We start from the raw sequence: 114,641 nt of genomic DNA, 5'->3' as shown, positions 1-114,641 counted from the left end.
TCAACGACTCGGTGGTGGTGTTCGACCGGGTGCGGGAGCTGCGTGGGCGCAAGCGGCGCGAGCCGTTCCACCGGATCGTCGGCGAGGCCGTGCTGCAGACGTTGCCGCGCACGGTGAACACCGGTATCGGGGTGCTGTTCGTGCTGGGGGCGCTGTTGTTCCTCGGCGACGGGTCGCTCGCGGACTTCGCGCTCGCGCTGCTGCTCGGGCTGGTCGTCGGCACGGTGTCCACAGTGGTCACCGCGGGACCGGTGGCCATCATGCTCGACCGGCGCTATCCGGGTGCCGGGCGGGTGCGCACCCCGGCGCGGCGGCAGGAACGGGAGGGCAGCGGCGCCGTGGTGTGACTGGGTGGTGTGACTGGGACGTGCCGAGGCGCTGGTGAGAGCGGGCGCGCGGGTCGCCATCGGGGACCTCGCGGTGGCGACGGAGGCCGCGAGCCGGCTCGGCGCTGTTGTCCGGGTGCCGGGCGGGCTGCGGAGCCGTCTGGTGCCCGTGAGGCAACCATCGGGCGGCGTAGGTTTGCCTTCCTGGTCTACGCCCCCGGGCGTAGACCGGAATCCTTCGTGCGCCCGATGCCCCGCCCGCGCCGACCTGCGATTGTTGTTGGTAGGCGCGCAAACGTGAGCACTGGCCACGGCCGCCGGGCGGTGCACGTCAACTCCGCCTCGCGACGCGCCGGCCTCCTCCCCCCTGGCCGGCGCGTCGCCCCCTCTCTCCTGAGTCGCGCCCCCTTCGGGTGAGCTGTTAGAAAGGGTCACCACGTCTCCGGAGGCGCTCATGGCGAAGAAGGGCGGCCTGCTCGTCGCCGCGGCCGCCATGGCGATCGTGCTGGCCAACACCGATGACGACGGCGGCGGTGACCCACCTCCGGTCGACGCCATCGCCGGCCAGTTCGCGGCCAGCCGGGAGGCGATGCTGCGTGGCGAGGCCACCGTCGCCTGGTCGCGCATCGGCATGCGCGCCGCGCCGGGCGACCTGCGCCGCCGCGACCCCGACTGCGCCGCGCACGCCTACGGTCAGGTCGGGCGGTACCTGCGGCGGGTGCCGTGCCAGCGGCTGGACCGCCTGCTGTTCACCGTGGACGACAAGGGCGGCAACACGATCGCGATCGCCGTGGCGTGGGTCCGGTTCGACACGCCGGCACAGGCCGCGGAGTTCAAGCGGATCGACGACACCTGGGGCACCGGGCAGATCCGGCCACTGCCGGGCGCCGAGCTCGGCCTGCCGGCGATCCGGCTGTCCGGCCAGCACTACGCCTCCCGTCAGGTCGGCGCGCTCGCGGTGGTGGCCGAGGCGGAGGAGGCGGCGGCCGGACAGCTCAGCGACTCCTTTCTGGACCAGATCGCCACGGTCGCGGCGTTGCTTCCGCACCGCTGAATGTGGCGGGAGTCTCATCAGGATGCCGTTCGTCGCAGCCAGATGGCCGATTGACGACACAGGGTTTGCCAACCGGGCCCGATTAGAGGCAAGATCTGGCGGCAGTTGCCTGCTGGAAACGGTGGAAGGATCCAGTGCACGACCAGACCGTGCAGGTCGACGACCTCCGGCTCGTCGCGCTGCCAAGCGCCATTAACTGTGCAGACTTGTTTGTACGGTTCACCCTCACCGAGTGGCGAGTCGCGTCCATGATCGAGGACGTCGCCAACACCACGAGGAGTCTTGTGCGCGCGGTGGTCGGCAAGGTGGACAAGTCCGTACCTCCAGCCATGATCACTGTTCGGCTACGCCTTTCGGGCAGCCGGATGTCCGTCGAGATAGAGGACGAGCGGGCCAGCCCCCGGCTGGCCGTTCCGCCTGAGCTGCCGCACTCGAGCAGCGGGGTGGAGGCGCTCGGCGGAGGCCAGCTCATCTGGTCGGACCTACCGCTGCCAAGCGGTATGGACGCGACCGTGGTGCCGCTGCCCCGCCGAGGCACCACCAAGGCCGCCGCCGTGCGTCCCCCGGAAGAGGAGAACCAGACCGACCTGGACGACGACGTGATGAAACGGATCCTCAACGCCCTCAAACGGGAACCCGGTCAACCCGGCTGAGCCGCGGCGGGTCGGCGGGCACCGTCGAGGTCGGCGTGGTTCCGGTCAGCAGCCGGAAGTCCCGGTTGAGATGGGCCTGGTCGGCATAGCCGCAGGCGAGCGCGACGTCCGCGAGCGGGCGGCTGGCCAGCAGGGACATCGCCAGGTGCAGACGTGCCATGCGGGCGACGGTCTTGGGGGTGAGGCCGATGTGCTGGCGGAACCGGGTGGCCAGATGTTGTCTGGTCCAGCCGAGTTCGTCGGCCAGCGCGCCGATCCGCACCCGGCCGGCGGAGTCGGTCAGCCGCTGCCAGACACCGCGCAGCTGCCTGGTCAGTTCCGGCCCGGCGCGCAGCCAGGCCAGCAGGGTCTCATCAAGCAACTGGAACCGGGCCGGCCAGTCCGGGATCTCGGCGAGTTGTTCGGCCAGCAGGCCGGCGCGGGTGCCGAGCAGGTCGCCAAGGCTGACCACCCGGTTGGCCAGTTCGCCGAGCGGGACGCCGAACAACGCGTGTGCCCCCAACGGAGTCAGCCCGAGCCCGATGCCACGAATCTGGCCGGGGTGCTCGACCGCGGTCACCGGCCGGTCGTGCAAACCGCAGACCGGGTTGAGCGGAATACCGGTCCTGGCGGGGGCGACCAGGTCGATGCCGACCATCACCACGCACAGCGGGGTGAACTGCCACGGCGCCGGTTCGGTCCGGACGTGGTCGCGTGCGGTGTAGCTCAGTACGTGTGCGGAGAGTAGCGGGTGCGGGTGGCGATACAGCAGCTCGGGCAGCCGCGAAACCTGCTGACCCGGTAGCACGATCGACCAGTCGCCCATACCGCAGCTTACTTTCTTTCAAGACGGTCCCAGTCGCGGTCCGTAGTTTCTGGCTATGAAACGAACTGGGGATTTCCGCGGCCCGGCCGACCGGGCGAGCTACCTGGAGGCCTACGCCACGGCGATGCGCCACGGACCGACGCCGGACAAGGAGCTGGACGTCGACACCGCGTTCGGCAGCACCCGGGTCTACCGCTACGGCGCGGCCGACGCGCGACCGATCGTGATGCTGGCGGGGATGGCCGGCTCGGCCGCCAGCCTGGCGCCCTACGTCGAGGGCTTCGCCAGGCGCCATCCGGTGTACACGGTGGACACCATCGGCGAGGCCGGGTTGAGCGTGCAGACCGCGCCGCTGCGCGACCACGCCGACCGGGCCCGCTGGCTCGACGAGGTCATGGCCAAGCTCGATCTCACCGACGTGCACCTGGTCGGCTGGTCGACCGGCGGCTTCTACGCGGTGCACCAGGCGATCACCGCGCCTGCCCGGCTCAGGTCGGTCACGCTCATCGAGCCGACTACGGTGACCGTCGGGTTCGCGCCGAAGATCATGCTGATCGCGCTCGCCGCCGCGATCGTCAACCGGGACTCGATGTGGCGCCGGTTCATGCGGTGGTCGGCCGGCGAGGACGCGGATGACCGGCCGGAGGTCCAGGTGACCCTCGCCGCCATCCGGCACTTCCGGGCCGCCATCCCGCCGCAGGTCCGCCCGCCGGCCAGGGCGATCGCCACGATCACCGTGCCACTGCTGGCGTTGTTCGGCGCGCACAGCACGGCGCAGAACGCGCCGAGGGCGGCCGCGCGGTTGCGTGCGCTGGTGCCGCGGGCGGAGGTCGAGCTGTGGCCGGAGTTGACGCATGCGGTGTCGGAGCGGGATTTGGCACGGATCACCGAGCTGGTCCTCGCGCGGAGCTGATGGGGTTAACCCATCGGGGTGATCTCCTCGTAGCGGGACGGGTCCTCGATTCCGGGGACGCCACCAGGTTGGACCGGTGGGAGGGCGGAGACGGTGCCGGGGGGTGGCATGGCGGCCTTGCGTTTGCGGGTGGTGGCGGGTTTGCGGCCGGACTTCGCGGCGGTTCGGGGTGGATTGGCGGGTTCGGGACGGGCCTTCTCCGGTTCGGGGACCGGGGCCGCGCGGCCGGCTGGGGGGTTACCGGCCGCGCGGCTGCTCGGGGGCGGGAAGGTCGGTGCTGGTGGGACGGCGGCGAAGACGCGGTCGCGTGGGGGTTTGTCCGGCACCGGGCCGGCGGGGGCGGCGCGCGCGATGGCCGGCATGCCGGGGGATGACGCGTCGGCGGGCGGGGAGGGGTGGACCGGCGGCAGGTTCGGCGAGGACGCGGTCGGGGGGGTCCGCGCCATGCGCGTGGAGGGCATCGGACCGACCGGACGCATGCCCGGCGAGGTGCCGACCGGACCGCCCGGCCCCAGGTGCGCCGGCCGCATGCCGGGCGAGGACTCCAGCGGACCAACCGGACGCATCCCGGGCGCGGAGTCGACCGGGCCAACAGGACGCATCCTGGTCGCGGAGTCGACCGGCCGCATCCCGGGCGAGGTCCCCACTGGACCGCCCGGCCCCATTCCCGGGTGTACCGGCCGCATGCCCGACGAGGACTCCATCGGACCAACAGGACGCATGCGGGGTGCGGAGTCGACCGGGCCGACGGGACGCATCCTGGCGGACTCGGTCGGGCCGACCGGGCGCATGCCGGGCGAGGTCCCCACCGGACCGTCGTTCGGGCGCATGCCGGGCGATGTCCCGGGACCCGGCGGACGCATTCCCGGCGAGGACATCCCGGGATCCGACGGCCACGGCCCTGGCGGCCCGACAGGGCGCATCCGGGACGAGGACGCGGCCGGGTGCACCGGCCGCATCCCGGACGAGGACTCCAGCGGGCCAACGGGACGCATCCCGGATGACGACGCGGTCGGATGTGCCGGCGGCATCCGGGACGAGGACTCGCCCGGACCAACGGGACGCATCCGGGTCGCGGAGTCGACCGGACGCATGCCCGGCGAGGTGCCGACCGGGCCGCTCTGCCGCATGCCCGGATGCACCGGGCGCATGCCGGAGGACGACTCCAGCGGGCCAACCGGCGGCATTGCCGGTGATGACGCCTCGGGATGGCCAGGACCCATCCTCGGCGGCAACGCCCGTGGCGGCAACGGATCCGGCGCCGACGATGTCGGCCACGACATCTCCTGACCCGGATACCGTGCCCGCGCCGCGGGCGGGAAGGTCGGCCGAACCGGCGGACCAGGCGGAACCGGCGACCCAACCGGTGCGGAGAACACCGGAGGGGTCGCCGGAGTCATGGGTGGCGCCGACATCGGTCGCGAAGACACCGGTGGGATCTCCCCGGTCTGCGCGAGCTCAAGGAAAGTCGGCGGCCGCGAAGCCGCGACAGCTGGCAAAGAGGCAGCCGAACGCGATGCCGATGACAAGGACGACAGCGCTGCCGAATGCGAAGACGGTGCTGAAGACGATGGCGATGGCGATGGCGAAGATGACGGCGCTGCCGAACGTGGCTGCACAGATGACGACGATGACGACCTCGCCGAACGTCGCGGTGATGCTGATGGCGACGGCGAAGATGACGGTGTCGCCATTGGCGGCGGCATTGGCGGCGGCATTGGCGGCAACGCCGGCTCGGCGTGCCGGCCGACCGGCTCCATCGCCGGGATGGACGCCATCGCCGGCCCAGCCTCGTCGTATGCCGCACGCGCGCGCGGCGAGTAGTCCGCCGGCACCGGTCGCTTCCCCGCCCCGCCACCGCCCGGACCGACCGGTGGGATCGCGGTCGTCTCCTCCGTCGACGCCGGCCGACCCGGCCGGTTTCCCGGTCCGCCACCAGCACCGATCGGTGGGATCGCGGTCGTCTCCTCGGCCGCCAGCACCCGCCGCTGCGCCCGCGTCAGCTTCGTCTCCCGGACCGTGGGGATCGACTGTGTCGCGTCGAGTGCCGCACGTTCCGATCTCGAACCGCGAACTTGCGGAATCGAGTCCGTCACCTCCTCTGTACGGGCCCGTCTACCGGGCCGTCCCGATTCCGGCGGCTCCGGCCGGGAATGGCGCCCGGAGCTCGCCGCGTCCAACGCACCGGCCAGCGGCGTCGACGGCGGCGCGTCGTCCGGCCTTGCCCGCCGCCCGGACGGGGAATCCGCGTACGGCGCGGCCCCCGGCTCCGGCTTGCGCACCACCGGCAGCCTCGGCGACGAGTCCACCGCCGGCATCGACAGCCACGAGTCCATCGCCTGCACCGAGGGCAACTCCGGCCACGGCTCACCCGACCCGGCCGCCGGCATCGACGGCCACGAGTCCTCCGGGCCGAGCGGCGGCGTGTCCAGCGGACCGAACCGCGGCATCGCCGGCCCGGGGTCACTGCGCCTCGGCGGCCGCGACGACCACGAGTCGTCCCGCCCGATCGGCGGGAACCCACCCGGCGGCATCGACGGATGCCCCGGGGAGAAACCGCCGGTGGGCAACGAGTCCTGTGCCCGAGCGGTCTGGTCGACCGGCCCGGGGTCCAGCGCGCGGGCCACCGCGGCGTCCATCGCCGCCGCGGCCTCCATCGCGCTCATCGCGTACACCGGAATCGCCTGGGTCGCCGGCGCGCCGTCGGTCGCCTGGGTCTCCACCATGGAGTTCAGCGCCTCGAGGGCGGCCGCGGTGTGGCTGGGCATGGCCGGCTGGGCGGGCGGGGGCTCCCGGCGCGGCGGCGCGGGCGCCGGGCGGCGGTTCATCGCCTCACCGGTCCGGTTCGCCAACTCCGCGGTCCAGTGCAGCATGCCGCGCGGGCTGTCAAAGCCCATCACTCCGATCAACTCTCCATTGCTGACATAGCCGGTGACCCGTTGGCCGACATCGACGGAATCGGTCAGTGGCACGGTGTCCTGCGCGAGCGCCGGCAGGCCGGCACCCTGGATGCGCATCCCGTGCTGATCGGTCCAGAACCTCGGCAGCGGGGTGTAGGGCCGCGCGCTCGCCGCGCCGGCCAACAGGTTCTCCGCCGCCGCCCGGCCCATCTCGATCGCGTTCAGCCAGTGCTCGACCCGGCGCGGCGCGGTGTCGAACCGCAGGTTCGGCCAGCGCGCGACATCACCGGCGACCACGATGCCCTCGGCGCCGATCGCGTGACAGGTGGCGTCGCACATCACGCCGTCGTCCAGGATCAGGCCGGAGCCACGCAGCCAGCTCACCGCCGGCACCGCGCCGACGGCCAACACCACGCAGTTGGCCACCACGACCTGCCCGGTGGTCAGGTGCATGGCCACGCCGTCCTGCTGGCGCACCCAGTGGTGCACCTCGGCATCGGTCACGATCTGCACGCCGTGCGCCTCGTGCAACGCGGTCACCGTCTCGCCGAGGTCCGCGCCGGGCACCCTGGTCAGCAGACCGTGGTCCTTGGTGATGATCGTGGCGTCACGACCCAGCGCACGCGCCGAGGACGCCAACTCGCAGGCGAGGAAGCCGCTGCCGATCACCGCCAGCCCACCCTTGCCGCGCCGCAGGCTCTTCTGCACCGCGACCGCGTCGGCGATCGTGCGGACCACGTGCACGCGCGGGTCGTGGCGGGGCGCTCCCGGCAGGTGCCGTGCCTGCGAGCCGGTCGCGATGACCAGCCCGTCGTAGACGATCTCCTCGCCGCCGGGCAGGTGCAGCACGTGCTCGTCGGGTTCCAGGTGCGACGCGCGCACCCCGTAGCGCCAGACCGCGTCCAGGTCGGTGAGTACCGGCAACATCAGCTCACGCGGTCGCGCGACGCCGGTCAACAGGTGCTTGGTGAGGCCGGGACGGTGGTAGGTCCGGTAGGGCTCCTCACCGATGACGACCAGCTCACCGCCGAAGTTCAGCTCCCGGAGCCGTTCGGCGGCGCGCAGGCCAGCGGCCCCACCACCGACGACAACGATTCGCTCCCGGCCCATTCAACGCCTCTCGGTTAACTCGATCGCCAGCATCGGGCAGCTGCGTACCGCCGCCTTCGCCTGCTCGACCTGCTCGTCGGGCACCGTGCGCAGATACCGGAGCCCACCGTCGGTCGTCATCCGGAACAACGTCGGCGCCTCCGCGACACAGATCCCGTAGCGGCGGCAGCGGTCGTTGTTCACGCTCACGTGGTTGCGCCCGCGTGCCTTGCCCTTGCTGGCAGCGGTTTTGCTGGCAGCGGTTTTGCGTGCGCCCATCACATGTCCTTGTCGCGCGCGCGGGTCATGCCCTTGTTTACGGCGGTCTTGCGTGCGCCCATCACATGTCCTCGATCAGGCCCGCGGTGGCCAGCGCCCGCGCCGGCAGGAACCGCAGGAACATGACGGTGGCCGCGGGCACGAGCAGCGTGATCCCGAGCAGCCAGACCGTCGCGAGACTACCGGCGGCGAGTGCGCCGAAGAAGGCGTGCAGCACCCCGAGCACGAACGCCGGATAGGCGAGCCGGTGCAGCCACATCCACCGCCAGTAGGTCATCCATCGCTTGAGCGCCACCGCGATCGACGCGGCGAGCATCCCCTCGAAGGCGAGTACGCCGAAGGTGTACCGCAGGGACTCCTTGAACGGCACCACCACCTCCGCCAGCTCCCACGCGCCGCTGTCGAGCATCAGCAGCGTGGTGCCGTGCACGAAGGCGAACGCCAGTGCCAGCGTCGCAAGCACCTGGTGGCTGTTGCGCAACGCCTCCCGTCCGGTCAGCCTGCTCACCCACCCGGTGCTGGTGAGCACGCCCCAGACCAGCGTCAGGCACATCAGTGCGTACGCGAGACGGGCCGACAGCGTGGACACCTCGAGCACGCCACTGTCGTGCCCGGCGTCGGCCGCCGCCATGTACAGGTACACCGGTACTCCTAGCGAGGATCAGTAGAACGGGTACGGCGGGCAGGTCGGCGGAGCCCCGACCTGCCCGCCCGCCGGACACCGCGGACGCGGGAGTATCAGCAGCGCCGGCCGCTGTTGACGCACTGCACGACCCGATCCATCAGCTCAACAGGCATGACGTTCACGAAGTCGCTGTGCTCGGTTATCGGACTGTGTAGCTCGGCCGGGAACGAGTCCACCGCGAACACCCGGCCACGCGGCACCGCGTAGTTCAGCGTGATCCGCAGTGCGGGCACCGCCACTGTGCCCTCCGGGCACGTCCCGGCCTCGTCCGGGAACACGATGTGGTCGCGGTGGTTGGCACTGTCGGTGTTCTCGCCGTCCCAACAGCTCGGGAAGTCCTGGATCCGCGTGAGCTGGCTGCCCCGAGGACACAGCGGGTACTTGTCGGTGATCCTGTCCTCGAACCCGGTGCAGGTCCACTTCGCGTTCTGGTTGACCCCGTCCTGGCTCTCCGACTTGGCGTTGCCGGTCAGCACCCGGATGAACTGCGGCATCGCGACCACCTGTCCCTGGGCACTGCCCCGGAACTCCAGCCGCACGGTCGGCCGCAGGATCTCGCCGAAGTTGTGCGCGTTGGTCTCGTCGGCGGCACCGGTGCCATCGGCGTTGCGCACCCGGATCACCGGCCAGAAGTAGGCCGACTGGTCACCGTTCTCGCAGGTGGTCTCCGCGGCCACCAGGCTCTCGTTGGTGGACTCCGAGGTGGCTTCCGCGTTGCCGACGTAGTCGTGGGTGTGCTCGGCACCGTTGACCTTGCCGGGGGCGGCGATGAAGTTGTCGGAGTTGAAGTGACCGTCCTCGTTGTTGCCGCAGTTGGTCACGAACGTGCCGCGCGAACCGGCGGCGCTGAACTCCGGACCACCGGCGAGGTTGTTGGGTTCGACCTCGAAGATGCTGACGAAGTCACCCGCGAACGGACCGAGCTCGTCGGTGCAGTCCTCGTTGCCGAAGTCGTCCTCCGGCGCCTCGGGGTCCACCGGCGGCACCGTCTCGGGCGGCGGGGGGCCCTGCTCCTCGCCTTCACCTGGCGGCTGCTCCTCGGCCGGGGGCTCCTCGGCCGGCGGAGTCTCCGCCGGGGGCTCCTCGGTTGGCGCTTCCTCGGTCGGCTGCTGGCCACGGGGGCGAGCACCCAGCACGGAGTTCTGCCCGAAGCCCTGGGTCGCCGTCTCCTCAGCCGGCGCTTCCTCGGTCGGCTGCTCCTCGGCCGGGGGCTCCTCCGCCGGCGGCTCTTCGGCCGGCGGTTCCTCGGCGGGTGGCTCTTCTGCCGGGGGCTCCTCGGCCGGGGGCTCCTCCGGCGCCGGGGCCTCGCTCGACGCGGGTGGCGGGACGTCCGGCAGACACGGAACCGGCCGGGTCGCCTCGTCCTCGGCCGACGCGGCACCGTAGATGCCGATGCCGACGGCCGCGCCGAGGATGCAGACCGCGGCTGTGCCAGCGGCGACCAGCCGCCGACGCAGATGTCGCGGTATCTGGTGTCTTGCCATGCTCTTGCCTCGCAGTTCTCTGGTAAGCGTTCGGGGAGCTCAGCGCGTGTATGGCCGCAGCAGCCCCTCGGTCAGGCCGATCTCGGCGACGCGGAGGACGACCACCAGGCCGAGGTCGACGCCGTTCCCGCAGCCGGTCCTGGAATGGACACGGCCGGAATCGAGGCGCCCTGGGTGATCGTGGTCGCTGGAGCCGGTACTGGTCGGTCGCCGCAGGTCACCGCAGGGGTGACCGGGGCATGGCCGGGCGCGCGAAGTGCGCCGATATTCTGGCCGGACGTCACCGGCGCGCCCATCCCGTGGACCGCAGCAGCCATCGGGATGGGCGACACCGGCGACATCACCGCCATGACACGACCGCGAACTCGTCCGTCCACTCTGGACTCAGGACTCGTCGCTCTCGGCGCGCCCGCCGGATCTGGTGTACGGAGTGGGCGCGACCTGGCGGTCGTATCGGGTGCTCATGGAGATTTCCTTTCTTGGGCAAGGAGTTCCTTCTTCACCAGCACGTGCGGTCACCAGCAGATACGGAAACCCGGTAGTCACGGTTCAATCACGGTCAGACCAGCAAGTGTGACGTGAGTCACTCGACAAGGAGCGTGGCGTGGGTCCACGATGTGCGCCGTGAGCCGGCGTTCAAGAATCGATTTCGCCGGCACGGAAGACGTCTCGGACAGACATGAGGCGTTGGTCAGGATGCTCTACCGCGAGTACGGTGGCGCGCTGTTCGGTCATGTGCTGCACCTAACCGGCAATGATCGGCAGTGGGCCGAGGACGTCGTGCAGGAGACCCTGGTCCGTGCCTGGCGCAATGCCGATCGACTGGATCGGGAACCAGGCATGCTGCGCGCCTGGTTGTACACGGTGGCCCGCCGTATCGTGATCGACGGCAGGCGGAGCCACAGTGCCCGACCGAAGGAGGTGGACGCCGCACCACTGGAAACCATGCCGGTACCGGACGGATCGGAGAAGTCGTTGTCCGCCATGGTCATCGCCGATGCACTGCAAGGGTTGAGCGCGGAACATCGGGAGGCGCTCGCGGAAACGTATCTGCGTGACCGCACGGTCAATGAGGCGGCGGCGGTTCTTGGGGTACCGCCGGGAACGGTGAAGTCGCGGGTGTACTACGCACTCCGCGCGCTGCGGCAACAGCTTCGGGACGGGGAGTGAACCGACGATGACCGCACCACGACATGTGGATGTCGGCGCTTACGTGCTGGGCATCCTCGACACGCCGGACGAGGCGGCGTACGAGGAGCATTTCGCCCAGTGCGAGCAGTGCCGGCGTGAGTTCATCGAGATGGCCGACCTGCCGGCGATCCTGGACACGGTGAAGCCGGCGAAACCAGACAAGCAGGGGCAGCCGGAACGGCAGCCCGCGCTGCCGCCGCTGGACACCCTGATCGACTTCCGGCAGCTCGCGCCGCCAGGTCCGGCCGCGCCGCCAACCGGCCCGGCCGTGCCACCGCAACAGCGGCCGGCCGGCGCGACCCAGCCGACCAGGATCCCGCCGGTGCCGACCAACGGCAAGCCGGCGGGCGCACCCACGAACGGGCACGCGCGGCCGATCGGTCCGCCGATCCCCGCCCCGAAGCCAGCCCCTGGAACTGGGCGACACACGCCGGTCCCGCCCCCCGGTCGGCCGGCACCACGCGCCGAGAGCACCGGCCGGTCCGCCCCCGTCGCGCGTCCGGGTCCGGAGGGCACCGGGCGGTCCGCGCCGGTCGCCGCCACCCGCGCCGCCCGGCCGACCGCCGGCACCCGACCCGCCACCACCAAGCCATCCGGCAAGCCTTCGGCCACCGGACCCGCCGGCAGGCGAAACCGCAAGCCGGTCTGGCTGGCAGCGGCCGCGGTCGCGGCGCTGATGTCGATCGGTCTGGTCATCGGCCTGACGTCGGGCGGCTCCGAGTCCGGCAACCAGGTCGCCGAAGGCGGCACCTCGACGCCGCCGCCGACCACCTCCGGCGCGGTCGCCGGCGCCCACGTGGTCAGCGGCACCGACCCGAAGTCGGGCGTCACCGCGATCATCACCGTCGAACCGGTCGCCGACGGCATCAAGATCGACGCGACGCTCTACGAGGTCACCACCCCACAGGAGGGCGCGCTCTACGTGGTCTCCCGCTTCGGCGACCGCGAACGCATCGCCACCTGGAAGGCGCCCGAGGGCACCGACGGCGGCGGCGAGGCCATTCGCGCCTCCGGCGTGTCCACCTTCGCCCAACACGACATCAGCCGCTTCGAGGTGCACGGCGGCGGGATCGAACCACTGCTGGTGGTGCCGATCTAACCCCCGATCCGGCCACAGTAGATTGTCCCGTCATGGCGATCGTGGGAATGGTCGAGGACGACGAATACCAGTCGGAATCCGGCACGCTCGTCGTCCGTGACGTTGGGGCGTACGAGAAGCGTGGCCCGTTCAGCCAGCACGGCACGGACGTGCAGCCGTGCGGCACGATCGTGCGCACCGGCAACGGCTGGCTCGAGGGCGCGGCGGGACCCGGTCCGGACATGGTGCGCGTGGAGGTGCACGACTCCGCCCCGGCCGACGACATCGCCGACTGGGCCGATGTCGTCGACATCCCGTATCGGAGCCTGTCGGGCAAGGCGGCGCTCGACTACGTGACCGGCGGCGCGGGCGGCGACCCCTTCGCACTTCCCGGAATGGACACCTGTCGCGTGCGGGTGGCCCGGCGACCCGTCGACCACCACGACGCGTGGCGCGCTCACTGGCTGCTCCGCTTCTGGCCGGCCGAGCCGGCCCCACCGAGGTGGTGGAAACGGCACGCCGCCGCGCTGCGGCCCGCCGATCCCGGGTGGTACATCATGTTCAGCCACGAGTTCAGCGACCTGCTGCGGATGGTCGATGCCGCGCGGGAGGACCTCGGCGAGGCGACGCTCGAGTCGTTGCGGCAGTTCGGCATCCGGTGGAACCGGGGGGACGACTGGCTGGACCGGCCGCTGCCCGGCCGGGTCCCGATCCTGGTCATGATGCACCCGTCGGATGTCGCCGAGCAGTTCGGCATGCCGGCGCCGGGCACGCTCGCCGAGTCCCTTGAGGTGTTCGTCGCCGCCGGGGCGCTGGTCAAGGACGACCGCGGCTACCGCAAACCCGCCGCGCAGCCGAAGCCGGAGGACGTGATCGACATGTCCGACCGGCACCGGGACCGGCTGGTCCGCCAGCGCGACCACAACCGGTTCTGTTCCTATGCCGCGGATCTGGTGTCCGTCGCACTGTGGAACGGTGGGACACAGACACTCGCCGGTCTCGCCGACCGTACTCTCGTTGCCGAGGACGACGTTCGCGCCGCGCTCGAGTGGGCCGAGCGCAAGAACCTGCTGCGCGTCGACGGCCCCCTCGACGCGACGTTCACCATGACGCCGTAGCGCCGTAGCGCCGAGACTCAGTGCGGCTTGCGATAGACCGACACGTGCAGCGTGGAGTCGCCGGTGAACGGGGCGCCTTTCCAGTCGCCCCAACGGTTTTCCAGCTCAAGGCCGGCCAGTTCGGCCATCAGGTCCATCTCGTGGTGGGTGAGGTGCCGCCCGGAGATCGGGTAGAACCGCGCGCCATCGGTGCCGAGCACCACCCACGCGCCATCGTAGGTCCCGCCGACCGGGTCGAGGATGCCCGCGGCGATGGTCACCTGGTCCGGCTCGACCTTGACCACGTTCAGCCGGTGGGTCGCACCACCGACGACCGCGGTCTCCAGCACGAACCGGCCGCCCGCGTGCAGATGTGCGGCCGCGTTGCGGAACAGGTTCACCTGCGCCCGCTGGTCGGGCAGCGCGAGAATCGTGTTGAACGCGATGAACGCCACCGCGAACTCGCCGGGCACGCGCACCGTGGTCATGTCGCCGACGATCACCGAGATCGCCTCGGCGCCCGGCTTCTCCCGTAGTTTCGCCAACATCTCCGTACTGATGTCCACACCGGACACCGAGACCCCGCGCCGGGCCAGCGGCACCGCCAGCCGACCGGTGCCGACACCGAACTCCAGTACCGGTCCCCCGGCAGCGAGCTCGCCCAGCGCGGCGACCGCGCCGTCGTCGTCCATGAGCCCGCTGTGCCACTCGTCGTAGTTGTCCGCCCATCGGGCGCCGTAGCGGCGCGCGTCGTGTGCTGTCATCCGACCACGCTGTCAACCGAGGGACACCCTGAGCAACGCATTCGTCGACGCACGAAACGACGGGCCGCCATTGGAGCGGCCAAAGTCGGCCTCATCACCCGGCGGCTGGCTTGACACCTGGCATAATGGCAGGAGCCATTGGCCGTACATTTCCTCACGAAAGGGGAGACCGAGCGCATGATGCCGGTCCGCACCGAGGCCGCCTACCAACGCCTCGCCCGCCTGCTGCGCGGGGAGATCCGGCGCGGCCGCTACGCCGACGGCAGCCGGCTGCCGACCGAGGCCGAGCTGGCGCGGGAGTTCTCGGTCAGCCGGCAGACCGTGCGCCGGGCGTTCCACGACCTGGTCGCCGAGGGCCTGGTGCGGCGCACCGCGGGCCGGGGAACCTTTGCCACGCCCCAAGGTCCGTACCTACGCCAGTTCGGGTCCATTGAGGACCTGATGGGCCTGTCGTTGGACACCCAGCTGGAGATCGTGGAACCGCTGCGCCGACAGGTCGACATCGAGGCGGCCAGCAGGCTGCGACTCGACGGCGACCTCGTGCACAGCGTGCTGTTCCGCAGGCTGCACAACGGAATCCCGTTCTGCGTCAGCTCCGTGCACGTCCGGCCGGAGATCGGCGAGCTGCTCGCCGAACTGCCGGAGCTGACCACGACCGGCGCGGTCAGCGACGTCACGGTGATCGCGATGATCGACACCCGCACCGGCCACCCGATCGCCGAGGCCGAGCAGAGCATCACCGCGGTCGCGGCGAGCGCGGAGCTCAGCGCTCGGCTCGGCTGCGCCCCCGGCACTCCCCTGCTGCGGGTGGACCGCACCTACCTCACGACCGGCGGCCAACTCGTCGAAGTGGCGATCAGCTACTTCCTGCCGGCGCACTACTCCTATCGGGTCAAGCTCCGGCGAAGCCCAGGCTGAACCAGCCCAACCACGCCCCGCCGCCACATCACCCCAACCGGGTCAAGCTCCTGCGAAGTCCAGGCTGAGCCGTTCGTTGCGGGAGCGCAGCAGGTTGTGCACCGTCTGCGGGACCCGCAGCCGGTCGTCGGACTCGTAGTGCCGGCGCAGGTCCTCGAAGCTGTCGTCCGGCGTCTCGGTCAGCGCGGCGAGCCGGTCGAACAGCGCCACCCGGTCCTCGTCGATCCGGTCGTGCGGGCCGGGCATCACCCCCCAGACGTCCCACGGCAGCAGCTCGACGTTGTTCAGCGCGGCGACATCGCGCATCAGGTTGCCGGCGATCCACCAGTAGCCGGACTCGTTGGTCAGGCCAAGGCCGAACCGCTCCGGGTCCGCGGTCCCCGCGCGGCAGGCGACCCACGCCTGGCCGGCGACCAGGAACCGGTCGCGCGGCACGTCGGTGAGGTCGAAGTCGATGGGGAACATGCCGCGCTGCTGGTCGTCGATCTGCGCGTCCGCCAGCCGCCACCGCCCGTCCTGCCAGTACTCGGCCACCCAGTGATCCTCGTTCACCGGCCCGCCGAAGTAGTTGGCGAACCCGCACCTGGCCCTGGCCGGGACCCCGTGCACGCGCAGCATCGACACCAGCAACACAGTGAACTGTCGGCAGTTGCCCGCGGTGCGCGCGGCCGGCTCCCGCGCGACATCCAGCGGTCTGCTGTCCCTGGCCCGGATCCGGTCGAGCACGTCGGCGATCCGCCGCAGGTGAACCGGGGCGCGGTCCTCGTCGCTTAACGTGACGCCGTAGGCCGACGCGAGGTGCTCGTGAATCAACACTCCCTGGGCAACTGCCGACAGTGCGGCGACGTCGTTCGGCAGCCGAACGATCTCCGCCGCGTGCCCGCCCGCAGATGTGAACCCAAATTTCTTGGTATAAAAGGGAAGCGTTTGCATCCCTCTGTTGTACAGGCTGGTCACGGGGTACGGCACCGCGGGTCGGCCGAGGCTAGGTCGGCGTGACCGGGCGCCAGGTGCCGGCCTGGCAGATGACCGGCCGGTACCGGGCGGTGATCGAGTACGTCCCCGGACGGGGGCACCGCTCGCCGACCACCGCGAAGCGGTCGTCCCTCGGCCGGGTGGGTGCGGTGGTGCTCGGCGCCGGCCGGGTCGGCGCGCTGGTCGCCGGCGGTGGGGTCGGGCCGGCCTCGGCGGTCATCGCGCCGGCCACCGGCGGCGCGACGATCTTCGGGGTGCTCGGCGCCGGCGTGTCGGTCACCTCGGTCACCGTCGGGACGGGCGCCGAGCGGCCCGCCTCCGACTCGGAGCCGCCGAAGAGCAGATACCAGCCGCCGAACAGGCCGACCAGCACGACGGCGGCCGCGATCCGGACCACCTGCGGCAGGCGCAGGCGGTCCGGCGGCGTGGGCACCGGCCGGCACGGAGTCTCGTAGGCCGGAGGCGGCATGCTGGAACTCCCCGACGTCGTGGTAGCGCTCAGTGACTGTCGAGCCGCCAACGTACCAAGCTCCGGGCGGGCGTTCTCAGGTGGTGACGCCGCCCCGGCGTTCCAGGGTGTTCAGCCGCCGCTCGGTCGGCCACCGCACGTCGGTCGCCCAGCCGAACTTCTCCAGGATCCAGATCAGCCTGGCCGAGATGTCGATCTGCCCGCGCCGTACCCCGTGCCGCGCGCAGGTGGGGTCGGCGTGGTGCAGGTTGTGCCAGGACTCACCCATGGACAGGATCGCCAACGGCCAGAAGTTCGCCGACTTGTCCCGCGCGGCGAACGGCCGGCTACCGATCATGTGGCAGACCGAGTTGACCGACCAGGTCACGTGGTGCAGGAACGAGACCCGCACCAGCCCGGCCCAGAAGAACGCGGTCACCGCGCCCCACCAGGACCAGGTGAGCAGGCCACCGAGCACCGCCGGGGCCAGCAGGGTCACCAGCGTCCAGAGCCCGAACTGGCGGTGCACCCTGGCGATGTCCCGGTCGGCGAGCAGGTCGGGCGCGAACCGCTCCGCGTTGGTCAGGTTGCGGTTGAACACCCAGCCCATGTGCGCGTGCCAGAAGCCCTTGACCAGCGCGACCGGCGAGGTGCCGAACGCCCACGGGGAGTGCGGGTCGCCGTCGCGGTCGGAGAAGGCGTGGTGGCGGCGGTGGTCGGCGACCCAGTGGGTGATCGGGCCCTGCAGGGCCATGCTGCCCACGATCGCGAGCGCCACCCGCAGCGCCCGCCGCGCCTTGAACGCCCGGTGGGTGAAGTACCGGTGGAAGCCGACGGTCACCCCGAGGCAGGTGACCGTGTAGAAGACCACGGCGAGCACCACGTCCACCCAGCCGAGGCCCCAGCCCCAGGCCAGCGGCACGGCCGCGATCAGCGCGACGAACGGCCCGAGGATGAAGAAGTACGTCGCGATATGTGGGGCCAGTCCCCTCGGCGGACCGTGGATGGGGCGCACCTCACGCGGTGTGTTCTCCGTGGTCCCCGCGTCTGCGGCGAGCGCCATACGCCAGTCACCCCGACCTTTCGTTCGTCTCCGGGAACAGATTGGGTGTAGGAAAGCAGGTCGCCCCGCCGGATGCCACCCTTTGCCGGCAAATGGGACACCCCCGTGCCCCGACCGCCGCCATCCCACCCCCCGAACCTGAACATCCCACCCGCGAACGCTGAACTCGCCGTACGCGAACGTTGAACTCGCGACCCGCGCGAGTCCACCGCTCCCGCCCCGCGAGTCCAACGCTCCGGACACGCGAGTCGAACGCTGCCGGCACGCGAGTTCAACGTTCGCCGGATCGGGTGACAGCGACTTCGGTGACCGATGGTTACTCTTCGACCACTTATCGTGCTGTTGGATCGTCACCAGCCGATCGGCATCGTCCGAGGGCCGCGGGCGATCATCTGGCGCTTCCAGCCGACGTCGCCCGCCAGGCGCAGTCCGGGCAGCCGGTCGATCAGCGCGCCCAGTCCCTCCTGCAGCTCCACCCGGGCCAGCTGGGTGCCGAGGCAGCGGTGCGGTCCGTGCCCGAACGCGATGTGCTGGTTGTCGTCGCGGTCGAACCGCAGCTGGTCGGGCGCCGGGAACCGCAGCGGGTCCCGGTCCGCGGCGCCGATGGCCACCAGCACCGGCTCGCCCGCCCGGACCAGCACGCCGCCGACGTCGATGTCCTCGGTGGCGTAGCGCGGGAAGGTCGCCACGCCGCCAAGCGGGATGAACCGGGACAGCTCCTCCACCGCCGCCGGCAGCAGCCCGGGGTCGGCACGCAGTTCGGCCAGCCGGTCGGGGTTGTCCAGCAGCACGTAGACGAAGTTGCTCAGCTGCGCGGCGGTCGCCTCGTACCCCGCGCCGAGAATCGTCCGGCACAGCTCGACCAGCTCGTTCTCCGACAGTCGATCCCGCTCGTCGCGGGCCTCGATCAGCGCGGTCATCAGGTCATCGCGCGGCTCGGCGCGCCGGTGCTCGATCAACGCCCTGATGTAGTCCTGGAATTCCGTCCGCAGGACCGCGAACCGCGCCGCGGAGATGCCGCTGGTCGACATCACCGCGTCACTCCACACCCGGAATTTCCGGCGGTCGGCGGCCGGCACTCCAAGCAATTCGCAGATTACCTGTACTGGTAGCGGCAACGCGTAGTTCTCCACCAGATCCACCGGCTGGGGCATGGTCAGCAACCGGTCGACCAACTCGTTGGCCAACTCGCGGATGCGTGGCCGCGACAACTCCACCCGGCGCATGGTGAACGCCTTGGCCCCCAGGGTGCGCAGCCGGGTGTGTTCCGGTGGGTCCATGGACAGAATGCTGCTGACCTGCTTGGCCTCGGTCAGCCGGGGCGCGTCCGCGACCACCGCCCGCGCGCGGCTGAACACGTTGCTGCCCAGCACAAGCCGGGCATCGGCATAGCGGGTGGCCAGCCACGCCGGCTCACCGTACGGTAACCGCACCCGGACCAGCCCCGGCGTGGCACGCGCGAGGGCGTAGGCGGCGTCCAGTTCAAGGCCCTCGGCCACATTGAACGGGTAGGCGACGGGATCGGGATATGCCGGATTAGTCACGTTCCGTTTATAACCGGTCACCCGGGGATTTTCGGTCTCCGAACGTGCCCCGGAGGAAATATCCGCACCTGGTGATAATGCGGAATTCTTTCAGGAAATTCCGGCGGTCGGCGCCCAGTCCGGCCAGCGCCACACCCGGCCGCTGCCGGCAGTGGCCAGCACGCCGTCGTCGGACATCTCGAACTGTCCGAAGTCGACAATGTGCAGCGCGCCGTCCACCGGGCTGAAGGCGACGTCGATGGGCCGGAACAACTCCGGACCACCGGACAGCCCGGTCGTCGACCAGTCATCCGGGTCGACCAACAGCAGATCCCGGCCGACCTGCGGGTGGCCGTGCGGCGCGGTCATCGGCGTCTCGTCGCCGAACAGCGTGACCACCAGCCGCCCGCCGAGACCGGGCACCTCGGTCGGCACCACCGCGAACTTCGTCGCCGCCGCGTGCGGCTCGAACTCCACCAGCGCGCCCTCCGGCTTGGGCAGCGTGTCGTGCGCCGACAGCAGGAACGTCGGCTGCGGCCCGCGCACCGGCTGGAAACGCGGCTCGGTCACCGCGACGCCGCCGATGAAGTCCGGCCAGCCGTACCAGCTTTCCCGCCGCACCTCGAACAGCAGATCCGGGGCGTTGCCGATCGGCCTGCTCCCCCGGTCGTCCGAACCCTGGTCCACCGCGAGCAACCGCCCGTCCGGCAGGAAACCGAGCCCGAACGCGTTGCGGATGCCCCACGCGACCAACTCCAGGTTCGACCCGTCCAGATCGCAGCGCATGACCGCCGCGGTGCACGGCAGCGCGCCCTCGATGGTTTGTCCCGCCTGGGTTGTCGTGCCGAACGGGACGAACGCGCCGGTCCGCGTGGTGGCGTCCTGGTCGGCGACGAACGGGTCGCGGGTGGTGATGTTCTCCCCGGTGAGCGTGATGTCCAGCCCGGGAATGTCGTGCGCGTGCGGCAGCCGCCGCAACCAACCGAGCTCGTAGGCGTCCAGCCCGATGACACCGAGGTTGGACATCGCTCCCTGTCCGAAGTAGAGCTTGCGGTCGGCGCCGACCACGGCCATGTTCGTGTGGTAGTTGCCGGGGCCGGGCATCCGGTCGACGACCACCGTCCGCGTGCCGGCGCTGTCGATCCTGGTGATCCGGCCGGCCCCACCCTCCGAGACGTAGAGATCGCCGTCGTGCCAACACAAGCCGGTGACCGGCGGGGCGAGTTCGTCGGCGATGACGACCGGTTCGCCGGCACCGTCGAACCGCAGCACCCGGCCGCCTCGGCGCGCGCCGCCGAAGGGCAGCCCGGACTCCGCGACGTAGACCCGGCCGTCGGTGTCGAACACGATGCTGGTCGGGAAGTTCAGACCACTACTGACAACCACGGGCTCAGCCACGACGGACTCCCTTTCCCTTCGGCCGCGTCCTGCTGATTGCGAAGCTAGTCCGGCGGGCGCGGGTGAGCTTCTCCCGATGTGCGGACTCGTGCAGGGGAAACCTTCGCACGCCAAAAGATGAGCAGAGATGGCACCGCTCAGTAACGTGCGGGCAGACCCTTCGGTGACAAGAGATTGTCTTGGGAGCGCCCATGTGGCCGAAATCCATCGTCAGTAGGCGGGCTACCCGCCGTTCACTGCTCACCATCGCGGCCGGTGCGACGCTCGTGGTCGCCGGCCTCATCCCCGCCGTGCCAGCGGTGGCCAACTCCCCACAGCACAACGGTTCCGGCTGCGCGAAGGCCTCGACCTGGTCCGAGCCGAACGCGGACATCGCGGGCACCCGCCATGTGCGCAGTCCCATCAACAGTCGTACCGTGGACGCGTTACGTCCACAGTGGAAGGTGCCGCTGGTCTCGCCGCCCGAGCGCTGGCCGGGCACCCACGCGGCCACCCCGGTGGTCGCCGACGGCGTGGTCTACACCCAGGACCTCGACTCCAATGTGTACGCGATCGACCTGCGTACCGGTCGCGAGCTGTGGCGGACGATGCTGAGCTCGTACTCGAACGGGCCAAACGGTGTCGCGGTCGACGACGGCCTGGTGTTCGGCGCGACCAAGACCGAGGCCTTCGCACTGGACGCGGACAACGGCCGGGTGGTGTGGCGGAAGTCGTTGATCCGCAACCAGAACGAGGCCATCGACATGGCACCCGGGATCCACGACGGCACCGTCTACATCTCGACCGTGCCCAGCTTCCTCGAGGGCTCGACGGCCGCCGGCGGTGTCGGCGCGCTGTGGGCGATGGACACCAGGACCGGGAAGAAGAAGTGGGTCTGGCACACCGTCCCCACTGGACTGTGGGGCCACCCGGAGATCAACGGCGGTGGCGGCCTGTGGTATCCGCCGACCTTCGACGACGAGGGCTACCTCTACGTCGCGGTGGCCAACCCGACGCCGTTCATCGGCACCCCGGAGTTCCCGTGGGCCTCCAGCAGGCCAGGCCCCAACCTCTACACGAACTCCATCGTCAAGCTGGACGCCGACAACGGGCGGGTCGTCTGGTACAACCAGGAACTGCCGCACGACGTCTACGACTGGGACCTGCAGAACTCGCCGATCCTCACCACCGTCCGCGGCCGCGACGTGGTGGTCGCCTCCGGCAAGACCGGCTTCGTCTACATGTACGACCGGCACTCCGGCAAGCGGCTGTGGAAGACCCCGGTCGGCAAGCACAACGGCCGCGATGACGACAACCTCACCGCCATGGCGGGCGATCTGAGCAAGATGCCGACGATGCCGGTCGAGATCTTCCCCGGCGTGCTCGGCGGCGTGCCGGCACCGGGTGCGGTCGACGGGCGCAACGTCTACGTCGGCGTGAACAACTTCGGCGCCATCTGGACCAGCCAGACGCCGCCGCCGATCTTCGGCGACTTCTCCGAGGGCACCGGCGAGGTGGTCGCGCTCGACCTGGTCACCGGCAGGATCAAGTGGTCCACGCCGGTGGACTTCACTCCCTACGGCGCGGCCACGGTGACCAACGACCTGGTGTTCACCACGACCTTCGACGGCGTGGTGCACGCGTTCAACACCAGGAACGGCAAGCCGGAGTGGCAGGCCAAGCTGGCCGGCTCGACCAACTCGCCGCTGGCCATCCACGGCGACTGGCTGATCACCGCGGCCGGCTGGCCGCAGAACGCGGACGAGAAGGCCGAGATCGTGGCCTACCGCCTCGACCGCGGCCGGGTGAACCAGGCCGACCTGGCGCACCGGCCCTGCCGTTAGGACGGAAACAACAGATCGGGGGCCACCGCGGTGGCCCCCGATCTGTTGTGATGTCAGGACTTCTCGGCGCACTCCGCGATGCGGCCGGTGAGGAACGCGCGCTCGGCGTCGTTGTCGGTGAGGTCGAGTGCCTGTTGGTAGGCCGCACCCGCCTCCGCGTACCGCTCGAGTCGGCGCAGGAAGTCCGCCTTGACCGCGGGCAGGTAGTGGAAGCCGGCGAGGTCCTTGTTCCCCTCCAGCAGCTCGATCTCGGCCAGTGCCGGGCCGAGCCCGTCGACCATCGCCAGCACCACCGTGCGGTTGAGCGCGACCACCGGCGATGGCCACACCTTCAGCAGCTCGTCGTAGATGATGAGCAGCTGTCCCCAGTCGGTCTCGGCGTAGCTCGGCGCGGTGGCGTGCAGCGCCGCGATCGCGGCCTGGAGGGCGAACCGGCCTGGCGGACCGCCGCGCAGCGCGCGGACGACGAGTTGGTGGCCCTCCTCGATGGCCTCCCGGTCCCACAGCGAGCGATTCTGTTCCTCCAGCAGCAACAACCGGCCGCTGGCGTCGGTTCTGGTCGCCCGCCGGGCGCGGTTGAGCTGGAGCAACGCGAGCAGCCCCCGGACCTCACGCTCGTCGGGCATCAGGTCACGCAGCATCCGTGCCAGGTCGACCGCGCGGTCCTCCAGGTCACCTCTGGTCAGCGTCTCCGCCGACGGCGCGGTGTGGCCGGTGGTGAACAGCAGATGGATCACGGTGAGCACGGCGTCGACCCGGTCGGGCAGCGCGCCGGCCGGCGGCACCTGGAACGGGATGCGGGTGGCCGCGATCTTCTTCTTCGCCCTGGTGATCCTGGCGGCCATGGTGGCCTCCGACACCAGGAACAGCTTCGCGATGTCCGGTGTGGACAGACCGCAGACCAGCCGCAGGGTCAACGCGATCTGCCCCTCCTGGGGCAGTGCGGGGTGGCAGCACATGAAGATCAGCCGGAGCCGGTCGTCGTGGACGACGGGGTCGGCCGGGATGTAGACCTCGGACACGTCGGCCTCCGCGAGCAGGTGTCGCTTGGCTCGGAACGACTGGTCCCGCCGCAGCGCGTCCAACGCCTTGCGCTTGGCGGTGGTGACCAGCCAGGCGCCGGTGTTGGCTGGAACGCCGGTGCGCTCCCAAGCGGTGAGCGCGGAGACGTACGCGTCCTGCACGCATTCCTCGGCCAGGTCGAGATCGCGCGCGACGCGCACCGTCGAAGCGAGCACAACGGCCCACTCCCGACGGTGCGCGTCAGCCACAGCCCGCGCGACGGCGGATGAATCGGAGCTGATCACCCTTCAAGCAGCGGACGAACTTCGATGCCACCATCCATGATCGGCACGGTCTTGCCGACGGCGATCGCCTGGTCGATGTCCTTCGCCTCGATGACGAAGAAGCCGGCGAGCGCCTCCTTGCTCTCGATGAACGGGCCGTCGGTGACGACGCCACCCTTGCGAATGGTCGAGGCCGAGCTGGCTGGCTGGGTCGCCTGCTCGTTGACGATCGTGGCGCCGATCTCCGCGATCCGCTCCGGCACCTTCATGTGGGCGTCCATGACCTCCTGCGGAATGTCCGCCACGCCGCCGGGAAGTTCCTTCTCGTAGATCAAAATCGCGTACTGCGGCACAACCTGTCCTCTCCTGTACTCAACGGTGCGGCCCCGTGGAGGGCCCTTCAAACCATACGACGGACGAGCCCCCGCCAACTCGACAACCCGCCCGAGAAATCAGGGTGAATTCCTTCCGCTGCTGGTCAACGCCCGAACACCCGGGCTAGCCAACGGCTTCGACGCTGGGCTTGGCCAACTCCGCCGCCTCGTCCTCCTGGCCGAGCGGACGGACCCGCCGCAGCCGCACGACCACCAGCGCGATCACCCCGGCCAACACGCCGGCGGTGATGCCGGTGACGAGCTGCATCGAGTCGGTGTAGGCCGCCCTGGCCGCGGTGATCACGGCCCCGGCCAGGTCCGGCGGCAGGGTCGCCGCCGTGCCGACGGCGTTGGCGATGCTCTGCCCGGCGGCGGCCGCCGCCTCGGGCGGCAGCTGCGCCGGCAGCGTGTCGACGACCTGGGAATGGTAGAACGCGACGCCGAGACTGCCAACGGTGCCAACGCCGATCGCGGTGCCGACCTCGTTGCTGATCTGGGGCATCGAGGACGCCGAGCCCGCCTTCTCCGGCGGCGCGGAGCCCACGATCAGCGTCATGCCCACGGCCAGGATCGGCGCGCCACCCATGGACCACACGGCGAACCCGACGATCAGCAGCGCGGCGTTGCCGTAGGTGCCGGACAGGAAGACCAGCACCAGACCGATGATCACCACGGTCTCGCCGACGGCGATCATGTACGCCGGCCGGAACCGGCGGGCGAGCGCCCCGGCGATCGGGGAGGCCAGCGAGCTCAACAGCATGCCGGGCACCAGCGCGAGCCCCGCCTTCCACGCGGTCAGCCCCTCGACCAGCTGGAAGTGCTGCATGATGAACAACAACACCGTGCCGGTGAACGCCGCGTGCAGGAACAACGCGAGCAGCGGCACGGCGAAGTTGCGCAGTTTGAACAGGGTGAGGTCAAGCAGCGGCGTGGCGAGCAACCGCTGGCGCCGCACGAACACCACGCCGAAGGCGATCCCGGCGACGATGGCGACCACCGGCAGCAGGTCCCAGCCGTTCCTGGACAGCTCCTTCACGCCCCACACGGCGGGCAGCAGCGCACACAGCGACAGGATGGAGCTGAGCCAGTCCGGCCGGGGCGCGTCCGGGTTGCGGAACTCGGGCAGCACCACCCGGCCGACCACGACCAGCACGGCCGCGACGACCGGGGACATCAGGAACACCGATCCCCACCAGAAGTTCGCGAGCAGCACCCCGCCGACCATCAGGCCGGTGACCGCGCCGATGGTGAAGAACGAGGCCCACACCCCGATCGCGACGCCCATCTGCCTCGGGTCGCGGAACATGTTCCTGATCAGCCCGAGCGTGGACGGCGCGAGCGTGGCGCCCGCGATGCCGAGCAGGCCCCTGGCCAGGATCAGCATTTCCGGCGTCGTCGCGTAGGCGGCGGCCAGCGAGGCGAGACCGAACGCGGTGGCGCCGATGAGCAGCAGCTTGCGGCGACCGATCCGGTCGCCGAGGCCGCCCATGGTCATCAGGAAGCCCCCGAGCATGATGCCGTAGATGTCGGCCATCCACAGCTGATCGATGCCGTCGGCGGCTAAGCCGGCCCCGATGTGCGGGAGCGCCTGCAGCAGCACGAAAGCGTCGGAGGCGACCAGGAGGGTGGCCAGGCACATCACGCCAAGGCCGATCCACTCCCGTGTGCCAGCTGTGGGTGGCGCCTCGTTGACAGACATGTGTTTACCTCTCGACAGAGGACACCAACGATTTCGTCATGACGCGCACGACGAATGATTCCATCGGAATCTACAACCGCGCGGAGCCATTTACACCACCTCCTCCTGTGGTCGGCATTCTCGAAGAACACCCAGGTCCGGCCGAGTGTCAGGATGGTCTCGACCCCGTCGGCAGGAGAGGACACGCGCATGATCGACCGCGCCATTTCGTCCACTGTGGAATGTCCGATCGCGACGGTTGAGTCCAGTGTGGAGGGTACGCGATGACCGCCGCCGCGCTACCGGGTGAGGCCGGCTTCGACGCCGCCACCGCGGTATTCAACCTGACCGCCCAACCACGGCCGGCCGCCGCGGTGACCGCGCGCACGGTCGAGGACGTACGGGCGGCGATCGACCACGCCACCCGCGCCGGGTTGCCGGTGCGGGTGCACACCACCGGGCACGCCGCCGGCGCGGTCCGCCCGATCCGGGACTGCCTGCTGATCCGGACCGAGCTGGCCGGCGAGGTGACCGTCGACCCGGTGGCCAGGACCGCCAGGGTGCCGGCCGGCACCCGCTGGGAGGCGGTGGTCGACGCGACCGCGCCGCACGGCCTGATGGCCGCGCACGGCTCCTCGCCAACGGTCGGGGTCGTCGGCTACCTGTTGCGTGGCGGGCTGAGCCCCTACGGCCGCGCGGTCGGCCTGGCCGCCAACGGGGTCCGGGCGATCGAGTTGGTGACCGCGGACGGCGAGCACCGGCGGGTGGACGCCGAGTCGGATCCGGAGCTGCTGTGGGCGCTGCGCGGCGGCGGCGGTGGGTTCGGGGTGGTCACCTCGGTGGAGCTCGACCTGTTCCCGGTGAGCGACGTGATCACCGGCGTCGCGTACTGGCCGGCCTCGGTCGCCGACGAGCTGCTGGCGACCTGGCTGGCCTGGGCACGGGAGGCGCCGCGCACGGCGACCACGTCGGTGCGCGTGATGAACCTGCCCGACCTGCCGGACGTGCCGCGCGAACTGGCCGGCCGCACGACCTTCGCGGTGGACGGCCTGGTGCACGCGACCACCGCCGGGCAGCTCCCGGCCGTGCGCCGGGACGCCGAGGACCTGCTCGGGCCGCTGCGCGCGATCGCCCCGCCACTGCTGGACAGCTGGCAGGAGGCCACCCCGGCGGCCGTGCTGAAGGCACACCTCGACCCGACCGACCCGGTGCCGATCGTCGGCGACCACCTGCTGCTGACCGATCTCGACGAGCGGGGCGCACAGCGCCTGCTGGACACGATCGGCGAGGGTTCCGGCTCACCACTGGTGGTCGCCGGTCTGCGCCAGCTCGGCGGCGCCTACCGCACCCCGGACCGCCCCGGCGGCGCGCTGGACCGCATCGACGCCAGCTTCTCCTACGGCGGCTCGGGTCTGGTGTTCGAGCCGGCGCACGCCGAGGCCATCCGCGCGCACGGCGCCCGGCTGCGGGCGGCCATCGGTCCGTGGGACACCGGCCGGACCGTGCCGAGCTTCGTGGAGGACATCGAGCAACCGCAAGGACATCTCACCGGGGAACAGGTCGCGCTCGCCCGCCGCGTGCGCGCCCGCGTCGACCAGAACGGCCTGTTCCGCGACGACGTCGCCCCCGGCGACGCCGCCATTCCCGACGCACCATCCCATTAGGACCCGAGCACGGAAGTAGGGACCATGTCAGCATTCCAGTGGCCGGCCGAGACGCGCTCTTTCTGTGCGGAGATGCCGTTCTCCGAGCAGACCGCGCTGTTCGAGCACGGCAAGGGCGTCCACCTGTTCGACGCCCAGGGTCGGACCTATCTGGACTCGCTGTCCGGGGTGTTCGTCGTCTGCTTCGGCTATGACTGCCAACCGATCGTCTCCGCGATGACCGAGCAGCTGCAGAAGCTGGCGTTCATCCCGCCACTGCACGGCACCAACCGCAACGCGATCGACCTCGCGCACGGACTGGTCGAGCTGGCGCCGGACGGGATCAGCTCGGTGAAGCTGCTCAGCGGCGGGTCCGAGGCGGTCGAGTGCGCGGTGCGCCTCGCCCGGCTCTACCACGTGCTGCGCGGCAAGAACACCAAGCAGAAGGTGTTGAGCAACTACCAGAGCTACCACGGCGCGACCTACGGTTCGCTCGCGCTCACCGGTCACCCGTCGGTCGGCATCTTCGGCGCCCCGATGCCGGCCGTGGTGCACACCTGGCCGCCGGAGGCGGTCGCCGAGCACTGGAACCTGGACATGCCGGCCGCCAGCGAGCAGGCGGCGATGCTGATCGAGCGCACGATCGAGAACGAGGGTCCCGACTCGATCGCCGCACTGATCGTGGAGCCGATGAGCGGGGTCCGCGCGATGGCCGTGCCGGACACGATCTACTTCACCAAGCTGCGCGAGATCTGCGACCGGCACGACATCCTGCTGATCTTCGACGAGATCGTCACCGGCTTCGGCCGCACCGGCACCCCGTTCGCCGCCCAAGGCGTCGGCGTCACCCCGGACCTGTTGTGCGCCGGCAAGGGCATCTCCAGCGGGTACGCGCCGCTGTCCGCGCTGCTGATCCACGAGCGGATCGCCGGCATGTTCCGCGACGGCGACAACCCGATGGCGTTCGGGCCAACACACACCTACTCGGGCAACCCGATCGCGGCCGCCGCCGGCCTGGCCGCGGTCAACTACTTCAACGAGGGCGACTTCCTGCCAAGGATCAACCGGCTCGGCGACCGGCTGCAGCGGTCGGTGCGCGAGATCGTCGGCGACCGCGGCGCGGTCAACGGCAAGGGTTTGTTGTGTGGCATCAGGTTCCCCGACCCGGACGGGCGCGCGGTTGGCGACCTGGTCGAGCAGGCGTGCCTGCGGCGCGGCGTGATCGTCCGGGGCATGATCGACGGCCTGATGATCGCGCCCCCGTTCGTGATCAGCGACGAGGAGCTCGACGAGGTCCTTTCTGTACTCACCGAGAGCATCGACGAGGTCGTCGGCGCCTGACGGGCGCACTAGAGAAGCCAAGGAGCACCACCATGTCCTCAGCAACCGGATGGGACCTGCTGGTCAGGCGGGACGACCTCAGCACCACCGAGGTACGCCCGAGTTCGCCGGACCCGTTGGCCCCGGGCGAGGTTCGGCTGGCCGTCGAGCGCTTCGGCATCAGCGCGCTCACCGCCACCTATGCCAGGTTCGGCGAGTCCCCCCTCCAGTTCATGAACGTGTTCGCCGCGCCTGATGGCCTCGGCCGGGTGCCGGTGTGGGGCTTCGCGCGGGTCGAGGAGTCCCGGGCCGAGCAGGTGCCGGTCGGCAGCCGCTACTTCGGCTGGCTGCCGATGTCCACCCACCACACGGTCACCCCGGAGGCGGTCGACGGCGGCTTCGTCGACGCCACACCGGGTCGCGGCTTCGCCCACGACTGGTACCGCACGTTCGAGCTCGCGCCGCCCGACGAGCTGGACGACCGGCGCGCGCTGATCCACCCGCTGTTCCCGGCCTCGTTCAACCTCGCCGAGTTCCTCGGCGCGCAGCAGGCGAAGTCCGTGCTGCTCACCAGCGCGTCGAGCAAGACCGCCATCGGCCTTGCCCACCTGCTGTCCACACGCGACGGTGTGCGGACGATCGGCGCGACCGCGAGCACCAACAAGGCGTTCGTGGACGCGCTCGGGCTCTACGACTCGGTGGTCAGCTACGACGACCTGGCCGACGCCCCGATCACCGGCGCGACGGTGTTCGTCGACTTCACCAACTCGTTGGAGCGCCTGGACGAGGTCTACCGGCACTTCGCCAACTACCTGTCGGCCACCGTCCTGGTCGGCTTCACCCACCCCAGGAGCTCGTTCGAGCCACCGACCCTCGACAACCCGGTGCCGGAGCTGTTCTTCACGCCCGCGGTCGAGCAGCAGCTGATCGCCGAGCAGGGCCTGGCGAACTACCGGCGCCGGTACGCCGAGGCGGAGACGTCGTTCCTCGCCAGCACGACGGCCTGGCTGACCGTGCAGCGCGGCAACGGTCCACAAGCGATCGCGGACGCCTATCGGACCGCGCTCGCCGGAAAGCAGCCACCGGACGTGGCCGAGGTCCTCATCCCCTGACCGCCGACGCGGTCGTGCAGGAGGTATCACCGTGACGCAGGACGTGCAGCAAGCACCCAGGTTAGGCGAGGGGCCGGACGATCCACGCGGTACCGTCCACACCAGGTCCGCGCCGCCCCGGTGGTGGCGAAGGCCGTGGGTCATCCCGCTGGCCCTGGTCGTCCTCGGCTTCCTGATCTACCAACTCAGCCCGTTCCGCGAGCTGAACGAGGCGACCGCCCCGCTGCCGCCGCACGAGGGCGCCGCGTGGTACTGGCCGACGCTGCTGATCCACATGGTGTTCGGCACCATCGCGATGATCACCGTGGTGCTCCAGCTGTGGCCGTGGCTGCGCCGCAACCATCGGCGCGTGCACCGGATCAGCGGCCGGTTCTACGTGGTGTCCACGCTGATCTCCGGCGTCTGCGCACTGTCCATTGTGAGCTTCGCACCGCCGGTCGGGCGGATCGGCGTCTCGATGGCCACGACCCTGTGGATGTTCACCACGACGATGGCCTACATCCGGGTCAGGCAGCACCGCTACGCCGCCCACCGCCGGTTCATGTTGTACAGCTTCGCCATCGTGATGAACAACGTGTGGGGCGTGGTCATCGTCCAGACGGGCATGCATCTGCCGACCGAACAGCCGGCCAACTTCCTCGTGCTGATCGAGGCCGCGCGCTGGGTGGGCTGGGTGGTCAACCTGATGCTCGTCCAGTGGTGGCTCTACCACACCGAGAACCGGCCGGAGTTCGTGGACCGCGTCCGGCCGAAGACCAAGACTGGGAGGTAGTAGACCCGTGACCGAGACCGAGGTCCGACCCCCGCACGCGCTGGGACCGCCGGCCGGACCGCACATCATCACCGCCGACGATCCCCGCTACGAAGGGGTCCGCCGCGGCTACAACCAGCGGATCCCGACCGAGCTGGACAGCGTGTGGGTGGTGACCAACACCCAGGACGTGGTCGACGCCGTCACCGACGCGGTGGCGCGCGGGCAACGGATCACCGTGCGCAGCGGCGGCCACGGCTTCGAGGGCTCCGCGTCGGACAACGGCGGCGTGCTGCTCGACATGTCCGAGATGAACGAGGTGTCCTACGACCCGGCCCGCCGGGCCTTCGCTCTGCAGCCGGGGGTGAAGATCGACGAGCTGTACCGCCGGCTGTACAAGAGCTGGGGCGTCACGCTTCCGGCCGGTGAGGGCACCGAGGTCGGCGTCGGCGGGCACTTCCTCGGCGGCGGGTTCGGCCCGCTGTCCCGGCGTCTCGGCTCCACTGTGGACTACATGGTGGCGCTCGAGGTGGTCGTGGTCACCTCGGCCGGACGGGTCGAGGTGGTCGTGGCCACCGACGACCCGAACGACCCGCACCACGACCTGTGGTGGGCCAACACCGGCGGCGGTGGCGGCAACTTCGGGGTGGTGACCAGGATCTGGGTCCGCTCGCCGGGGGCTACCTCGGCCGACCCGCGCGACCTGCTGCCCGCCGCGCCGACGAAATGGCGCAGCGGCGCGCTCGCGTGGTCGTGGGACACGATGACCGAGGCGGACTTCGTCCGGATCGCGCGCAACGTCGGCACCTGGTTCGAGAACAACAGCGCACCGGGGTCGCCCGGCGCCAACATCATGGCGTTCCTCTACGCCACCGAGCGCACCGGCGGCATCCTCTCGGTCGGCGCGATGGTCGACGACGACATTCCCGGCGGCCAGGCGCTGATCGACGGGTACTTCGACGCGGTGTCCGAGGGTGTCGAGGCCGAGCCGGTGATGCGTACCTCGGAGATGACGACCTCGTGGCTGTACTTCTTCACGTTCCCGAACCGGGGCGAGCCGGGTGACATGGACCGCAGGCGGTTCAAGCTGAAGGCGGCCTACCTGCGCAAGGGATACACCGAGGAGCAGATCTCCGCCGCGTACCGGCATCTCGCGGCCGACGCCGGCCAGGCGCTGCAGTTCATCCTCATCGGGTACGGCGGTCAGGTGAACACGGTCGCGCCGGACGCCACCGCGGTGGCGCAGCGGGACTCCATCCTCAAGGCCGCCTACATCGCGGCCTGGTCCAACCAGGACGACGACGAGTTCCACCTGAACAACGTGCGGGCGATGTACCACGACGTGTACGCCGAGACCGGCGGCGTCCCGGTGCCCAACGAGTACAACGACGGCTCCTACATCAACTATCCGGACCGCGACCTCGCCGACCCGGACCTCAACCAGTCCGGCGTGCCGTGGTCCACGTTGTACTACAAGGACAACTACCCGCGACTGCAGCGGGTGAAGAAGCGGTACGACCCACGCAACGAGTTCTATCACGCCCTGTCGATCGAGCTGCCCGACTGACGGCGGGTCGACACCACCGCGGAGCTCCTGGCGGATCGCGCCGTGCGATCCACCGGGAGTTTCCGCGTTTCCGTTCAACGATTGGGGAAAGGTATGGAGAAGACAACCTCGGCCGACGGCACCACCATCGCCTATGACCGGTACGGCGAGGGGCCGCCGGTGATCGTGATCGCGGGCGCGTTCAGCGAGCGCACCCACCAGGTGGTCACCACGTTCGCCGACCTGCTCTCGCCGAGCTTCACGGTGTACGCCTACGACCGGCGGGGCCGGGGCGACAGTGGGGACACCGCGCCCTACACGGTCCAGCGCGAGGTCGAGGACCTGGCCGCGGTCGTCGAGCAGGCCGGCGGGTCCGCGTCGGTGTACGGGTTGGGCAGTGGTGGCTCACTGGCGCTGGAGGCGGCGGCCGCCGGCGTGGCCATCACCAAGCTCGTGGTGCAGGAGCCGCCCTATGTCGCGGCGGGCGACGAGCCCCGGGTACCCGCGACGTTCGCCGGCGACCTGGCCGGGCTGGTCGACGCCGACCGGCGAGGTGACGCGGTGGCACTGTTCATGACCCAGCAGCTTGGCATTCCCGCCGAGGCGATCGCGGACATGCGGCACTCGCTGACCTGGCCAGCGCTGGAAGGCCTGGCGCACACGCTGGTCTACGACGCCACGATCACCGGCGACGGCACGATCCCGGTCGAGCGGGCAGGCGCCGTCCGCGCGGAGACCACGGTGATCGCCGGTGCGAACAGTCCGGAGTGGATGCGGAACTCGGCGCGGGCGCTCGCGGACGCCGTGCCCGGCGCGCGGTACCGGCCGTTGGCCGGCATGGACCACTTCTCCATGGACCCGACGCTGGTCGCGCCGGCGCTGCTGGAGTACTTCGCCTGAACCCGTTGACGCACACCGAAGGGCGCGTGCGGCGCCCTTCGGTGTGTGCTCAGTGGCCGGCGCGCAGGTCGGTCAGCAGCATGGACAGCACGTCGGTCACGACCTTGCAGTCGAGCACGAGCGTGCCGGGCGCGCCATCGGCGCGCCACGCGCGCACCGCCGCCAGGTCGGCCGGCGAGCGCACGGTCACCGCGCGGGCGCCGAGTGCGGCCGCGACGCCGGCGAAGTCGGTCTCCGCGAAGGTCACGGTGCTCGGGTCGGCGCCCTGCGGGCCGTACAGGTGGGCCTCGAAACCGTAGCCGGCGTCGTCGTAGACCACCACGAGCGCCGAGTCCGCCGTCCTGATCAGAGTGTCCAGTTCGGACAGTCCCATCAGCGCGCCGCCGTCGCCAAGTACCACCACGGTGGTGCGGTCGGTGCGGCCGTGGACGGCGCCGACCGAGCCGGCGAACCCCATGCCGATGCTCTGGCTGGCCGCGCCGAGGAACACCAACGCCGTCGGGTCGGCGTACGACCACATCGCCAGCGGCCAGGCCATGAAGTGCCCGCCGTCCAACACGACCGTGCGCTCCTCGGGGATCAGCTCGGCCAGCGCCAGGGTCAGCGCCCTCGGGTCGATCTTGTCCGCGGTGCTCAGGTCGGTGTACCCGCGGTCGGCGGAGTCCAGGGCGGCCAGTTCGGCTTCCACCGTCGATCGCCAGGACGACGCGGTCAGCTCGCGGTCGTTGACCCCGTCGAGCAGCGCCGCCGCGACGACCGCGGCGTCCCCGGCCACCACGAGGTCCACCCGGTCGGCGGTCGCGGCACCGCCGAGGTCGACCTGGACGACCGTCGCGGTCGGACTGATCATCCGCCCGTCGTGCAGGGTGAACCGGTCCAGGGTGGCGCCGAAGGCGATCACCACGTCCGCCTGGCTGGTCACCGCTGCGGTCCCCGGCCGGGAGAAGCCGCCGCAGATGCCGACCGACCACGGGTTTCCGTCGAACAGGCCGCAGGCCAGTGCCGAGGTCGCGAACAGCGCGCCGATCCGGTCCCCGAGATCCACAATGGACTTACCGGCACCCGCCCGCCAGGCACCGAGACCGCCGAGCAGCAGCGGGCGGCGGGCGGTGGCGAGCAGGTCCAGCACCGCCGCCAGCTCGGCGCGGGGCGCCTCGGGCACGACCACGTCGGCCACGGCGACCGGACCGTCCGGCACGTCGGCGCCGAGCAGGTCGTTGGGCAGGCAGAGCAGGACCGGGCGGCGCAGCGTGCGGGCGATCGCCACGGCCCGCGCGGTGTCCGCGCGGACGGCGGCCGGGTCGGTCACCCGCACGACCTCCGCCCCCAGCGTGGTCGCGAGTGCGGCCTGGTCGACGTCGTTGCGCCGCGGCCCGGTCGTCGGCGCGTCGCCGCACACCAGCACCAGCCCGCTGCCGTGTTTGGCCGCCTCGGCCAGACCGCTGAGGGTGTTGGTCATGGCGGTGCCATGGCTGGTGGTGCAGACCGCGACCTCGCCGCTGACGCGGTTGTACGTATCGGCCATGGACAGCGCGCCACCCTCGTGGCGGGCGGCGACGTAGTGCACGCCGGCCGCCGTCATCGCCGCCACCGACAGGATGTTCCCGCCACCGGCCACGCCGAAGGCGTGCCGGATCCCGCAGCGGGCCAGCGTGCTGCCCACCACCGTCGCAAGTGGAGTCATCGCGGGTTGTCCTAGGCCAGCTCGAAGATGACTTCGCCGGCCGCCAGCTCGATCCGGTTGGTCCGGACCAGCTCCCAGCCGCCATCTTCGAACACCGACTCCCAGTCCGCGATGGTCGGGATGAAGGTGCCCATCAGGTCGTGGCCGACCTCGAAGGCGAGGGTGAACGACGGCAGCGCGGCGTCGGGGATGCCGGCGGTCCTGGTGGCGTCGCCGAGCAGGAACCGGCGGGCGTTGGGGAACACCCCACGCAGGCGCCGCAGGGTGTCCACGCAGTTCTCCCTGGGCCAGAAGTCGTGGCCCATCATGAAACTGGTGATCAACTCGGCCTCTTCGAACTGCGGGTCCGGGTCCAGCCGGAGCACGTCACCCTGGACGAAGGTCAACCGGTCGCCGAGGCCAGCGTCCGCGGCCTCCTTGCGGGCGACCTCCAGCGACGGCTGGGCGATGTCCACGCCGACACCGACGGCGTCGGGGTTCATGTCGAGGATGTTCATCAGCCGGCCGCCGCTGCCACACCCGAGGTCGACCACGGTGGTGAACTCGAAGTCCAGTTCCCCCAACACACTCAGGAAGGTCGGGTCGTAGCAGATGTCATTGATCTCGCGGCAGGCGTAGGCGATGGCCGCGGGATCGCGTCGGTAGAACCGGCCGAACCGGTTCTCCTCCCGCATCACCGAGGGCATCTCGCGGAACAGTTCGGCACTCCCCCGGCTGAGCCAGTGGAAGAACGACCGGTTCCGGTAGACCTCCTCGAAATGCCGGCCGCGGGTGATCGTCACGTTGTTCCGCTCGACCACGTGTACCGAGGCGAGAGCGCGGAACATACCGACGGTCGAGGCGTGGTCCAGTGCGTTCCGCCTGGCGAAATCCGTGGCGTTCAACACGCGTGCGACCCGCAGTTCGTCCAGCGCGCCGAGTTCCCAGGCGGCGGAGATCGCGAACGCGGCCACCGCCGAGTTGAAGATGCCCGGGACACCTCCGCCCGACTGGCTGTCCATGGCTTCAACGGTCATTGCGCGGCACCCCATTCGGGAGAAATTCAGGGCTGTGCAGAGCGGCTTTCCTGCCGAATCCATGGTTCCCCCGATACGCCGGGCAGACCTCTCCATTGTTGCGCCACTTGTCGGCAAGGTCGGCACGGTGAAGGAAGCATCGACGGGGGTACCGGTCGGAAGATGAGATCGACGCCGGAGTTCCGGACCGACCGACGGGAAGGATTCAGGGGATGAGCGTCTCCTCCATCCACGAGCGCTTCACCGACGTGGTACGGCGGGTCCCCGACGAGGTCGCGGTGTCGGCGGACGGGGTTTCCCTTACCTACCAAGAACTGCAGGCGGCGGCCAACCGGCTGGCGCACCGGCTGCGTGGTCTGGGTGTCGGCAGGGCGGACCCGGTCGCGGTCCAGCTCCAGCGCACGCCCAACGCCGTGGTCGCGGTGCTGGCCGCGCTCAAGTGCGGGGCGTTCTACCTGCCGGTGCACGACTCCTACCCGGCGGAGCGCGTCCAGTCCATTATGGACAGCGCGGGTGTGCGGGTGCTGCTGACCGACCGGGCCACCGCCGACCGTGGCCTGCCGAGCATCGAACAGGTCGTGGTGCTCGGCGCGGACCCGGCCAGCGCGGTGGCGCCGTCGACCGACCTCGGCATCCGGGCCGGCGCCGACCAGACCGCGTACCTGATGTTCACCTCCGGCTCGACCGGCAAGCCCAAGGGCGTCGCGGTGACCCACGGCGGCGTGGTCGGCATGGTCGACGACCCTGCCTGGGCCACCGGCCACCACGACCGGCTGTTGTCGTTGGCACCGTTCGGTTTCGGCGTGTCCACCTACGAGCTGTGGGTCCCGTTGCTGCGCGGTGGCCGGCTGGTGATCGCGCCGACCGACTTCGACATCGCCTCCCTGCGCCGGTGGATCGCGCGGGAGGGCATCACCGGGCTGCACCTGACCGCCGGGCTGTTCCGCATCCTGGCCCACGAGGACCCCACCGCGCTCGCCGGCGTCCGCGAGGTGCTAACCGGCGGCGACCTGATCCCGCCCACCGCGGTGGCCGCGGTACTCGATGCCTGCCCGGAACTGGTGGTGCGCACGATGTACGGCGCGACCGAGGTGTCGTCCTTCGCGGTCACCGGCACCATCACCGCGCCCTACCAGGCCGGCGCCAGCGTGCCGGTCGGCCGGGCGATGCGGGGGGTGCACACCCGCATCCTCGACGAGCATCTCCGCCCCGTCGAGCCAGGAACCCAGGGCGAGCTGTACATCGGCGGCTCCCGGCTGGCCAGCGGCTATGCCGGGCAACCGGAGCTGACCGCGGAACGGTTCGTGGCCGACCCGTTCGCCGACGGCGAGCGGATGTACCGGACCGGCGACCTGTTCACCGAGAACGCCGACGGGCTGCTGGAGTTCGCCGGCCGCGCCGGCGACCTGGTGAAGATCCGCGGCTTCCGGGTGGAGCTCGGCGAGGTGGAGTCGGTGCTCACCAAGCACCGGGAGGTCACCGATGTCGCGGTGGTCGCCAGGGACGCGCCGTCGGGCGACCGGCAGCTGGTCGCCTACGTCGTCGGGTCCGATGTGGACATCGAGACGGTGCGCGCGCACTGCGCGCGGACGCTGCCCGACTACATGGTGCCGGCAGCCTACGTGGTGCTCGCGGCCCTTCCGCTGACCCCCAACGGGAAACTCGACCGGCGCGCGCTGCCCGAGCCACTGGTGCCCGAGGCGGTCCACGTGCCGCCGGCGACCGCGCGGCAGGCGTCGCTGTGCCGGATCTTCGGTGAGGTGCTCGACGTCGAGCGGGTCGGCATCGAGGACAGCTTCTTCGACCTGAACGGCGAGTCCCTCACCGCCATCAAGCTGGTCAACCGCATCCAGACCGAGCTGTCGGTGGACCTCGCGGTGACCGACCTGTTCGACGCCCCCACGGTGTCCGAACTGGACGCGGCGCTCGAGCGGCAGTGGTATCGCGGACGGAGGACAGGATGACGAGTCCGTTTGACCTCGTGGACGGGTCTTTCTCGGTGCTGGTCAACACCAGGGGCCAGCACTCGCTGTGGCCGGCGGGCATCGACCGCCCGACGGGCTGGGAGCAGGTGCACGGCCCGGCCGACCGGCAGACCTGCCTGAGCTACGTCACCGAGCGATGGGCCGACCAGCGCACGGCCGAGCCCGAGCGCATCCCGTTGTCCAACAACCAGAAGTTCCTCGTCGCCTTCGACCGCGGCGACACCGACGGCGCCCTCGGCGCCCGGCACACACTGGTCAGCGCCTGGCGGGTGGCCGGCGCGGTGGACCAGGACGTGCTGTCCGCCGCGCTGGACGACGTGGTCGCCCGGCACGAGATCCTGCGTACCGTGCTGGTGCCCGGCGCCGACGGCGGCCACCAGGAGGTGTACCCGGCGGGCCCGGTGTCGCTGACCGTGCGCACGCTGTCCGATGTGGACGCGGTCGACCGGGGCAGGGTGGCCGAGGAGCTGCTCAACGAGATCGACGCCGAGCCGTTCCCGATCCAGGACCTTCCGCACCTGCGCGCGGTACTCGGCCGGTTCGACGGGACGGACTCGGTGCTCGTGCTGGCCAGCCACCACACCGCGACCGACGGCTGGTCCATGGGGATCATCCTGAGCGACCTCGCCGCCTGCTACACCGCGCGGCTGTCCGGCCACCCGGCGGACCTGCCGGCGGCGGCCCCGTACCGGGAGTTCGCGAGCTGGCAGCAGACCGCCGAGGCCGAACCGTCCGCGAAGGCCGTCGCCTACTGGCGGAACAAGCTCGCCGGGGCGAGCATGCTCGCGATCCCGACCGACCGGCCGCTGCCGGAGGACACGCCGGACCGCTATGCCGCGCACCGGTTCGTGATCGACGCCGAGCTGTCGGCCGAGGTGTCGGCCTTCGCCAGGTCGACCCGCAGCTCGCCGTTCATGGTCCTGCTCGCCGCCTACCACGTGCTGTTGCGGGCGCTGACCGGCGTGACCGACATCGTCACCCCGACGTTCACCATCGGCCGCTACGACGACCGGTTCACCGCCACCGTCGGCCCGTTCTTCAACATGCTGCCGCTGCGCACCGACCTCACCGGCTGCCGGCACTTCCTGGACGTGCTGGAGGTGACCAGGGCCGCCTGCGGCGAGTCGTACACCAGGGACATCCCGTTCAGCGCGATCGTCGCCGAGGTGCCGGCGATCACCACCGCGTTCGGGGACCGCAACGGCGCGGTGGCCGCCTTCGAGATGCTGCGTGATCCGTCCACATCGGAGCGCGTCGCGCTCGGCGAGGCGGCCTGCACGGCGATCCGCGACCGCGGGCTGTTCCAGCCGGTGAGCTCGAGCATTCCCAACGGCGCGCTGTGGGCGCTGGACGTGCTGCCGACCGGCGAGATCGCGGGCAGCCTCAAGTACAACCGCAACACCATCGACGACACCACGATCGCCGACATCGTGTCCGGGTTCCAGCGGGCGCTGCGCGACGCACTCGCGTCGCCGCAGGCCCCGCTTCCCGCCGACCCGAAGGGTTTCCGTGCATGACCATCACCACGAGCGCCACGGAGCACACGTTCCCGCCACCGCCGGAGCCTGACCTCACGCCGGCCGAGGTGGTGGCGCGGGCGGCGGCGATCGCACCGACGCTGGTCGACCGCCAGGCCGAGACCGAGCAGCACGCCAGATACGCCACCGACACCCACGAGCGGTTCCTCCGCGCCGGCTTCTTCCGCATCCTGGTGCCGCAACGCTACGGCGGGTACGAGTTCGGTGTGGACACCTTCGCGCGGGTCGCCATCGCGCTCGCCAGGGGCTGCCCGTCGACCGGCTGGATGTACCTGTTCGGCGCGGCACACGCGGTCGCCGCGGCGACCGTGTTCGACGAGCGGGGCCAGGCCGAGCTGTTCGCCGGCGGCGACTTCGTCTGTCCGGCCACGGTCGCGCCGAGCGGGTCGGCGCGCCGCGTCGACGGCGGCTGGCTCGTCAACGGCACCTGGGGGTACTGCTCCGGCTCGCCGTACGCGACGCACTTCATGGGCCACACCCTGGCGTCCACATCGGACAGTCAGCCGCCCGCGCCGTTGCTGTTCGCCATGCCCCGCGAGGACTGGCGGCTCGAGGAGGACTGGGGCGACCAGCTCGGCCTGCGCGGCAGCGGCTCGAACAGCATCACCGCGACCGACGTGTTCGTGCCGGACCATCTCGCCGTCGACGGGCACCTGAGCCAGCTCGAGGTCTCCAAGGGCACGCCGGGCAGGGCACTGCACGGCAACCCGGAGTACGGCGGCGGCCCACTCAGCCTGATGCTGCTCGAGCTCGGCATGCTCGCGGTCGGCATGGCCAAGGGCGCACTGGACGCCTACGAGGACCTGATGCGCACCAGGAAGACCATCTACATGCCGATCGTGCCGCGCACCGACGACGTCGACTACCAGTTCCGGTACGGCGAGGCGGCCGGCAAGATCGCCACCGCGGAGGCCGCGGTGCTCGGCGCCGTCGCGCAGTGGCGGGACATCAGCGCGGCCGGACCGGCGGCGGTCACCAGGGAACAGGAGCTGCGGCTCGCGACCATCAGCCGGGAGGCCGTTCGGCTGTGCTGGCGCGCGGTCGAGGGTCAGCTGTTCCCCACCGCGGGGTCCAGCTCGGTCCGGGCGGGACAACGCATCGAACGGGTGTGGCGGGACATGTCCACGTTGCACAGTCATGCCGGCCTCGGCGTCTTCCTGTCGAGCCTGGCCAACCGGGAACTGGCGAAGGTGCATTTCGGCGTCGACTGAGTCGAGTCACAACTCAAGGAGAGAAGAACCGTGGACAACACCTGCCCAGCGCTGGACACGACCGGTCGCGACATCCATGCCGAGGCCGCCCGCCTGCGCGCCCAAGCCGCGGCCGTCAAGGTGGAGCTGCCCGGCGGCGTGCACGCCTGGTCGATCACCCGCTACGACGTCATCAAGTCCATGCTGACCAACCCCAACATCACCAAGAACGCCCGCAACCACTGGCCCGCGTTCATGAACGGCGAGATCCGGCCCGACTGGGAGATGATCAGCTGGGTCGCGATGGACAACATGGTCACCCAGTACGGCAAGCACCTCGTCCGGCTGCGCAGGCTGATCGCCAAGGCCTTCACCGCGCGCCGGGTGGAGCTGCTGCGGCCGAGGGTGGTCGAGCTGGTCGACCAGCTGCTCGCCGGCGTGGAGTCCACACCGGACGAGGTGATCGACCTGCGCGCGGCGTTCTGCTACCCGCTGCCCGCGCTGCTCGTGGCCGACCTGATCGGGATGTCCGAGGAGCACCGCGCGCAGACCGCGAAGGCGATGGACATGATGGTGGACACCACCGTCAACCCCGAGCAGGCGCACGCGATCCTCAGCGGCTGGCGGACCGCCATGGACGACCTGATCGCCGAGAAGCGGGCCAACCCGGCCGAGGACATCGCGAGCGACCTGATCGCCGCCCGCGACGACGAGAGCGGCTCCAAGCTGACCGACACCGAGCTGACCGACACGATCTTCGCGATCCTCGGTGCCGGCTCGGAGACCACGATCAACTTCCTGGACAACGCGATCACCCTGTTGGTCAGCCACCCCGAGCAGCTCGAGCTGGTCCGGTCGGGACAGGCCAGCTGGGCCGACGTGATCGAGGAGACGCTGCGGGTGGAGTGCCCGCTGGCCAGCCTGCCGCTGCGCTACGCCGTGGTGGACATCGAGCTGGAGGACGTCACCATCCCGCAGGGCGACGCCATCCTGATCAACTACGCCGCCGCTGGCCGCGACCCGGCCCTGCACGGGGACACCGTGGACGACTTCGACGTCACCCGCGAGGACAAGACGAGCGTGTCCTTCGGCCACGGCCCGCACTACTGCCTCGGCGCCGGCATCGCCAGGCTGGTGGCGACCATCGGACTGTCCACGTTGTTCGAGCGGTTCCCGAACCTGAGCCTCGCGGTGCCGCGCGAGGAGCTGGTGGCACTGCCGACGTTCATCATGAACGGCCACAAGGCACTGCCGGTTCGCCTCAACGCCGCGACCAAGTCGGTCGCCGCGTAATCCTGGCCTGACCGAGAAGGCCGGCCGCGCGATCCGCGCGGCCGGCCTTTCTCGTGCGAAAACCACGCCGGCACAACGAAACTGGCCGGTGACCGGTTGGGTACCGGTCACCGGCCAGCGGCCGAGACGCCAGCGCTACGCGGCGCGGGAGGTCGGGTCCTCCGGCCGGGCGGTCGCCGTCCGCGTGGTGTCCAAGGTGGACACCGTGGCCGCTGCGGCCCGTTTGCGGTCACGGTTGGCCAGCCACGCCTGGAGCAGCACGCGCACCATCATCGGCGGGCGCATCAGATCCTGTGGCTTGTCGATCAGCCCGGCGACCCGCATGAAACCGGCCAGCACCACCGGGTCACGCGTCGCGGCCGCCTGGACCTTGCCCATGTAGGCGTTGCCCAGCCTGACCTTCGCCGGCCGCTCGCCCTCGACCTGGGGGAAGGCCAGGTCGCCGCCGGCGGAGATGTCCCACGGGGCGTCGATCACCTTCGCGATGTCCCGCAGGAACGGCAACGGCGCCGGCACTCCCCGCCGCAGGTGCTCGCGCAGCGTCAGCGACTCCAGCGCGGACACCGTCATGCCCTGGCCGTACACCGGGTTGAAGCTGCACATCGCGTCGCCGACCACCAGGAACCGTTCCGGAAAGCGGGCCAGCCGCTCGTACCGGCGCCTAACGCTCGCCGGGTAGCGGAAGGACACCGGGTCGTCCAGCGGCTCGGCGTCGCGCACCGCGTCGTAGAGATCCGGCACCGGCAACGTCTTCAGGAACTCGGTGAACCCGGCCGGATCGGCAGGCGCCCGCTCCCCGAGCACCGTGGTCACCGACAGGATCCACTTGCCGTGCTCCATTTCGGACAGGAACGCGCCCCGGGGAGTGGCCGGCGAGCCGAGCGGGTTGATCGACCGGTCGCCGCGGATCACGCCCGGGTTCGGATTCCGGTACTGCCGCGTGGTGTAGCTCAGGTCGATCTTGATCCGGTCCTCGGCCGGCCGGTCGTAACCGAGCTCGGTCAACCAGGTCGGGGTGCGCGAGCCGCGGCCGGTGGCGTCCACGACGAGGTCGGCCAGCACGGCCTCCTCCTCGCTGCCCTCGGCCCCTGCCCGCACCCGGGCGCCGGTGATCCGGCTCCCGTCCGGTGTGCTGAGCAGGCCGACGATGTCCCGCCCGGTGCGGAACTCGACGTTGGGCAGCGCCGCCACCTTGGTACGGACGAAGTTCTCCAACACCGGGCGGGTGAACGAGATGTAGCCAACCCCGGTCACCGCCCTGCGCGCCTGCCGACCGGCGATGTACCAGCGGTGCGCGCCGAGGTCACCGGTCGGCGCCCCGGCCCGCTCGGCCTCCTCGGTGAAGCCGGGGAACAACTCCTCCAGGGTCTGCTGACCTCGGGCGAGCAGCCCGTGCACGTGCCGTCCCTGCGGCACGCCGCGGCGCGGCTCGGTCACCCCGATCAGCTCGTCCCGGTCAACGACCAACACCTCGTCGTAGGCATCGGCCAGCACCCGCGCGGCCAGCAGTCCTGCCATGCTTCCGCCGAGTACCAACGCGCGTGCACCCACGTGGTCGACCATCGCCCTGCCTCTCGGTGTCGCTCAGTCCGTGTACACCGGCGTGTTCTGGTACGCCGCGAGCCGCCATTCGCCGTCCTGCTTCACCACGACCCAGGAGGCGTGCACCGCGCCGTCGCGCGAGACCTCGGACTCGCCGGCCTCCAGCACCCCGCCACGGGAGAGCAGGATCGCGCTGTCGGGGCCGAGAACCCTGATGCCCAAGGGCTTTCCGGTCACCTGGGTGCCCTTGTACCGGCCCTCGTAGGCCTCCTTGAGGTACTCGCGGATCTGCTCGCGGCCGCTGCGGTAGACGCCGGCGAGCACCATGGTGCCGCTCTCGATGAACAGGTCGGCGAAGCCGTCCGCGTCGTGGTAAGCCCAGGCCGCGATCACCTTCTGGGTCAGGGAGGCGATGCCGACCTGGTCGCCCTGGCTCGGCGTGCTACCCGCCACGTTGCTCGTGGTCATGAGTTCATGCCTTTCTGGATCAGACGTACTGGGTGTTCGGCTCGAGCCCGCACAGCACCCGCCCGTACAGCTCGAAGTTGGTGTTGGGGTGCATGAGCGCGTGCAGGTTGACCGCCTGGATGTCGCGGGCGTACCGCTGGATCGGCACGTCGTGGTAGATCGAGGAACCACCGCTGGCCGAGGCCAGGATGTCCACCGACTCGCGCACCAGGCGCACCACCGCGCCCATGTCCGCGCGCGCCCGCACCCGCTCCTCCAGCTTCCACGCCGAGCCCTCTTCGCCCTTGCCGTCGACCAGGGTGGCGAGCCGTTGGGCGTGGAACTCCGCCTGGTCCTGCTTGAGGGTCGCCTCGGCCACCTGCAGGTGGGTCAGCGGGGCGTCGCGCTGGCTGTCGTAGCCGGTGTAGGTGATCTTGCGACCGGGCAGGCGCTTGAGGAAGGCCTCGCGCGCCGCGCGGCCGATGCCGATGATCGTGCCGACCGAGGACGCGGAGGCGACCGGCAGCAGCGGCAGCCGGAAGATCTTCGAGTCCGCGTTCAGCTCGGAGGCGCCCTCTCCCTGTAGCACCGCGCCGAGCGGCAACACCCGCTCCTGCGGGATGAACAGGTCCTTGGCGACCGTGCTCACGCTGCCGGTGCCGCGCAGGCCGGAGGTGTTCCAGTCGTCGACGATCAGCAGGTCCGACATCGGCGCCAGCGCGATGACCGGGTAGGGGTCGCCCTCCGGCGGCACGAGGATCGCGATGATCTCCTGCCAGTCGGCGTGCAGCGCGCCGCTGATGAACTGCCACTTGCCGTTGACCACGATGCCGCCGGGCGCCGGGGCCGCCATCGCGCTGGGGCTCAGCGTGCCGCACACCCGGGTGTTCGGCTCGGCGAACACCTCGTCCTGGACCGCGTCCGGGAACTGGCAGGCCATCCAGCCGGGGATCCAGTACACCGAGGCCACCCAGGAGGCAGCGCCGTCGCCGCTGCCCAGTTCGGCGGCGACGTCGATCAGGGTCTTCGTCTCGACCTCGTAGCCGCCGTAGCGCCGTGGCCTGCGCAGCTTGAACACCCCGGCGTCACTGAGGCCCTCGATCACCTCGTCGTGCAGCCTGCGGTTGTCCTCGGCCCAGAGCGCGTGCTTCCGCAACAACGGAACCAGCTCGGACGCCTTGCGGACCAGGTGATCGTGCGTCGGGAAACCGATCTTGGCCACCCTATCCTCCCATGTCTTACTGTCCTGAATGGACGTCCAATATCGACAACTGTGTCGCGGTCACGCGCCGGCGACCGCCGGCAGGACCTTCTCGCCGATGATCTCCACCTGGCGCAACGGGTTCGCCGAGGCGACGATGCCGATCACCGTCCGCACGCCGTCGGCCGCGATCTGGCGCAGCTGGTCGACCAGCGCGGCCGCGCCGTCGCCGTCCTCGCCGACATCGACCGGCAGCACGCAGGTCTTCTCGATCGCGTCGTAGTCCCGGCCGGCGTCCGCGCAGAACCGGCGCAGCAGCTCGAGCTGGTTGGGCAGCTCCGGGCTCGGGTAGAGGTTGCACGCGTCCGCGTAGGTGGCGACCAGCCGCAGCGTCTTGGGGCCACCGCCGCCGAGCATGATCGGCGGGTGCGGCCGGGTCAGGTTCTGCGGCACGTTCAGTGCCCGCCCCAACTGGTAGTGCGTGCCGTCGAAGGGGCGCTCGTCGCCGCGGTCGCCTTCCCAGTACTGGTGCAGGATCCGCAGGGTCTCCTCGAGCATGACGAACCGGTCGGCGACCGGCGGGAAGGGAATCCCCGCGCCGAGCGCCTCCTGCTGGTTCCAGCCGACGCCGAGGCCGACGAACGCCCGGCCACCGGACAGAACGTCCACAGTGGTCACCGCCTTGGCCAGCATCGACGGGTGCCGGAAGTGCACCCCGGCGACCACCGGGCCGATCAGGCAGTTGCTGGTGTGCGCGGTGAGCACGCCCAGGGTGGTGAAACTCTCCAGGAACGCGTTGTCCTCGCCACCCGCGTTGGGACCCTGCCAGACGTGGTCCCCGACGCTGATCAGTGAGAAGCCGGCGTCATCCGCGGTGCGGGCGACCCGCGCCAGAGTGTCGCCGTACGTGGCCGGTCCGCCCTCCCACTCGAAGGCGCCCAGCTCCAGCCCAAGCTTCACGTCGCATCCACCTGCTTCCGATCGTGTCTCGAGTACGCCGCCCAACCATCGTCCGGCCAGCGTGCCGTCGCGCGCGTCCTTGAAATTGCGGGACTGCCGGTAAGTCACTACGCGACGGCGCGCAGCGTCCTGGCCACGGGGACCACCGGAGTCGCCTCCTGAGCGGACCGGGGGGCGAGCGAGATCGCCAGCGGCGGGTCGGTCGGTTCGGGTGAGCGCAGCCGGACCGGGACCCGGACCGTGCCGCCCTGAGTCACCGTCACCGGCCCGTGCCGGCAGAGCAGCGAACCGCCGGATCGCGGGCGCGCCACCGCGATCACCGTCCACCGGCCGGGCGGCACGTCGCGCACCGCGATCCGGCTGCTGCCCACCCGGTGGACCAGCTCGTGGGCCACCGGCGCGCACTGGGGCACGGCGTCGCGGAACACGCCGACGAACACGTCCGCCGGTGCCGCCGCCGGCGGCACCTCCACCGTGGCGAGCACGGACCCGCCACCGGTCCATCCACTGTGGACAGCAGGCGGTATCGCCGACGGCGCCGGCAGGTGGGCAAGGCCCGGCCCGAGCGCGACCAGCCGCGCACCGACGTCCGGCTCGCGGTACCGGCTCGGCGTCAACCCGACCAGCTGGGTGAACCGCGTGGTGAACGTGCCGACGCTGCTGTAGCCGACGCTACACACGATGTCCGACACCGTCAGCGACGTGGTCAGCAGCAGGCGCTTCGCCTCGAACATCCGCACGGCCGACAGGTATCGGCCGGGAGTGACCCCGGTGGTCCTGGCGAACACCCGCAGGAAGTGGAACGGGCTCACGAACACCGACGCGGCCAGGTCCTGCAGGGTGATCGGCTCGAAGTACCGCGCCCACATCTGGGCGATGACCCGCGAAACCGCCGACTCCATCAGGCCGCCCGGCGCTCCGCCCGAATCGCCAACGAGCGCACGAACTTCGCCACGTCCTCGACGAGCAGCGCCGGCTGCTCCATCGCCGGGAAGTGCCCGCCCCGGTCGAACTCGGTCCAGTGCGTGATGGTCGGGATGTCGCGGTCGGCGAACGGGCGGATGGAGGGCAGGATGTCGTACGGGAACGCCGCGACACCGACCGGCACGGTCAGCGGTTTCGGGGCCACCGCGGCCACCGCGTCCTGCACCCCGTCGCGGTCCTCGTAGTACAGCTGGGCCGATGACGCCGCTGTCCGGGTGAACCAGTAGACGCTGACCAGGTCGAGCAGGTGGTCGCGGTCCACCGGGTAGTCGCCGTCGTGGCGGGGATCGGTCCACTCCCGGAACCGCTCAGCGATCCAGGCGAGCTGGCCGACCGGTGAGTCGGTCAGCGCGTACCCGAGCGTCTGCGGCCGGGTGGCCTGCAGCTTCATGTAACCGGAGAGGTGCTCGTCGAAGTACTGCAGGCGACCGAGCCGCTCGCGGCCGAGATCGTCCAGCGCGGCCAGTTCGTCCTGGTCGCCGGAGGGGAAGGTCAGCAGCATGTTCACGTGCACGCCGGCCACCCGGTCCTCGTCGAGGCTGGCCACCTTCCTGGCGATCAGCGAGCCGGCGTCCCCGCCCTGGGTGACGTAGTTGTCATAACCCAGACGCGCCATCAGCTCGACGAACGCGCGCGCCATCCTCGGCACGTTCCAGCCGACCTCGCTCACCGGCGAGGAGAAGCCGAAGCCGGGCAGCGCCGGGATCACCAGATGGAACGCGTCCCTGGGGTTTCCGCCGTGTGCTGCCGGGTCGCTCAGCGGCCCGATCACGTCCCGGTACTCGAAGTTGAGCCCCGGCCAGCCGTGGTTGACCAACAGCGGTACCGCGTCCGGTTCCGGCGACCGCACGTGGATGAAGTGGATGGGCTGGCCGTCGATCTCGGTGACGAACTGCGGGTGCGCGTTCAGCCGGTCCTCCGCGGCGCGCCAGTCGTAGCCGTCGCGCCAGTACTCCGCGAGCTCGCGCAGGTGTCCACGTGGGACACCGCGGGTCCAGCCGACCCCGGGAAGCTCGGTCGGCCAGCGCGTATCCGCCAGACGCCGGCGCAGCTCGGCCACCTCGGCCTCGGCGATGTCGATACGAAAGCTCTCCATGGTGCTGGTACCTCCAGGAAACTCGGCTGACGGCACCATTTACATCACACCGAAAACGCCGGCCGCGCCTCTTCCTCGGTGCCCAACCTCGGCGCACCGGCGCACGAGGCATGCACGGAGAAGACGCCGCGCGGGCCGGGTGTGACGATTCCGACAGCACCAGTGCCCGAAGCGAGACGAAGGAATGCCTGATGACTGATCGGCCAGCCGACGACTCCAGCACAGGCCCGGCATCGACCACTCGTCCGTTCACCGGCGATGAGTACCTGGAAAGCCTGCGCGACGGCCGCGAGATCTACCTGTACGGGGAACGGGTCAAGGATGTCACCACGCATCCGGCGTTCCACAACCCGGCGCGGATGACCGCCCGGTTGTACGACGCGCTGCACGACCCGGCCAGGCGCGCGGTGCTCACCAAGCCGACCGACACCGGCAGCGGCGGCTACACCCATCGCTTCTACACCACCCCGCACAGCGCGGAGGACCTGGTCGCCGACCAGGCGGCGATCGCGGAGTGGGCCAGGCTGAGCTACGGCTGGATGGGCCGCAGTCCCGACTACAAGGCATCCTTCCTCGGCACACTCGGGGCCAACGCCGACTTCTACGCGCCGTTCGCGGACAACGCCCGGCGCTGGTACAAGGAGTCGCAGGAGAAGGTCCTGTACTGGAACCACGCGATCGTGCACCCGCCGGTGGACCGGCACCTGCCGGCCGAGCAGGTCGCGGACGTCTTCGTGCACGTCGAGCGGGAGACCGACGCCGGCGTGATCGTCAGTGGTGCCAAGGTGGTCGCGACCGGCTCGACGCTCACCCACTACAACTTCATCGCCCACTATGGACTGCCGATCAAGGACAAGAAGTTCGCGTTGGTGGCCACGGTGCCGATGGACGCGCCGGGGATGAAACTGATCTGCCGCCCGTCCTACACCGCGTCGGCGGCGGTGATGGGCAGCCCGTTCGACTACCCGCTGTCCTCCCGGCTGGACGAGAACGACACCATCCTGGTGCTGGACAAGGTGTTGATCCCGTGGGAGAACGTCTTCATCTACGGCGATGTCGGCAAGGTGGCCCAGTTCAGCGGCCAGTCCGGGTTCGTCGAGCGGTTCACCTTCCACGGCTGTGTGCGCCTCGCGGTGAAGCTGGAGTTCATCGCCGGCGCGCTGGCCAAGGCGCTGGAGCTGACCGGGACCATCGACTTCCGCGGCGTGCAGAGCAGGCTCGGCGAGGTACTGGCCTGGCGCAACCTGTTCTGGGCGTTCTCGGACGCGGCCGCGCGCAACCCGGTGCCCTGGCGCAACGGCGCGGTACTGCCCAATCCGCAGTACGGCATGGCCTACCGGTGGTTCATGCAGATCGGCTACCCGAGGGTGCGCGAGATCATCATGCAGGACGTGGCCAGCGGCATGATCTACCTGAACTCCAGCGCGGACGACTTCGGCAACCCCGACATCCGCCCGTACCTCGACCGCTACGTCCGCGGCTCCAACGGCGCGGACTCCGTGGAGCGGGTCAAGGTGATGAAGCTGTTGTGGGACGCGGTGGGCACCGAGTTCGGCGGACGGCACGAGCTCTACGAGCGCAACTACGCGGGCAACCACGAGAACACCAGGGTCGACCTGTTGGCCGGGCAGATGGCCAACGGGCAGTTGGACGAGTACAAGGCGTTCGTCGACCAGTGCCTCGGTGAGTACGACCTGGACGGCTGGACGGTGCCGGACCTGTCCTCGTTCGACGAGCTGAAGAGCCTGCGCAAGGGCCTGGTCGGCGAGTGAACACCACACAGAGGAAGGGTTTCGCATGAACCGCACGGTCATTGAGGCCTGGCTGGCCGACCTGACCTTCCCGAACTACATGGACGCGTTGCATGAGCTCGGACGCCAGTTCGAGCAGGCTCATCCCGAGTACGAGATCAGAATTCGCGGCCTGTACTTCGAGGACCTCGCGGACGCCGTCGACCGGGCAGCGCGGACCGGGCAGCGCCCGGCGATCGCGGAGTACTACTACACCTGGACGCCCAACGCGCTGGACGCCGTCGACCAGGCCGGGCGCCCGCTGTTCACCTCGGTCGAGCGCGCGGTCGCCGGCCGTAAGGACATCCTCGGCGAGCCGGTGGTGCTCGAGGACGTCATCCCCCTGCTGCGCGCCCAGTACACCGTGCGCGGCGACTTCGTGTCGCTGCCGACGGTGGCGACCTCGTTCCACCTGTTCACCAATGTGGACATGCTGCACGCGGCCGGGCTGACCAAGGTTCCCGAGTCGTGGCAGGAGCTCCGGGCGGCGTGCGAGCAGGCGGTGTCCACACCGGACGGTCCGAGGTACGCGATCAACTGGGCCAACAACGGGATCTCGTTCCAGCACGCGCTCGCGGTACAGGGCGCGCACCTGGTCGACAACGGCAACGGCCGGCTCGGCCGGGCGACGAAGGTCGACTTCACCACCCCGCAGATGTTGGCCTGGGTGTCGTGGTGGCGCGACCTGTACACCGACGGGCTCTACCACTACACCGGCGAGACGGCCGACTGGTACGGCACCTTCGAGGAGTTCGCCAACCAGCGGGTGCCCTTCCGGCTCAGTTCGTCCAACGACATCGGGGCGAGCGCGGACGCGGCCAAGGAGCACGGTTTCGAGCTGGCGGTGACCCGGTTCCCGTACAACGACGAGGTTCCCTATCAGGGCAACGTGGCGGCCGGCACCTCACTGTGGCTGGCCGACGGTCTCGACCAGGTCACCCAGGACGGCGCGCTGGCGTTCATGCAGTTCCTGAACAACCCGCGCAACGCCGCCAGGTACCACCAGCTGCACAGTTTCATCCCGGTGACCCAGGCCGCGGTCGACCTGCTCGACCGGGAGGGCTGGTTCGACGAGCACCCCTACCACCGGGCGCCCAACGACCAGTTCGCGCTGATGGACCGCGACCGCACGTCGACCGTGGCACTGGTCGGCGACTACTTCAGGATCCAGGAAGTTCTGTGCGCCGCCATGCACGACATCATGGTGCACGCCGTCGACCCGGTGGAGCGCCTCATCCAGGCCACCGCCGAGGCCCAGTACCGGCTGGACCAGTACCTCGCCGAGCACCCTGGCCCGCGTGGTGACGACCAGGCGCTCGCCTCGTAGAACTGTTATGAGTACACAGATTGGACGACTGCGATGACTCAGTCCGCCTGGAAAGTGACGATGGATCGGGACACCATCACCATCTCCAACGGTCAGTTCCAACTCACCACCAGCGGCTCGGACCCCGCACAGCTGGAAACGGTCGTCTCCGAACTGCAGGGGGTCACCCGCAGCACCTACGGGCAGTACTGCGGCCTGTCCCGCGCCGCCGAGATGGTCGGTGAGCGCTGGGGACTGCTGATCCTGCGCGATCTGGTGGTGGAGCCCAAAACCGTTGGCCAGCTGCACACCGGGCTGCCGAGGATCCCGACGACGCTGCTGTCCAGGCGGCTCAAGGAGCTCGAGTACAACGGCATCATCCGCAGGCTCGACGGCGAGGACGACCAGGAGCGCTACGACCTGACCGAGTACGGCCGGGCGCTGGAGGACGTGCTGTTCGCGCTCGGCCGCTGGGGCGCGATGATGCTCGGCACGCCCCGCCCCGAGGACATCGTCACCGAGGACTCGATCATGGTGGCGCTGCGCGCCACCTTCCTGCCGGCCTCGGCCAGGGACGTGGACGCCACGTTCGAGGTGCACGCCGGCGCGATCGTCATCCACGTCGAGGTAGACCACGGCAAGATCGAGGTCGGCCGGGGCCCGCTGCCCGGCGCGGACGCCATCATCAAGCCGGGTCCGTTGCTGCGGCACATGATGACCCGCGACCTGCCGGTGCACGAGGCGTTGGACAGCGGCGACGTGGAGATCATCGGTGACCCCGGCATGCTCGCCACGTTCATCGAGATGTTCCAGCTGCCCAAGCTGCCGGCCCCGGTGCCCGCCTGACCTGCTGGCACGGTGCGCACCCTCGGAGGGGACTCGACCTCGCCGAGGGTGTGAGTATCGCGACGCGGGCGCGCGGGCGCCCGACCGGATTCTTGTGGCGATAGGAGTTGTCATGCTGAACAGGCGACGGTTACTGACCGTTGGCGGACTGGCCGGCGGCGCGCTGGTCCTTCCGATGACCGGGGCGTTCCGCTCGGGCACGACCGCCGAAACCCCACAACCGGTCGGCAACACCCACGCGCACACCGCGGGCGCCGCGCCGGTCGTGCGGCCGACGGTGACGCCGTTCACCGAGCAGATGCCCCGGCTGCCGGTGGCCCGCCCGAGCTCGGTCACCTCGGACACCGACAACTACGCGATCACCGTCAAACCCGGTACCGCGACCATCCTGCCCGATGTGGACACCCCGGTGCTGACCTACGGCGGCGACTTCCTCGCGCCGGTCATCCGGGCGCGGACCGGTCGCCGGGTCCGCGCGACGTTCCACAACCAGCTCGACCACGCGTCCAACGTCCACCTGCACGGTGGGCTGACCCGCGCGAGCGACGACGGCCACCCGATGGACCTGATCGCGCCGGGCGCGTCCAGGACCTACGAGTACCAGAACGCCCAGCGGGGCGCGCCGCTGTGGTACCACGACCACAGCCACCACACCGAGGCCGAGCACGTCTACCAGGGCCTGGCCGGGATGTACCTGCTCGAGGACCCGGTCGAGCGCTACCTCGGCCTGCCGAGCGGCGAGTACGACGTGCCGATCATGTTGCGCGACGCCCAGTTCGACGCCGACGGCGGGCTGGTGATGATCAACCCGTTCGAGCCCTACACCCTGCTGGCCAACGGCAAGGTACAGCCCTACTTCCCCGTCGCCGCACGGAAGTACCGCTTCCGGCTGCTCAACGCGGCCCTGGAGTACACCTTCACGCTCACCCTCGACGGGGCGCCGGTGACCCAGGTCGGCTCCGACGGCGGCCTGCTCGACGCGCCGGTGTCGCGCACGAAGCTGACGCTCACCCCCGGCGAACGCGTGGACCTGGTCGTGGACTTCGGCAACGTGCCGGTCGGCGGTCAGGTGATGCTCACCGACGCGACCAACGGCGCGGTGCTGCGGTTCGACGTCACGCGCGGGGCGCGGGACAACAGCGACGTGCCGCCGTTGTTGCGGCCGCTGCCGGCCAAGCGGTACGCCACCACCGAGCGCGAGGTGGTGATCAGCACGCAGATCACCGACGACAGCGCGATCGGGCTGATCAACGGAAAGCCGTTCGACCCCGACCGGATCGACTTCCAGATCAAACGGAACACCACCGAGATCTGGCGGATCGTCAACGGTGACGGCGACTTCGGGTTCCTGCACAACCTGCACACGCACCTGGTGCATTTCCGCACGCTGGACCGGGACGGCGCGCCGCCGACCGTGGACGACGCCGGGCTCAAGGACACCATCGCCATTCCGGCGGGTGAGTCGGTGCGCGTGCAGCTGACATTTCCCAACCTCCTCGGCCGCTACATGTTCCACTGTCATTTCCTCGCGCACTCGGCGATCGGCATGATGGCCCAGATGGAGATCGTGGCCTGAGGAAAATCCGACTGACTCGGCCCGCCCCGCATTAACGAAGACGCCAGCCCGCCATCCGTTGAGGACAATGGATAACGGTGCGAAAAAGGTTGTCCGCGATGCCGAGGCGGGCCGACCAGTCGGGACCTCTTTCAGAAAGGAACGCGACCATGGAGAATTCCGGTGCCGGAACCGCAGTCACGGCACTTCTCGACGCGTTCGCCAAGGCGCCGGCGAACCGGGTCGACGCGGCCTACCACCAGCTGGTCGAACAGCTGTGGCAGGACGGCAAGACCACCGAGGCGACGCTCGGCGCGGTGCCGGAGGTGGCTGCACGGCTCAGCCAGGTCGACGACCTGCGCAAGGGACACCTGATCATCCTGCTCGGCCTGCTCGCCGAGGCGTCGGACACCGCGACCAACCAGGTCGAGGCGGCGGTCCGCAAGGAGCTCGGGCTGTACCTGAACCTGTGGCGTGGCGCGGAGAACGGCAACCGGCTGGACGTGGCGCTGCAGTACCTGCTCGCGCACTTCCCCGGCGACCGGGAGCGGATCCTCGACCTGGCAAGGCAACGGGCGCTGTCGGTGCCGGACATGGCCCGGCTGGAGCGGGCGTTGACGCCCTATGACCCGGAGGACACCGAGCCCGACCTCGGCCGCGTGTTCCCCTACCCGACCGCCTGGCAGATGGACGATGGCGAGCGCGACCAGGACAGCGCCTGGGTGCAGTCGCTGACGCCCGACCAGATCGAGAACCAGTGGTTCATGGACACCGGCACGATCCTGGGCTACAACGGCGCGCGAGCCTACTGGGCGGTGCGCAACGGGGCCCCGGTGCCCTCGGTGCCCGACGCGGTGGCGCCGCGCAACCCCAACCCGCCAGAGGCCGACGTCGAGATCTTCAACCAGCACGCCATCGCCTTCAGCTGCCCGAACTGCCACAGTGGACTGACCTTCCAGGCCCACCTTGCCCGCTGTGTCAGCTGTGCGGCCGCCTACCCGATCTCGCGGGGCATGGTCGACCTCACCAGGACCGCGGGCGAGGCCGACGAGCACAGCGACGACCTGCTGTTCCAGCAACAGAAGGTCACCACCATCGGCAACTTCGTCGAGGCGTTCGCCCGGCCCAACTTCAAGCGGCTGTGCGGGTTCACCTGGGACGGTCCGGTGAACCCGGACCGCGAGGCGAAGCTCATCGCCGAGTTCATGCGCCCGACCGACGGCCCGGTGCTCGACATCGCCGCCGGCGCAGGCGCGTGGACCACGGCACTGGCCGACGCGGTCGGCCATGACCGGGTGATCGCGCTGGACCTGATGCCGGCGATCCTCACCTCCATGCGCCACCGGCTGCCCAGGGTGCCCGCGGTCGTGTCCAGCGCGACCACGCTGCCCTTCGGGGACGCCACGCTCGGCGGGGCGATGTGCTGGAACGGGCCACACGCGTTCATCGACGACACGCCGGAGGCGATCGCGGAGGTCGGCCGGTGCCTGCGGCCGGGTGGCAGCTTCGTCACCTACACCTTCCGCAACTCCGACGACCCCATCTATCGGTACTTCGTGTCCTCCCACCGTTTCCCCCAGCACGAGCACGGTCTTCGGCTCTACGACATCGACGAGTTCAAGGGATGGCTCGCCGACGCCGGACTGGTCATCCGCGAGGAGCTGAACATCGGCCTGGCCGTGATCATCACCGCGGAAAAGGTGTACTGACGACAATCGTAATCGAGGTGGAAGCCGCCATGCTCAATGTCCGGTTGGTGCAACAGGGCGCCTGGGACATGCCAGTCGACTCGATGCCGCTCGCGGTCGGCTATCTGAAGGCGGTGATAGACGGGACAGACCGCTTCGCCGGAGAGATCAACGCCGAGATCCGAAATTTTCGCGGTGGCGAGAAACTGCAGGACATGGCCAAAGCCCTGCTTTCCGGCGATACCCCGGACGTGCTCGCCTTCTCCGTGCTCGGCTGGAACTACCGCAGTTTCGGGGTACTGGCCGAGACGTTCAAACAGGTGAACCCCAAGGGACTGGTGGTGTTCGGCGGTAACCACGTCGCCCACCAGTCCGAGCGGGTCTTCGAGCAGTTCCCCGACGTGGACATCGTGGTCAACGGGGAAGGCGAGCACACGTTCGAGGAGTTACTGGACTATCTGCTCGAACACCCCGGCGAGGACCTCGACCCGACCGAGATCAAGGGGCTGTCCTACCGACGCCCCGACGGCGTGCGGCACACCACCGCCGACCGCGACCGGATCAACAACCTGGACGTGGTGCCCTCGCCGTTCCTGACCGGCGCCATCCCGATGTCGGACGCGGCCGGCAACTTCCGCTACGACGTCGCGCTGATGGAGACCAACCGGGGCTGCCCGTACAAGTGCTCGTTCTGCTACTGGGGTGGCGCGACCGGCCAGAAGATGCGGTCGTTCTCCACCGACCGGTTGGCCGAGGAGCTGGACATGTTCGGCTTCCACAAGGCGCCCTCGCTGGTGCTGTGTGACTCCAACTTCGGCCTGTTGGAGGCCGACGAGGAGTTCGTCGAGCTGGTGATCAAGACCAGGGAGAAGTACGGCTACCCGCACGCGCTGATCACCAGCTGGGCCAAGAACAAGTCCCAGCGGTTCTACAACATCGTGCGCCGGCTCAAGGAACACGACCTGCACAGTCTGTTCACCCTGGCGCTGCAGACCCTCGACGACGCCGCGCTGACCGACATGCTCCGCAAGAACATGAAGGTCAACCAGTGGGAGAGCCTGGTGGACTGGCTGGCCGAGGAGGGCCTGGAGAGCTACGGGGAGCTGATCTGGGGCGCGCCGGGCGAGACCCCGGAGTCGTTCCTGCACGGCTACGACCGGCTGGCCAGCAAGGTGTCCAGGATCGCGGTGTACCCCATGCTGTTGCTGCCCAACACGTCCTATGTGGAGAACCGGGAGCTGCACGGCTTCGTCACCATCCGCGGCGAGGACGACGACTTCGAGTACGTGCTGGCCAACCGCAGCTCCACCCTCGAGGAGAACCTCGAGATGCAGCGCTTCGTCTACTGGGCACGGATTCTCGGCGAGCAGCAGTACCTGCGGCACTCCTGGCGCCCGCTGGCCGACGTGCTCGAGATGACCCAGTCGCAGGGCATCCTGAGCGTCAAGTCCTACTTCGAGCAGTCGAGCCATCCGGCGGCGGTCGCGTTCATCGAGAAGATCCCGGTGCTCGCCGAGTCGCCAGCGATCGCCGAGGCACTGCGCGACATCCACAGCCAGCAGGACCTGCAGAGCCTGATCCGGACCTGGTGGCAGACGGTGGTCGTGCCCCAGTTCCCCGAGCGGTGGCGCGAGTTCGCCATGGAGCTCTACGCGTTCGAGGAGTGGTCCCGGCAGGTCTACGTCACCCCGGACGGCCCGCTGCCGGCCGGCTGGCACAGCACCGAGATCGGCGGGGACGCCTGGTACCGCAGCGATCCGGTCGAGTTCCGCTACGACGTGCCGGCCGCGCTGGAGAACTGGCAGAAGACGCTGGAGTCCGGGCCGGTCGAGGAGCCGACGACGTTCGTGTTCGTCGCGCGCGCCGGCTACTACGAGAACCTCGACAACTACGAGGTCGCGTCACTGCACCTGGCAACGCCACACAAGGTCGGCGCAGCCGAGGAACAGCTCCCCCGCGCGGCCTAGGTGCAATGCCCTGAATGCCCCTTTCAGGACGCCCAACGTCCCGAATGAGGCATTCAGGGCATTGCTCCGGGGACGACGAGAACGGGCCCCGCTTCGGATCCGGAGCGGGGCCCGTCGGCGTTGGGGCGGCGGGGGATCAGCCGGGCAGGGTGCCGACCGCGACGATGTAGCCGACGTCGATGGAGGTCATCATCATGTCGAGGATCTCGGCCGCGGCCGGGCCCTGGTCGGCGACCAGCTGGTCGTAGTGCGCCCTGGCGGCCTCGGCCATCCTGGCGTGCGTCCGCTTGGTCTGCCTGGTGATGTCGAGGATCTCGGTGACCACCAGGCCGCTGTCCTCGATCAGCCTCCGGTACTCGGCGACGGTGGGAAACGCGGTCAGCGCCATGCTCTCCTGCATCTCCGACCGGGTCTCGTCGGTGTCGGTCACCGGCAGGTCCGGCTGCACGAGGTCGGTCACCACGACCCGGCCGCCCGGGCGCAACACCCTGGCGATCTCCTTCAGCGCGCCGGCGCGGTCCATGTGGATGAACGACTCGATCGCCCACGCCGCGTCGAACGAGCCGTCCGCGTCGGGCAGTGCCAGCCCGTCGGCGTTGACGAAGGAGACGGTGTCGGCCAGCCCCAGCGCGGCCGCCCGCCGGTTGGCCTCGTCCACCTGGGGCTGGGCCACGGTGACCCCGAGCACCTGGGCGCCGGTGGTCCTGGCGAGCTGGAAGGCCGGCTCACCGAGGCCGCTGCCGACGTCGAGCACCCGGTGGCCCTCGGTCACGCCGAGCTTGTCGATCAGCAGGTCGTTCAGGCGCCGGGCCGCCACGTCGTTGGCCGAGTCGTCCTCTTCGGAGGTCCAGTAGCCGGAGTGGAAGTTGGCACCCCAGATCGTGGAGAGGATCAGGTCGGCGATGTCGTAGAACTGCTTGGCGGCGTCCGGGCCAGTGGGCTCACTGTCCGTAGTCATCTTGTCTCCTGCCACTTGGCTGGGTTCTCAACTGTTCATGCTGGCAGCAGCCCTGTTGGCCGGGCTTCTTCGAGACCGTCGAGATCACGGGCGCCTTATTCGAGAATGCGGTGTTCGGCCACGGTCCGCCTATGACCGGCCGCGCGGCGTTACGGTGGTCGCGGGATGTCCAAGGGTCGAGGCGGTTTACCGCGCCCTCACCTAATCGGGTGAAACCCCCACATCGCCACGAACGGCTGTCGATTCGCGGTCGATCCGTTCGTCGGGTCAGTATGACAAGCACCGAACTACGAGAGGATCGTGTGAAATGACCGCCATCGATCAACCTCCCCGGGCTGGGCGCCGGGAGTGGGGCGGCCTGGCCGTCCTGTCCCTGGCGACACTGATGATCACTTTCGACATGTTCGTGTTGCTCCTCGCCCTGCCTGACCTCAGTGCCGACCTCCGCCCCACCAGCACCCAGCAGCTGTGGATCCTGGACATCTACGGCTTCCTGGTCGGCGGTTTCCTCATCACCATGGGAACGCTCGGCGATCGCATCGGCCGCCGCAAGCTGCTGATGATCGGCGCGGCCAGCTTCCTGGTCGCCTCGCTCATCTCGGCCTACGCGCCGACCGCGGAGCTGCTGATCCTCGCCAGGGCACTGCTTGGCATCGCGGGCGCGACCCTCGCACCGTCCACTTTGGCCTTGCTGAGCAACATGTTCCGTGACCCCAAGCAGATGGGCATGGCGGTCGGCGTCTGGGCCGGCTCGTTCACCCTCGGCTCCATCCTCGGCCCGGTGGTCGGTGGCTTCATGCTCGCCCACTTCTGGTGGGGCTCGGTCTTCCTGATCGCCGTGCCGATCATGGGCATCCTGCTGGTGCTGGCTCCCATGCTGGTGCCCGAGTCCAAGGACCCCGACGCCGGCAAGCTGGACCTGACCAGCGCGGTGATGTCCCTGGTCGCCATGCTGTCGCTGATCTACGGCATCAAGGAGACCGCGCGCAACGGTTTCGAGGCGGTTCCCGTGCTGGTCGCGGTGATCGGGCTCGTGGTCGGGGTCATGTTCGTCCGGCGCCAACGCGCGCTCACCCAACCGATGCTGGACCTGAACCTGTTCGGCAACCGGTCGTTCAGCACCATGCTCGTCGGCCTGATTCTCTACGGCCTGGTCGGCGCGTCCAGCATGATGTTCATAACCCAGCACTTCCAGTCCGTTTCCGAACTGTCCCCACTGGAAGCCGCGCTGTGCCTGCTGCCCGGCATGGTGGTGGCCACCATCAGCGCCACCGTCGCCCCCATTCTCGCCCAGCGCATCCGGCCCGCATATCTCATCGGCTACTCGTTGTTCGGTGTGGTCGCGGCATTCATCTGGTTCACCCAGGTCGAGGCCACCAGCGGCCCGGTCATGCTGATCGTCGGGTTCACCATCATCGGCCTGTGCGACGGCCCGCTGGTTTCCCTTGGTACCAACCTGGTCATCGGTTCCGCCCCGCCGGAGAAGGCGGGTTCCTCCGCCTCGATGGCACAGATCGCGAACGAGGCGGGCGGTGCGCTGGGTCTGGCGCTGCTTGGTAGCGTCGGCACCGCGATCTACGCCAGCCAGATGAACGACAACATCCCCGACGGGGTGCCGGCCGAGTCCGCGGCGGCGGCGACCGAGAATGTCGCGACCGCCGTGGCGGAGGCGGAGAGCCTGCCGGCCGGTATCGGCGACACGCTCGCCTCGGTTGCCCGAGACGCCTTCAGCACCGGCATGAGCATTTTCGCCACGGTCAGTGCGATCGTCGTCGGTATCGCCGCCATCTTCATCATCACCCAGCTCAAGCACGTCCCGCCGACCGGCAAGGAGGAGGAGAACGCCGAGAGCTCCGGTGAAACCGAAGATGTGGCCACCGCTCCGTCGGCGTAGGCGGGTAGGAAAAACGAAGGGGAATCGACAATGCGCAAGGTAGTTCTCTACATGCAGTCCACGCTCAACGGCCTGGCCATGGGCGACGACAACGACATGAACTGGCTGACCGTCAGCGACCAGACCTGGGAGGTCGTCGGCGAGCTGCAGGAACGCTGCGACACCGTGCTGCTCGGCCGGAACAACTACGAGGAGTTCCTCGAGTTCTGGCCGGGCGCGGCCTCGGACGACTCGCTCCCGGCCGGCATGTACAGCCACGCCCGCTGGCTGACCAGCAATGAGAAGGTCGTCTTCACCAAGACACTGACCTCGGCTTCGTGGCAGAACACCACGCTGGTCAGTGACGACGTGGTGGCCGAGGTCAGCAAGCTCAAGGAGTCGGCGGGCAAGGACCTGCTGCTGCTCGGCGGGGTCGGGATCGTGAACGCGTTCGCGCGCAACAACCTGATCGACGAGATCCGCCTGCTGGTGAACCCGACGACGTTGGCCAGTGGGAAGCAGCTGTTCAGCAGTGACCTCACCCTGAAGCTGGTCGAGGCCAAGCCGTTCGAGTCCGGTGTGGTCGCGCTGCACTACGAGCGCTGAGCACCAACGCACGGGATCCCGCCTGCCGAACCGGTAGGCGGGATTCCGTGCGTGTCCATAGTGGACAGATCCTAAGTAGACAATGAGGCGACGATCTCCAGCCGCAGCGTCAGCCGCCGCCCGGTCATCCCCCGCATGGCGGTGATGCCGAACGCGTAGCGGTCCACCTCGGCGGTGGCCACCGCGCGCAGCGTGCCGTCGGTGACCCGCACCTGGTCGACCGGCACGTCGATCCGCTGGCTGACGCCGCGCACGGTGAGCGTCCCCCGCAGCACCCAGTGCTCGCCCTCCCTGGCCACCTCGGTCGAGACGAAGGTGAATTCCGGGTGCTGCTCGGTGTCCAGGTAGGTGGCCGAGCGGACCATCCGGTCGCGCGCCCCGAGCCCGGTGTCGACGCTGTCCGCGGCGACCGTCGCGCGGACCGTGGACGCGGTCACCGGGTCGGCCACCTCGATCAGCCCCGCCCTCGGCGCGAAGGTCCCGCGCACGGCGGCGAGCCCGAACATGTGTCTGGTCGTGAAGGAGATCGTGGACGCGGCGGCGTCGAGGCGATAGACGCCGGCCACCGGGATCTCGACCGCGGTACTCATGACAGGTTCCCCTCTTTGATGGCGATCCCGGCGATGTTCGGCACCGAGGTGCCGAACGGTCCGGGCCGGACCGTGTGGTGCGGCTCGACGACGTCGAAGCCTGCCCGTTCGATGGCCGCCAGCGTGTCCCGGTCCGGCCGGCAGCGCGCGCCGACCAGCCTGCCGAGCAGCCCGGCCGCCCGCTGTCCCCGGCGCAGCCAGGTGCCCGGCGGCGCGGCAACGTGCTCGGCGAAGACGTACCGGCCGCCGGGCCGCAGCACCCGGTAGAGCTCGGCGAGCGCGGCGGCCTGGTCGTCGACCGAGCAGAGCACGTAGGTGCCGACGACGGCGTCGACGCTGTGGTCGGGGAAGGCCAACCGCTCGGCGACCCCCGGCAGCACGCTGGCCTGCCGGCCGAGCCTGCTCGCCGCCGCCAGCGCCCGCGACCGGCTGGCCAGGTCCGGTTCGACCCCGATCCAGCGCACCGCCGCCGGGTAGTGCGCCAGGTTGGCGCCCGCGCCGGGGCCGATCTCGAGCACTGTGCCGCGCAGCGAGGCGAGTAACGCGGGAACACCGGTGCTGGTCATGGCGTCGAGCTTCGGCCGGACCGGCCGGCCGGCACATCGGCCGCTGGGCTGCGCCGGCCGCGACCACGGTGGGGCCGGGGGTCGACTTTGGTCGCTGTGCGGGCCCGTGACCTGGACGTACGCTCGGTTCGTGAATTGCGGTCGGCGTTTTCAGGCCAGCACCGCCATCGGGCTCACCGTGGTGGCGCTGATGGTCGTGGCCACGGCCTACGGACAGTACGCGTCCGGCACCCGCGGCTGGCTGCTGGCCGTCGAGCTGGCGTTCGGCGTGGCCGGGGTCGCGCTGCTGCCGTGGTTGTTCCGCCGGCCGGTGCGCACCTCGCTGGCCCTGGCCGCGCTGGCCGCGGTCGCGCCGACGGTCACACCGGCCTCGACGGTCGGCACGCTGCACGTCGCCCGGCGCGAACCGCTGTCGACCGCCGTCGGGGTGGCCGTGGCCGGCACCGCGGCGCACGCGCTGCGCGGCCTGTGGCTGCCGATGCCCGGCCTGTCCTACGGCTGGTGGCTCGTGCTGGCGGTCGTCTGTCACGCCGCGCTGGTCGCGATGGGCGCGCTGAACCAGACCAAGGAGGCGCTGATCGCCTCGCTGCGCGAGCGCGCCGAGCGGGCGGAGGCCGAGCAGGGCAGGCGGGTCGCGCAGGCGCGGGCCGCCGAGCGGGCCGCGATCGCCCGCGAGATGCACGACGTGCTCGCCCACCGGCTGTCCCTGCTGGCCACCTACGCCGGCGCGCTCGAGTACCGGCCAGACCACCCGCCGGAGACGCTGGCCAAGGCCGCCGGGGTGATCCGCGCCGGGACCCACCAGGCACTCGACGAGCTGCGCGACGTGATCACCCTGCTGCACGAGGACTCGGCCGAGGGCGACCGGCCGGTGCCCGCGCTGGCGGACCTGCCGGTGCTGGTGGCCGAGTCCCGCGCGATCGGCACCACGGTCGAGATCCGCGACACCCGCGCCCAGCAGGAGGAACCGGAGGGCACGCTCGGACGCACCGCCTACCGGGTGGTGCAGGAGGCGCTGACCAACGCCCGCAAACACGCGCCCGGCCAGCCGGTGCGCATCGAGCTGGCCGGCGAGCCGGGCGACCAGCTGCGGATCGCCGTGTGCAACCCGCTCCCCCCGGCCAACCAGCCGACCACGATCCCGGGCAGCGGCCGCGGGCTGGTCGGGCTGACCGAACGGGTGCGCCTGGCCGGCGGCCGGCTCGACCACCTGGCCACCGCCACCGAGTTCCGGTTGTCGGCCTGGCTACCGTGGCCAGCATGAGCACGCGTGTGTCAACCTCGAGGTCAGATCAGCCCAAGGGTTTCGCAGCCGGACCTCAGGGGAACGTGACGCAACCCGGCCACAAGTACGTGCCCCGACAGCATCGTCCGTCCCCCGACGCGACCAACACTTTCAAGGCCGGGGAGGCGGGATGATTCGGGTTCTTGTCGTCGACGATGATGCCCTGGTGCGGGCCGGGCTGACCATGATGCTCGACGGCGCGGAGGGTCTGGTGGTGGTCGGTGAGGCCGGCGACGGCGCGGAGGTGCCGGCGGCGCTGGACGCGCACCCGACCGACGTGGTGCTGATGGACATCCGGATGCCGAAGGTCAACGGTATCCTGGCGACCAGGCAGGTACGGGCCCGCAGCCGGCCACCGGAGGTGATCGTGCTGACCACGTTCGACTCCGACGAGAACGTGCTGCGCGCCATGCGCGCGGGCGCGAGCGGGTTCCTGCTCAAGGACTCCCCACCCGCCCAGATCGCCGACGCGGTGCGCCGGGTGGCCGCCGGCGACCCGATCCTGTCCCCGAGGATCACCCGCAGGCTGATGGACCGGGCGGCCACCGAGGCCGGCGCCTACGACCGGGCCCGCGCCGCGCTCGCCGCGCTCAGCGCCCGCGAGCACGAGGTGGCGCTCGCCGTGGGTCTTGGCAACACCAACGCCGAGATCGCGGCCAGCCTGCACCTGAGCGTGGCCACGGTGAAGGCGCACATCACCCGGATACTGACCAAGCTGGACCTCGGCAACCGCACCCAGATCGCCCTGCTCACCCACGACGCCGGCCTCTGCTGATGGCCCCGCTCACCGGTGACGACTCGGGGAACCTGTTGCTGGCCATGGACTTCCCCGATGAGTCCGAAGTGGACGGTATGGACTGCTCACTGGTGGTGGTGCGCCTGGAGAACGAGGTGCTGCTGGTGTTCGACCGGTGGCGCAAGCAGTGGGAGCTGCCCGGCGGCGGCGTCGAACCCGGCGAGACCGCCCGCGAGGCCGCGGTCCGCGAGCTGGCCGAGGAGACCGGCATCGCCGGCGCGCCGCTGGAGTTCCGCGCGGTGGCCGACTTCGCCCTGGCCAACCCGGCCCGCCGGCAGCGGGGCGCCATCTACGCCACCACCCTGCACGCGCCGCCCACGCTGGTGGTCAACGACGAGGTGTCCGCGTTCCGCTGGTGGCGCACCGACTCCCCGCTCGTGCCCGACCTCAACCCCATCGACGCCACCCTCGCCGTGCGGATCGGCTGACCGGGCGCGCATCGCTTAGCGTGGAGCCATGACCGCGCCCGCGCCCGAACGCGCGACCACCAGGGTCGTGCTCCTGGGCCTGCTGCTGCTCGGGGTGGTCGCGGTGACCGCGTTCCTGCCGTGGCTGCGGGTGGACCCGACCTGGCGCGCGTGGGTGATCGACTGGCGCTCCGGCGCGCTGGACCAGGTGTTCACCACGGCCAGCGTGCTCGGCAGCTCGCTGGTGCTCACCCCGGTGGCCGTCGTGCTCACGGTGGTGCTCGCGCTGCGCGGCCACCGGTCGGACGCGCTGCTGCTCGGCGGGACGACGCTGGGCGTGCTGCTGCTCGGACCGCTGCTCAAGGTCGTCATCGAACGCCCCCGGCCGGCACAGGGCCATCTGGTGGCGGTGCACAGCTGGTCCTACCCGTCTGGCCATTCGCTGGTGTCGATGGCGGTGCTCGGCGCGCTGATCGTGCTGGCCACGCGGCACCTGCCGACCCCGCCGGCGCGCGCCGTGGCGGTCGTGGCCGGGGTGCTGCTGATCGGCGCGGTCGGCCTGAGCCGGGTCTACCTCGGGGTGCACTGGCCGACCGACGTGCTCGCCGGCTGGCTGCTCGGCGCGACGTGGCTCGGGCTGGTCCTGGTCCTGGTCAGGCGCGGGCGCGGTAGAGCAGCCAGAGGAAGTACGGCGTCCCCACGATCGCGGTGACCAGCCCGGCCGGCAGCTGCGCCGGCGCGATCACCGAGCGGCCGATCAGGTCGGCGACACACACCAGCGTCGCGCCGAGCAGCGCGGCCACCGGCAGCACCCTGGCCGACCGGCGGCCGACCAGCGCCCTGGCCGCGTGCGGCGCGACCAGCCCGACGAAGCCGACCACCCCGATGCCGGCCACCGCCGCACCGGTGAGCACCACGGCCGCCACCAGCAGGACCAGCCGGGCGCGCGGCACCTGGACGCCGAGCAGCCGGGGCGTCTCGTCGTCCAACGACAGCAGGTCCAGCGTGCCGCGCAGGTACCACAGCACCGGGACGATGATCAGGATGGCGACGAACATCGGCGTCAGGTGCTCGAAGGTGCGGCCGTAGGTCGAGCCGGACATCCAGGTCAGCGCCTTGGACTCGTTCCACGGGTCGGTCAGCGTGATCAGCATGGCCACCAGCGCGTTCGTCCCGGCCGCCGCGCCGAAGCCGATCAGCACCAGGTTGTCGCTGGCGAAGCCGCGGCGGGCGGCCGCGGTGAACACCAGCACCGCCACCAGCGCGGCGCCGACGCCGGCCGCGCCCGCCTGCAGCCAGAACCCGGAGATCGGCACGAGCGTGATCATCAGGACCGCGCCGAGGCCGGCGCCGCCGGTCACGCCGATGATGCTCGGTTCGGCCAGCGGGTTGCGGCTCACGTTCTGGATCACCGCGCCGGCCAGCGCCAGGGACGCGCCGGCCAGCACCGCGGCCAGCACTCGGGGCAGCCGGTTGTCCATCACGCCGGACACGATCGGGCCCGCCTGGCCGCTGATCCAGTTGACCAGGTCGCCGAGCAGCAGCTTCGCGTCGCCGACCAGCACGCCGGTGACCACCACGCCGACCGCCACCACGACCAGCACGCCCAACAGCACCAGGTAGCGCACCCGGCTGGTGCCCGCCCGCGCGCCCGCGGCCGGCGGCTCACCAGTCGAGCCGGACACCCGCAGCGTCCTGGCCAGCGCGATCAGGAAGATCGCGCCGAGCATCGAGGTCACCACCCCGGTCGGCACCTCGAGCGCGGCCTGCGAGCCGATCAGCGCGCGCAGCAGCACGTCCGCGCCGATCAGCACCACCACCCCGGTGATCGCCGACACCGGCAGCAGCACCGCGTGCCGGTGCAGCCGGGGCACCGCGCCGGCGAGCAACCGGACCAGCGCGGGCGCGGCCAGGCCGACGAACCCGATCGGCCCGGTGAGCACCACCGCGGCCGCGGCGAGCAGCACCGCGAGCACCACCGCGGTCACGCGCACCCTGGTGACCGGGACGCCCAGCGCCCGCGCGTGGTCGTCGCCGATGTACACCAGGTCCATCCGGCGGGCCATGACCAGCAACGCCACCAGCACGATGCCGACCACCGGCGCGAAGGTGGTCACCCCGGCGATCCCGTTCTGGTCGAGCGAGCCCTCACCCCAGGCGAACAGCCCGCGCGTCTCCTGGGAGAACAGCAGCAGCACGGTCGTGGTGAGCGCGAACAGCATCAGCGCGATCGCCGTGCCGGCCAGCACCAGCCTGGCCGACCCGGTGCCGCCCGCGCCGGAGAGCAGCAGCACCAGGGCGGCCGCGCCCAGCCCGCCGAGGAAGGCGACCCCGGCGGCGCCGAGCATCGGCAGCGACACGCCGAACGCCGCGACCACGACGATCGCCAGGTGTGCCCCGGCGTTCACCGCGAGGGTGTCCGGCGAGGCGATGATGTTGCGCGAGACCGACTGCAGCACCGCCCCGGACAGCGCGAGCGCCGCCCCGACCACGACCGCCGCGAGCAGCCTCGGCAGCCGCGCCTCGACGATCACGTCGACCGTGCCGTCGTGCTGGCCGCCGAACAGCATGTCCAGCACGTCGCCGGGACCGACGGCCGAGGTGCCCTGGGTGAGGTGGACCAGCGCGAGCGCCACCCCGATCCCGAGCAGGACCACGACCAGCCCCACCAGCCGCGCCGGCCGGGCGGGCGCGGGAGCTGGCGGCTGCTCCTGCTCCTGGGTCGGGGTGAGCACGGCGGTCATCGGTGGCTGGTCATCGGTGGCGGGTCAGCTGACCGCGTCGACGGCGGCGTCGATCACCTGGGCCATCGAGCTCGGGCCGCCGAACATCCACAGCGAGTCCGGGAAGCGGTGCACCTGGCCGTTCTTCACGAACGGCAGGTTCTTCCAGATCGCGTTGTCGGCCAGCTCCTCGGTGTACGGGTCGCCGAAGGCGTCGTTGGCGATGTACCAGAACTGGACGTCGGCCGGCAGCACGGTCAGTCCCTCGACATCGGCGTCGGCCAGGCCGTAGACCTCGTCGCCGGCCATCGGCCACGCGTTCTCCAGGCCGAGCTCGGCGAGCACGTCGGCGACCAGCGAGCCCTTGGCGAAGGGCCGGATGCTGACCGAGCCGGTGTCCACGTAGGCGTCGGAGAAGGCGACCTTGGTGCCGTCGGCGCCCGCCTCGGCGACCGCGGCCCTGCCCTCGGCGAGCTTGTCCTCGAACTCGGTGCGCAGCTGCGCCGCGCGGTCCTCGGTGCCGGTCGCCTTGGCCAGGACGTCGACGTTGCGCCACATCTCGCCGATGCTGTCCTTGGCGTCCCCACCCTCCAGCACGATCACCGGGGTGTCCTTCTCGATCTCGGCCAGCGCGCCCTCGACCAGCGAGTCGGTGACCACGACCAGGTCGACGTTCAGCCCGGCGAGGGTGTCCATGCTCGGCTCGCCCCGGGTGCCGAGGTCGGTCGGCGTGTCGTCGAGCGGCTCGGCGCTCACCCACTGGCCGTAGCCCTCGATGTCGGACACACCCACCGGCATCACGCCCAGGGCCACCAGGTGCTCGACGGCGTTCCACTCGGTGACCGCGATCCGTTCGGCCGGGCCGTCGAGCACGATCTCCTTGTCCCGGGAGTCGGTGACGGTGATCTTCTCCCCGGACCCGGCCTTTGGCTGGTCTCCGGCGGCGTTCGGGTCCTCGGTGGTGCCGCAGGCCGCGGTCGCCAGGACGGCGGCCAGGCAGAGGCCGATGAGCTTGCGCATTGGGTTTCTCCTGTGATTCAGCGGGCGCGCAGCGCCGCGTCGTTGTAGCGGCCGACCGCGCGGGTGTGGATGCGGCCGTCGGCCGGGTCCAGGTGCACGTCGACCCGGATGCCGAAGGCGCGGCTGAGGTTCTCGGCGGTGAGCACGTCGGCTGGCGGGCCGTCGGCGGTCACCCGGCCGGCCTCCAGCAGCAGCACCCGGTCGGCGACCGCGGCCGCCTGATCGAGGTCGTGCAGCACGAGCCCGATGCCGACGCCCTCGGTGTCCGCGAGGTGGCGCACGACGTCGAGGATCTCCACCTGGAATCGCAGGTCGAGGTGGTTGGTCGGCTCGTCGAGCAGCAGCAGGCCGGTCTGCTGGGCAAGACAGCTGGCCAGCCAGACCCGTTGCACCTGGCCGCCGGACAGCGCCTGCACCGGCCGGTCGGCCAGCTCGGTGAGCCCGGTCAGCTCGAAGGCGCGCGCGATCGCGGCCGGGCCGTCCGGGTCGCGCCCGCCCCAGCGGGAGCGGTGCGGGTGGCGGCCGAACTCGACCAGCTCGCGCACGCTCAGCCCGCCGGGCGCGGCGCGGTGCTGGGAGAGCATGGCGATCCGCCGGGCGAGGTCGCGGCTGCCGAGCAGGCGCAGGTCGGCGCCGTCGGCGAAGGTCACCGAACCCGACCGGGGCGGGTGCAGCCTGGCGACCGCCCGCAGCAGGGTGGACTTGCCGCTGCCGTTGGGCCCGATCAGCGCGGTGACCGTGCCCGCGTCGAAGGACAGCGACGCGGCGTGCACGACGACGTCCTTCCCGTAGGCGACATGCACGTCGTGTGCGGTGACGCTGTCACCGGGACGTTGGCTGGGGACCACACGCGTACGTTAAGGAAGGCTTTCCTAAGTTGCCAAGTCAGGGGTGGGAGATCGTTATCACTTCTCTCCTGTGCGCACAATTCAGTTGTGCACAACTGAATCGGGGTAGGGTGGCCCCATGGCCGACGAGCTGCGACTGGAACGGCAGGTGTGCTTCGCGCTCTACGCCGCGTCCAGAGCCGTCACCCAGCTCTACCGGCCGCTGCTGGACGCGCTCGGCCTGACCTACCCGCAGTACCTGGTGATGCTCGTGTTGTGGGAACACGGGCCGACCACCGTCAAGGAACTCGGCGACCGGCTGGAGCTGGCCTCCGGCACGCTTTCGCCGCTGCTCAAACGCCTGGCGGCCGCCGGGCTGGTGACCAGGACCCGCTCCACCGCCGACGAGCGCACCGTCGAGATCGACCTGACCGAGGCCGGCGCCGCGCTGCGCTCGCGGGCCGGCTCGGTACCCCGCAAGATCGCGGGTGCGACCGGACTGCGCGGCGAGGAACTGGAATCACTGCGCGGCGGCCTGCAACGCCTGACCGAGACCATCAGCGACCAACGGCTCGAACCTGACGAGAACGAGAAGGGATCGATATGACCACGCTGTACACCGCGAGGGCGACCTCGACCGGCACCGGACGAGGCGGCCACGTCGAGTCCGACGACGGCGTGCTGGTCCAGGACCTGAGCATCCCGGCGAGCATGGGCGGCGCCGGGGGCACCGGCACCAACCCCGAGCAGCTGTTCGCCGCCGGCTACAGCGCCTGCTTCCACAGCGCCATGCTCGGCGTCGGCCGCCGCGACAAGCTCGACCTGGCCGGCTCCTCGGTGACCGCGCAGGTGAGCCTGGACCGCACCGACGACGCCTACGGCATCGCGGTCGTGCTGGAGATCGCCGCACCCGCGCTGGACCGCGGCGTCACCGAGCAGCTGGCCGCCGACGCGCACAAGGCCTGCCCGTACTCCAGGGCCACCAACGGGAACATCGACGTCGAGCTGCGGGTGGTCTGATGCCGACGACCCGCGAGATCCACCTGGCCGCGCGGCCGGACGGCTGGCCGACGGCCGCCAACTTCGCGGTGGTGTCCAGGGAGATCCCGGCGCCGGCCGACGGGGAGGTACTGGTACGCAACGTCTTCATGTCGGTCGACCCGTACATGCGGCCGAGGATGAACGACGTCAAGTCCTACACGCCGCCCTTCCAGCTCGGTGAGCCGCTCGACGGCGGCGCGATCGGCGAGGTCGTCGAGTCCCGTGTGGACGGTCTGGTGCCCGGAGACCTGGTGCTGCACCGGCTCGGCTGGCGCGAGCACGCCGTGGTGTCCCGGCCGAGGAAGCTGGAGCCGGTCGCCGGGGTGCCCGTCTCGCAGTACCTCGGCGCGCTCGGCATGCCGGGGATGACCGCCTACGTCGGCCTGCTGGACATCGCGAAGTTCCAGCCGGGCGACGCGGTCTTCGTCTCCGGCGCGGCGGGCGCGGTGGGCAGCATGGCGGGCCAGATCGCCAGGCTCCTCGGCGCGAGCCGAGTGGTCGGCAGTGCCGGCTCGGCGGACAAAGTGGCGCTGCTGAAGGAGAAGCTGGGCTTCGACGCGGCGTTCAACTACCGCGACGGCAACCTCTACCGGCAGCTGACCGAGGCCGCGCCGGCCGGCATCGACGTCTACTTCGACAACGTCGGCGGCGACCACCTGGAAGCCGCGCTCGGCGCGCTGAACACCAACGGCCGGGTGGCCATGTGCGGCGCGATCTCGATGTACAACGACGCGCAGCCCCCGCCCGGCCCGAGGAACCTGGGGCTGGCCGTCGGCAAACGGTTGACCCTCAGGGGTTTCCTCGTCGGCGACCACGCCGACCGCACGGCCGACATGGTCCGCGACGTCGGCGGCTGGCTGGCCGCCGGGGAGCTGGTGGCCGAGGAGACCGTGGTGGACGGTGGGCTGGACGCCGCGGTCGACGCCTTCCTCGGCATGCTGCGCGGCGAGAACACCGGCAAGATGATCGTCGGCTTCTGAGCCACACCCGGGGCGGGGTGCCCGCCCCACCCCGGGTGGCCGCTCACAGCTGCGGGCGGACCGCGTCCGCGACCAGCGCGAGGTGGTCGAGGTCGTCCAGGTCGAGCACCTGCAGGTACACCCGGTCGGCGCCGGCCGCCGCGTACTGCCCCAGCTTGTCCACCGCCTCGGCGGGCGAGCCGGCGACGCCGTTGGCCTTCAGCTCGTCGACCTCCCGGCCGATCGCGGCCGCGCGCCGGGCCACCTCCGCGTCGTCCTTGCCGACACAGACCACCAGCGCGTTGGAGAACACCATCGCCGAACGCCCCCGCTCGGCCAGCGCCGCGCGCACCCGGTCGAACTGGGCCGCGCTGTCGGCCACCGAGGCGAACGGGATGTTGAACTCGTCGGCGAACCGCGCCGCCAGCGCCGGGGTCCGCGACGGGCCGAGCCCGCCGACGATGACCGGCACCGGCGACTGCACCGGCTTGGGCAGCGCCGGGCTGTCGGTGAGCGTGTAGTACTCGCCGGCGAAGTTGTAGCGCGACCCGACCGGCGTGGCCAGCAGCCCGGTCACGATCTCCAGCTGTTCGGCCAGCCTACCGAGCCGGGCGGCCGGGAACGGGATGCCGTAGGCGGTGTGCTCGGCGGCGAACCACCCGGCGCCGAGACCGAGCTCGATCCGCCCGCCGGACATCTGGTCGACCTGGGCGACCTGGATCGCGAGCACCCCCGGTGGCCGGAACGTGCCAGCGGTCAACAATGTGCCGAGCCGGATCCGGGAGGTCTCCCTGGCCAACCCGCCCAGCGTCACCCAGGCGTCGGTCGGGCCGGGCAGGCCGTCGCCACCCATCGCCAGGTAGTGGTCGGAGCGGAAGAACCCGCCGTAGGCCAGGTCCTCGGCGGCTTTGGCCAGCCGGAGCTGGGTGTCATAGCTGGCCCCTTCCTGGGGCTCGATCATCACGCGAAGATCCATGGCCCCCATTCAACAGGCGCGCGCGCCGAATCGCGGGCCGGTGTCGGTTACGCCATCCTGTGCGTGAAAATCCACAGTGGAGGGGAGCTGGGCACGCCATGATTCGGATCGACCGCGACCAGGCGGGTGGAGTTCGCCTCACGTTCGTCCTGCGGCCAGACGTCCCGGACGGCCGGGTGAGCGTCGTCGGCGACTTCAACGACTGGCGTCCCGGCGCGCACGAGCTGCGACAACGCAGCAACGGCACCAGGTCGGTGTCGGTCACCGTGCCGGAAGGCACCGACGTACGGTTCCGCTACCTCGGCGAAGGCGGCCACTGGGGCAACGAGACCGAGCACCCCGAGGTGCGCCGGATCGGCGAGGACAGCGTGCTGCGCGTCACCGTGCCCCGGCGTGGCCGCGAGAGTTGACCGTTTGCACACGCACTGCTTGGATCTTCGCGTGAATCTCAACGTCAATCGCCGGACCGCGTTAGGTCTCGGAACCGTCGCCGCCGCGGGCACCGTACTCGGCACCAGCAGTGCCGCGACCGCTCAGCAGGAGGCCCCGAGGAAAGCGGCCGACCGGACGCCCCTCGGCCGCGCCGCCCACGTCTACGCCAGGGAAGTGGCCTACGCGCAGGGCGTGTGGTCCTCGCTGATCACCGTCGGCCCCGACGTGGCCGTCGAGGAGGGCGCCGACACCGTCGTGGACGCCCAGAGCGTCAACAAGATCGCCGTGGCCACCGCGGTGCTGGACAAGGTCGACCGTGGTCTGCTGACCCTCGACCAGCTGGTCGAGGTCACCTCGGACATCGTCATCCAGGACACCGACGGCATCTTCGCGCTCGACCGGGCCTACCCGAGCTCGGTGACCATCGGCCACGCGATGGCCAACCTGCTGACCGTGTCGGACAACACCGCGGTCCGCCTGTGCGGGCTGGTGTGCCCGGCCCTCGAGCTGAACGAGATCCTGCGCGGCAAGGGTTTCACCCACACCCAGGTGGTCCCGGTGACGAACCCGAACCGGTTCTTCCTCGGCACCACCACGCCGAGGGAGACCCACACGCTGCTGCGCACGCTGGTCGCCGGTGAGCTGCTGTCCGCGTCGTCGACCGAGTACCTGCTTGGCGCGCTGCGGGCGACGGCCGCGTTCACCGACGGCGTTCGCCTGAACCTGCGGACCACCGAGCGCCTGCGAGTGGCCACCAAGGCCGGCTGGTTCAACGCCGACCGGCACGAGGCGGGCGTGGTGTTCGACGAGTCCGGTGCGGCCGGGGCGATCTACTCGATGTTCGCCACCGGGCCCTTCCGCGGCGACGCCGCGGTCAACGACGCCGACTTCGGCGCGACCCACCCCGCGCTGCGTGCCCGGCAGGCGATCGGTGCCGCGCTGCTCCGCGCGGCCGACGAGGTCACCGTGCCGGCGAGCAGGCGGGTGCACCCCACCCCGGCCTACCGCCCGTACAACGGCGGCTGACCCGCGCTGCCCTGAATGAGTCATTGGCGACGTTCAACGTCCCGAATGGGTCATTCAGGGCAGTTGGGCCGTCAGGTGGTCAGTTCGATGATGGTGATGTCGGGTGGGGCGCCGACGCGGACCGGTGGGCCCCAGAAGCCGGCGCCTCGGGTGATGTAGAGCTGGGTGTCGCCGTGGCGGGAGAGGCCGGCCACCGTGCCTTCCAGGGCCTTGACCAGGAAGTTGAACGGGGCGATCTGGCCGCCGTGGGTGTGGCCGGACAGCTGGAGGTCGACGCCCTCGGCGGCCACCTCCTCGATCGGGGCCGGTTGGTGGGACAGCATCACCATGGCCCGTTCGCGGTCCCAGCCGTCGAGGGTTCTGGGCAGGTCCGGGCCGGGCTCGATGCCCTCCACCGTCGAGTTCGGGTCGATGAGGCCGGCCAGCTCGAACTGTCCGCCGTTGTGGTCGATCGTCGTGCGCTCGTTGAGCAGCGTGGTGATGCCCAGCGTGCGGACGTAGTCGATCCACTCCTCGTACCTGTAGTAGTACTCGTGGTTGCCGGTGACGAAGAACGTGCCGTGGGTGCTGCGCAGGTCGCGCAGCGGCTCGGCGGCCTCGGCGAGGTGCTCGACCCGGCCGTCCACCAGGTCCCCGGCGATGGCCACCAGGTCCGGGCGCGCCGAGTTGACCAGCTCCACCACCCGCTCGGTGAACGACCGGCCGAGCAACGCACCCAGGTGGATGTCGCTGACCAGCGCGATCCGGCAGCCGGCGGCCCGCGAGTCCAGTCGGGGCAACCGGATCGGCACGGTCTTCAGCTCGGGGTCACCGAGCGCGACCGGCATGCCGTAGCCCACCGCGCCGAGCGAGGTCAGGCCGGCGACCGTGCCGACCGACCTGGCCACGAACGTCCGCCGGGAGATCCCCTGGCCGTCCGCTGGCCGGGGGTCCTTCTTGATCCACCATCGCAGCGCGAACCTCGGCAGCTCCAGCACCAGCGTGGCGATGATCAGGTAGTAGAACAGGCCGAACCAGATGTAGCCGGGCCAGGAGTACAGCCCGGACCACTCGCGCGGCAGTCTGGTGGTGGCCAGCAGGGTGGCCACCATGAACGCGTCGCCGACGATCAACAGCACGGTGACGGCGCGCCTGCGCGGTCCCGGCGCCATGCTCGGCTTGACCACCCGCCACCAGAAGAACCAGTGCAACAGGCTCAGCGCGACGGACAGTGGCACGTGGTAGAAGGGCATCGCCCAAGATCATGCCGCACCGGCCGGCCGGCGGCGTCATCCTCGAGGAGACACCCGGCCTACTCCCGAGGTCGACTCGAGGTGGTGGCGAGCAACGATAACTGGCGGCTATCACATGGTCGGCAGAATCACCCGGTGCGGGTCTTGCGAATCGATTCGGACGGGTGAAATGGTGGGTTGGTCGATGTCGGACCATGTCATTGATAACCACGATCTCGCCCGGCTTGTACGTGCTGCTCCAGTGGCACGGACTACCGCCTGCCGGGAGAAGCGCCCGGAGTGTGTCCGTCCACGCTCCGGGCGCGTTTATGTCTGGGCGCGTTTATGTCTGGGCCGGGGTGGACACGCTGCGCAGGTAGGCCATGGCCCGTTCCGGGTCGAGGAACCAGTGCTGGAAGTCGGTCGGGTCGGCGAAGCCGTTGGCGAACCGGCGGGCCACCACCGGCAGTTGACCGGCCGCGCCGATGATGTCCAGCACGTGCGTCGGCGGCGGCGCGAGCATCGCGTTCGTCCAGCGGGTGACGTGTTGGGCGTAGTTCCAGTACTTCGCGAACGTGGCCGTCATCCACTCCCGGTCGAACGGCGCGTCCCCGCGCGCCACGATCTCCTCCAGGTACAGCTGCGCGCAGTGGCTGGCGTTGTTCGAGCCCTGGCCGGTGATCGGGTCGTTGGCCACGACCACGTCGGCCATGCCGAGCACCACCCGGCCGGAGGGCAGCTCCCCCACCGGCCGGCGGACCACCGGCGTGTAGCCGCCGACCAGCGCGCCGCCCTGGTCGGTCAGCGTGGCGCCGCGGGCGCGCTCGTACTCCCACGGCACGTAGACGCGCATCAGCTCCAGGATCCGGCGCAGCGTCTCGTTCGGCGACGGGCGGTCGCCGAACACGTCCAGCGGACCGCCGGGGATCCCCTCGAAGAACAGGATGTCGCAGTTCCCGGTCACCGTGAGGCACGGGATCATGAACAGCTCGCCGACGCCGGGGACGATGTTGAACCGCACCGCGGCGAACTCCGGGTGCTCCGGCCGACGCCGCACGCCGTTGGCGTAGGCCAGCGACAGCGCCCGCTGCGGCGAGGTGAACGGCGACTTGTCCTGGTCCCGGTCGAACAGCTGCACCAGCTCGCCCTTGCCGGCGGCGATCACCGTCAGGTCGTACATCCCGGCCAGCGCGTTCAGGTCGGCGGTGGTCACCCCGTGGATCACCAGCCGGCCGCCGCGATCCTCGAACAGCTCCAGCCAACCGGCCATCTTCACCCGCTGGTCGATCGACATCCCCTGAGCGTCCATTTTGGACACCCAGTCCAGCGCCCTTGTCCCGTCCGGGGCGGCGATCGAGACCCCGAGGCCCTCGAAGGGGATCACCTCGTCGTCCCACAGGTTCAGCCCGTGGTCGCGCTCGTGCCGCAGTGCGGGGTGGAACATGCCCTGGGTGGACATCACCCGGCCGTTTCGGATCTCCTCCGGCGTTCTGGCGGACATCACCGTCACGTCGTACTCGTACTCGAGGAGGGTCAGCGCGAGCTGCAGGCCAGACTGGCCCGCCCCGACGATCAGCACCTTGCGCATCTGGTTCCTTCACGAAGCGGTGGCTACGGGGGACGATGGCGGCGTCGGCTATCCCGGCACGGCCACGCTGGCCTGGGACAGCGAGTGGGTGACGACCTCCTGCAGCACGTTGATCGCCGACGCGCGGCTGCGGGCGTCGCACTCGACCAACGGGACGGAGTCGGTGAGGGCCAACGCTTCCCGGACCTCGTCGAGGCCGTGTCGCGGCTTACCGTCGAAACAGTTGACCGCCACGATGAACGGCAGGACCGAGTCGTTCTCGAAGTAGTTCACCGCCGCGAAGGACTGGTCGATCCGGTTCGTGTCGACCAGCACCACCGCGCCGAGCGCGCCGCGGGACAGGTCGTCCCACAGGAACCAGAACCTGGCCTGGCCAGGGGTGCCGAACAGGTAGAGCAGCAGGTCCTGGTGCAGGGTGATCCGGCCGAAGTCCATGGCCACCGTGGTCGTCGACTTGCCGGTGCCCGGTGGCAGGTCGTCGACGCCCTCGCTGGCCTCGGTCATCCACGCGTCGGTGTTCAGTGGTTTCACCTCGGAGACCGAGTTGACCAGGGTAGTCTTACCCACCCCGAACCCACCGGCGACGACGATCTTCGCGGATATCGTCAGCAGACCCGACTCAAACGGGGAGCTGCTTGAGACCATCGAGGATCCTCTCCAGCACTCGCGGACTGTTCTGGTAGGTGTAGGCGGTCGGGTGGACGTACACGGCGTTCTGCCCGGCGAGGTCGCTGATCAGCACGCGGATCACGCCGAGCGGGAGGTCGAGGTTGGCCGACAGCTCGGCGATCGACATCCGCAGCCGGGCCCTGGTGTAGAGCAGTCTCGACTCCGGCATCAGCGACTCGGCGAGCACCGGGTCGAACTCCGGCACCGAGATCAGCGTCTCGACGAGCAGGTGGTGTCGGGTCCTGGTGCGCCCGCCGGTGAGCGCGTACGGCCGGATCCGCTTGCTCCGCATCCGCGGCGGTGCGCCGTCGCGTAGGTCGTCACGGGACACCGTCATCACGTCCTTGGCGGGGCCGGTCATGTCTGGGGCCGGCGCGCGGTCAGCACCCGTCGCAGGTCGGCGCGCAGCTCGGGGGTCAGCGCGTGCCCGGCGTTGGTGACGAACTGGGTCATCTCGTAGGCGACGACGCGCATGTCGCACTCCGGACCGGTGAGCACGGCCAGTCCGGCGCCGGTGCCGATGCCCATGAACAGGAAGTACCCCCGGGTCAGCCGGATGATGATCTGCTCGCAGTTTCCCTTGCCGTACAGGGCGGCGCTGCTGCCGGCGAGGCTGAGCAGCCCGCTCGCGATGGCCGCGAGCTGCTCGGCGTCGTCGGGCCGCACGGCGGTCGACGCGGTCAACGGGAAGCCGTCCGACGAGGTGATCATGGCGTGCGACACGCCGTGCACCTTGTCGACGAAGTCGTTGAGCAGCCAGGTGATGTCGGTGGCGGACTGGTGGTTCGCTGCGGTCACGGTGTCGTTCCCTCTGGCGGCGTGTCCTGGGCCCCCGGCCAGCGGGTGTCGTCCGCCTCGGCCCTGGCCGCCGTCTCGCCCGCGGTGAACGCGTCGAGGTCGGCGAGCAGCTTGTCGTGGCCGTTGAGCAGACCGTCCGGTGGTAGCGGTTCTGGTGGCGCGGACTGGCCGGACCCGTCGCCGTTGTTGTTGTCGGGGTGTTTGATGCTGCGCGGTACCCGGCGGGGCAGGCCGTTGAGGGTCTGCCCGCCCTCGCCAGGCTCCTGTTGGCGGGGGCGGGGCCGGGTGGCCGTGCCCCCGCGCCGTGGCAGGTCGGGGGCGGCGCCGCCGGCCCGGTGCCTCGGCGCGGACGGGCGGCGGGGAGCGGGCGTGAACGGGGCCGGGCCGTTGGCGGTCGGGTCGGTCACCGCGGCGGCGGTCACGGTCTGCGCGCCGGACCAGGACGCGTCCGGCAGCTCGCACAGCAGGGCGGCGGGCAGCAGCACGGTCGCGGTGGTGCCGTGGGGTGCGCGGCGGTCGAGCTGGACGCGCATGTCGTGGCGGGCGGCGAGGCGGCGGACCACGGCCAGTCCCATGTGCCGCACGGAGTCGTCGGTCAGCGTCGGCGCGTCGGACAGCCGGCTGTTCAGCTCGGCGACCCGTTCGACCGGCAGGCCGATGCCGTCGTCCTCGATGCGCAGCAGCACGCTGCCCGAGTCGGTGAGGTGGGCGCTGACCCGGACCGCGGTGTCCGGTGGGGACTGTTTGGCCGCGTTGTCGAGCAGCTCGGCGAGCAGCCGGCCGAGGTCGTCGGCGGCGATGCCGGTGACCCCGAGGGCGAGCACCCGGCCGATGGAGACCCGGGAGTAGCCGTCGATGGAGGACATCGCCGCGCGGATGACGTCCACGATGGACGCGGACTCCGCGTGCGCCTCGTTGGCGTCGCGGCCGGCGAGCACGCGGAGGTTCTCGGCGTTGCGGCGCAGCCTGGCGGCCAGGTGGTCGAGCTTGTACAGCTCGGCGAGGCGCTCGGGGTCGGCCTCGTTCTCCTCCAGTTGCTCCAGGAGCGCGAGCAGCGAGTCGACCAGGTTGAGATCACGCAGCGCGATGCTGGCGCAGATGTCGACGACCGCGCCCTCGGGTTCCTGATGGACCATCGTCGCGGGCGAACCCTCGATCACCCTCGGCAGGGTGGTGGTCTGGCCACGGGTCTGCGCGCGGGGTGGATCGAGGAGTTGGACGGCCGCGACCCGGGAGCGCTCAAACAGGTCGCGGGAGCGTTGGAGCAGTTGTCTGGCTCGGGTCGTCATTGTGTCCCAACGGTTTCTCGTCACGAGCAGGTGCGTTGCTTGCTGCGCTTGGCGACTCGGGACATGTAATCAAAGCCCTCGACGGGTGTCCACACCCCGTTGCGGGAGATCGGCTCTCAGCGACCGGAAAACGCCTGTCCCAAGTGGACACCGCAGGCTCCTGACGGGCCGCGATGGTCGTTCGTTACCCGGTTGAGTGATAACTCTCCGTGCTCGCCCTTCGGCGCACTCGTCTGACGGGTACCGGCTGTTCGGGCGCACCGACAGGGCCGCCCGGCCGATCGCCGATCGGCCGGGCGGGTGAACCAGCGAGATGCGTTATCCACTGTCCGAACAATGACGTTCGTACAGCGACCGCCGATTACGGCGTTGGCAGTACGCCAACTGGGCCGGACGGACTAGTTACCAAGAGACGCTTCGCTGGTGGCGCCAGCCGCGATGCCCCGAATGAGGCATTGACGACGTTCAACGTCTCGAATGAGGCATTCAGGGCAGTGGACTACCCGTCGCCCTTGGCCCGCTCGGCGGCCCGCTTGCGGCGCTTGCCCTCGTGCATGGCGACCACCCTGGCGACCGGGATCTCATGGCCCTCGGCCACCAGGTCGGCGCTCAGGTGCTGGGGCTCGGGCAGCGCCGCCGCCCACGGGTCGGTGTCGGCGACCAGGCCGGCGGCGTTGTGAATGGTGAAGTCGCGGGGCAGCACGTCGTCGGCGTCGGCCCAGCTCACCGGGAACGAGACCGGGACGCCGGGACGCAGGCGCGGGCTGTAGGCGGCGATCACCGTCGCGCCGTGCGCCCTGGTCGAGTCGACGAAGACCTTGCCGTCGCGTTCGGTCTTGATGTACGCGGTGGTGGCGACGCCGGGGTCCAGCCGGGCCGCGCGGGCGGCGATCGCCCTGGTGGCCGCCGCCGCGTCGTCCGGGTCGGTGGTCGAGACCACCGGGACGAACACGTGCACGCCCTTGGCGCCGCTGGTCTTCAGCGCGCCGTCCAGGTTCAGCTCGACCAGCGCCTGGCGCACGAGCTTGGCCGCGGCCACGGCGGCCTGGAAGCCGCTGCCCGAGTGATTGTCGGGGTGGTCGTCCGGCGGGTCGAGGTCGAGCACCAGGTGGGTCGGGTGGTACATGTTCGCGGCCTGGTAGAGGGTGGTGTGGTACTCCACGGCCCGCTGGTTGGCGAACCAGACCAGGGTGGCGCGGTCGTCGCACAGGGCGTAGGAGACGTTGCGGCGCGAGGCCTCGGCCCACACGTCGAGCGTGCGAATCCAGTCCGGGGTGTACTTCGGCACGTTCTTCTGCATGAACGGCTCCTGGCCGGGGCGCACGCGGATCACCGAGAGCGGACGGTCGCGCAGGCCGGGCAGGACGCGCTCACGCACCGCGTCCAGATAGTCGACCAGATCGCGCTTGGTCGCGCCCGCGCCGTCGAACAGCTCCTGGTCGAGGTTGGTCAGCGGGACGCCGTCCCGGGACTCGGTGCTCTTGCTGGCCGCCATGGGGCCTACCTCACCCCGTGGGACCGGCTTGGTCAACCGCGGGCGGGCCGCCGACGAGCGCGGGGACTGTCGGTGCCGACTACTACTGTTGGCGGCCGGTGACGACGATCAGGGAGGTACGCGCGTGAGTGCGCGGTGGACCACGGAGCGGGTGCTCGGGCTCGCGCCGGACGCCGGGTCCGCGCGGGCCGCCCGGTCGCTGGCCAGGCCCGGCCGCTGGTCGGCGCTCGGCAGCAACGACTCGCTGGTCTGGGGCAAGTGCCAGGGCAGCGCCCGCGACCCCTACCAGGTCACCGTCGACCTGAACGAGCCCGCGTTCCGCTGCACCTGCCCGAGCCGCAAGTTCCCCTGCAAACACGGGGTGGCCCTGTTGTTGCTGTGGGCGGGCGGCGACGGCTCGGTCGCCGACCTCGACTCGGCGGCCGACTTCGCCGCCGCGTGGGCCGACCGGCGGGCCGCCGGCGACCGGCGCGGCACCGGTGGCGAGCCGGACCAGGAGGCCCGCGCCCGCCGGATCGCCGAGCGGGAGAGCCTGATGTCCGCCGGGCTCGACGAGTTCGAGCGGTGGCTGTTCGACCTGGTCCGCCAGGGGCTCGCGGGGGTCCGGGCGCAGCCGAGTGGGTTCTGGGAGACCGCCGCGGCCCGGCTGGTGGACGCGCAGGTGCCCGGCCTGGCCGAGCGGGTGCGGGCGATGGGCAGCGCGGTGCACGTCCGGGCCGACTGGGCCCAACACCTGCTGGCCCACCTCGGCCGCTGGTACCTGGCGGTCCGTGCGTGGCGCGGGCGGGCCACCCTTCCGCCGGCCACCATGGGCGACCTGCGGGCGGTGCTCGGCTGGCCGCGCCGCGCCGAGGAGGTGCTCGCCGGGGAACGGGTGCGCGACCGCTGGTGGGTCATGGGCCTGCGCCAGGACGAGGACGAGCGGCTGCTCTCCCAGCGCACCTGGCTGCACGGCGAGCACTCCGGCCAGACCGTGGTGCTGCTCGACTTCGCCGCGGCCGGCGGCTCGCTGCGGGTGCCGCACGTGCTCGGGTCGGTGCTCGACGGCGAGCTCGCGCTCTATCCCGGCTCCGCGCCCCGCCGGGTGTTGCTGGCCGGCGAGCAGACGGCCGTCACCGGCGACGGGCTGCCGGTGACCGACACCGTGCTGCGCGCGCTGGACCTCGCGGCCACCTGGCAGGCGGGCAACCCGTGGCTGGACCGGATCCCGATGGCGCTCGGCGCGGTCACCGTCGTTCCCGGCGGGGAGAACACGCTGCTGGTCGACCGGGACGGGACCACGGTGTCGCTGGCGCGGGAGTTCGACCCGTGGCCGCTGCTCGCGCTCAGCGGCGGCCACCCGGTCGACCTGTTCGGCGAGTGGATCGGCCACCGGCTCCACCCGTGCAGTGTCACCGTCGACGGCGAGTTGGTCTCACTGTGAACTGGGACGGCCTGCTCAGCACGGCCATGGTCGGCACCGGCCGCCGCGGCCTGCCAGGCGACGTGTTCGCCGGTGTGCTCGACGGCGCGCCTCAGTTGGGCGCCGACGAGCCGGAGGCGGTCGTGCTGGCCGCGGCGGCCACGTTGGGCGCCTATCGGCGCGCCGGCTGGACGCCGCCAGCCTGGCGCGGTGAACCCGTCCCGCCGGCCGCGCCGGACGACCGGCCGGTCTGCTCGCCGGCCGCCGCCCAGGTGCTGGAACTGTTGCTGAGCAGGGACATCCGCGTCGACGGGGGCAACGAGCTGCTCATCGCGCACTGGTTGCGGACCTGCGCGCTTGCCGGCCAGCGGCCACCGGCCAGGTTGGTCGTCGTGTTGCTCCAGCAGGCTTCCAGCGCCCGTGACCTGCGGGCGCCGGTCGCCGAGGTCGCCGGGCCGAGGGGCGCCTGGCTCGCCAGGCACAACCAGCGCTGGGCCTGGGCCGCGCCCGCCGACCGCGGCGACGCGGCGGAACGGTTCGCCACCGGCAGCTGGCCACAGCGGCTCGCGGTGCTGGTCGCGGTGCGGCGCACCGATCCAGCGGCGGCCCGCGCGCTCGTCGAGTCCACTTGGGACACCGAACCGGCGGCCGGCCGCGCCGGCATGGTCGACGCGCTCCTCATCGGACTGTCCGATGAGGACGAACCGTTTCTCGAGTCCGCGTTGGACGATCGGGCGGTGACCGTGCGGGCGGCGGCCGCGGCGGCACTCGACCGGCTGCCGAACTCGCGGCGGGCCAAGCGGATGGCCGACCGGGTCCGCGACCTCGAGCCGCCGGACGAGCTGGACGCGGCCGCCACCCGGGACGGCATCACCGACCAACGCGAGCACGGTCACGGGCGCACGGCCTCCTGGCTGATCCAGATGCTCGGCGCGGCCCCGCTCGGCCAGGTGCCGACCGGGCTGGCGACCGCGGACTCCGCGCTGGTCGTCGGCTGGACCAGGGCCGCGTTGCGCCAGCGCGACGAGCGGTGGCTGGTCGCGCTCGCGCTGGCCAGGCCGACCCCCGAGCTGGTGGCCGCGCTGCCGGTCGACCTGGCCATCGACGTCATCGACCAGGAGTCCACAGTGGACGCTCGGTTCGCCGGACTGCTCGCCGCCTGCCAAGGGCCGTGGCCGCCCGAGTTCTCCGCGCGGATCGTGGACCGGCTGCGCCGCGCGAAGACCGAGGGCGCGCTCACCCTCGCCTTCCAGACCATCGCCCGCAACCTGCACCACACCGCGCTGCCCGCCGTGGAGGCCTGGATCGAGGCCACCCCCGTCGACAGGCGCGCCCGCCGACGCACCCTGCGTGGCCTGGCCCACGCCCTGACCATCCGCCAGACCATCGAGCAGGAGTTCCCCCAATGAGCGAGTCCCCGAACACCATCCTGCGGGCGCACGCGGAGAACCAGCACGCCGGCGAGCTGGCCGCGCTCGCCAAGGCCGACGACCGGCCGCGCCCGCCGAACTGGCGGCTGTCCCCCTGGGCGGTGGTCACCTACGTGCTCGGCGGCGAGACCCCGGACGGCACGGTGATCACGCCGAAGTACCTCGGCTCCCGCCGACTGGTCGAGGTCGCCGTGGCCACGCTGGCCACCGACCGCGCGCTGCTGCTGCTCGGCGTCCCCGGCACCGCCAAGACCTGGCTGTCCGAACACCTCGCCGCCGCCGTCTCCGGCGACTCGACCCAGCTCGTGCAGGGCACCTCGGGCACCGCGGAGGAGTCCATCCGCTACGGCTGGAACTACGCGCGCCTGCTGTCGGCCGGCCCGTCGCGCGACGCGATGGTCGCGAGCCCGGTCATGCGGGCCATGGAAACCGGGGGCATCGCCCGCATCGAGGAGCTCACCCGCATCCCGTCGGACGTGCAGGACGCGCTGATCACCGTGCTGAGCGAGAAGACGCTGCCGATCCCGGAGCTCGACGACGAGGTGCAGGCGCTGGCCGGGTTCAACGTGATCGCCACCGCCAACGACCGGGACCGGGGCGTCAACGACCTGTCCGCCGCGCTCAAGCGCCGCTTCAACGTCGTCGTGCTGCCGCTGCCAGACGACGCCGACGCCGAGATCGAGATCGTCCGGCTGCGGGTCTCCCAGCTCGGCGAGGCGCTGCGGCTGCCGACCGACCTGGAGGCCGTGGACGAGATCCGCCGGGTGGTCACCGTGTTCCGCGAGCTGCGCGACGGGGTCACCGCCGACGGCCGCACGAAGATCAAGTCGCCGTCTGGCACGTTGTCCACCGCCGAGGCGATCTCGGTGATGACCAGCGGCATCGCGCTGGCCACCCATTTCGGCGACGGGGTGGTGCGCGCCGGGGACATCGCCGCCGGGCTGCACGGCGCGGTGATCAAGGACCCGGTGGCCGACCGGCTGGTGTGGCAGGAGTACCTGGAAGCCGTTGTGCGGGAACGAAAGCCGTGGCGGGACCTGTACCGGGCATGCCGAGAACTGGTGTGAGTACGCGGGTTCTCGGGATTCGGCATCACGGGCCGGGGTCGGCCCGTGCGGTGCGCGGCGCGCTCGACGAGCTGGACCCGGCGCTGGTGCTGATCGAGGGCCCGCCGGAACTCGACCGGGTGGCCGAGCTGGCGACCGCGGCCGGGATGCGCCCGCCGGTGGCCGGCCTGGTCTACGCGGTCGACAACCCGGCCACGGCCGCGTTCTACCCGATGGCGGTGTTCTCCCCGGAGTGGGTGGCGCTGCGCTGGGCGCTCGACCGCGGCCGGGAGGTCCGGTTCCTCGACCTGCCGGCGACCAACGCGCTGGTGCTCGGCGACCAGGCCCGCGACCGGTTCGACCCGATCGCCGCGCTGGCCACCGCCGCCGGCTACGACGACCCGGAGCGCTGGTGGGAGGACGCGATCGAGCTGCGCTACCACGGCCTGGACGTGTTCGACGCGGTGCTGGAGGCCATGCGGACGCTGCGCGAGGGCCAGGACATCGACCTGGGCACCCGGCAGCGCGAGGCGGCCATGCGCCGGGTCATGCGCGCCGCGCTGCGCACCGCGTCCGGGCCGGTCGCGGTGGTCTGCGGCGCCTGGCACGCACCGGTGCTGGTGCCCGACACGTTCCCCAGGGTCGCCGAGGACACCGCGCTGCTCAAGGGGTTGCCGACGACGAAGGTGGCCGCGACCTGGGTGCCGTGGACGTCCACCCGGCTGGCCAAGGCGAGCGGCTACGGCGCCGGCATCGACTCCCCCGGCTGGTACCACCACCTGTTCACCGCCCCCGACCAGGTCGTCACCCGCTGGCTGGTGCGGGTCGCGCGGCTGCTGCGCGGCGAACGGCTGGACGTGTCCTCGGCGGCGGTGATCGAGGCGGTCCGGCTGGCCGACGCGCTGGCCGGGCTGCGCGGGCGACCGCAGCCGGGGCTCACCGAGGTGCTCGACGCCGCGCAGGCCGTGCTCAGCGGCGGCTCACCGGTGCCGATGCGCCTGGTGGCGCGTGAACTGCTCGTCGGCGACATCCTCGGCCGGGTGCCACCGGGCACCCCGATGGTGCCGCTGGCCCGCGACCTGGAGGCCACCAGGAAACGCCTGCGGCTGCGGCAGAGCGCGGCCGTGCAGAACCTCGACCTCGATCTGCGCACCGAGACCCACCGCGAGCGTTCCAAGCTGCTGCACCGGTTGCTGCTGCTGGACGTGCCGTGGGGCGAGCCGGCCGAGACCGGGCGGACCAGGGGCACCTTCCGGGAGGCGTGGACCGTCGAGTGGCGCCCGGAACTGGAGGTGGCGCTGATCGAGGCGAGCGTGCACGGCACCACGATCCCGTCTGCGGCCACGTCGGTGGTCAGCCAGCGCTCGACCGACGCGGACGTCGCGGTGCTCGCGACTCTGGTGGAGACCACGCTGACCGCCGACCTGCCGGACGCGCTGGGCACCGTGCTCGCCGCGCTGGCCGACCGGGCGGCGCGCCAGCACGACACCACCCGGCTGATGGCCGCGGTCGAGCCGATGGCACGGGTACGCCGCTACGGGAACGTCCGGCGCGCGGACACCGAGCTGGTGGCGCGCGTGCTGTCCGGGGTGGTCACCCGGGTCGCGGTCGGCCTGCCATCGGCGTGCGCGGCGCTCGACGACGACGCGGCGGACACCGTGCGCGACCTGGTCGACGGGGTGCAGCGGGGCATCGCGCTGCTGGACCAACCCGAGCTGCGCGGGGAATGGCAGCGCGCGCTGGCGGTGGTGGCCGAGCAGCCGGGCGTGCACGGGCTGATCGCCGGCCGGGCGACCAGACTGCTGTTGGACGCCGGGCTGATCGAGGTCGCCGAGGCGGGCAGGCGGCTGTCGCTGCGGCTGTCCCCGGCCGCCGACGCGGTGCAGGCGGCCGGCTGGCTGGACGGGTTCCTGTCCGGCGAGGCGGCGCTGCTGATCCACGAACCGGAGCTGCTCGCGGTCGTCGACCACTGGGCATCCACTGTGGACAGTGAACTGTTCGACCGGCTGCTGCCGTTGCTGCGCAGGACCTTCGCCGGGTTCGCCGCCGCCGAACGGCGCGACATCGGCGAGCAGGTCGCCCGGATCGGGCGCGGCGGCGGGCGCGCCGTCGCGCGCGCCGCCGACCTCGACCACGACCGCGCGGCGCGGGTCCTCCCCCGCATCCTGGACATCCTCGGAGCGAGCTGATGACCGACGAGACCGACGACGACCGGCTGCGCCGGTGGCGGCTGATCCTTGGCGGCGAGGAGGCCGAGGGCACCGGCGCCGAACTGTCCGGTGTGGACCTCAAGCGGGACAGCACGCTGGATGCCCTGTACGGCGAGGAGAACCGCAAGGGCGGCCTCGGCGGGTCCTCGCCGAGGGTGGCCCGCTGGCTCGGCGACATCCGGGGCTATTTCCCGGCATCGGTGGTCCAGGTGATGCAGCGCGACGCGATGGACCGGCTCGGCCTGCGCAGGCTGCTGCTCGAACCGGAGCTGCTCGAGTCGGTCCAGCCGGACGTGCGCCTGGTCGGCACGCTGCTCAGCCTCAACCAGGCCATTCCGGAGCGGTCGAGGGAGACCGCGCGGGCGGTGGTGCGCAAAGTGGTCGACGAGTTGGAACAGCGGCTGGCACAGCCAACCCGCCAGGCGGTCAGCGGCGCGCTGCACCGGGCGGGCCGCACCCGCCGCCCCCGGGCCGGGGACATCGACTGGCCGCGCACCATCCTGGCCAACCTCAAGCACTACCAACCAGCACACCGCACGGTGATCCCCGAGCGGCTGATCGGCTACGGCCGCCGGCTGCCGCAGGTGAGCCGGGAGATCGTGCTGTGCCTCGACCAGAGCGGCTCGATGGCCTCGTCGGTGGTCTACGCCGGGGTGTTCGGCGCGGTGCTCGCCTCGGTGCGGTCGTTGCGCACCAGGGTGATCGCGTTCGACACCGCGGTGGTCGACCTGACCGACGCGGTCGCCGACCCGGTGGAGTTGCTGTTCGGCGTGCAGTTGGGCGGCGGCACCGACATCAACGCCGCGCTCGCCTACTGCCAGACCCTGGTACAGAACCCGCGCGACACCATCTTCGTCCTGATCAGCGACCTGTACGAGGGCGGGGACGAGGAGGAGATGCTCGCCCGCGCCAATGCCATGGTGGCCAACGAGATGCAGGTGGTCTGCCTGCTCGCGCTGTCCGACGACGGCGCCCCCGCCTACGACCACGACAACGCGGCGGCGCTGTCCGCGATGGGCATCCCGACCTTCGCCTGCACCCCGGACAAGTTCCCGGACCTGATCGCCGCGGCCATCCAGCGCGACGACCTCACCAGGTGGGCCAACAGCAACGACATCCAGCTCGCCGCGCCCCCAGACGACGCCTGAAACCATTACCGCAACAGCAAAGTTGCTGGTCAGCGGCGGCCACCGGTACACAGAGATGAACCAAACCGCTGGCCTTGAGGAGGGCATGGTGACACCGAACTGGGTACGTCGCCCGAACGCCAGTCCCAGCATGGTCCACGTCAGCGCGTCGGCCGCCACCGGCGGCGTCGCCGAACTGCTGCACGGGCTGGTACACGCACAGGTCAGGACCGGTGTCTCGGCCGGGTGGGCGGTGATCGCGGGTGACGACGAGTTCCACGACTTCACCAGGTACCTCGACCGCCTGCTGCACGGCCGGGCCGACACGCTGACCACCGACCGGCTCAACACCTCCGCCGGGCACTACCGCACAACCCTTGCCGCACAGGCGGACTGGCTGATCGAGCGGCTCGCCCCTGGTGACGTCGTGGTGCTGCACGACCCGGCGACGCTGGGCATGGCCCGGCCGCTGGCCGACGCCGGCCTGCGGGTCGGCTGGCACTGCCATCTGGGCACCACCGAAGAGGAAGCCTCCGGCCCGGCCGCCGTGTGGCACCACTTCGCCGCCGAACTGTCCAGTGTGGACGCCGTGGTGACCACGCTGCCGGAGTACGCGCCGCAGCGCGTGCCGCTCGCCCGCCGGCACGTGCTGGCGCCCGCGATCGACCCGCTCTCGGCCAAGAACCGGCCACTGTCCACCCGGGAGGTCGACGCGCTGCTGGCCGGCATCGGGCTCACCGAACCGGGCACCACCCCGGGGGTCGAGCAGGACCAGCCGCTGCCGCCGGAGGCGCGGACGGTGGTGCAGGTGTCGCGGTGGGCGCCGTTCAAGGACATGCCGGGCGTGCTGCGCTGCGTGCCGAACCTGCCGGCGGACGTGCACCTGGTGCTGGCCGGCCCCGAGCCGGACAACGCCGAGAGCCGCGCGGTGCTCGACGAGGTCCGCGCGCTGCGCGCGCAGCTGGCCGCCGACGACCGCGACCGGGTGCACCTGGTGCTGACCTCGACCACCGACGCCGAGCGGACCGCGCTGGTGGTGAACGCGTTGCAGCGGCGGGCGGACGTGGTGCTGCACAAGAGCGTCGCGGAGGGCTTCGGGCTGCCGGTGGCCGAGGCGATGATCAAGGGCAAGGCCGTGGTCGCCGGGGACGTCGGCGGGCTGCGCCAGCAGATCTCCCCCGGCCACAACGGGGTGCTGGTCGACCCCCGGCGCACCGCGGACGTGGTGGGCGCGCTGGACATGCTGCTCGGCGACCCGATCCTGCGCCGCCGCCTCGGGAACAACGCCGCCGAGTCGACGGCCCGCCGCTACCTGATGACCCGCCTGGTCGCCGACTACCAGATCTTCGCCGTGCCGGGACAGCTCGCGGTCGCCGCCTGAGCGCTCAGCCTGAGACCTCACCGACCGACAGCGGGTGTGCCGACCTGGTAGAGCTTCACCGGGCCGGCCACCCGCTCCCGGCGTTCGTCCAGCCATGCCCGGTATCCGGCCGCCGATGGCTCGAGTCCCGGATAGTCGGCGGCCAGACTGCTGGCATACCACCGGAAGGATGTCCCGTCCTGGTCGAAGCTGCGCGCCACCCAGCGCGGCCGGGCCTGGTCGGCCTCGGCCAGCACCGGCGGCGCGGACAGCCACGGCGCGAGGTAGACCTCCGCCCCGGAGCCGAGCGCGGCCCCCGCGCGCGCCCAACCGGACACCACCACCGCGGGCACGCCCTGGTCGGTCGACACCGTCACCCCCAGCCGCGCGGCCTCCGCGCGCACCACGGCGGCCGCGGCCACCGCCCGCGCGCTCTGGTCGGACACCACCGCGACCTCCTGGTGCCGCGCGGCCACCAGCTCCACCGTGCGCCGCAGCTCGTCGGCGTCCTCGGGGCGCAACGTGTCCGCCGGGCAGCCGGCCGCGGCCCGCCCGCCGGCGACCGGCGCGCCGAGCAGCGCGCTCGCGCACTCCGGCCCGTCCGGTCCGCGCAGCGCCGATGGCGCCCCGGCCTGGTCGGCGCCGGTGTCGGTGGTGAACGAGCCGAGCGCGTCACCAAGGCGCAGCCACAGTTGGCTGCGGCCGGCCGGCAGCTCGACCGGCAGCCACCGGCCGGCCGTCGCCGGATAGGCGGTGGCCGGGTATCGCGGATAGGTCGACGCCTGGCCGGTGCCGACCACCACGTCCGGCGCGTCGACATGCACCAGGTTCCAGCCGGGCAGGTTGGGCACCACGACCGCGGCCACCGACCGCTCCCCGACCAGCACGCTGACCGAGGTCGCCACGCCGGGCACCGTCTCGGCCGGACGCAGCACCGTCGCCTGCGCGGTGCCGGCGATGAGCCCGACGGCCACCAGCGCCGCGCCCGCGCGCAGCGCGCGCACGCCCCGGCGCGGCCGGGCCACCGCGAACCAGCTGAGCGCGACCAGGGCCAACAGCACCGCGGTGTGCAGCCCGACCGCGGTCCGCTCCCGGCTCGCGTCCGCGAACATGGCCAGCCAGAACTGCGTCACCGCCAGCGCGGCGACCGGCCAGAACACCCACGGCGCCAGCCTGCGGGCCCGGTCGACCGACCGCGCCGCCTTCCGGTCGCGCGACAGCGCGAGGTAGAGCGGCGCGCCGAGGGCGGCCAGCAGCAGCGGCACGGTCTGCTGGGGCAGGGTCAACCCGCCGGCCAGCAGCAGCTCCAGCGCGCCGACCCCGCCGGCGACGGCCACCACGATCGCCGTCGGCAGCCGGCCCGGCTCGGTCAGGAACCCGCGCAGCAGGGCGAACCCGGCGACCACCGGCACGGCGGCGAGCACGGCCACCCGCAGGACCAGCGGCCCCATGGTGACCCCGAGCTCGAGCTGGTGGCTGTGCCCCTGGGCGACGATCAGCAGGGGCTCCATGACACTCAGGCCGACGCGCTGACCGGGGCCGGCCGGCAGGAGCACCGCATCTGCTCGATCTCCGCCGGCCGTGGCCGCAGGTGGTAGACCATCGCGACCACCATCGGCACGAACACGATCGCGTTGTAGAACAGGTGCAGCTCGACCCGGGAGAACACCAGCTGGGCGATGCTGGTCGGCACCGGCTTACCCATCAGGTTCGCGCCGGTGACCGCCTGCAGCAGCAGCAACAGGTGTTCGAAATGGTGCCAGACCTGGATCCACATGGCGATGTTCCACCAGGTCCGCGAGCGGCCGACGAACCCGTGGCGCAGCATCACGAACGCCACCAGCATGACGATCGCGTAGCCGTAGTGCAGCCACTCGGACTGCACCAGCACCGGGAACCACAGCCCGAGCACACCGCCGGCCTGCGGCCGGGGCCAGTCGAGCACGTAGATCTGGTAGGCCTGGACCAGATGCTCGGCCCAGTGCGCGATGACGACGAACGTGAAGACCAGCAGGGCCGCCTTGTGGTGGCGGGTGTTGAGCACACCGGTCGGGCCGGTCAGCCGGCGTAGGTTGGTCGTGGGCGCTTGGGCGGTCATTCGGCACTCCTCGATCTCGCGCTACGGGTAACCGGACGTGAGTAATCATGCACGCAGCGGTACCAATACGGGAAGGCTGATCCGCGAATGGACTCCGCCATTCCAGGCTCCCGTTGGTCTATGGTCGAGCGACCCCCCTAGCAGCGCATCTCCCCCGTTGCGCGATGCGTTCCCAATAGTCTTCCGCGCATCCGCAGGAGACCGCGTGGTCCGTTGGAACCATTCTCGACAGAATGTCGCGCCCCCGTTGTATCTCTAGTCTGTATACGTTGTCCGTAATGTGAGAGACTGTCAGGAACTGCTTGTCGGGCCCCCTTACCGACGCCCAAATGCACAGGCCCGGCCGCCGGACACGGCCCAGCCGGATCGAGGCGAAGCGTTAACCTAACCGGGAGCAAGATGGGCGAGACGGGGGTCACGTGCTGGCGCTGCGACTGCTCGGTCCTTTGGCGCTGACGCTCAACGGGCAGGAACGAGACCTCGGGGGGAACCGCCAGCGGGTGGTGCTCGCCATGCTCGCGCTCAACGCCAACCGGGTCACCCCGATCGAGCAGCTCATCGACGCGGTCTGGGACACCGAGCCGCCGACCACCGCCCGCGCCCAGATCCAGATCTGCATCTCCGCGCTGCGCCGCATCCTCACCGACACCGGCGGCACCGCCACGATCCGCACCAGGGCACCCGGCTACCTGCTGGAGATCGCCGAGCCCGACCTGGACACCACCCAGTTCGCCAGCCTGGTCACCTCCGCCAGGGCACACGTCGACGCCGACCGGACCTCCGAGGCGGTGGCCACCCTGCGCAGCGCGCTGTCGCTGTGGCGGGGCCAGGCGCTGTCGGGCCTCGCCTCGGAGCTGGTGCGCCGCGGCGCGGCCCAGCTCGAGGACGAGCGGCTGGCGGCGATCATGGAACGGATCCGGCTCGACCTCGCCCTCGGCCGGCACGAGGAGATCGTCGGCGAGCTGTTCGCGCTGGTCAAGGAGCATCCGCTGCGCGAGCGGCTGTACGAGTTCCTGATGTTGGCGCTGTACCGGTCCGGCCGCCAGGCCGAGGCGCTGGAGGTCTGCCGGCGGGCGCGCGCCACGATGATGGAGGAGCTCGGCATCGAGCTCGGCCAGGGGGTGCGCCGGCTGGAGACCGCGATCCTCAACCGCGACCCCGAGCTGGACGTCACCCCGGTCGAGCAGGCCCCGGCGCGCCGGAACCCGAACCCGACCGAACAGCAGTTCGTGGTGCCGCGCAGGCTCCCGGCCAGCATCGCGGACTTCACCGGCCGGCAGGTACAGCTGGCCGAGATCACCCGGGTGCTGACCGATGACGACGATGACGAGGACGTCCGCTACGGCATGCGGGTGGTCGCGATCTCCGGCAAGGGCGGCGTCGGCAAGTCGACGCTGGCGTTACGGGCCGCGCACGAGCTGCGCGACATCTACCCCGACGGACACCTCTACGGCGACCTGGAGTCACCCAACGGCCAGGACCGGGTGCGCGGCATGCTCGCCAAGTTCCTGCGGGCCCTTGGCGTCGACGGCAACGGGATCCCCGACGACGAGGAGGAGCGCGCCGACCTCTATCGCAGCCGGATGGCCAGCAAACGGGTGCTCGTGGTGCTCGACGGCGCGGCCAACGAGGAGCAGGTGCTGCCGCTGCTCCCGGCCGGTCCGGGGTGCGCGGTGATCGTCACCAGCCGGGCGCCGCTGCCGGGGCTGCCCGGCGCGCACCTGGTCGACATCGACGTGTTCGACGTCGACCGCTCGCTGGAGATGCTCAACAAGATCATCGGCCCGAGCCGGGCGGAGACCGAGCCGGACGCGGCCAACGAGCTGGTCCGGCTGTGCGGCGGGCTTCCCTTAGCCATCCGCATCGCCGGCGCCCGGCTGGCCTCCCGCCCGCACTGGCGCATCGACGTGCTGGTCGCCCGGCTGCGCCACAGCGTGCGCCGGCTCGACGAGCTGTCCTATCGCGGCCTGGTGCTGCGCTCCAACATTGGCCTGAGCTACCGCACGCTCCCGCCGGTCGCGCGCACCCTGTTCCGCCGGTTCTCGCTGATCACCACCGCCGACTTCCCGGCGTGGACCTCGGCGGTGCTGCTCGACGTCGACCCGTTCGACGCCTTCGAGGTGCTGGAGAGCCTGGTCGAGGCCCAACTGCTGGACACGGTGCAGTATCCGGGCGAGAAGCTGCGCTATCGCTTCCACGACCTCATCCGGGTGTTCGCCGTCGAGCGGCTGGCCGACGAGGAGACCGAGGCCGAGCGCGACGAGGTGACCGAGCGGCTGCTCGGCGCGTGGCTGGCCCGCGCCGAACACGCCCACCGCAAGGAGTACGGCGGCGACTACACCATCCTGCACGGCACCTCGGCCCGCTGGGACGGCGCGCTGGAGGTGGAGGAGATCGACGAGATGGGCGACCAGATCGAGTGGCTGGAGTCCGAGCGCCGGTCGCTGGTCTCGGCGGTCCATCTCGCCGCCGACCACCGGATGTCGGAGGTGTGCTGGGATCTCGCGCTCACCTCGGTGACCCTGTTCGAGGTCAAGGGCCACTTCGACGACTGGCGGGAGACCGCCGAGCGGGCGCTGACCACCGCCGAGGAGGCAGGCAACCGGCGCGGTCAGGCGGCGATGCTCTACACCCTCGGCTCGATGCACCTGTTCCAGTTCCGCCTCGACGAGGCCGAGCGCTATCTGTTGGCCGCCAAGGAGCTGTTCGAGGCCGAGCGCGACGAGCACGGCGGCGCGCTGGTGCTGCGCCACCTCGGCACGGTCAACCGGGTGCGCAACCGGACCGACGCCATGCGGGACCGGTACGAGGCGGCGCTGGCGAAGATGCGGTCCGTCGGTGACCTGGTCGGCGAGGCGCACATCCTGCAGAGCCTGGCCAAACTGTGGATCGACGAGGGCGACGCCGAGACCGCGAGGGGCATGCTGGAGACCGCGCTGGAGCGGTTCCGCCGGGTCGGCTACCTGCGCGGCGAGGCGCAGGCGCTCAACCGGTCGGCCGAGCTGTTCCTGCTCACCAACGAGGTCGACCGGGCCCACCAGGCGCTCAACCGGGTACTGCTCATCGTCCGGGACATCGGCGACCGGATCGGGGAGGCGGCCGCGCTGTGCCGCCTCGGCGTGGTCCGCCAGCGCACCGGACGGCTGGACAACGCCGAGACCACCCTGCAGCACGCGCTCTCGCTGGCCGAACAGGTCGGGCAGCGGCTGGTCGCCGGCCAGGCCCACCACGCGCTCGGGGAGATCGCGCTGGCCAGGGGGCAGAGTGCCGCGGGCGCGGAGCACGTCGAGGCGGCCCACGCGCTGTTCGCCGAGCTCGGTTCGACGGTCTGGCAGGCCAAGGCGCTGATCCTGCGCTCGGACGTCCACCAGGGACTCGGCGAGGACGGCGCCGCGGCCCGCGATCTGGAGGCGGCCATCGACCTGCTCAGCAGGGTCGATTCCGTCGAGGCGAACCGGCTGCGCGAAGAACTGGAACAGAATCGCGGAAACGCGATTTTTCGCTGATCCCACTGAGCGGCGACAGGACAAGACCCCCGAACAAACCGGAACTGTCGCCGCCCCCCTGCGTGTTGGTCAAAGCTCGTCAGTCGGTCACGCTGCACGGGACCGGCACGGTCCAGTCACAGTCGGCCGCGGCGGTGCCCGTGGTCAGGAACAGCGCGGACAGGCCGAGGAACAGCGCGGCGACGGACACGGCGAGCTTGCGAATGGCAGACATGGCAAAGCCTCCGAAACGGTGTTGGGATTTTCGTTTTCGGCGGGAGCCCCGCTCGAGAACGAGTCAACGCCGGCTCGCCTTTCGTCGACATTCGGTCGATTTAACGCCCGCTATCGTCCGGCGATAGCGGGCGGATAAGGCTCCGGTAGAGCACTTCGCGAGATTGACGCACATGACTCGCGCAGGTGCAGGACGCTCGAGATGACCGACACCCTCCTCCGGCTACGCGCGCACGAGGTGTGGAGCGCGCTGGAGATGATCGACCCGGTCGCGGTCCTCGCCGAGGACCTCATCGGGCGCACCGTCAGCCGGGCGGGGCACGTGCACCGCACGCCAGGGCGCCTGGTCACCTGGGGCGACTCCGGGCGCAACGGCAACGAGCTGGTCATGCTCGACCACCCCAACGCGGTCCGCTCGTGCGTGGTGCCGGCGCAGTCCCTTCGCGACTCGCTGACCGCGGCGCTGACCGCGGTGGCCGCCAGGGAACTGCTGGTCGGCGGCGCGGTGACGGTCGCCATGCTCGGCCCGGCCAACTCGGTGCAGACCCAGCTCGCGGTCATCGCCAGGCACGTGCGGGACATCAGCCACGTCGCCCTCCAGCTCGACGGCGAGCAGACCATCGAGCCCAAACTCGCCGACCAGCTGGAGCTGAGCGGCATCGGGCTGTCGATCGTGGAGACCGTCGCCGAGGCGGTGTTCGGCGCGAACCTGGTGGTGGCCACCGACCACGGCTCGACCAGCACGGGACTTGGCAGGCTGCGGCTCGACCAGCTGGCCAGGGGCACGGTGCTGGTCAACGCCACCGGCGCGGACCTGCACGACGACCTGGTCGACCAGGTGGACCAGGTCTACGTCGACGACTTCATGCTGCTCGACCAGTTCCCCCGGCGCCGCGTGGTCGCCACGCACCTGGCCGAGCCGACGATCGACTCGGTCATCCTGCACGGCGGCACCGGCCCGCTGATCGCCGCCGACCTGGCCCAACTGCTCACCGGCCGGCACGCGGGCCGAAGACGGGGCGACGACATCCTGCTCGTCGAGCTCCTCGGCACCACCGAGCTCAACGCCGAACTCGCCTACCGGATCTACGAGGGCGCCAAGCGCACCGGCCTCGGTGTGCGGATCACCGACTGAGAACGGAAGTGAGTGTCATGGCGAGCCAACCCGACGCGCTTGGCCCACAGCCGAACCTCGGCGGCCGGCCGACCTGCCGCAGCCGGCGCCACGAGCAGGGCAGCGCCCCGCTGCTCGCCCCCGGCCTGTGCGTCTGCGCCGCCTGCCGCGACCTCGCCGAGGAGACGCTGATCGAGCTGCCCTCGCTGTTCGAGATGTGCGCGCACGTGCTTGACCTGCGGCCCAACGGGTTCCGGGAGCGGGTGAGCGGGCACCGGCCGCACGGCATCGTGCTGCGCGACGCGGTGGTCTCGGTCCGGTCGGAGATCCTCGGCGTGCTCGCCTCCTGGTGCGGGCTGGTGATCAGCGAGCGCGGCATGCCCGGCCCGGACGAGCTGGCCATCCGCAAGCTCGTCGGCTTCCTCGGCATCCACCTGCACTGGCTGTTCCAGCACCCGGCCGCGCCCAGCCTGGTCGACGAGCTGGTCGACCTGGCCGAGGCGGTCAGCGCGGCGCTGCGCCCGGACACCGGCTTCCGGGTCGCCGTCGGCCAGTGCCCGATGCCCGACTGCGGCCAGACCGTGCACGCCGAGGCGCACCGCGAGGGCGCCGCGCCCTACGAGGTGGCCTGCGAGGCCGGGCACGTGTGGGCGCCGGAACACTGGCTGTCGCTGCGCGGGCGCACCAACGGCGGCAACCGCGGCAACGGCAATCGCGGCAACGGCACCAACGGAGACCCCAAGGGGGCCGCACCCAAGAACGGTGACGGCGGCGGGGCCGAACCCAGCCGGTCGCCCCACCAGGGGAACGCCGAATGAGGCCGGCCAACGCCGACCGGCGCACGGTGCCGACCCAGCTGGCCGCGCTGGCCGCGGGCGTCACCGAGGCCACCATCCGCAAGTGGGCCAGCCGAGGCAAGCTCGCGCGCTATGGCCGACCGGGCCGCGCCGAGTATGATCTTGACGAGCTGTACGAGCTGATCGTCGAGTCCAGGAGCCGCAAGCAGGCGAAGTAGCTCCCATAACAGATTCGACGCGCATTCTTCGGCGCGGTCGACGCGCATTTCGCAAAGGCAATTCTGGCCTTTGCGTAAACCACCCATGCACCCCTGGAGATCGCATGGAGACCCGCTTGACATGCCTACCGGGATCTGTCACGCTTTCTTTGGGTTTCGCGCGCCCTAAATAAGCCAAGCGCCACACGGTACGCCCAGAATGCCCATTCGTCAGCAGGTCGACGGATGGGCATTTTGGCATGCATCGAATCGCCTAGAAAAGGTTCCGACATGCGAGTTGAGATCAAGGTCCTCGGCCCCTTGGAAGTCTCGATAGGTGGTGTCTCGATCGTCCCCACCGCCAGCAAGCCAAGCCAGCTGCTCGCGATGCTCGCACTGAACGCCGGCCATGTCGTCACCATGGCGACGCTGACGGAGGAGATCTGGGACTACCGCCCACCCCGCAGCGGGGTGCCGACACTGCACACCTACATCCTGAAGTTGCGCCGCAAGCTCCAGTCCGTGCTGACCACCGAGGGTGGGCTGAGCTCCAAGGACATCCTCATCACCCGCCGCTCCGGCTACCTGCTCAACGTCGAGCCGAGCGATGTCGACGCCGTTCGCTACGACCGGCTGTCGGCGGCCGGGCGCCAGGCGGTCAACCACGGTGACCACGAGGAGGCGTCCAACACCCTCGGCGAGGCCCTGCGCTTATGGCGTGGGCCGGCGCTGGCCGACGTGCCGACCGGTCCGCAGCTGGCCATCGAGGCCATGCGGCTGGAGGAGAACCGGCTGGGGGATCTGCACCTGCGGATCGAGGCGGATCTGCGTCTCGGTCGCCACCACCAGTTACTCGGCGAGCTCGCGACGCTGTGCGCGCGGCATCCGATGCTGGAGAACTTCTGCGCCCAGCACATGGTCGCGCTCTACCGCTCCGGCCGGCAGAGCCAGGCGCTGGAGGCCTACCGGCGGTTGCGCACCAGCATGGTGGACCAGCTCGGCGTAGAGCCGTCGATGCGGGTCCGGCAACTGCACCATCGCATCCTCAACGGGCACGCCACCGTCGACGACCCGAACTTCGTGGTGAACAGCTGAGGCGCTCACCCGCCCCCGGCTGCGATGCCCTGAATGAGGCATTGGCGACGCTCACCGTCCTGAATGGGGCATTCAGGGCAGTTGGCCTACGCGGCCGCCGCCCAGAGGCGTCCGGTCGCCAACCGCGTGCCGGCCACCCTGGCGGCGCGCAACGCGGCCAGCGAGACGAGTTCGACCATGGCGGTGTCCGACGGCTCGAGCTCCCGGTAGGCGCGCACCGTGTCCTCGTCGACCTGGTAGGACGCCTTCGCCACGAGCAACGCCAGTCGCGCGGCCGGCTGTTGGGCAGCCGGCACCGCGCTGACCGGACCGGTCAGCCAGGACCGGGACAGCCCGGGCGGCTGTCCGTCCCAAGTAGACAGTTCGGCGGTGAGCAGTTCCCGCACCGCCATCGGCACGCTGGCCGCGGCGGCCGCCTCCACCGTGGCCACCGCCCGGCCGAACGCGTCGTGCACCGTCGGCGCCGCCTTCGCCCAGCGGAGATCGGCCGCGGGCGCGGCGGCGGGCAGCAACCCGACCGAGTCCCCTGGATCACCACCGGGCACCGCGGCCCCGCGCATGAACCGGCCGAGCACCGTGCCCGCACGCCGGCGCGCACCGGCCGGCAGCCCCGGCGGCAGCGGCGAGTCACCGAGGAAGACGTGCACCATGCGGTTGAGATAGTGGAACGCCACCGCGACCCCGATCAGCGTTGGCGCCTGCTCGGCCGGGAACGGCCAGGCCCCACCGGACCTGGCCCACGCGGCGAGTGTCTCGGTCGCCGGGTCCTGGTCGAGCGCGGCCAGCGTCGCGGTGTGCACCTCGACGCAGTACGGGCAGGAGTTGCTCGCCGACACCGCGGCCGCCACCGCCTCCTTGGCCGCCCGGCTCGCCTCGGTGCGTACCACCAGCGTCTCCCGCAGCATCGTCCACGCCGCGGCCAGGTTCGCCGGCGCGGGCGAGTGCAGGCTCACCGGTGGGGCGAGCATGCCGAAGTCGCGTTCGACCTGCTGGTAGACCAGCGCGGTCAGGCCCGCCGCGTGCCGGTGGCGCACCGGGGTCACGTGCCGGACCTGCTTCATGGTCGTTCGCAACGCTGTCCGCAGCAACATCGGCGCTCCCTGGGTCACCCGCGGGCCTGGGAAATTCAGGGTAGGGGGAACGGCCGCGCCGGAGATCTCACAGATTGCGCAACACGATCTTCGAAACGGCGCCCTCGGTCACTGGTCGAGCAGGTCGTTCAGCCCGGCGTAGCCGACCTCCTTGAGCCGGGTGCCCGACAGCGCGAAGTAGTCCCCGCTCGCCCGGATGCCGTGCCCCTCGACCATCCGGTTCATGAAGTTGAACATCGCGCACACCATCACCGCGTCGTGCAGCGCGCGCTCGTCCCAGCCCGCGGCCAGCACCTCCTCGGCGTCGGCCACGGTGATCGCGGACGGGGTGCGGGTGAGCTTGTCGACGTAGCGCAGCACCGGTCGCATGTTCGCCGCGATCGGCGCCGAGTCCAGGTCGACGACCGCGGCGGGCACCGCGCCCTTCGCGATCCCGCACGCCTCCGCGGTCGCGGTGTGCACGCCGTGGCAGTAGCCGCAGGAGTTGACCCCGGACACGTAGGCCGCGATCAGCTCGCGCTCGGCGACGGTGAACGGCGACGGGCCGCGCATCACGACCTCGTGGTAGTCCAGCAGCGGCCGGGAGGTCTCCGGGTAGAGCTTGAAGACGTCCATCAGCACGGCATCGTCGGGAAGGGAGCTCAGGTAGGACATGTTTCCTCCGCGATCGTGGCGATCTCCTCGCACCGTGACCAGCATGCGACGAGATAGACCTGTTCGGCAGCGCCGGACGTGCGCAGTTGCCCGGCCACCCTGGCGGCCGAGGTGATCTCCGTCCTCGCCTGGCCCCACTGCTCGCGCAGCGCGGCCGAATGGGGCGCGTGGTCAAGACCGGCGGCGGCGAGCCCGGCCATCGCGGTGCGCCAGCGCGTGGCGCCGAGGACGAGCGCGTCGTCGAACGTCAGGTCGTCCGTGGCGCCGTGGCGCAGTTGGTCGACATACATCGTGACCGTGGCCGGGTCGTCGAGCAGTCCCCTGCTCGCCACCCCGAGCCCGGCGAGCAGCCGCTCCTTACCGAACCCCATGAGCAGCACGCCGATCTCGGTGTCGGGATCGTCGTCCACCGAGGGAAGGGAGAAGACCGTGTCGTACGGCTCAGACATGCGCGTCAACGCCTTCGCGCACCCTGGCGGCGATCGCGCCGGCGATCCGCGCGGTCGCCACCCGGTGGCCGTCGATGTTGCGCGCCGCCGGACCGAGCACCATGCACGCGGCCGCACCCGCGCTGAACACCCTCGGCGCGTTGCGGTAGGCGAGCGTGCGCTCGTCGAGGTCGGGCCAGCCGTCGCGGGCGCCGACGAGCCCGTCGGCCAGCAGGCCCGTGCCGATGGACGGCACGGTGCCCAGCGCGAGCGTGACATGGTCACCGGCGACCACCCGGCCGTCGGTCAGCTCGACACCCTTGTCGGTGACCGCGCGCACCCCGATCCCGCGATGGGTGGTCAGCCGGCCGTCGGCCGCCGCGCTCTCCAGCAGCGGGCGGAACTCGAACATCACCGACGCCCGGCGCTGGCCGGCCATCAGCGCGAGCCGCTCGGCCCACGGCACGCCGTCGAAGCGGGCCCGGCCCTCGGCGCGGAAGAAGGACGCGTTGACATCCGAGCACTGGTAGCGCTCGGACTCCGCGCGCACCAACCACTCCACCGTGGCGCCGCGGTGCAACGCGTTGTGGATCAGGTGGGCCGCGGTCAGTCCGGCGCCAAGCACGATCTCGCGGGTCGCGTCGGCCGGCACCGGTTCGTCCCAGTAGCCGACACCGCCCGGCCGAACGCCGGCCCACCAGTCGGCGGGTGCGGCGCGGCGCTCCTCTCCCTGACACAGCACGACGTTGCCCGCCTCGATGGCGAAGTCCTTGCCGCGCACCATGACCCGGTCGCCGTCGACGGTGAGCGAGCGCACATCGCCCGGCCAGAGTCGTTGCGGCACCTGGTGAATGACCGAGGTGTGCCGGCAGTAGGCGGCGAACACGTCGACCGGCACCACCGACCGGTGCCCGGCCTGGGACATGCGGACCTCGCGGCGCTCGACGGGAGTCAGCTGTGCCCAGTGCATCCGCGCGAAGTCCCGCAGCTCGCAGTCCCGGTAGCCCTCCACGCCGGGATGGTGCTCGTAGGGCGAGCGCAGCACCCGTTGGTCGAGCCGGTCGACCCGCTCGAGGAACCGGCCGGCCGGCTCACCGTCGCGGTCGATGATGACGACGTCGTGCACCCCGAGGTGCCACAGCGCGGCGGCCACCGCCAGCCCCGCCGGTCCGGCGCCGACGATGACGACGTCGGCGATCTCCGGGGGCGGTCCGGTCCGGTCCGCGAACGGCGCCGGGTAGTGCGGCCATTCGCGGTGCCGTGGTGAGCCGAGCAGGCGGGGGTGCGGGACGAACCTGGTCACCCGATGACCGTGACGGGCACGATCACCTCGATGGTCGGGCGCTGTGGCATGCCGTTGGTGACCATCTCCTGCAGCATGTCCTCGGACTCCTCCGCGCTGGCCGAGGAAACCGGGCTGTACCTGGCGTGCGCGTAGGCCGGGCGACGGCCGTCGGCCTCGATCTCGAAGACCTTGAGCACGGCCTCACCCGGCCGCACCTCGCCGTCGAAGAAGGTCAGCCTGCGCATGTCCGGGGTGAGGAAGGTCTTGGCGAACTGGCGGGACATCACCATGGCGTCGCCGTCCTCGACGAAGTGGGTGTTCTCGTCGGTGGTGACCTGCATGGCGACCCAGGTCTGGTCGGTCAGGTTGGTCTCGGACTTGATGATCTGCCAACGCCCTGGCTCGGGGAGGTTGATGGAGACGGAAACGTCGTAGTCGACCGCGTCGATCGCCCCGGAGATCATCAACACGCGACGTCGCAGGTCGGCGACTCCCGCCATCTGGATGTCCCGCGCACGCACCCGACCGGCGACGTCTAATCCTGGAACCTCGAGCGAAGACACTGCCTACCTCCCAGAGACCAGCGGACATGAACCACGAAAAGTTCACCATCTCGCGTTTCAGCGTGGCACATTTCCCACCAGTGCTCAAGGCTTCGATCTGTCCACAATGGCCTGTTCGGTCAGGCCGCGGACTCCCCGGTGGAGAGGCCGCCGCCCGAGGAACTGGGCAGTGGCGCCCCGTAGGTCACCTCGATGCCGCGTTCCCGTGCGGCACGGACGATGCCGGGCACCGCCCGCTCGGCGAGCGCGGCGACGGTGAGTGCCGGGTTCACCGTCAGTCCACCCGGTACGGCCGAACTGTCCGTGACGAAAATGCCTGGGTGGCCACGCAGTTCGTGCCGGTCGTCGAGCGCGGAGGTCGCCGGGTCGTCACCGATCCGGCAGGACGCCAACGGATGCACGGTGTAGGCCCCGACCACGTCGTTCGTCCACGGCGCGACCTTGGCCAGCCCGTCCTTCTCCAGGATCTTCTTGACCTCGGCGTCGGCCTTGGCCCAGCCACGCAGCGTGTTCGGCGTCGGGTCGTAGCTCAACGGGCCCTTGCCGAGCATCTGCTGGGAGATGCGGTAGGCGTTGCCGGTCGGCGGCGGCGGGCCGAAGACGCCCTCGTTGTCGTCCTCGGTCATCAGGAAGATCGTCAGCCACGACTTCCACTGCTTGAGGATCTCCTTCTTCTCCTTGCCGAACCAGGTCGGGCCGGTGGCATCCGGGGCCTGGGCGAGGATCGTGCCGAGACCGGGCGGGAAGTACAGCTGTTCCAAGGAGAACCGGGAGAACTCGGGCAGCTCGCCGTCCAGGAAGTCCCAACAGGCCACGACCGGGCCCTTGCCGATCTGGTTGGCCTCGTAGGCCGCGCCGCCCTGGCGCGAGAGGCCGAGGACCTCCCGCACGCGATCCTCGTTGATGATCGCGGTGTTCAGCCGTTCACCGTTGCCGGAGAAGTAGCGGCCGACGGCGTGCGGCATCGCCCCGAGGGTCTCCTCGGAGCGCTGCAGGATCACCGGGGTGGCGCCGGCGCCGGCGGCCACCACGACGATCTTGGCGTCGATGGTGCCGCTGTCGACGTTGACCCGGTAGTCCTCATCGTCGATGACGTTGTAGTGCACCCGGTAGCCGCCGTCGTCGGTCCGGGAGATCCGCTGCACCTCGTGCAGCGGCCGGATCCGCGCCCCATGCGCGATGGCCGCCGGCAGGTAGTTGAGCAGCAGCGACTGCTTGGCGTCGAACCGGCAGCCGGCCATCATCCAGTTGCAGTTGGTGCACTTCTCGGTGTCGATGCCGACCGGGACGGGGTTGGCCGACCGGCCGGAGTGGTGGCAGGCCGCGGCCCACAGCCCGCCGGCGTAGGTGACGTCGTTCCAGCCCTGCTGGCGGACCGGCATCACCTCGGACACCCGGTCGTACCAGGGATCGAGGGTGTCGCGGTTGATCGCCGATGGCCACATCCGGCGGCCGATCGAGCCCTGCCGCTCGAACACGAACCTCGGCGCGCGGGGCAGCGCGGCGAAGTACACCACCGAGCCGCCGCCGACGCAGTTGCCGCCGAGCACGCTCATGCCGTTGCCGGAGACGAAGTCGAACACCCGGGTGTAGGACGAACCAAGGAGGTAGTCGTGGTCGAAGTCCTCGCCGGTGAGCCACGGGCCGCGCTCGAGCACGGTCACCTCGGCGCCGCCGGCGGCCAGGTGGTATGCCGTGATGGACCCGCCGAACCCGCTGCCGATGACCAGGACGTCGGTCTTCTCCCGCGCGCTCATGCCGGGCTCCCCGATGCCGTGGTGTCCGGGTGTCGCTTGGCGAGCTCCTCGCCGTAGGAGTAGTCCGGGAAGCGCCACAGTCCGTCGGCGTCGGGCTTGGCGAAGCCGATGGCCAGCAGGCCGGGGTGCCCGGCGGCGAGCGCGTCGGCGGTGCTCAGGTGTGCCGCGCTGTCGTAGGCCATGTTGGCGAACAGGGCGAGCATCACCCAGCCGTCCTTCTCCGGGTGGCCGGGTGCGGTCAGCTCGGCGACCAACGCGGCCCGGTGCTCGTAGGCCAGTGCCACGAACGGCGGCACGTCCTGGTCCAGCTCGACGCCGGTGCGCCCCGCGTAGGCCAGCGCGTGTGCGTTGAGCGCGCCGGCCAGCGGGACCAGCCCGGCGGTCACGCCGGTGGCCGGGGTGTGCAGCAGCTCCAGCGCGCCCGCCTCGACCGCGCCCGGGTCGTCGCACACGCCGGCGATCGCCCGGTCGTCGGGTGATCGCTTGGCTCCGGGCACGATCGTATCCGCGAACGCCTCGAGGGTGGCCGTCCGATCCTGGTCCGAACCTGAATCCACGATGGCTTCCTCCTCGTCGACCCGAATGAGCGGACACCGCCACGTTCGGTCGTGATCCACGAATTGTCCGACCATAAACCGCACTGGTCGGACTTATTCTGCCTGCCCATTCCCGACGGTCGCATCTTCTCCATTGCCATTTAGCGTGATCAATTCGGGTACACCCTGCTGAGCCGCCGGTATGACGCGGCTCGTGCGGTGCTTGACCGGCGTTGGGGTCGACGCTGTCCCGCATGTCGATTCCGGTTGTCCGAGGTCAGTGACCAGATCTACCATCAGATCGATCTGAAATTCGAGCTCAGATCTCCACCATCCAACGAGCGGTGCCGAAATGGACGAGGTAATCAAGGACGCGGTTGCCCGCGTCATTCGAGCGATGTCCGAGAATCTTGGCGATCGAATCACCATCGACGACATGGCGCGCACGGCGATGTTCAGCAAGTTCCACTTCTCGCGGATCTTCCAGCGGGTCACCGGAATATCCCCTGGCCGTTTCCTGTCCGCCCTGCGGTTACAGGAGGCCAAGCGGCTGCTGATCGCGACGCCGATGACCGTGGCCGACATCAGCCACATGGTGGGCTACAACAGCATCGGCACCTTCAGCTCCCGGTTCCGCAGCAGCGTCGGGATGTCGCCGACCGAGTACCGCCAGGTGGGCGGGTTCCCGACGCCGCTGCCGGCGGCCGGACCCTCGGCCACCGACGGGGTGGCCGTGCGCGGACAGGTCTGGGGACCGCCGGCCTGCCGGCCGGCGCGCACGGTCATCGGGCTGTTCGGCGACCGCATCGCGCAGGGCTGCCCGGTACGGCACACCACCATCGACGGTGTCGGCTCCTACACCCTCGACGGCGTGCCGGACGGCACCTGGTACCTGCTCGCGCACTCGGCGGAGCTGACCGACGGCACGGAGATCTACCTCGCCGCGCTCGGCCCGGTCGAGGTACGCGCCGGGGCACCCGTCCGCCAGGCCGACCTGTGGCTGCGGCCACGGTCGCCGTTCGACCCACCGGTGTTGCTCGCCCAGCTCGACGAGCCGATGTGGGCGATCCAGGCGTGGGCGCCTGGCAGGGCTGAGGATGCCGCCCTGCCGGGCGCCTGACCAGCCCCCACCACAATGGACGGTGCCTCCGGCGGAGGCACCGTCCATTGTGGTGTCGAACGGGTCAGACGGTCTCCACGGTCATCGGCAGCTCGCCCCGCATCCGCAGGGACAGCATCGGCTCCGCGACCACCTCGAACCCTGGCTGTTTGGTCAACCGCAGGTCCCGCGACAGCAGCGCCAGCACGAACGTGGCCTCCATCAACCCGAGATGGTTGCCGACGCAGAACCGGGGGCCCGCGCCGAAGGGCAGATAGGCGTAGCGCGGCCGGTCGGTCGGCTTGTCCGGGTCGAACCGGTCCGGGTCGAACTCCGCCGGACGCTCCCAGTAGGACGGATGGCGGTGCAGGGTGTACGGGCACACCAACACATCCGCACCGGCCGGGATCCGGTAGCCGGCGACCACGTCGTCCGCGATCGCCCGCCGGGTGAGGATCCACACCGGCGGGAACAGCCGCATCGACTCGTGCAGCACCATCGTGTGATAGCGCAGCCTGGCCAGATCGGCGTAGGTTGGCAACCGGTCGCCAAGCACCTCCCGCGCCTCGGCCCGCAGCCGTTGCCCGACCTCGGGGTGCTCGTCGACCAGGTGCAGTGTCCAGCCGATCGTGCTCGCGGTCGTCTCGTGCCCGGCCAGCAACAGGGTCGTCAGCTCGTCGCGCATGCGGGTGGCGGCGACCTTCGGATCCTGCTCCATGCTGGTCGACTGGATCAGCCTGGTGAGCACGTCGTCACCGTCCTGCCGGCTCTGCGCCAGCCGGTCGGCGACCAGCTTGTCCACGATCACCTGCAGGTCGGCCCGCGCCCGGCGGAACAGCCGCTGTTGGCGCAGCGGCAGCCACTGCGGCACCAGGCCCAGGGTCTCCATCTCGAACATGGCCTGGTCCTGCACCGCCTCGAAGCTGTGCCCGATCGAGTCGAACTCGCCGAGGTCCGCGTCCAGCAACGTGCGGCCGAGCACCCCGAGGGTGAACCCGGTCAGCTCGGCGAGCAGCGAGACCGGCCCGCCGCCGGCGTTGGCCGCCAGCCGGTCGGCCAGCCTGCCCGCCTCCTCGGCGACCACGTCGGCCAGGCCGGTGATGCGCCGGTTCTGGAACACCGGCTGGATCGTCCTGCGCTGTTTGCGCCACAGCTCGCCCGCGCTGGTGAGCAGCCCGTCGCCGAGCGCGCGTTTGGCCTCCTGGTAGCCGATGCCCTTGTCGTAGTTGGCCGCGTTGTCGGCCAGTACGTACTTCGCGGTGTCCGGATCGTTGAAGAAGTACAGCGTCTTCGGTCCGATCCCGACCTTCACCGCGTCGCCGTAGGTGGCCGCGGCGGTGGACATCAGGGTCAACCGGTCGTTCTTCAGCTGCCGCAGCAGGGTGAAGGTCGCCGACCTCGGCGGGCCGGGCGGCACCCGGAGCTCTCCGGGTGCCGCCCGCTCGCGGTCGGCCGGCTCGACCGGACGGTCGCCGACCGCGGTCATGCCGCCTTCGCCTCCCGTCCGGCCACCTCGACCACCGGCAACGTGGTCGGCTCGGACTTCTTGTCCAGCTCGGCCTTCTCCTTCGCCTTGTTGACGAAGTGCAGCGACCACAGGAACAACCCGCGGATCAGGCAGACCGCCGCGGTCGCGAAGAACAGGCCGTAGGCGATGTGCGCGACCATGAAGAAGCCGTACATCACCGCGATGCCCGCGCCGAAGGAGAACTGCGACGCCGGCTTGGACGGGGTCGTGCCGGGGTCGGTCACCATGTAGTTGGTGTAGAGGATGAACGCGACCCCGGTCATCATGCCGAGCGCGGCCGGGATCGACGTGCCGAACAGCAGCCCTCGGACCACGGCCTGCAGCACGAAGAAGCTCAACCAGCCCATGATCAACCACATCCGGTTGGTCAGCATCGCGTTGAGCATGGTGCCCGAGCCGATGATGACGGCCACGATCAGCCAACCGACCCAGTGGTCGACCTTCTCCGTGAAGTGGTACGGCGGCGCGATGCTGGCCCAGGCGGGGAACAGCACCAGGATCAGCGCGATACCCAGGTTGGACGGGTTCATGTAGTGCCGCAGCTTGCCCTTGACCGGGGCCCGCAGGATCCACTTCGCGCTGACCGCGACGAACACGCCGAAGATCATCACCCAGATGCGGTCGTTGACGTAGATCAGCATGTTCAGCGCGAGACCGGTGATGTGCGCCGGGAAGAGGAACTCCACCAGGCCGCGGACGCCGCCGCCGGCGAACCGGGGCGCCCGGTGGTCGACCCGGGAGCCGATCCACTCCAGCACGATCTCCGTGGTGTACGCGGTCAGCAGGGCGACGAACGGCCAGACCCACGGCTGCTCGAAGCCGAGCAGGGTGTAGCCGACGATGTTGAAGATCGAGATCGAGATCGCGAACCTGCGCAGCGCGGTGATGACCTTCGGGTTGTGCCGCGGCGGCGCGGTCTGCGCCGTGTCTTCAGCCACCTTGCTCACCTTTCCTTGGCCTGGCTGCCGAGCAGGACGGTGTGCCAGCCGGTGCTCAGGTCGAGATCCTGCTCGTGCGTCTCGCCTGCTCGGTCCCGCCACCGCAGGTTGACATCGACGTCCCCGTCGACCTCACCCAGTCCGATGTGGACATCGGTGGTGCGCTTGCCGGCGTGGCCACTGCCACCGTCGACGCGCTGGATGAACTTCCTGCCGTCGGCCGTGGTCACCTCGACCTGTGCGCCGACGGCCGGCGAGCCGTCCTCGTGGCAGAGCTTGAGACCGAGGTACTCGCCGGTGGACTCGCTGGTGTTCTGGTAGAAGACCGGCGCGGCGAACTGCCGGGCGACCGCGAAGTCGACCAGGCCGTCGGCGTTGGCGTCGGCCTGGGCGATGCCCCTGGTGGGCACCGGAACCGCGAGGCCGAGGTGTGGCGCGACGTTGAAGTACCGCCCGTCCTCCTCGCTCTTGGCGAACAGGTGCAGCGTCTGGTCGCCGGCCAGGTCGTCGCCCTTCTCCACGTTCGGCCAGAACACCGGGTTGTCCACGAGGCTGTCGTTGGCGGTGGCCAGCTCCTGCAGGTTCGGCCAGCGGTTCACCTCGCCCTGGACGAAACCGGTGGTCTGGGTGATCTCCGGATCGCCGTTGTTGTCGTAGTCGGCGAACTTCACGTCCCAGGCCCAGCCCGACCACGCGGTGCCCAGCTCGCCGCTCTTGTCCAGCCAGGGCGCCTCGCCGGCCGAGAGCTTGGCCCGCAGGTCCTTCTGGTTGTCCACAGTGGACAAGAAGTGCAGGTTGGACTCCTGGATCCCCCACGGCGTGGTGATGTTCGAGATGAACATGTCGTAGACGCCGTCGTGGTTCAGGTCACCGAAGTCGATCCCCATGCCCTTGAACGAGTCGTTGCCGACCTGCTTGGACTTGGGCACGCCGGGGGTGCGGACCTGCTTGACCCCGCCGAACTCGATCCTGCCCGGCTTGGACTTGTTGAACAGCAGGTGGTCCACGCCGTGGTCGTTGGCGATGTACAGCTCGGGCAGCAGGTCGCCGTCGAGGTCGTTGGCGGCCGCGGCCAGCGTCCACCCCCACTGCGCGCCGTCCGGGAACACCGAGTCCGGCGCCTGCATGAACTTCACCGAGTCGGCCGACGCCTCCAGGAAGCAGAAGATCATCTTCTTGCCGCTGTTCTTCGCGTTGGACAGCCCGTCGTTCATCTCGACGCCGCCGTCCTTGGTCGGGTCGAGGACCGGACTGTCCGGGAAGTAGTTGGCGATGAAGATGTCCACGTGCCCGTCGCCGTCGAAGTCGTCGACCGCGACCGCGTTGGTGTTCCACTGCGCGTCGGCGTACTCGCCGTCGATCACCGTCGGGTTGGGCACCAACTCGGTCGGCAGGAACGCGAACTCACCGAACTCGTCCACGTCCGGCTTGGCCAGGAAGACCACCGCGGTGCGGCCCCAGTAGTAGGCCAGCAGGTCCATCCGGCCGTCCTCGTTGAAGTCTCCCGGGGTGCAGCCCATCGGCGCGATGTGGTCGTTGGTGGGCAACGGGGACAGGTCAAGCTCGAAGGGCGCGTAGCGGTCACCGCCCTCGCCTGGCGTCGGTGTGACCACGACCTGGTCGGTGCGCGTGTCCACAAGACACAGGTCGTTGGACCGGCCGTCGCCGTCCAGGTCGTTGATCGAGATCGCCGCGCCGACCGAGGAGATCCAGCCCTGGATCTTCTCGTACTCCTTGTTCACCGGCCGGATGGTCTGGTTCTTGTCCGCCTCCGGCAACGCGATCGTCATCGGCGTGAACCCGTACCGGCTCGCCACGCGGTCCTGCTCGGCAGCCGAGACGCTGGGCAGGCTGACCACGAGGTAGCCGACCACGGCCACAATCACGGCGATGACCCCAGGTAGCTGCCTGCGCAGCCAACCCACTGTCGTGGTCATTAACTCACACCTCCAAGAGACACCAACTCGTTCGCGATGCGCTGCCGCCACAGCTCATAGGTCGGCAGGGCACCGTTTTCGGCATGTGCTGGCCGGGTCTCGACACAGACCCGCGCGACCGTCGCCGGGTCCTGTCCACACAGGACCTTCGTGGCCAGCTCGGTCGCCGGGATGAGCAGGTCGGCGCGCACCCTGGCCTCCGCGGCGAACGCGGAACCCTGGGCGAGCTGGGGCCGGTGCTCACCGGCGAGGTCGGCCAACCGGACGAGGTCGTCCTGGCTGGCGCCGCAGGCGTAGGTCGAGGCCAGCCCGACGCCGGCCCACAGGTCGGCGTGCCGCTCCCGGGGGTAGGCGCTCAGCAGCAGCACCACCTCGTCGACGTCGGTACAGCCGACGAACCACAGCGCCCGGCCGATACCGTGGTCGATCGCGCGGTTGGCATAGCCGCGCGACTCGTCGTTGGGCCACGGGAAACGCGCGTCCTGGTAGTGCTCGTGCACGTACCGCTTGGTCTTGAAGTAGGCCTGGTGGAAGCCGTAGCCGTCGAGCACCAGCCACCGCAGCAACGGGTCCAGGCTGTCCGGCGCGGGCCACCGGAACCGGGGCAGCCGGGCCATCGCCCAGCCGATGCCGCAGTACACGATGTAGACCTGGTCCTGTGCGGGACCGGCGAGGAAGTCGTCGTTGTGGTGGCCGTGGCCGAAGGGCAGCCCGTCCAGCACGCCGTAGCCCATGCCGGCACCCTCGTAGGCGAAGCCGCGGAACCGGGGCTCGACCGCCGCCAGCCGCGCCTGTGCGTCGGCCACCGAGCTCGCCTCGACCGCGTCCGCGTAGCCGCCGATGAACAGCGTGCCGATCTTCTCCAGCAGGGCCTGCGACTCCGGATCCTTTCGATGGAATCCCCTTTTCACCAGGGAGGTTTCCGAGATATTCGGGGTCAGTATTTTGCGCCGAAGTGCGCGCCAGCCGTTACCCAAGACACTCCCCTTTACGAGTGAAATAATGTGCCAGCTATTTTGGAGAAAACTGTCACGCGGCCTTGGCCACGGCGCGGAAATTCGATCGAATCCGTTCCCGCCACACCTCGTAGGCCGGTTCGCCGGCCGGACCGGTCGCCGCCGGCGCCACCTCGGTGGCATCGGCGACCGCGACCGCGTCGGCCACCGAAAGACCGGTGAGCGCCGTGGTCGCCAGCCGGCTGTGCTCGGGCACGAATCCGGCGTAGGTACGGGCTTTCGCGGCGAACACCGAGCCGAGCGCGACCTCGTCGGCATAACCGCCCGCCGCCGCGCGCAGCCGGCCGAGCCCCTCGGCCGAGCAGCCGCCGGCGAAGGTCGCCGCGAGCCCGACCCCGCTCCACAGGTCGGCCCTGCGGTGCTCGGCGAAGGCCTCGACGGCCGAGGTCACCCGGTCGGGTACGGCGCCGTTGATGAACCACAGTGCCCGGCCGATGCCCTGGTCGACCGCGCGCGGGAAGTAGTCGGCGTTGCCGGTCCACGGGTAGGGCTTGAGCGGCCGCTGCTCGTCGACGATCTTCCTGGTGTCGAAGTAGGCGCGGTCGAACCCGTAGCCGTCGACCGCGAGCCAGCTCATCGTCGGGTAGTACGGCGAGCCGCCGAGGTCGGGCAGGATGTCGCGCCACAGCACCCTGGGCAGCCGGGCCATGGCGAACCCGATGCCGATGTAGGTCAGGAAGATGTGTGGCGCACCGGTGCCCAACAGCAGCGCCTTCGCCTTGGACGAGGGTTTTCTGCCGCGCCCGCCGGCCATCGCGTCGCGCACCGAGTAGGCCATCGCCGCGCCCTCGTAGGCGAACCCGCGCAGCTCAGGGGACACCGTCTCCAGGCGCCGCTCGACGTCCCACAGCGTGCGGTGCTCGATGCCCCACTCGAAGCCACAGATCACCGACTGCGGAATGGCCTCCAGGTGCGGCGCGGCCGGCGAGTCGGCACCGGGGAAACCGCGGTGGGCGAAGGTGACCGCGCGCAGTTTCGGTGTCAGCACCAGTCTGCGCAGCGTGCCGAGAATGGCCATGTGCTCTCTCTCCTCAACAGCGGGGCCTCAACTGGCCACAGCGTCCGGAACCCAGGCGTTGATCATGAATTTGGGATCGTCGACGATCGCGTCCCCGGTGAGAATCGCCCGGTGCAGCTGGCGCAGCCGCGGCGACGGGTCGACGCCGAGGTGGTCGCGGATGATCGCCCACATCTCCTGGTAGACCTCGAGGGCCTGACCGGACCGTCCCGACCGGTACAGCGCGAGCATGTACTGGGCGCGGAAGTTCTCCATGTACGGATGCCGGGCGCACAACGCGGCCAGGTCGCCGAGCAGCTGGTGGTGGCGGCCGAGATGGAGATCGGCGTCGATGCGCATGGTCAGGTCGGTGAGCCGGGTCTCGGTCAGCCGCATCGTCTCGATCTCCAGCTGGGACCCGGCGGTCACGTCGACCAACACCGGGCCCCGCCACATGGCCAGCGCCGAGGACAGCGACCGCTCGGCCGCGACGTAGTCGCCGGCCGCGCCCGCCATCCGGCCGGCCGCGGCCAGCCGCAGGTAGCGGGTGGCGTCCACCACCTCCGGATCGGCCCGCAGCAGGTACCCGGTGTGCCGGGTGGCCAGGATGTCGCGCGCCAGATGGTGCTGGTCGGCGGGTAACGCGGCCCGGATGAGCTTGCGGACATGGAGCACGTAGGTCTGCAGCGTGCTGGGGGCGCTGCGCGGCGCGGCCTGGCCCCACAGCTCCTCCATCAGCGCCGTGCTGGTCACCAGCCGGCCGGCGTTGACCGCCAGCATCGCCAGGAGCTGGCGCGGCTTGCTCGCCGTCGGCACCACCGAGACGCCGTTGAAGGCGACCTCAAGTGAGCCGAGTACTTTGATTTCAGCTCGCATTAGTCAGCTCATTTCACCCGATACACCTGATGGCAGAGTAAGGCGAGCGAGCAGCGTCGCAATCTCCTGAAATGCGCCGGGATCGGTTGTCGTCCACCGGTCGCCGGGAACCGCATCCGGGAAGTAGCCGGGCATGCCGATCGTGCTCTGCGAGCGCACAGCGCGCGCAGCGCACAACGGGAGTAGTTGCACCCATAACCGCTGTTGCAGGCTTTGATTGTCACCGGACGGGCCACGCCATAACTCCGCGTGCCGTTCGTCCTGATTTCTTTCTGGCCGTAAGGCGGTGAACGTGAGCAACGAGCGGATCGCAATCGTAGGCATTGGGTTGCGTTATCCGGACGCCACTTCTCCGGAAGAGCTCTGGGAGAACGTACTCGCCGGACGGAGGGCCTTCCGGCGGCTGCCCGATGAGCGGATGAACCAGGCGGACTACTGGTCGGCCGATCCGCACGCGCCGGACCGATTCTACTCGACGAGGGCCGCGGTACTGCGCGACTTCGAGTTCGACCGGGTCAAGTACAAGATCGCCGGAAGCACGTACCGGTCGACGGACCTGACCCACTGGTTGGCACTCGACACCGCCGCGCGCGCCTTCGCCGACGCCGGTTTCCCGGCCGCCGACGGGCTACCGAAGCGGGCCACCGGGGTCATCCTCGGCAACAGCCTGACCGGTGAGTTCTCCCGCGCCAACATCATGCGGCTGCGCTGGCCGTACGTGCGGCGCACGATCGCCGCCGCGTTGGGGGCGAAGGGCTGGACCGCCGAGGAGACCGGCACCTTCCTGCGGGAGCTGGAACCGCAGTACAAGGCGCCGTTCCCGCCGATCGACGAGGACACCCTCGCCGGTGGGCTGGCGAACACGATCGCCGGACGCATCTGCAACTACTTCGACCTCGCCGGCGGCGGCTTCACCGTCGACGGCGCGTGTTCGTCGTCGCTGCTGGCCATCTCCACCGCGGCCAAGGCGCTGGTGGACGGCGACCTGGACGTCGCCGTCGCCGGTGGGGTGGACCTGTCCATCGACCCGTTCGAGGTGATCGGGTTCGCCAAGACCGGGGCACTCGCGACCGGCGAGATGAAGGTCTACGACAAGGACTCCAACGGCTTCTGGCCCGGCGAGGGCTGCGGCATGGTCGTGCTGATGCGGGAGAGCGAGGCCATCGCACGCAACCTGCGGATCTACGCCTCGGTCACCGGCTGGGGCATCTCCTCGGACGGCAAGGGTGGCATCACCCGGCCGGAGGCGGCCGGCCACCAGCTCGCGCTGCGCCGCTCCTACGAGCGCGCCGGCTACGGCGTGGAGACCGTGTCCTACTTCGAGGGCCACGGCACCGGCACCGCGCTTGGCGACGCCACCGAGCTCGAGGCGCTGTCGGGCGCACGGCGCGCGGCCGATCCGACCGCCGCGCCCGCCGCGCTGGGCACGATCAAGGGCAACTTCGGCCACACCAAGGCCGCCGCCGGCATCGCCGGGCTGATCAAGGCGACCCTCGCGGTGTACCACCAGGTCATCCCGCCGGCGACCGGGCACTTCGACCCGCACGAGAAGCTGACCGCGCCCGACGCGGCGATGTACGTGCCCAGTGCCGCGACCCTGTGGCCGGCCACCAGCCCGGTGCGGGCCGGCGTGTCCGCGATGGGCTTCGGCGGCATCAACTCGCACATCGCGCTGGAGGAGAGCCCCAGCCGGGAGCGGCGCACCGAACTGCCCCGGGAGACCAGGGCGCTGGTCGCCAGCCGGCAGGACGCCGACCTGCTGCTGATCGACGCGGCAAGCGCCGAGAGCCTGCTGGCCAGGGTGACCAAGCTGGCCGAGTTGGTGGCCAAGCTCGCCATCGCCGAGCTCACCGACCTGGCCGGCACGCTCGCGGTCGAGCAGACCGGTGGCCCCTACCGCGCCGCGGTGGTGGCCGGCGACCCGGCGGAGGCCGCGCGCAGGCTCGGCCGGATCGCCGACGAGCTGGCCGCCGGACGCACGAGCCTGTTCGCCCCGGCCGACGGCGTGTTCCTCGACCACCGGCAGACCGCGCCGAGGATCG

Annotated in this window: 102 protein-coding genes (2 of these 102 cut by a window edge); 49 read left to right on the top strand and 53 right to left on the bottom strand. The window is 70.6% G+C overall.

Annotated elements, in window-relative coordinates; genetic code table 11:
* The 3 genes from secD to ACYVIP_RS38060 all read left to right on the top strand — a co-directional run.
* Nucleotides 1–347 carry the 3' portion of a protein translocase subunit SecD gene (gene secD, locus ACYVIP_RS38070; RefSeq protein ID WP_460405504.1) on the top strand. The gene continues 1,930 nt to the left of window position 1, outside the view, so 347 of the gene's 2,277 nt are visible here — the last part of the coding sequence; its start codon lies off the left edge, out of view; it ends in the stop codon at nt 345–347.
* Between the two features lie 433 nt (nt 348–780).
* On the top strand, nt 781–1,380 hold the full coding sequence (locus ACYVIP_RS38065; protein ID WP_460405502.1) for a hypothetical protein: 600 nt from the start codon (nt 781–783) through the stop codon (nt 1,378–1,380).
* Nucleotides 1,381–1,586: 206 nt separating this feature from the next.
* Nucleotides 1,587–2,033, top strand: a complete 447-nt coding sequence (locus ACYVIP_RS38060; protein WP_460405500.1) for an ATP-binding protein — start codon at nt 1,587–1,589, stop codon at nt 2,031–2,033.
* On the opposite strand, the gene ACYVIP_RS38055 is transcribed toward ACYVIP_RS38060, so the two are convergent.
* Nucleotides 2,005–2,838: a helix-turn-helix domain-containing protein gene (locus tag ACYVIP_RS38055; protein ID WP_460405498.1), complete on the bottom strand. Its 834-nt coding sequence runs from the start codon at nt 2,836–2,838 to the stop codon at nt 2,005–2,007. The two genes, ACYVIP_RS38060 and ACYVIP_RS38055, sit on opposite strands and share 29 nt — an antisense overlap.
* 55 nt (nt 2,839–2,893) lie before the next feature.
* On the opposite strand from ACYVIP_RS38055, the gene ACYVIP_RS38050 reads away from it, so the two are divergent.
* Entirely contained in the window at nt 2,894–3,751 is an 858-nt protein-coding gene (locus ACYVIP_RS38050; protein ID WP_460405496.1) for an alpha/beta fold hydrolase, read from the top strand.
* 5 nt (nt 3,752–3,756) lie between these two features.
* Here ACYVIP_RS38050 and ACYVIP_RS38045 read toward each other — a convergent pair whose 3' ends face one another.
* From ACYVIP_RS38045 to ACYVIP_RS38030, 4 genes are all read right to left on the bottom strand, one after another.
* Nucleotides 3,757–7,761 (bottom strand): NAD(P)/FAD-dependent oxidoreductase, encoded by a 4,005-nt coding sequence (locus tag ACYVIP_RS38045; RefSeq protein ID WP_460405494.1) that lies wholly within the window; start codon nt 7,759–7,761, stop codon nt 3,757–3,759.
* Nucleotides 7,762–8,019 (bottom strand): ferredoxin, encoded by a 258-nt coding sequence (locus ACYVIP_RS38040; protein WP_460405492.1) that lies wholly within the window; start codon nt 8,017–8,019, stop codon nt 7,762–7,764. It lies immediately after the preceding gene.
* 61 nt (nt 8,020–8,080) lie between these two features.
* Entirely contained in the window at nt 8,081–8,662 is a 582-nt protein-coding gene (locus ACYVIP_RS38035) for a ferric reductase-like transmembrane domain-containing protein (protein WP_460405490.1), read from the bottom strand.
* 95 nt (nt 8,663–8,757) lie between these two features.
* Nucleotides 8,758–10,188, bottom strand: a complete 1,431-nt coding sequence (locus ACYVIP_RS38030) for a DUF1996 domain-containing protein (RefSeq protein ID WP_460405488.1) — start codon at nt 10,186–10,188, stop codon at nt 8,758–8,760.
* Nucleotides 10,189–10,803: 615 nt separating this feature from the next.
* Here ACYVIP_RS38030 and ACYVIP_RS38025 point away from each other — a divergent pair.
* From ACYVIP_RS38025 to ACYVIP_RS38015, 3 genes are read left to right on the top strand one after another with little or no spacing between them, the layout of a single operon-like run.
* Nucleotides 10,804–11,358, top strand: a complete 555-nt coding sequence (locus ACYVIP_RS38025) for a sigma-70 family RNA polymerase sigma factor (RefSeq protein WP_460405486.1) — start codon at nt 10,804–10,806, stop codon at nt 11,356–11,358.
* Nucleotides 11,359–11,365: 7 nt separating this feature from the next.
* Nucleotides 11,366–12,478 (top strand): anti-sigma factor family protein, encoded by a 1,113-nt coding sequence (locus tag ACYVIP_RS38020; RefSeq protein ID WP_460405484.1) that lies wholly within the window; start codon nt 11,366–11,368, stop codon nt 12,476–12,478.
* A gap of 32 nt (nt 12,479–12,510) precedes the next feature.
* Nucleotides 12,511–13,575 (top strand): DUF6042 family protein, encoded by a 1,065-nt coding sequence (locus tag ACYVIP_RS38015; protein ID WP_460405482.1) that lies wholly within the window; start codon nt 12,511–12,513, stop codon nt 13,573–13,575.
* A gap of 17 nt (nt 13,576–13,592) precedes the next feature.
* On the opposite strand, the gene ACYVIP_RS38010 is transcribed toward ACYVIP_RS38015, so the two are convergent.
* Nucleotides 13,593–14,318, bottom strand: a complete 726-nt coding sequence (locus tag ACYVIP_RS38010) for a class I SAM-dependent methyltransferase (RefSeq protein WP_460405480.1) — start codon at nt 14,316–14,318, stop codon at nt 13,593–13,595.
* Between the two features lie 177 nt (nt 14,319–14,495).
* Between ACYVIP_RS38010 and ACYVIP_RS38005 the strand changes: the two genes are divergently transcribed.
* A complete protein-coding gene (locus ACYVIP_RS38005) occupies nt 14,496–15,236 on the top strand; it encodes a GntR family transcriptional regulator (protein WP_460405478.1) in 741 nt (246 codons plus the stop codon).
* Nucleotides 15,237–15,278: 42 nt separating this feature from the next.
* Here the strand turns inward: ACYVIP_RS38005 and ACYVIP_RS38000 are convergent, their stop codons facing one another.
* The 5 genes from ACYVIP_RS38000 to ACYVIP_RS37980 form a co-directional block, all read right to left on the bottom strand.
* Nucleotides 15,279–16,049, bottom strand: coding sequence for a transglutaminase-like domain-containing protein (locus tag ACYVIP_RS38000; RefSeq protein ID WP_460405476.1), 771 nt, complete (start codon nt 16,047–16,049; stop codon nt 15,279–15,281).
* Between the two features lie 172 nt (nt 16,050–16,221).
* Nucleotides 16,222–16,680 carry a hypothetical protein gene (locus ACYVIP_RS37995; RefSeq protein ID WP_460405474.1) on the bottom strand — a complete coding sequence of 153 codons (459 nt, stop codon included), beginning with the start codon at nt 16,678–16,680 and terminating at the stop codon, nt 16,222–16,224.
* Between the two features lie 76 nt (nt 16,681–16,756).
* Nucleotides 16,757–17,722, bottom strand: a complete 966-nt coding sequence (locus ACYVIP_RS37990; protein WP_460405472.1) for an acyl-CoA desaturase — start codon at nt 17,720–17,722, stop codon at nt 16,757–16,759.
* Between the two features lie 350 nt (nt 17,723–18,072).
* The gene (locus tag ACYVIP_RS37985; RefSeq protein WP_460405470.1) at nt 18,073–19,266 is read right to left on the bottom strand and encodes a cytochrome P450; all 1,194 of its coding nucleotides are present in this window, start codon (nt 19,264–19,266) and stop codon (nt 18,073–18,075) included.
* 90 nt (nt 19,267–19,356) lie between these two features.
* Nucleotides 19,357–20,643 (bottom strand): PQQ-dependent sugar dehydrogenase, encoded by a 1,287-nt coding sequence (locus ACYVIP_RS37980; RefSeq protein ID WP_460405468.1) that lies wholly within the window; start codon nt 20,641–20,643, stop codon nt 19,357–19,359.
* Nucleotides 20,644–20,834: 191 nt separating this feature from the next.
* Here ACYVIP_RS37980 and ACYVIP_RS37975 point away from each other — a divergent pair, with 191 nt between their 5' ends.
* On the top strand, nt 20,835–22,466 hold the full coding sequence (locus tag ACYVIP_RS37975; RefSeq protein ID WP_460405466.1) for an outer membrane protein assembly factor BamB family protein: 1,632 nt from the start codon (nt 20,835–20,837) through the stop codon (nt 22,464–22,466).
* Between the two features lie 53 nt (nt 22,467–22,519).
* Here the strand turns inward: ACYVIP_RS37975 and ACYVIP_RS37970 are convergent, their stop codons facing one another.
* The 3 genes from ACYVIP_RS37970 to ACYVIP_RS37960 form a co-directional block, all read right to left on the bottom strand.
* The gene (locus ACYVIP_RS37970) at nt 22,520–23,704 is read right to left on the bottom strand and encodes an RNA polymerase sigma factor (protein ID WP_460405464.1); all 1,185 of its coding nucleotides are present in this window, start codon (nt 23,702–23,704) and stop codon (nt 22,520–22,522) included.
* A 65-nt stretch (nt 23,705–23,769) separates the two neighbouring features.
* A complete protein-coding gene (locus ACYVIP_RS37965; protein WP_460405462.1) occupies nt 23,770–24,105 on the bottom strand; it encodes a YciI family protein in 336 nt (111 codons plus the stop codon).
* 145 nt (nt 24,106–24,250) lie between these two features.
* Nucleotides 24,251–25,825 (bottom strand): MFS transporter, encoded by a 1,575-nt coding sequence (locus tag ACYVIP_RS37960; protein ID WP_460405460.1) that lies wholly within the window; start codon nt 25,823–25,825, stop codon nt 24,251–24,253.
* A gap of 263 nt (nt 25,826–26,088) precedes the next feature.
* Here ACYVIP_RS37960 and ACYVIP_RS37955 point away from each other — a divergent pair, with 263 nt between their 5' ends.
* The 6 genes from ACYVIP_RS37955 (at nt 26,089) to ACYVIP_RS37930 (ending at nt 33,076) form a co-directional block, all read left to right on the top strand.
* Nucleotides 26,089–27,468, top strand: a complete 1,380-nt coding sequence (locus ACYVIP_RS37955; protein WP_460405458.1) for an FAD-binding oxidoreductase — start codon at nt 26,089–26,091, stop codon at nt 27,466–27,468.
* Nucleotides 27,469–27,492: 24 nt separating this feature from the next.
* Nucleotides 27,493–28,788: an aminotransferase family protein gene (locus ACYVIP_RS37950; protein WP_460405456.1), complete on the top strand. Its 1,296-nt coding sequence runs from the start codon at nt 27,493–27,495 to the stop codon at nt 28,786–28,788.
* A 32-nt stretch (nt 28,789–28,820) separates the two neighbouring features.
* Nucleotides 28,821–29,879 (top strand): DUF2855 family protein, encoded by a 1,059-nt coding sequence (locus tag ACYVIP_RS37945; RefSeq protein WP_460405454.1) that lies wholly within the window; start codon nt 28,821–28,823, stop codon nt 29,877–29,879.
* 31 nt (nt 29,880–29,910) lie between these two features.
* The gene (locus ACYVIP_RS37940) at nt 29,911–30,651 is read left to right on the top strand and encodes a DUF2306 domain-containing protein (RefSeq protein ID WP_460405452.1); all 741 of its coding nucleotides are present in this window, start codon (nt 29,911–29,913) and stop codon (nt 30,649–30,651) included.
* Between the two features lie 7 nt (nt 30,652–30,658).
* Nucleotides 30,659–32,197 carry an FAD-dependent oxidoreductase gene (locus tag ACYVIP_RS37935; protein ID WP_460405450.1) on the top strand — a complete coding sequence of 513 codons (1,539 nt, stop codon included), beginning with the start codon at nt 30,659–30,661 and terminating at the stop codon, nt 32,195–32,197.
* A 93-nt stretch (nt 32,198–32,290) separates the two neighbouring features.
* Nucleotides 32,291–33,076 carry an alpha/beta fold hydrolase gene (locus ACYVIP_RS37930; protein WP_460405448.1) on the top strand — a complete coding sequence of 262 codons (786 nt, stop codon included), beginning with the start codon at nt 32,291–32,293 and terminating at the stop codon, nt 33,074–33,076.
* 49 nt (nt 33,077–33,125) lie between these two features.
* Here the strand turns inward: ACYVIP_RS37930 and ACYVIP_RS37925 are convergent, their stop codons facing one another.
* Nucleotides 33,126–34,760, bottom strand: coding sequence for a thiamine pyrophosphate-binding protein (locus ACYVIP_RS37925; RefSeq protein WP_460405446.1), 1,635 nt, complete (start codon nt 34,758–34,760; stop codon nt 33,126–33,128).
* Nucleotides 34,761–34,771: 11 nt separating this feature from the next.
* Entirely contained in the window at nt 34,772–35,776 is a 1,005-nt protein-coding gene (locus ACYVIP_RS37920; RefSeq protein WP_460405444.1) for a class I SAM-dependent methyltransferase, read from the bottom strand.
* 212 nt (nt 35,777–35,988) lie between these two features.
* Between ACYVIP_RS37920 and ACYVIP_RS37915 the strand changes: the two genes are divergently transcribed.
* The 4 genes from ACYVIP_RS37915 to ACYVIP_RS37900 are packed head-to-tail and all read left to right on the top strand — an operon-like array spanning nt 35,989 to nt 41,782.
* A complete protein-coding gene (locus ACYVIP_RS37915) occupies nt 35,989–37,740 on the top strand; it encodes an amino acid adenylation domain-containing protein (protein ID WP_460405442.1) in 1,752 nt (583 codons plus the stop codon).
* Nucleotides 37,737–39,278, top strand: a complete 1,542-nt coding sequence (locus ACYVIP_RS37910; RefSeq protein WP_460405440.1) for a condensation domain-containing protein — start codon at nt 37,737–37,739, stop codon at nt 39,276–39,278. The genes ACYVIP_RS37915 and ACYVIP_RS37910 overlap by 4 nt, the downstream gene beginning before the upstream one ends.
* A complete protein-coding gene (locus ACYVIP_RS37905) occupies nt 39,275–40,510 on the top strand; it encodes an acyl-CoA dehydrogenase family protein (protein ID WP_460405438.1) in 1,236 nt (411 codons plus the stop codon). Before ACYVIP_RS37910 ends, ACYVIP_RS37905 begins: the two co-directional genes overlap by 4 nt.
* A gap of 30 nt (nt 40,511–40,540) precedes the next feature.
* Nucleotides 40,541–41,782, top strand: a complete 1,242-nt coding sequence (locus ACYVIP_RS37900; RefSeq protein WP_460405436.1) for a cytochrome P450 family protein — start codon at nt 40,541–40,543, stop codon at nt 41,780–41,782.
* 135 nt (nt 41,783–41,917) lie between these two features.
* Here the strand turns inward: ACYVIP_RS37900 and ACYVIP_RS37895 are convergent, their stop codons facing one another.
* The 6 genes from ACYVIP_RS37895 to ACYVIP_RS37870 all read right to left on the bottom strand — a co-directional run bounded on the left by ACYVIP_RS37895 (nt 41,918) and on the right by ACYVIP_RS37870 (nt 48,012).
* Nucleotides 41,918–43,345 (bottom strand): FAD-dependent oxidoreductase, encoded by a 1,428-nt coding sequence (locus ACYVIP_RS37895; RefSeq protein WP_460405434.1) that lies wholly within the window; start codon nt 43,343–43,345, stop codon nt 41,918–41,920.
* 21 nt (nt 43,346–43,366) lie between these two features.
* Nucleotides 43,367–43,792 carry an SgcJ/EcaC family oxidoreductase gene (locus tag ACYVIP_RS37890; RefSeq protein ID WP_460405432.1) on the bottom strand — a complete coding sequence of 142 codons (426 nt, stop codon included), beginning with the start codon at nt 43,790–43,792 and terminating at the stop codon, nt 43,367–43,369.
* Between the two features lie 19 nt (nt 43,793–43,811).
* Complete coding sequence (locus tag ACYVIP_RS37885) at nt 43,812–44,993, bottom strand: acyl-CoA dehydrogenase family protein (protein ID WP_460405430.1); 1,182 nt, start codon at nt 44,991–44,993, stop codon at nt 43,812–43,814.
* A 60-nt stretch (nt 44,994–45,053) separates the two neighbouring features.
* A complete protein-coding gene (locus ACYVIP_RS37880; protein WP_460405428.1) occupies nt 45,054–45,932 on the bottom strand; it encodes a TIGR03560 family F420-dependent LLM class oxidoreductase in 879 nt (292 codons plus the stop codon).
* Nucleotides 45,933–46,039: 107 nt separating this feature from the next.
* Complete coding sequence (locus tag ACYVIP_RS37875; protein ID WP_460405426.1) at nt 46,040–46,834, bottom strand: helix-turn-helix domain-containing protein; 795 nt, start codon at nt 46,832–46,834, stop codon at nt 46,040–46,042.
* Complete coding sequence (locus tag ACYVIP_RS37870; RefSeq protein ID WP_460405424.1) at nt 46,834–48,012, bottom strand: epoxide hydrolase family protein; 1,179 nt, start codon at nt 48,010–48,012, stop codon at nt 46,834–46,836. The genes ACYVIP_RS37875 and ACYVIP_RS37870 overlap by 1 nt, the downstream gene beginning before the upstream one ends.
* Nucleotides 48,013–48,203: 191 nt before the next feature.
* On the opposite strand from ACYVIP_RS37870, the gene ACYVIP_RS37865 reads away from it, so the two are divergent.
* The 6 genes from ACYVIP_RS37865 (at nt 48,204) to ACYVIP_RS37840 (ending at nt 57,164) form a co-directional block, all read left to right on the top strand.
* Nucleotides 48,204–49,784, top strand: coding sequence for a 4-hydroxyphenylacetate 3-hydroxylase N-terminal domain-containing protein (locus ACYVIP_RS37865; protein WP_460405422.1), 1,581 nt, complete (start codon nt 48,204–48,206; stop codon nt 49,782–49,784).
* A gap of 25 nt (nt 49,785–49,809) precedes the next feature.
* Entirely contained in the window at nt 49,810–51,129 is a 1,320-nt protein-coding gene (locus ACYVIP_RS37860) for an ABC transporter substrate-binding protein (protein WP_460405420.1), read from the top strand.
* 60 nt (nt 51,130–51,189) lie between these two features.
* Nucleotides 51,190–51,954: a winged helix-turn-helix transcriptional regulator gene (locus ACYVIP_RS37855; RefSeq protein ID WP_460405418.1), complete on the top strand. Its 765-nt coding sequence runs from the start codon at nt 51,190–51,192 to the stop codon at nt 51,952–51,954.
* Between the two features lie 112 nt (nt 51,955–52,066).
* Entirely contained in the window at nt 52,067–53,530 is a 1,464-nt protein-coding gene (locus ACYVIP_RS37850; protein ID WP_460405416.1) for a multicopper oxidase family protein, read from the top strand.
* 149 nt (nt 53,531–53,679) lie between these two features.
* Complete coding sequence (locus tag ACYVIP_RS37845) at nt 53,680–55,218, top strand: class I SAM-dependent methyltransferase (RefSeq protein ID WP_460405414.1); 1,539 nt, start codon at nt 53,680–53,682, stop codon at nt 55,216–55,218.
* Between the two features lie 29 nt (nt 55,219–55,247).
* On the top strand, nt 55,248–57,164 hold the full coding sequence (locus tag ACYVIP_RS37840; RefSeq protein ID WP_460405412.1) for a KedN5 family methylcobalamin-dependent radical SAM C-methyltransferase: 1,917 nt from the start codon (nt 55,248–55,250) through the stop codon (nt 57,162–57,164).
* Nucleotides 57,165–57,300: 136 nt separating this feature from the next.
* On the opposite strand, the gene ACYVIP_RS37835 is transcribed toward ACYVIP_RS37840, so the two are convergent.
* A complete protein-coding gene (locus tag ACYVIP_RS37835; RefSeq protein WP_460405410.1) occupies nt 57,301–58,122 on the bottom strand; it encodes a methyltransferase domain-containing protein in 822 nt (273 codons plus the stop codon).
* Between the two features lie 307 nt (nt 58,123–58,429).
* Here ACYVIP_RS37835 and ACYVIP_RS37830 point away from each other — a divergent pair, with 307 nt between their 5' ends.
* Nucleotides 58,430–60,016, top strand: a complete 1,587-nt coding sequence (locus ACYVIP_RS37830) for an MFS transporter (protein WP_460405408.1) — start codon at nt 58,430–58,432, stop codon at nt 60,014–60,016.
* 30 nt (nt 60,017–60,046) lie between these two features.
* The gene (locus ACYVIP_RS37825) at nt 60,047–60,601 is read left to right on the top strand and encodes a dihydrofolate reductase family protein (protein ID WP_460405406.1); all 555 of its coding nucleotides are present in this window, start codon (nt 60,047–60,049) and stop codon (nt 60,599–60,601) included.
* A 71-nt stretch (nt 60,602–60,672) separates the two neighbouring features.
* Here the strand turns inward: ACYVIP_RS37825 and ACYVIP_RS37820 are convergent, their stop codons facing one another.
* Nucleotides 60,673–61,191 (bottom strand): YceI family protein, encoded by a 519-nt coding sequence (locus ACYVIP_RS37820; protein WP_460405404.1) that lies wholly within the window; start codon nt 61,189–61,191, stop codon nt 60,673–60,675.
* Complete coding sequence (locus ACYVIP_RS37815) at nt 61,188–61,757, bottom strand: class I SAM-dependent methyltransferase (protein WP_460405402.1); 570 nt, start codon at nt 61,755–61,757, stop codon at nt 61,188–61,190. The genes ACYVIP_RS37820 and ACYVIP_RS37815 overlap by 4 nt, the downstream gene beginning before the upstream one ends.
* Nucleotides 61,758–61,887: 130 nt before the next feature.
* Here ACYVIP_RS37815 and ACYVIP_RS37810 point away from each other — a divergent pair, with 130 nt between their 5' ends.
* The 4 genes from ACYVIP_RS37810 to ACYVIP_RS37795 all read left to right on the top strand — a co-directional run bounded on the left by ACYVIP_RS37810 (nt 61,888) and on the right by ACYVIP_RS37795 (nt 64,957).
* Entirely contained in the window at nt 61,888–63,021 is a 1,134-nt protein-coding gene (locus ACYVIP_RS37810) for a sensor histidine kinase (RefSeq protein WP_460405400.1), read from the top strand.
* A gap of 151 nt (nt 63,022–63,172) precedes the next feature.
* Nucleotides 63,173–63,817 carry a response regulator transcription factor gene (locus tag ACYVIP_RS37805; RefSeq protein ID WP_460405398.1) on the top strand — a complete coding sequence of 215 codons (645 nt, stop codon included), beginning with the start codon at nt 63,173–63,175 and terminating at the stop codon, nt 63,815–63,817.
* On the top strand, nt 63,817–64,266 hold the full coding sequence (locus ACYVIP_RS37800) for an NUDIX hydrolase (RefSeq protein ID WP_460405396.1): 450 nt from the start codon (nt 63,817–63,819) through the stop codon (nt 64,264–64,266). The genes ACYVIP_RS37805 and ACYVIP_RS37800 overlap by 1 nt, the downstream gene beginning before the upstream one ends.
* Nucleotides 64,267–64,294: 28 nt before the next feature.
* Nucleotides 64,295–64,957: a phosphatase PAP2 family protein gene (locus ACYVIP_RS37795; protein WP_460405394.1), complete on the top strand. Its 663-nt coding sequence runs from the start codon at nt 64,295–64,297 to the stop codon at nt 64,955–64,957.
* On the opposite strand, the gene ACYVIP_RS37790 is transcribed toward ACYVIP_RS37795, so the two are convergent.
* From ACYVIP_RS37790 to ACYVIP_RS37780, 3 genes are read right to left on the bottom strand one after another with little or no spacing between them, the layout of a single operon-like run.
* Nucleotides 64,899–66,989, bottom strand: a complete 2,091-nt coding sequence (locus ACYVIP_RS37790; RefSeq protein WP_460405392.1) for an iron ABC transporter permease — start codon at nt 66,987–66,989, stop codon at nt 64,899–64,901. The two genes, ACYVIP_RS37795 and ACYVIP_RS37790, sit on opposite strands and share 59 nt — an antisense overlap.
* A 24-nt stretch (nt 66,990–67,013) precedes the next feature.
* Complete coding sequence (locus ACYVIP_RS37785) at nt 67,014–67,988, bottom strand: ABC transporter substrate-binding protein (RefSeq protein ID WP_460405390.1); 975 nt, start codon at nt 67,986–67,988, stop codon at nt 67,014–67,016.
* A gap of 17 nt (nt 67,989–68,005) precedes the next feature.
* Nucleotides 68,006–68,836: an ABC transporter ATP-binding protein gene (locus tag ACYVIP_RS37780; RefSeq protein WP_460405387.1), complete on the bottom strand. Its 831-nt coding sequence runs from the start codon at nt 68,834–68,836 to the stop codon at nt 68,006–68,008.
* A gap of 118 nt (nt 68,837–68,954) precedes the next feature.
* On the opposite strand from ACYVIP_RS37780, the gene ACYVIP_RS37775 reads away from it, so the two are divergent.
* Genes ACYVIP_RS37775 through ACYVIP_RS37765 form a run of 3 tightly spaced genes read left to right on the top strand, consistent with a single transcriptional unit; the run spans nt 68,955 to nt 70,836 of the window.
* Nucleotides 68,955–69,422 carry a MarR family winged helix-turn-helix transcriptional regulator gene (locus ACYVIP_RS37775; protein WP_460405385.1) on the top strand — a complete coding sequence of 156 codons (468 nt, stop codon included), beginning with the start codon at nt 68,955–68,957 and terminating at the stop codon, nt 69,420–69,422.
* Nucleotides 69,419–69,835: an organic hydroperoxide resistance protein gene (locus ACYVIP_RS37770; RefSeq protein ID WP_460405383.1), complete on the top strand. Its 417-nt coding sequence runs from the start codon at nt 69,419–69,421 to the stop codon at nt 69,833–69,835. The genes ACYVIP_RS37775 and ACYVIP_RS37770 overlap by 4 nt, the downstream gene beginning before the upstream one ends.
* Nucleotides 69,835–70,836, top strand: a complete 1,002-nt coding sequence (locus ACYVIP_RS37765; protein WP_460405381.1) for an NADP-dependent oxidoreductase — start codon at nt 69,835–69,837, stop codon at nt 70,834–70,836. The genes ACYVIP_RS37770 and ACYVIP_RS37765 overlap by 1 nt, the downstream gene beginning before the upstream one ends.
* Nucleotides 70,837–70,879: 43 nt before the next feature.
* On the opposite strand, the gene ACYVIP_RS37760 is transcribed toward ACYVIP_RS37765, so the two are convergent.
* Nucleotides 70,880–71,791 carry an LLM class F420-dependent oxidoreductase gene (locus tag ACYVIP_RS37760; RefSeq protein WP_460405379.1) on the bottom strand — a complete coding sequence of 304 codons (912 nt, stop codon included), beginning with the start codon at nt 71,789–71,791 and terminating at the stop codon, nt 70,880–70,882.
* A 98-nt stretch (nt 71,792–71,889) separates the two neighbouring features.
* Here ACYVIP_RS37760 and ACYVIP_RS37755 point away from each other — a divergent pair, with 98 nt between their 5' ends.
* Both ACYVIP_RS37755 and ACYVIP_RS37750 read left to right on the top strand, forming a co-directional pair.
* Nucleotides 71,890–72,201, top strand: coding sequence for an isoamylase early set domain-containing protein (locus ACYVIP_RS37755; RefSeq protein WP_460405377.1), 312 nt, complete (start codon nt 71,890–71,892; stop codon nt 72,199–72,201).
* Between the two features lie 31 nt (nt 72,202–72,232).
* The gene (locus tag ACYVIP_RS37750; protein ID WP_460405375.1) at nt 72,233–73,249 is read left to right on the top strand and encodes a serine hydrolase; all 1,017 of its coding nucleotides are present in this window, start codon (nt 72,233–72,235) and stop codon (nt 73,247–73,249) included.
* Nucleotides 73,250–73,320: 71 nt separating this feature from the next.
* Here ACYVIP_RS37750 and ACYVIP_RS37745 read toward each other — a convergent pair whose 3' ends face one another.
* From ACYVIP_RS37745 to ACYVIP_RS37715, 7 genes are all read right to left on the bottom strand, one after another.
* Nucleotides 73,321–74,481, bottom strand: a complete 1,161-nt coding sequence (locus ACYVIP_RS37745) for a metallophosphoesterase (protein ID WP_460405373.1) — start codon at nt 74,479–74,481, stop codon at nt 73,321–73,323.
* 322 nt (nt 74,482–74,803) lie between these two features.
* Complete coding sequence (locus tag ACYVIP_RS37740; protein WP_460405371.1) at nt 74,804–76,048, bottom strand: styrene monooxygenase/indole monooxygenase family protein; 1,245 nt, start codon at nt 76,046–76,048, stop codon at nt 74,804–74,806.
* A gap of 48 nt (nt 76,049–76,096) precedes the next feature.
* A complete protein-coding gene (locus ACYVIP_RS37735; protein ID WP_460405369.1) occupies nt 76,097–76,693 on the bottom strand; it encodes a GTP-binding protein in 597 nt (198 codons plus the stop codon).
* Nucleotides 76,668–77,054 (bottom strand): DUF742 domain-containing protein, encoded by a 387-nt coding sequence (locus ACYVIP_RS37730; protein WP_460405508.1) that lies wholly within the window; start codon nt 77,052–77,054, stop codon nt 76,668–76,670. The genes ACYVIP_RS37735 and ACYVIP_RS37730 overlap by 26 nt, the downstream gene beginning before the upstream one ends.
* 20 nt (nt 77,055–77,074) lie before the next feature.
* Nucleotides 77,075–77,515 carry a roadblock/LC7 domain-containing protein gene (locus tag ACYVIP_RS37725; protein WP_460405367.1) on the bottom strand — a complete coding sequence of 147 codons (441 nt, stop codon included), beginning with the start codon at nt 77,513–77,515 and terminating at the stop codon, nt 77,075–77,077.
* Complete coding sequence (locus ACYVIP_RS37720; RefSeq protein ID WP_460405365.1) at nt 77,512–78,804, bottom strand: sensor histidine kinase; 1,293 nt, start codon at nt 78,802–78,804, stop codon at nt 77,512–77,514. Before ACYVIP_RS37720 ends, ACYVIP_RS37725 begins: the two co-directional genes overlap by 4 nt.
* Nucleotides 78,805–79,303: 499 nt before the next feature.
* A complete protein-coding gene (locus ACYVIP_RS37715; RefSeq protein ID WP_460405363.1) occupies nt 79,304–80,299 on the bottom strand; it encodes a DNA polymerase domain-containing protein in 996 nt (331 codons plus the stop codon).
* Nucleotides 80,300–80,423: 124 nt separating this feature from the next.
* Between ACYVIP_RS37715 and ACYVIP_RS37710 the strand changes: the two genes are divergently transcribed.
* The 6 genes from ACYVIP_RS37710 to ACYVIP_RS37685 all read left to right on the top strand — a co-directional run bounded on the left by ACYVIP_RS37710 (nt 80,424) and on the right by ACYVIP_RS37685 (nt 88,895).
* On the top strand, nt 80,424–81,722 hold the full coding sequence (locus ACYVIP_RS37710) for an SWIM zinc finger family protein (protein WP_460405361.1): 1,299 nt from the start codon (nt 80,424–80,426) through the stop codon (nt 81,720–81,722).
* Entirely contained in the window at nt 81,719–83,110 is a 1,392-nt protein-coding gene (locus ACYVIP_RS37705; RefSeq protein WP_460405359.1) for a DUF5691 domain-containing protein, read from the top strand. The genes ACYVIP_RS37710 and ACYVIP_RS37705 overlap by 4 nt, the downstream gene beginning before the upstream one ends.
* Nucleotides 83,107–84,198, top strand: a complete 1,092-nt coding sequence (locus ACYVIP_RS37700) for an ATP-binding protein (protein WP_460405357.1) — start codon at nt 83,107–83,109, stop codon at nt 84,196–84,198. The genes ACYVIP_RS37705 and ACYVIP_RS37700 overlap by 4 nt, the downstream gene beginning before the upstream one ends.
* Nucleotides 84,195–86,366, top strand: coding sequence for a DUF5682 family protein (locus ACYVIP_RS37695; RefSeq protein WP_460405355.1), 2,172 nt, complete (start codon nt 84,195–84,197; stop codon nt 86,364–86,366). The genes ACYVIP_RS37700 and ACYVIP_RS37695 overlap by 4 nt, the downstream gene beginning before the upstream one ends.
* Nucleotides 86,366–87,535, top strand: coding sequence for a VWA domain-containing protein (locus ACYVIP_RS37690; RefSeq protein ID WP_460405353.1), 1,170 nt, complete (start codon nt 86,366–86,368; stop codon nt 87,533–87,535). The genes ACYVIP_RS37695 and ACYVIP_RS37690 overlap by 1 nt, the downstream gene beginning before the upstream one ends.
* Before the next feature lie 85 nt (nt 87,536–87,620).
* Entirely contained in the window at nt 87,621–88,895 is a 1,275-nt protein-coding gene (locus tag ACYVIP_RS37685) for a glycosyltransferase (RefSeq protein WP_460405351.1), read from the top strand.
* Nucleotides 88,896–88,912: 17 nt separating this feature from the next.
* Here the strand turns inward: ACYVIP_RS37685 and ACYVIP_RS37680 are convergent, their stop codons facing one another.
* A complete protein-coding gene (locus tag ACYVIP_RS37680) occupies nt 88,913–90,385 on the bottom strand; it encodes a DUF6239 family natural product biosynthesis protein (RefSeq protein WP_460405349.1) in 1,473 nt (490 codons plus the stop codon).
* A 5-nt stretch (nt 90,386–90,390) separates the two neighbouring features.
* A complete protein-coding gene (locus ACYVIP_RS37675) occupies nt 90,391–90,972 on the bottom strand; it encodes a hypothetical protein (protein ID WP_460405347.1) in 582 nt (193 codons plus the stop codon).
* 419 nt (nt 90,973–91,391) lie between these two features.
* Here ACYVIP_RS37675 and ACYVIP_RS37670 point away from each other — a divergent pair, with 419 nt between their 5' ends.
* Entirely contained in the window at nt 91,392–94,478 is a 3,087-nt protein-coding gene (locus ACYVIP_RS37670; RefSeq protein ID WP_460405345.1) for an AfsR/SARP family transcriptional regulator, read from the top strand.
* A 79-nt stretch (nt 94,479–94,557) separates the two neighbouring features.
* Here ACYVIP_RS37670 and ACYVIP_RS37665 read toward each other — a convergent pair whose 3' ends face one another.
* Nucleotides 94,558–94,692, bottom strand: coding sequence for a hypothetical protein (locus ACYVIP_RS37665; protein WP_460405343.1), 135 nt, complete (start codon nt 94,690–94,692; stop codon nt 94,558–94,560).
* A 201-nt stretch (nt 94,693–94,893) separates the two neighbouring features.
* Between ACYVIP_RS37665 and ACYVIP_RS37660 the strand changes: the two genes are divergently transcribed.
* The 4 genes from ACYVIP_RS37660 (at nt 94,894) to ACYVIP_RS37645 (ending at nt 97,894) form a co-directional block, all read left to right on the top strand.
* A complete protein-coding gene (locus tag ACYVIP_RS37660) occupies nt 94,894–95,826 on the top strand; it encodes a hypothetical protein (RefSeq protein ID WP_460405341.1) in 933 nt (310 codons plus the stop codon).
* Nucleotides 95,827–95,843: 17 nt separating this feature from the next.
* Complete coding sequence (locus ACYVIP_RS37655) at nt 95,844–96,623, top strand: hypothetical protein (protein ID WP_460405339.1); 780 nt, start codon at nt 95,844–95,846, stop codon at nt 96,621–96,623.
* Nucleotides 96,620–96,820, top strand: coding sequence for a hypothetical protein (locus ACYVIP_RS37650; RefSeq protein WP_460405337.1), 201 nt, complete (start codon nt 96,620–96,622; stop codon nt 96,818–96,820). Before ACYVIP_RS37655 ends, ACYVIP_RS37650 begins: the two co-directional genes overlap by 4 nt.
* A 270-nt stretch (nt 96,821–97,090) precedes the next feature.
* On the top strand, nt 97,091–97,894 hold the full coding sequence (locus ACYVIP_RS37645) for an AfsR/SARP family transcriptional regulator (protein WP_460405335.1): 804 nt from the start codon (nt 97,091–97,093) through the stop codon (nt 97,892–97,894).
* 86 nt (nt 97,895–97,980) lie between these two features.
* Here ACYVIP_RS37645 and ACYVIP_RS37640 read toward each other — a convergent pair whose 3' ends face one another.
* The 7 genes from ACYVIP_RS37640 to ACYVIP_RS37610 form a co-directional block, all read right to left on the bottom strand.
* The gene (locus ACYVIP_RS37640) at nt 97,981–98,985 is read right to left on the bottom strand and encodes a carboxymuconolactone decarboxylase family protein (RefSeq protein ID WP_460405333.1); all 1,005 of its coding nucleotides are present in this window, start codon (nt 98,983–98,985) and stop codon (nt 97,981–97,983) included.
* Nucleotides 98,986–99,093: 108 nt separating this feature from the next.
* Nucleotides 99,094–99,639: a carboxymuconolactone decarboxylase family protein gene (locus ACYVIP_RS37635; protein ID WP_460405331.1), complete on the bottom strand. Its 546-nt coding sequence runs from the start codon at nt 99,637–99,639 to the stop codon at nt 99,094–99,096.
* On the bottom strand, nt 99,627–100,088 hold the full coding sequence (locus ACYVIP_RS37630) for a DUF6187 family protein (RefSeq protein ID WP_460405329.1): 462 nt from the start codon (nt 100,086–100,088) through the stop codon (nt 99,627–99,629). Before ACYVIP_RS37630 ends, ACYVIP_RS37635 begins: the two co-directional genes overlap by 13 nt.
* On the bottom strand, nt 100,081–101,370 hold the full coding sequence (locus tag ACYVIP_RS37625) for an FAD-dependent oxidoreductase (protein ID WP_460405327.1): 1,290 nt from the start codon (nt 101,368–101,370) through the stop codon (nt 100,081–100,083). Before ACYVIP_RS37625 ends, ACYVIP_RS37630 begins: the two co-directional genes overlap by 8 nt.
* Entirely contained in the window at nt 101,367–101,852 is a 486-nt protein-coding gene (locus ACYVIP_RS37620; RefSeq protein WP_460405325.1) for a DUF6423 family protein, read from the bottom strand. The genes ACYVIP_RS37625 and ACYVIP_RS37620 overlap by 4 nt, the downstream gene beginning before the upstream one ends.
* A 182-nt stretch (nt 101,853–102,034) precedes the next feature.
* Entirely contained in the window at nt 102,035–103,672 is a 1,638-nt protein-coding gene (locus ACYVIP_RS37615) for an FAD-dependent oxidoreductase (protein WP_460405323.1), read from the bottom strand.
* A complete protein-coding gene (locus tag ACYVIP_RS37610) occupies nt 103,669–104,229 on the bottom strand; it encodes a DUF5987 family protein (RefSeq protein WP_460405321.1) in 561 nt (186 codons plus the stop codon). Before ACYVIP_RS37610 ends, ACYVIP_RS37615 begins: the two co-directional genes overlap by 4 nt.
* 376 nt (nt 104,230–104,605) lie before the next feature.
* On the opposite strand from ACYVIP_RS37610, the gene ACYVIP_RS37605 reads away from it, so the two are divergent.
* Nucleotides 104,606–105,328 carry a helix-turn-helix domain-containing protein gene (locus tag ACYVIP_RS37605; protein WP_460405319.1) on the top strand — a complete coding sequence of 241 codons (723 nt, stop codon included), beginning with the start codon at nt 104,606–104,608 and terminating at the stop codon, nt 105,326–105,328.
* A gap of 64 nt (nt 105,329–105,392) precedes the next feature.
* Here ACYVIP_RS37605 and ACYVIP_RS37600 read toward each other — a convergent pair whose 3' ends face one another.
* The 7 genes from ACYVIP_RS37600 to ACYVIP_RS37570 are packed head-to-tail and all read right to left on the bottom strand — an operon-like array spanning nt 105,393 to nt 112,899.
* Nucleotides 105,393–106,793 (bottom strand): cytochrome P450, encoded by a 1,401-nt coding sequence (locus ACYVIP_RS37600; RefSeq protein WP_460405317.1) that lies wholly within the window; start codon nt 106,791–106,793, stop codon nt 105,393–105,395.
* On the bottom strand, nt 106,790–107,773 hold the full coding sequence (locus tag ACYVIP_RS37595) for an enediyne biosynthesis protein (RefSeq protein ID WP_460405315.1): 984 nt from the start codon (nt 107,771–107,773) through the stop codon (nt 106,790–106,792). The genes ACYVIP_RS37600 and ACYVIP_RS37595 overlap by 4 nt, the downstream gene beginning before the upstream one ends.
* A gap of 5 nt (nt 107,774–107,778) precedes the next feature.
* Nucleotides 107,779–109,710 (bottom strand): CRTAC1 family protein, encoded by a 1,932-nt coding sequence (locus ACYVIP_RS37590; protein WP_460405312.1) that lies wholly within the window; start codon nt 109,708–109,710, stop codon nt 107,779–107,781.
* Complete coding sequence (locus tag ACYVIP_RS37585; RefSeq protein WP_460405310.1) at nt 109,710–110,687, bottom strand: DUF1702 family protein; 978 nt, start codon at nt 110,685–110,687, stop codon at nt 109,710–109,712. The genes ACYVIP_RS37590 and ACYVIP_RS37585 overlap by 1 nt, the downstream gene beginning before the upstream one ends.
* A 52-nt stretch (nt 110,688–110,739) precedes the next feature.
* Nucleotides 110,740–111,744, bottom strand: a complete 1,005-nt coding sequence (locus ACYVIP_RS37580; protein ID WP_460405308.1) for a DUF1702 family protein — start codon at nt 111,742–111,744, stop codon at nt 110,740–110,742.
* Nucleotides 111,745–111,771: 27 nt separating this feature from the next.
* Nucleotides 111,772–112,599 (bottom strand): AfsR/SARP family transcriptional regulator, encoded by an 828-nt coding sequence (locus ACYVIP_RS37575; RefSeq protein WP_460405306.1) that lies wholly within the window; start codon nt 112,597–112,599, stop codon nt 111,772–111,774.
* 3 nt (nt 112,600–112,602) lie between these two features.
* On the bottom strand, nt 112,603–112,899 hold the full coding sequence (locus ACYVIP_RS37570; RefSeq protein ID WP_460405304.1) for a hypothetical protein: 297 nt from the start codon (nt 112,897–112,899) through the stop codon (nt 112,603–112,605).
* On the opposite strand from ACYVIP_RS37570, the gene ACYVIP_RS37565 reads away from it, so the two are divergent.
* Nucleotides 112,892–114,641: the 5' end (the start) of a type I polyketide synthase gene (locus ACYVIP_RS37565; protein ID WP_460405302.1), read on the top strand. It continues 4,058 nt past the right edge of the window; the window shows 1,750 of its 5,808 coding nt (coding positions 1–1,750); it begins with the start codon at nt 112,892–112,894; its stop codon lies beyond the right edge, outside the window. The genes ACYVIP_RS37570 and ACYVIP_RS37565 overlap by 8 nt on opposite strands.

Source organism: Actinophytocola sediminis (assembly GCF_054779715.1).
The sequence above is the reverse complement of the archived record's forward strand: the minus strand, read 5'-3'. Positions and strand labels throughout refer to the sequence as shown.

Coding starts and splice junctions, on each gene's coding strand:
- ACYVIP_RS38065 (WP_460405502.1), top strand. CDS start 781: ATGGCGAAGAAGGGCGGCCTGCTCGTCGCCGCGGCCGCCATGGCGATC.
- ACYVIP_RS38055 (WP_460405498.1), bottom strand. CDS start 2,838: ATGGGCGACTGGTCGATCGTGCTACCGGGTCAGCAGGTTTCGCGGCTG.
- ACYVIP_RS38050 (WP_460405496.1), top strand. CDS start 2,894: ATGAAACGAACTGGGGATTTCCGCGGCCCGGCCGACCGGGCGAGCTAC.
- ACYVIP_RS38045 (WP_460405494.1), bottom strand. CDS start 7,761: ATGGGCCGGGAGCGAATCGTTGTCGTCGGTGGTGGGGCCGCTGGCCTG.
- ACYVIP_RS38040 (WP_460405492.1), bottom strand. CDS start 8,019: ATGGGCGCACGCAAAACCGCTGCCAGCAAAACCGCTGCCAGCAAGGGC.
- ACYVIP_RS38030 (WP_460405488.1), bottom strand. CDS start 10,188: ATGGCAAGACACCAGATACCGCGACATCTGCGTCGGCGGCTGGTCGCC.
- ACYVIP_RS38025 (WP_460405486.1), top strand. CDS start 10,804: ATGTGCGCCGTGAGCCGGCGTTCAAGAATCGATTTCGCCGGCACGGAA.
- ACYVIP_RS38020 (WP_460405484.1), top strand. CDS start 11,366: ATGACCGCACCACGACATGTGGATGTCGGCGCTTACGTGCTGGGCATC.
- ACYVIP_RS38015 (WP_460405482.1), top strand. CDS start 12,511: ATGGCGATCGTGGGAATGGTCGAGGACGACGAATACCAGTCGGAATCC.
- ACYVIP_RS38010 (WP_460405480.1), bottom strand. CDS start 14,318: ATGACAGCACACGACGCGCGCCGCTACGGCGCCCGATGGGCGGACAAC.
- ACYVIP_RS38005 (WP_460405478.1), top strand. CDS start 14,496: ATGATGCCGGTCCGCACCGAGGCCGCCTACCAACGCCTCGCCCGCCTG.
- ACYVIP_RS37995 (WP_460405474.1), bottom strand. CDS start 16,680: ATGCCGCCTCCGGCCTACGAGACTCCGTGCCGGCCGGTGCCCACGCCG.
- ACYVIP_RS37990 (WP_460405472.1), bottom strand. CDS start 17,722: ATGGCGCTCGCCGCAGACGCGGGGACCACGGAGAACACACCGCGTGAG.
- ACYVIP_RS37975 (WP_460405466.1), top strand. CDS start 20,835: ATGTGGCCGAAATCCATCGTCAGTAGGCGGGCTACCCGCCGTTCACTG.
- ACYVIP_RS37960 (WP_460405460.1), bottom strand. CDS start 25,825: ATGTCTGTCAACGAGGCGCCACCCACAGCTGGCACACGGGAGTGGATC.
- ACYVIP_RS37955 (WP_460405458.1), top strand. CDS start 26,089: ATGACCGCCGCCGCGCTACCGGGTGAGGCCGGCTTCGACGCCGCCACC.
- ACYVIP_RS37950 (WP_460405456.1), top strand. CDS start 27,493: ATGTCAGCATTCCAGTGGCCGGCCGAGACGCGCTCTTTCTGTGCGGAG.
- ACYVIP_RS37945 (WP_460405454.1), top strand. CDS start 28,821: ATGTCCTCAGCAACCGGATGGGACCTGCTGGTCAGGCGGGACGACCTC.
- ACYVIP_RS37930 (WP_460405448.1), top strand. CDS start 32,291: ATGGAGAAGACAACCTCGGCCGACGGCACCACCATCGCCTATGACCGG.
- ACYVIP_RS37925 (WP_460405446.1), bottom strand. CDS start 34,760: ATGACTCCACTTGCGACGGTGGTGGGCAGCACGCTGGCCCGCTGCGGG.
- ACYVIP_RS37920 (WP_460405444.1), bottom strand. CDS start 35,776: ATGACCGTTGAAGCCATGGACAGCCAGTCGGGCGGAGGTGTCCCGGGC.
- ACYVIP_RS37915 (WP_460405442.1), top strand. CDS start 35,989: ATGAGCGTCTCCTCCATCCACGAGCGCTTCACCGACGTGGTACGGCGG.
- ACYVIP_RS37910 (WP_460405440.1), top strand. CDS start 37,737: ATGACGAGTCCGTTTGACCTCGTGGACGGGTCTTTCTCGGTGCTGGTC.
- ACYVIP_RS37905 (WP_460405438.1), top strand. CDS start 39,275: ATGACCATCACCACGAGCGCCACGGAGCACACGTTCCCGCCACCGCCG.
- ACYVIP_RS37895 (WP_460405434.1), bottom strand. CDS start 43,345: ATGGTCGACCACGTGGGTGCACGCGCGTTGGTACTCGGCGGAAGCATG.
- ACYVIP_RS37890 (WP_460405432.1), bottom strand. CDS start 43,792: ATGACCACGAGCAACGTGGCGGGTAGCACGCCGAGCCAGGGCGACCAG.
- ACYVIP_RS37875 (WP_460405426.1), bottom strand. CDS start 46,834: ATGGAGTCGGCGGTTTCGCGGGTCATCGCCCAGATGTGGGCGCGGTAC.
- ACYVIP_RS37870 (WP_460405424.1), bottom strand. CDS start 48,012: ATGGAGAGCTTTCGTATCGACATCGCCGAGGCCGAGGTGGCCGAGCTG.
- ACYVIP_RS37865 (WP_460405422.1), top strand. CDS start 48,204: ATGACTGATCGGCCAGCCGACGACTCCAGCACAGGCCCGGCATCGACC.
- ACYVIP_RS37860 (WP_460405420.1), top strand. CDS start 49,810: ATGAACCGCACGGTCATTGAGGCCTGGCTGGCCGACCTGACCTTCCCG.
- ACYVIP_RS37855 (WP_460405418.1), top strand. CDS start 51,190: ATGGATCGGGACACCATCACCATCTCCAACGGTCAGTTCCAACTCACC.
- ACYVIP_RS37850 (WP_460405416.1), top strand. CDS start 52,067: ATGCTGAACAGGCGACGGTTACTGACCGTTGGCGGACTGGCCGGCGGC.
- ACYVIP_RS37845 (WP_460405414.1), top strand. CDS start 53,680: ATGGAGAATTCCGGTGCCGGAACCGCAGTCACGGCACTTCTCGACGCG.
- ACYVIP_RS37840 (WP_460405412.1), top strand. CDS start 55,248: ATGCTCAATGTCCGGTTGGTGCAACAGGGCGCCTGGGACATGCCAGTC.
- ACYVIP_RS37835 (WP_460405410.1), bottom strand. CDS start 58,122: ATGACTACGGACAGTGAGCCCACTGGCCCGGACGCCGCCAAGCAGTTC.
- ACYVIP_RS37830 (WP_460405408.1), top strand. CDS start 58,430: ATGACCGCCATCGATCAACCTCCCCGGGCTGGGCGCCGGGAGTGGGGC.
- ACYVIP_RS37825 (WP_460405406.1), top strand. CDS start 60,047: ATGCGCAAGGTAGTTCTCTACATGCAGTCCACGCTCAACGGCCTGGCC.
- ACYVIP_RS37820 (WP_460405404.1), bottom strand. CDS start 61,191: ATGAGTACCGCGGTCGAGATCCCGGTGGCCGGCGTCTATCGCCTCGAC.
- ACYVIP_RS37815 (WP_460405402.1), bottom strand. CDS start 61,757: ATGACCAGCACCGGTGTTCCCGCGTTACTCGCCTCGCTGCGCGGCACA.
- ACYVIP_RS37805 (WP_460405398.1), top strand. CDS start 63,173: ATGATTCGGGTTCTTGTCGTCGACGATGATGCCCTGGTGCGGGCCGGG.
- ACYVIP_RS37800 (WP_460405396.1), top strand. CDS start 63,817: ATGGCCCCGCTCACCGGTGACGACTCGGGGAACCTGTTGCTGGCCATG.
- ACYVIP_RS37795 (WP_460405394.1), top strand. CDS start 64,295: ATGACCGCGCCCGCGCCCGAACGCGCGACCACCAGGGTCGTGCTCCTG.
- ACYVIP_RS37790 (WP_460405392.1), bottom strand. CDS start 66,989: ATGACCGCCGTGCTCACCCCGACCCAGGAGCAGGAGCAGCCGCCAGCT.
- ACYVIP_RS37785 (WP_460405390.1), bottom strand. CDS start 67,988: ATGCGCAAGCTCATCGGCCTCTGCCTGGCCGCCGTCCTGGCGACCGCG.
- ACYVIP_RS37775 (WP_460405385.1), top strand. CDS start 68,955: ATGGCCGACGAGCTGCGACTGGAACGGCAGGTGTGCTTCGCGCTCTAC.
- ACYVIP_RS37770 (WP_460405383.1), top strand. CDS start 69,419: ATGACCACGCTGTACACCGCGAGGGCGACCTCGACCGGCACCGGACGA.
- ACYVIP_RS37765 (WP_460405381.1), top strand. CDS start 69,835: ATGCCGACGACCCGCGAGATCCACCTGGCCGCGCGGCCGGACGGCTGG.
- ACYVIP_RS37760 (WP_460405379.1), bottom strand. CDS start 71,791: ATGGATCTTCGCGTGATGATCGAGCCCCAGGAAGGGGCCAGCTATGAC.
- ACYVIP_RS37755 (WP_460405377.1), top strand. CDS start 71,890: ATGATTCGGATCGACCGCGACCAGGCGGGTGGAGTTCGCCTCACGTTC.
- ACYVIP_RS37745 (WP_460405373.1), bottom strand. CDS start 74,481: ATGCCCTTCTACCACGTGCCACTGTCCGTCGCGCTGAGCCTGTTGCAC.
- ACYVIP_RS37740 (WP_460405371.1), bottom strand. CDS start 76,048: ATGCGCAAGGTGCTGATCGTCGGGGCGGGCCAGTCTGGCCTGCAGCTC.
- ACYVIP_RS37735 (WP_460405369.1), bottom strand. CDS start 76,693: ATGGTCTCAAGCAGCTCCCCGTTTGAGTCGGGTCTGCTGACGATATCC.
- ACYVIP_RS37730 (WP_460405508.1), bottom strand. CDS start 77,054: ATGACGGTGTCCCGTGACGACCTACGCGACGGCGCACCGCCGCGGATG.
- ACYVIP_RS37720 (WP_460405365.1), bottom strand. CDS start 78,804: ATGACGACCCGAGCCAGACAACTGCTCCAACGCTCCCGCGACCTGTTT.
- ACYVIP_RS37715 (WP_460405363.1), bottom strand. CDS start 80,299: ATGGCGGCCAGCAAGAGCACCGAGTCCCGGGACGGCGTCCCGCTGACC.
- ACYVIP_RS37700 (WP_460405357.1), top strand. CDS start 83,107: ATGAGCGAGTCCCCGAACACCATCCTGCGGGCGCACGCGGAGAACCAG.
- ACYVIP_RS37690 (WP_460405353.1), top strand. CDS start 86,366: ATGACCGACGAGACCGACGACGACCGGCTGCGCCGGTGGCGGCTGATC.
- ACYVIP_RS37685 (WP_460405351.1), top strand. CDS start 87,621: ATGGTGACACCGAACTGGGTACGTCGCCCGAACGCCAGTCCCAGCATG.
- ACYVIP_RS37680 (WP_460405349.1), bottom strand. CDS start 90,385: ATGGAGCCCCTGCTGATCGTCGCCCAGGGGCACAGCCACCAGCTCGAG.
- ACYVIP_RS37675 (WP_460405347.1), bottom strand. CDS start 90,972: ATGACCGCCCAAGCGCCCACGACCAACCTACGCCGGCTGACCGGCCCG.
- ACYVIP_RS37665 (WP_460405343.1), bottom strand. CDS start 94,692: ATGTCTGCCATTCGCAAGCTCGCCGTGTCCGTCGCCGCGCTGTTCCTC.
- ACYVIP_RS37660 (WP_460405341.1), top strand. CDS start 94,894: ATGACCGACACCCTCCTCCGGCTACGCGCGCACGAGGTGTGGAGCGCG.
- ACYVIP_RS37655 (WP_460405339.1), top strand. CDS start 95,844: ATGGCGAGCCAACCCGACGCGCTTGGCCCACAGCCGAACCTCGGCGGC.
- ACYVIP_RS37650 (WP_460405337.1), top strand. CDS start 96,620: ATGAGGCCGGCCAACGCCGACCGGCGCACGGTGCCGACCCAGCTGGCC.
- ACYVIP_RS37645 (WP_460405335.1), top strand. CDS start 97,091: ATGCGAGTTGAGATCAAGGTCCTCGGCCCCTTGGAAGTCTCGATAGGT.
- ACYVIP_RS37640 (WP_460405333.1), bottom strand. CDS start 98,985: ATGTTGCTGCGGACAGCGTTGCGAACGACCATGAAGCAGGTCCGGCAC.
- ACYVIP_RS37635 (WP_460405331.1), bottom strand. CDS start 99,639: ATGTCCTACCTGAGCTCCCTTCCCGACGATGCCGTGCTGATGGACGTC.
- ACYVIP_RS37630 (WP_460405329.1), bottom strand. CDS start 100,088: ATGTCTGAGCCGTACGACACGGTCTTCTCCCTTCCCTCGGTGGACGAC.
- ACYVIP_RS37620 (WP_460405325.1), bottom strand. CDS start 101,852: ATGGCGGGAGTCGCCGACCTGCGACGTCGCGTGTTGATGATCTCCGGG.
- ACYVIP_RS37615 (WP_460405323.1), bottom strand. CDS start 103,672: ATGAGCGCGCGGGAGAAGACCGACGTCCTGGTCATCGGCAGCGGGTTC.
- ACYVIP_RS37605 (WP_460405319.1), top strand. CDS start 104,606: ATGTCCGAGAATCTTGGCGATCGAATCACCATCGACGACATGGCGCGC.
- ACYVIP_RS37600 (WP_460405317.1), bottom strand. CDS start 106,793: ATGACCGCGGTCGGCGACCGTCCGGTCGAGCCGGCCGACCGCGAGCGG.
- ACYVIP_RS37590 (WP_460405312.1), bottom strand. CDS start 109,710: ATGACCACGACAGTGGGTTGGCTGCGCAGGCAGCTACCTGGGGTCATC.
- ACYVIP_RS37580 (WP_460405308.1), bottom strand. CDS start 111,744: ATGGCCATTCTCGGCACGCTGCGCAGACTGGTGCTGACACCGAAACTG.
- ACYVIP_RS37575 (WP_460405306.1), bottom strand. CDS start 112,599: ATGCGAGCTGAAATCAAAGTACTCGGCTCACTTGAGGTCGCCTTCAAC.